The following is a 110851-nucleotide window of genomic DNA, read 5'->3' as shown; positions in this document are numbered from 1 at the left end:
GGCTTCAGCGAAGCCGACCGCATCGAGAACATCCGCCGCGTGGGTGAGGTCTCGCGCTTGTTTGTCGATGCCGGGGTGATTGTGCTGTGCTCGTTCATCTCGCCGTTTTGCGCCGATCGCCAGCTGGTGCGTGAGCTGGTCAAGGGCGACGAGTTTGTCGAGGTCTACGTCAAGGCCAGTGTGGCCACTTGCGAGCAGCGCGATGTGAAGGGCTTGTACAAGAAGGCCCGGGCCGGGCAGATCAAGAACTTTACCGGGATCGACTCACCCTATGAGGCGCCGCAGCAGCCGGAGCTGCTGCTGGACACCGAAAGCCAGGATGTCGACGCCTGCGTCGCGCAGCTGGTGGCAGTGCTGCGCGGGCAGGGCTACCTGGGCGCCTTCTGAGCCCGGCGCGGTTCAGGCCTTGAGGGCCGCATCCGGCGCCACTGCCGGCACCGGCTTGCCGGTGGCGGCCTCGACCCGGCGGGCCACCGCCGGGTCATCGGCGAAGGGTATCAGGCTGGCCTGATCGTCCACTTCGCCGCTGTGACGCTGCAGGCAGGCGCTGGTGACCAGGTAGAAGAACAGTACGCCGCTCAGGCAATACAGTGCATACAGCCAGTCATCCATGGTCGGGCCTCCTAGGCCAGGCTGGCGTTGTTCAGCGCCAGTTTTTCATCGGCCACACGTACGGTGCGCCAGGTGTTGTAGGCCATCAGCAACATGCCGCTCAAGAAGCACACGCCGCCGACGAAGCGCACGATAAAGCCCGGGTGGCTGGCCACCAGCGCCTCGACGAACGAGTAGGTGAGGGTGCCGTCGTCGTTGGTGGCGCGCCACATCAGGCCCTGGGCAATGCCGTTGACCCACATCGAGGCGATGTACAGCACGGTGCCGATGGTCGCCAGCCAGAAGTGCAGGTTGATCAGGCCGACGCTGTACATCTGCTCGCGGCCGAACACTTTCGGGATCATGTGGTATAGCGAGCCGAAGGTAATCATCGCCACCCAGCCCAGGGCGCCGGCGTGAACGTGGCCGATGGTCCAGTCGGTGTAGTGCGAGAGGGCGTTGACGGTCTTGATCGCCATCATCGGGCCTTCGAAGGTCGACATGCCGTAGAACGCCAGCGACAGCACCAGAAAGCGCAGGATCGGGTCGCTGCGCAGCTTATGCCAGGCGCCGGAGAGGGTCATCATGCCGTTGATCATGCCGCCCCAGCTGGGTGCCAGGAGGATCAGCGACATGGCCATGCCCAGCGATTGCGCCCAGTCGGGCAGGGCGGTGTAGTGCAAGTGGTGCGGGCCGGCCCAGATGTACAGGGTGATCAGCGCCCAGAAGTGCACGATCGACAGGCGATAGCTGTACACCGGGCGACCGACCTGCTTGGGCACGAAGTAATACATCATGCCGAGAAAGCCGGTGGTCAGGAAGAAGCCCACGGCGTTGTGGCCGTACCACCACTGGACCATGGCGTCGGTGGCCCCGGCGTACACCGGGTACGACTTGAACCAGCTGACCGGGATCGACAGGTGGTTGACCACGTGAAGCATGGCGATGACCACGATGAAGGCGCCGAAGAACCAGTTGCCGACGTAGATGTGCTTGGCCTTGCGGCGCATCAGGGTGGCGAAGAAGACGATGCCGTAGGCGACCCAGACGATGGCCATCCACACCGCGCCGGTGAATTCGATCTCGGCGTATTCCTTGGTGGTGGTCAGGCCCAGGGGCAGGCTTACCAGCATGATCACGATGGTCGCCTGCCAGCCCCAGAAGGTGAAGGCGGCAAGTTTGTCGCTGAACAGCCGCACCTGGCAGGTGCGCTGCACGGCGTAGTAACTGGCGGCAAATTGCGCGCTACCGGCAAAGCCGAAAATGACCAGGCTGGTGTGCAAGGGGCGCAGGCGGCCGAACGAGGTCCAGGGCAAGTCGAGGTTAAGTTCTGGCCAGACCAGTTGCGAGGCGATCCAGACGCCCATGGCCATGCCGACGATACCCCAGACCACCGTCATGATGACGAATTGCCGGACCACCTTGTAGTTATAGGCCTGCGCCTGTTGATGTGTGCTCATGGCTAGTTTCCACAGTTCCTGTATGGCTCGCCCTGCCGTGGGGCAGGGGCACAGGCGCAGACTCTAGGAAGCTGCCGACATACAAAACAGACTCAGAAACCTGTGTTAACACCGGATCAGATCAAACCCCCGTATTCATTGGCCAATACGGCACCTGTTATGGGCAAGCTGTAGTGAATTACTGCTGTTCTGCATTGATCGTGCCGGTAAATGCGTGTCGCTGTGTCGCAGCCAAAACCCCGTGGAATTATCTTGACATCACCGCAAATGCGGCCGCAGAATTTCACAAACTTTGCGCGCAAAGTTTTATGCCGGACGCCAGCACACGTCCGGCAGTGGTGCGCAACCAACCTTGACGCCATCCCGCTATTCGCCCCTGTGACGGTGCTTTCGAGCCGGGACGGGGTACGCGCGCAGCGGCGGCACACTATAAGAACGAAGGGAGCAACAGATGAAGCTTTCCAAGGAACTGGTCGTCCAGGCAAAAGCAACGTTCGGGACACCGACCTACCTCTACGATGAAGCCGTGCTGCGCAACAGTTTCAACGAGTTGCGCGATGCATTGCCGGACTGTGTGGACATCTTCTATGCGTTGAAGGTCAACCCGAACCTGTCCCTGGTAAAACTGATCCGCTCCTACGGCGGTAACACCGAAGTCTGCTCGCTGGGCGAGCTGGAAATTGCCCTCAAGGCCGGGGTCGACCCCCAGGACATCATTTTCCTCGGCCCCTACAAAAAGCCTGAAGAACACCGGCGCGCCCTGGAGGTCGGGGTGTTCGCCATCGTCGTCGAGTCCGAGACCGAGCTGCGCAAGCTCTCGGCCCTGGCCGGCGAGCTGAACTGCGTGGCGCCGGTGGCGATCCGCATCAACCCGAATTTCTCCGCCTCCGGCTCGCCGTGGAAGATGGGCGGGCGGCCGACCCACTTCGGTATCGAAGAAGACACCGCGGTGGCCAATTTCGGTGACTACGCAGCGTTGCCCAACCTGAAGATCAAGGGCATTCATGTCTACAACGGCACCAAGATCCTCGATGCGCAATCGGTGTACGACAACGCCAAGTACATCCTCGGCCTGTTCCGCAGCCTGACCCGGCGCTACAACCTGGACATGAGCATGGTCGATGTCGGTGGCGGCCTGGGCATCAAGTACTACGAGAACGAGAACGAACTCGACACCCGCCAGCTCAAGCAACTGCTGGCGCCGCTGTTCGAAGCCTTCAACCAGCAGTTCCCGCAGACCCGCATCATCGTCGAGTCCGGGCGCTTTATCGCCGGCAAGTGCGGCGCCTTGCTGGTGACGGTCGACAACATCAAGGAAAACCACGGCAAGACCTTTGCCGTCACCGATGGCGGTACCAACTGCCATGGCGCCGCCGCCGGCAGCGGCCAGGTGCTCAAGCGCAACTTTCGTATCGTCCATGCCACCGGCAGCACCGGCGCACCGCTGCGCCAATACCATATCTCCGGGCCGCTCTGTAGCCCCGACGACCTGCTGGCCCGCGACCTGCAGATCGAAACCCTGCACGAGGGCGACATCCTCGCTGTCACCGCTTCCGGCGCCTATGGCCCGTCCGCATCGCCCACCCTGTTCCACAGCCATGGCCACCCGGCCGAGGTGATCGTCAGCAACGGCCAGCTGTTCCTCGTCCGCGCCCGGCAAACCGCCCTGGACATCCGCGACAGCCATGCCGACGTACCACTGTCGGCCATGCTCGGCGCCGCACCGGCACCGGCACCCGGCGAGCCGACGCCGATCGCCCAGGCCGCGACCCAGCGCCAGCTTGGCGAGATCCTGCGGGTGGTGTTGAAGTTGCCGGAAAACACCGTGATCAGCGCCGACTCGCACCTGCGCGACGACCTCGGCCTGGACTCGCTGACCTCGATGGAGCTGCTGGTCAACCTCGAAGACGACATCGAAGGCTTCTTCGTCAATCCCGACACCATCGCCCCGGGCCACTTCAACACCGTGGCGACCCTGGCGGGCTACATCGACGCTCATCGTCAACCGGCGGTCGCGCGCCGGTCGCGTACCGAGGTGCAGCATGAAGGCGTCTGACGTCCTCCTGCAGCAGGTGCTGGAAACCCCCAACGGCCTGCACCCGGACAAAGCGGCGATCATCTACGCCGATGAAACCTACACCTACGCCCAGCTCGATGAAGCCAGCGGGCGCCTGGCCGCCGGCCTGCAGGTCAATGGCCTGCTGCGCCAGGAACGCGTGGTGGTGTGCCTGGGCAACCGGGTCGAAACCGTTTGTGCCTTCTGGGGCGTGCTGCGGGCCGGCGGGGTGATGGTCAACGTCGGCCTGGAAACCCCGGCCGACAGCCTCGACTACATCATTCGCGATGCCGAGGCCTCGGTGCTGATCACCACCTCGGAGAAATTCGCCAGCCTGGCGCCCGGCACCGCCGGGCTGAGCTACCTCAAGGCCATTGTATTGCTCGACGGCGAAGCCGACGCAGCCGATACCCACACGCTCGAAAGCCTGCTGGGGCAGGGCGCCGGCATTCCGCTGCCGTGCGGCAACCTTGACCTGGACCTGGCGGCGATCATCTACACCTCCGGCTCCACCGGCGCGCCCAAGGGCGTGATGCTCACCCACCGCAACATGCTCGCGGCGCTCAACTCGTTGCACACCTACCTGGGCTACCAGGCCAGCGACAATGTGCTGTGCTCGCTACCGCTGTCGTTCGACTACGGCCTGTACCAGATGATCATGGCCCTGAGCGCCGGGGCCACGCTGGTGCTGGAGAAGGAGTTCACCTGGCCGATCTTCCTGATCAAGAAGATCCGCCAGTACCAGGTCACGGTGATCCCGTTCGTGCCGACCATGCTCATGCTCCTGCACGAGTATGCGCACAAGCGCGAGGCGACCTTCCCGCAGGTACGCATGGTCACCAACACCGGCGCGGCCTTGAAGGCCAACCATATTGCGCAGATGAAAGGCCTGTTCCCCCAGGCGCTGATCTTCTCGATGTACGGCCTGACCGAGTGCAAGCGCTGCACCTATCTGCCGCCCGAGGACATCGACGACAAGCCGGGCAGTGTCGGCATCGCCATCCCCAACACCGAGCTGTGGCTGGTGGACGATGAGGGCCGGCGCATCGACACGCCGCATCAGGTCGGCCAGCTGGTGATTCGCGGCGCCACGGTGATGGCCGGCTATTGGCGCAACCCCCAGGCCACCGCGCAAAAACTCAAGCCGGGCCCGTACCCGGGGGAAAGCGTGCTGTACACCGGCGACTATTGCAGCCTCGACCAGGATGGCTACCTGTACTTCCAGGGGCGCATGGACCACATGATCAAGTCGCGCGGCATGAAGGTCAGCCCCAGCGAGGTCGAGAGCTTTCTGTATGGCATCGACGGTGTCGAAGCGGCGGCGGTGGTCGGTATCGAACATGCCTCGGTCGGCGAGGGGCTATGGGCGTTCGTCACCTTGGGCCAAGGTGTCAGCCTGAGTGCCGAGCACTTGCTCGAACGTTGCCGCCATGGCCTTGAAGCGCACAAGGTGCCGCTGTCGATCAGCATCGAGGGCAACCTGCCGCGCACCGCCAATGGCAAGTTCGACTTGCAGCAACTGCAACAGACAGCGCGCCATGCGCAACTGGCCGTGGCCGGTTGAGTGGCGCTTTTTTATCGGTGATTCAGGCATACAGGATGTGCGGATATGAGTCTGGGCAACAGAGGTCGCGAGCAATCGCTGGACGTCAACGGCAACCATTTCGCCTTGCGCATCTGGGGCAATGAGCGCGGCCACCCGGTGCTCGCCGTGCATGGCTGGCTGGACAACGCAGCGTCGTTCGAACGGATCGCGCCGCTGCTCGAGGACTGCTTCGTGGTCGCCCCGGACCTGGCCGGTCACGGCCGCTCCGAGCACCGCCGGGGTGACAGCGGCTATTACCTGTGGGAACACGCCGACGACATGAACGCCCTGGTCGAGTGCCTGGGCTGGAAGCGTTTTTCGGTCCTGGGGCACTCCATGGGCACCGGGGTTGCATCGATTCTGGCGGCGATGAACAAGTCGATCGACAGCATGGTGTTCATCGACGGCATGGGCGCGCCCTTTACCATTGCCGAAGAAGACACCGTCGAGCACCTGAAAAAATCCCAGCGCCTGCTGCGCCTGGCCTTGCGTACCCGCTTGCATGGGTTTTCAGCGCCGCAATCGGCACAGTTTGGCAGCCTTGAAGCGGCCATCGGCGAGCGGCGCAACAGCATCGACGGCACCCTGTGCGCCGAGGGCGCGCGGCTGCTGGCCATGCGCGACCTGCTCAGTGTCGGCGACGGTTACCGCTGGCGCCACGACCCACGCCTGGTGCTGCCTGAGCCTATGCAACTGACCGAGCGCCAGGCCTGCGACTTTTTGCGCCAGATCAGCTGCCCGCTGCACCTGCTGCTCGGGCGCCAGGGGCTGTTTGCCGGTGCCCAGTTCGATAAAAGAAAAAACGCCTTGCCCTGGGCCACCCAGGTGCACTGGCATGAGGGCGGCCATCATTTTCACCTGGAGGAACCCGGCACGGCCTTGATCGCGCAGATCAACGCCGCGCTGCTTCAGCGTGAACCCGGGCCGCGGCAACGATTAGTCAATGAGTAATGGAGTACACCCGTGAAAGAGTTCTGGATTGCACCGTCGATTCTGGCGGCCGATTTCGCCCGCCTCGGCGCTGAAGCCGAGCAGGTACTGGCCGCCGGTGCCGATGTCATCCATATCGATGTGATGGATAACCACTATGTGCCCAATCTGACCATGGGCCCGCAGTTCTGCAAGGCCCTGCGCAGCCACGGGATAACCGCGCCGATCGACGTGCACCTGATGGTGACGCCGGTGGATGCGATGATCCAGGCCTTTGCCGAAGCCGGCGCCGACTACATCTCGATTCACCCCGAGGCGACCCTGCACCTGGACCGCTCGCTGCAACTGATCAAGGACCTGGGCTGCAAGGCGGGCCTGGTGTTCAACCCGGCCAGCGGCCTGGACGCCGCGCAATACGTGCTCGACAAGCTCGACCTGATACTGCTGATGTCGGTCAACCCGGGCTTTGGCGGACAGAAGTTCATCCCTGCGGTATTGCCCAAGATTGCCGCAGCGCGCAAGCTTATCGACGACAGTGGCCGGGCGATCCGTCTGGAGGTGGACGGCGGCGTCAACCTTGACACCATCGGCCAGGTGGCCGCCGCCGGCGCCGACATGTTCGTGGCCGGTACGGCGATTTTCGCCCAGGGCGATTACCGCGCCAGCATCGAGGCCTTGCGCCGCGAGATTGCCCACGCTTTGCCCAACCGCCACTGATAGGCGGTCTTTCCAACGATTCTCGCGAATCCAGTACGAGTTACCTGTCCTTGCACACTACAACCCTAATCAAGGCCTTGCTGCGTCAGCCGACAACGCATACGCCGGTCTGGCTGATGCGCCAGGCCGGGCGCTACCTGCCCGAGTACCGCGAGCTGCGGGCCCGGGCCGGGTCGTTCCTGAGCCTGGTGAAAACCCCGGACTACGCCACCGAAGCCACCTTGCAACCCTTGCGGCGTTTCAACCTGGATGCAGCCATCGTCTTTTCCGACATCCTCAGCGTGCCCGATGCCATGGGCCTGGGCCTGTATTTCGGCCATGGCGAAGGCCCGCGCTTTCGCCATCCGCTGCGTGACGAGCAGGCCATCAAGCGCCTGCGCGTGCCAGAGCCCGAAGCGCTGGACTACCTGTACCAGGCGGTGGCCCAGAGCCGCCGCGAGCTTGACCCCAAGGTGGCACTGCTCGGCTTTGCCGGCAGCCCCTGGACCCTGGCCTGCTACATGGTCGAAGGCGGCCCGCCGGGCGATTTCCAGCTGATCAAGAAGATGCTCTACCGCCGCCCGGAGCTGCTCCAGCGCATTCTCCAGGTCACCAGCCAGGCGGTGGCGGCCAGCCTCAATGCGCAGATCGAATCCGGTGCCCAGGCGCTGATGATCTTCGACACCTGGGGCGGGGTGCTGGCCGACGGCGCTTACCAGCGGTTTTCGCTGTTCTACATGCGCGAGGTGCTGGCGCGCCTGCACAAGACACACCACGGCCAGCGCGTACCGTCGATCATCTATACCAAGGGCGGCAGCCCGTGGCTGGCGGAGATGGCCGACAGCGGCGCCGATGCCCTGAGCCTGGACTGGACCTGCGACCTGGGCATGGCCCGGCAACTGGTGGGTAACAGTGTTGCCCTGCAGGGCAACCTCGACCCCAGCGTGTTGCTGGGTGATGTGGCCTGTATCCGCCGTGAAGTGCAGCGTACCCTGCAGGCCTTCGGGCCGCCCGCTGCGGGCTTTGGCCATGTGTTCAACCTGGGCCACGGGATTTCCCCGGCGACCTCGCCCGAGGCGGTGGCCACGCTGGTCAATGCCGTGCATGAACTGAGCCGAGCGCGCGGAGGTGCCTATGCTTGACCCGACCTTCGACTTCGACCGGATGCTGTGCTTCTCGCTGTACTCGACGGCCAACGCCATGGTTCGCGACTACGCCGAGCCGCTGAAAAAGCGCGGCGTAACCTACCCGCAACTGCTGGTGATGGCCGGCCTGTGGGGCCAGGACGATGTCTCGATCAGCGCCCTGAGCGAGCTGACCCTGTTCGACCTTGGCACCCTGACGCCGATCGTCAAACGCCTGGCCGACAATGGCTTCATCACCGTGTACCTCGACCCCAACGACCGTCGCCGGCGCAACCTGTTGCTGACCGACAAGGGCCGTGAGCTCAAGGCCGAGGCGGCGCAGGTGTTCAGCAACATGGCCTGCAAGATCGACCTGGGCGAGGGTGAGGTGGAGCAGGTGCTGGATGTTTGCCACCGGATCAGGGCGCGTTTGCGCTGAGCCCGCCGCGCGGGGCAAGTCCGCTTGCCCCGCGAAAGGGGATTGTGCAATCACTCCAGCATCATGATAATGAGAGTAATTACCATTAATGTGTGATCACCCTCGTGCCGAGCTCTGTCGACTCCAAGGCTATCGTCGCCCACCTCTACAGTGACCATCACCGCTGGCTGCGTGCCTGGCTGTACCGGCGGCTGAACTGCCCGGACGATGCCGCGGACCTGGCCCAGGACACCTTTGTGCGGGCCATGACCAGCAGCGCCTTGCCCGCCCTTGACCAGCCGCGGGCGTTTCTCGCCACTGTCGCCCGCCGCCTGCTGAGCAATCTGTTCCGCCGCCGGGCGCTGGAGCAGGCCTACCTCGACGAGCTGGCGAGCCTGCCCGAGCAGTGCATGCCTTCGGCTGAAGACGTGCTGCTGGTGCGTGAAGCCCTGGCTGAAATCGATCGCCTGCTTGACGGCCTGCCGACGCGGGTGCGCCATGGGTTCATCCTGCATCGTCTCGAAGGCCTGAGCCAGCCGGCCATCGCCGAGCACCTGGGGGTGTCGCTGGCGACGGTCGAGCGTGACCTGCGCCGGGCCTTCCTGCATTGCCTGAGCGCCAGGCCAGAATGAGCAGCACACCACTGGACCGCGCTACCCACGAAGCGGTGGACTGGCTGCTCAAGCTGGAGAATGCCCCGGCCGGCAGCCCGTTGCTGCTGGCCTTCAACACCTGGCTCAAGCAATCGCCCGGCCATCAGGCCGCCTGGCAGCGGGTCAACGCCTTGCTCGGCGAACCCCTGGCCGACCTGCAGCAGGCCGAGCAGCGTAGCCCCGGCCAGTTGGCCATGGCCAGCCGCAGCCTGCGCGCCTTGCCGTCGGCGTCGCGGCGCAAGGCCCTGGGCGGCGGCCTGGCGATGCTGTTGCTGGGTTTGGGCGCCGGCGCGCTCGGCAATCGCATGACGCCACTGGGCGACCTGCTCGCCGACCTGCGCACCGGCACCGGCGAGCGGCGCACCTTCACCCTGGCCGATGGTTCGCGGCTGTGCCTGAATGCGCGCAGCGCGGTGGATGTGCGCTTCAGCGCCGGGCAGCGGCTGGTGCTGCTGCGCGACGGCGAGCTGCAAGCCGAGGTTGCTGCAGAGCCGGGCCGGCCCTTTGTCGTCGCCACCCGCGAAGGCCAGGTGCAGGCCCTGGGCACGCGCTTCAGCGTGCGACAGGAACAACAGCAGAGCCTGGTCTCGGTGCAGCAGCACAGCGTGCTGCTCAGAAGCGGCAGTGCGCCCGCCTTGCGTGTGGAGGAGGGCCAGGCCTTTCGTTTTGATGGCCACGCCAGCCAGCCGCTGGCCGCGTCGCTGCGTACCCGGGCGAGCTGGACCGAGGGCCGCGTGGATGTGCGCGACGAACCCCTGGGCGAGCTGATCGAAGCCTTGCGCCCGTACCGCGCCGGGCTGCTGCGCATCAGCCCGCAGGCCGCGCAGGTGCGGGTCTATGGCAGCTTTCCGCTGGATGACAGCGAACGCACCCTGCGCTCCCTGGCCGAGACCTTGCCGATCCGGGTCGACAGTTTTGGTGGCTGGCTGACCCGCATCGATGTGATCTAAATAAAAATAATTGCGATTTCCTTGAGGGGGTTTGTTGCGTGGCGTGTCCTCGTTATCGACAACAACTTTGAACGAGCCAACCCCTCCATGCCCGACTCCATGATCCGTCCCAGCCTGCTGGCCCTTGCCATCGCCCTGGGCAGCGGCGCGCCGTTGTACGCCGTGGCGCAAACCGACAGCAGCGTCAGCGCCAGCCAGCGCTTCGATATCCCGGCCGGCGACCTGGGCGAAGCCCTGAGCCGTATCGCCCGTCAGTCTGGGCGGGTGCTGTCGGTCAAGCCGGCGCTGCTGCAAGGCAAGCGCTCGGCGGCGGTCAGCGGCCAGTTCACGCCCGAGCAAGCGGCCAGCCAGGCCCTCAATGGCAGCGGCCTCAACCTCAATATCACCGCCGGCGGCACCTGGAGCCTGGTGCCGGCCGAGCACAGCGGGGCGCTGGAGCTGGGCCTGACCCAGATCGTCTCCAACGCCAGTGAAGACGCCTGGGGCCCGGTGCAGGGCTATGTGGCCAAACGCACCGGTACCGCGACCAAAACCGACACCTCGGTGCTGGAAGTGCCGCAGACCATCAACGTCATCACCCAGGATGAAATCTCGGCGCTGGGTTCGCAGACCGTTACCCAGGCCCTGCGCTACACCCCGGGCATTACCGGTGGCGGCTTCTCCGACCGGGTGGGGATTTTCGACGAACCGACCTCCCGCGGCTTCAGCCCGACGCCGCTGTACCTGGACGGCCTGCACCTGCCGTATGGCGGTGGCAGTACCGGTGGCGCCCTGCAGATCGACCCCTACGCGCTGGAGCGCATCGAGGTGATGAAGGGGCCGGCCTCGGTGCTCTACGGCCAGAACCAGCCAGGCGGGCTGGTCAACATGGTCTCCAAGCGCCCGACCGCGACGCCGCTGCATGAGGTCAAGATCGGTGGCGGTAGCCAGGACCGCCGCTATGGCGCCTTCGACTTCGCCGGCCCGGTGGATGACCAGGGCGAGTACCAGTACCGGGTCACCGGCATGGGCCTGGATAAGAACGGCGAAATCGACTACGTCGAACAGCAGCGCTACATGATCGCCCCGAGCCTGACCTGGAGCCCCAACGAGCAGACCCGCCTGACCGTCTACGGCCATTACCAGCGCGACAACGGCGTACCCGAAGCCCAGGGCTTGCCGGCGGTGGGCACGGTGTTCGCCAGCGCCAACGGGCGGATCAAGCGCAGCCGCTTCATCGGTGAACCGGGGGTCAACGCCTATGATCGCGAGCAGTACACCTTCGGCTACGAAGTCAGCCATGAGCTGGACGATGTCTGGACCCTCAAGCAGAACACCCGCTACGCCTACGTCGATGACAAGTTTCGGGCGCCATTACACGGCTACGCTTTCGTGCCCAACCCGGTCACCGGCGCCGACGACCAGAGCGCCATGACCCGCTTTGGCGTCGACTGGGCCCAGCGCAACAAGGTGTTCGGCATCGATAACATGGCCCAGGCCAAGTTCAACACCTTCGACCTCGCCCACACCCTGTTGATCGGTGTCGATTACTACCACTCCAACTCCCGATTCCTCGGCCTGTACGACCGCAATCCGCCGATCATCGACCTCTACAACCCGGTGTATGGCAAGCCTATGAACTTCGGCCAGCCGTTCAAATGGGACCGCACCATCAACCAGACCGGCCTGTACGTGCAGGATCAGCTCAAATGGGATAACTGGTTCCTGACCCTCGGTGGTCGCTATGACTGGGCCGAGGCCGATAACAAGGAGCCGCTCGCTGGCACCCATACCACTGTCAAGGACGAGAAATTCACCGGCCGCGCCGGCCTGGGCTACGCCTTCGATAATGGCGTCACGCCTTACCTCAGCTACTCCGAATCATTCCTGCCGCTGGCCGGCGCCGACTACGCCGGCAAAGCGTTCGAGCCGTCCACCGGCAAGCAGGTCGAGGCCGGTATCAAGTACCAGCCGCCTGGCCAGGACAGCTTCATCCAGCTCTCGGTGTACGAGATCAAGCAGCAGAACACCCTCACCGCCGATGTCAGCAACCCCGGCTTCAACAGCCAGGTCGGCGAGCTGCGTTCACGCGGTGTCGAGCTTGAGGGCAAGGCCAGCCTCACCGACAACCTCGGCCTGATCGCCTCGGTGTCGCGCAACGACGTGGTCTACACCAAGGACAACGACGGCCGCGAAGGCCGTCATCCGTCCGGCACGCCGCCGATGACCGCAGCGCTGTGGCTGGATTACCACTTCACCGGCGACACGAAGGTCGCCGGCCTCGGCATGGGCCTGGGTGCACGTTACGTGCGCGGTAGCGATGGCAGCGACTTTGCCGACGGGCATTTCAGCATCCCGTCCTACACCGTGTACGACGCCATGCTCTCCTACGACCTGCAGCAATCGCCGCTGCGCCTGAAGGGCGTGAAGGTACAGATGAACCTGCAGAACCTCGAAGACAAGACCTACGTCAGCCGCTGCACCAGCGACGTGGACTGCTACTACGGCGAAGGGCGGACCATCACCACCGACCTGACCTACAACTGGTAAGCCTTCAGGTATCGCGCAACAAGTCATGGGCATCCAGCAGCCGGTAGGCAATCTCCGGCTGCTTCTCCAGCGCCCGGCGGATCGCCGCCGGAATGTTCTGCCGGGTCTTGCGGCACAAGCCCGGCAGGTCTTCGATCTGGATGCTGATGCCGCGCATGGTCCGCACCTCGTTGAAGCTCGGGGTGATCTGCAGCCGAATCCCCAACTGCTCATACAAGCGCCGCTGCATGTGCTCCAGGTCGTCCAGGCTCTGCAGGTTTTCCAGGCGTTCGAGCAGGCGCCTTTCTTCCTGGCGCGTCAGCAGCAGGATGCGCGGGTCCTGCAGCGTCTCGCGGCCGCAGTCGCAAGCGCCGGGCGGGCAGGGGGTGCGGGTGGGCAGGGTGGCGTTCATGCCTTGCAGCATAGCGAGGCTCGAGGACTTTTGCCCATGCCTGGCAGATAGCTATTGAGCACTGGTGCGGGCGGCGCTCAGTGATACCCTTACACTTCGCGGAACTTCATCAGGAGCGAGTCGCCCATGCTGGCGCAACAACTGCAACTGCAAAGCGTATTGACCGGGCGCGCCGTGCCTTTCACCCGTCCGGGCTCATCCAGTGCCATCGCCAAGATGCCGCGTGACGGCGAGGTCGCGGTCACCGAACTGGGCCTGGTTGGCGACGAGCAGGGCGACTTGCGCGTGCATGGCGGGGTCGAAAAGGCCATCCACCATTACCCCCGCGAACACTATGCCGCCTGGGCTGCAGAGCTGGGCGAGCATCCGCTGCTGCAGGCTCCGGGCGCCTTCGGCGAAAACTTAAGCACCTGCGGCTGGACCGAGCAGACCGTATGCCTGGGCGATCGCTTTCGCGCTGGCAGCGCGCTGCTGGAGATTTCCCAGGGGCGCATGCCGTGCTGGAAGCTCAATGACCGCTTCGGGGTAAAAGACATGTCGTTGCGGGTCCAGCAAAGCGGCCGTACCGGCTGGTACTACCGGGTGCTGGAAGAAGGCATATTGGCTGCCGGCATGAACATCGAGCTGATCGAACGGCCGCATCCGCAGTGGTCGGTAGCGCGCTTGTCGTCGGTGCTGTTCGACAGGCAGGTCGACCTCGAGGTGATTCGCCAGTGCCTGGAACTGCCGTTGGCGGCTTCCTGGCGCCGGACCCTGTCACGACGTTTGGAAAAGGCCGAAGTCGAGGACTGGGCGCCGCGTTTGCAGGGGCCCGTGCAGGGGTGAGTGAGCACTCTCAGCGCTGCCTGGTCACTGCCTTAGTAACCCAACTACCAAATACGTAGACACAGATATTTTCGAGGCGATTAGGATCCTTCTTTCGACCGAGTCAGAATCTTCTTATACAAGCAATTAATTTTCTTGGTCTAGCATCTGAGTTGTTCAATGCAGGTGCCGATCCAGAGAGCTCTGTACTCTAGTTGCGTGTGAGGAGCTTAAAGCTAGCTACTGGTTCAGCACTTTTTATAATGTGCGGGAGGCAGTATGTCTTACGATATTGTACTCGTCGGTGCCGGATGTATGGGAACAGCCCTTCTCCCCGGCTTATTTAAAGGCTTTGATAAGTCGAGGATCTTGGTAATTGATGTATTGCCCTCGCGGCGCAAAGAAGTTGCCGCTATGGGTGTGGATGTGGCTAGCTCTCTAGGTGATGTTGACGATGCGGCGATAATTGTGTTGGCCCTACCTTCAAATCGCTTTTCGGAGTTTGCTGGCTGTACCTCAGTGTTAAACGGGCATCCAGGCTTGGTTGTATCTGTCATGGCCGGAGTTCGCATCGCAACCATTGAGAAAACATTGCAAGCCTGCAATGTTGTTCGAGCGATACCTAATACGTCTGCAGAAACGTTTAAAAGCATGACCGTGTTCTGCGCTGGAGCATCAGTTTCTTCTTATAGTCTGCGGCTTGCTGAACGTATGTTCTCACTTGTAGGTGAGATGGTTCGGGTTGAGGAGGAAAAACTGATGGATCCAGCTACTGCTATATGCGGTGGCGGGCCAGCATATTTAAGTTATTTTGCCGAGTGCATGCGATCGTTCGCTGTTGAGCATGGTTTTAGTGATGCTCAGTCTGATTTTATTGTAAGTCAAATTTTTCAAGGGGTAGGTTCATTATTGTCAGTGGGTGATAGGCAGCCGATGCAAATGTGCGAAGATGTTATGACCCCCGGTGGTACAACGGCCCAAGCCATCGAAGTGTTGAAGCACAGAAATTTTAAAGAAGTAGTAGGCGATGCTTTGCTCAAAGCGGCGACGCACTCCCAATTGTTAGGTTCAATGGCGGAGGAGGCTGAAAATGAAAGGTCTCATAGATAACGCATGGATGGTTGAACGTTTACTGCAGCATCCCCCAAAAAACCAGGACATCGGTGCAACGCTATCAGCTTACTTCGGCTTGGGGCATTGCGTGGAGTTAAAGCGGAATGCCGGGGTGTTCGAAGTAAGTCCTGCAGGCCTAGCGTTGGGTGCCTACTTGGTAAAGTCGACAGGGAGCGTGAAGCCAGGTCAGCGCTTTTTAGATGTGGGAACGGGTAGCGGCGTACATGCGGTCCTGGCCCGGCAATTAGGTTATGACTATGTTTACGCCACTGACATCTGTGAACGTTCTATCTCGCTCGCACAGCAAAATGAGCGGGAAAATTTTTCGGATGCTGGCATATTTTTCGAGGTTGGTGATCTTTTTGAGGGGGTAAGTGATTTTTTGTTTGATAGAGTTGTCTTTAATCCACCAGGGTGGCGTACACCGTCTGATGAGTTAGTACTGAGCTTGAATGAGAGCAGCGCGCCAACTGCTATGCCGTTGCACACTATGTTTTATGGCGATGAGGTTCTGTTGAGATTTCTGCACCAGTTGCCAAGGGTATTAGAGAGGGGGGGTGTAGCTCTGGTGGGGCTGAACTCGTTAGTCGGTATAAGGGACGTGCTTCAGAGGTATAAGTCAGAGTGTAATAATGTCCCGCCATTAAGTTATAGGCTTGTGGAGCGCCACACCTTTCCGCTGTTTTTCTATGCTGCTGAATGGTCGAGGCTTTCGGGGTTGATATTGAGTTGTTTTCAGGAATGGCGTCAAAGTAGATTGGCGGCATACTCTACAGATTCTAAGGGTGATTTATATTGGTCTTATGAAATTGTAGAATTTTACCATGCGACCCAATGAGGTTTCCAAGAAATATTTTTCGATAGAACGTTCTAAGGTGCTTGCGATTATTGCAGGGATTGGAGCAAATATTTGGCTTGGTGGTTCTTCGTTGTATTGGAATACGCAAAGTCAGATACCGCCTGTGGTACTGCTTGCTTATCGTATTTTTCTTTCACTAACACTGTTGCTACTCGTGCTTATGGTTGCAGGAGAGCTGAAGGGAATGTGGGGGAGGCTGAGCAAAATAAACATAATGATTCACACTTTTTCTGCTCTCCTGCTGGTGGTGAATTGGGGTGTATTTATTTGGGCCTCCATACAGGGGTATGTGCTGGAGACAGGGCTGGGTTATCTCATTGCTCCTTGCGTTACTGTAATGATAGGCGTCTGGGGGCGAAGTGAAAGTTTAAGTTGTAAGCATATTGTGGCCTACCTCGTTGTCGGCTTTAGTGTGGTACTTCTCGTTACGTACTCAAGTGGAATGCAACATGGGGTGTATCTAGCAATAGCGGCTAGTTGGGGTGGGTATGTTCGTTTGAAGAAAGTGTCTTCGCTTGATGTTTTGAGTGGGAGTTTATTGGAGGCTGGGGCTCTAGCGTTGGGCAGTTCGTTAGTTATCGCAATAGCTCTATGGCGATTGGAAATGTCTAGCATCGTGTTCAGCTTTCCTCAGGCATCAATTCTTTTTGCTGGTTTTGTTTCGGTTTTTCCATTGGTGTTGTTGTCCTATGCAGTTAAGCATCTTTCTTTAACGGTGATGAGCGTATTTCAGTTAGCACTGCCGATAACTCAATTGCTTCTGGCATCTGTTGTCTTCCAGCAAACGTTTAACATGGCGGTAGTGATTGTCGTATTGGCTATATTTGGGGTTATTATTTTCCCTATGGTGCTCTCATTGGCAAAAAAGTTACTTTAATATAGGCGGAGGGCGCGCAATGAAAACCAGTTATGATGTGGCTGTCATCGGGCTGGGTGTGATGGGTGAAGCGACGCTTTGGGGGTTAGCACAGAAAAATCTACGGGTATTAGGTATTGAGGCTCGCGCGCGAGGGCATTGCGAGGGCTCGTCATACGGTACATCTCGTATTTTTCGCCGTGCTTACTGGGAAGGAGAACAGTATATCGAAATGCTCAATTATGCTGACAAGCGATGGCGAAGTTTGCAGGCTTTATCGGCAACACGTTTAATTTATGAGACTGGAGGAGTTTTTATTGGTCCGAAAGGATCAGAAATGGTTGCGGGCAGCGTTGATACGGCAAGGCGAGCTTTGCTCGAACATACCGAATGGAGTGCTCGGCAGGTTAAAAACGCGTTTCCAGTCTTTAGTGTTGATAGTAATTATCATGCAGTATTTGAGCCGGGCGCCTACGCTATTGCTGCTCAGGAGGCAAGGTCGAAAATGTTACTGATGGCAACTCGTCAAGGAGTCGAGTTGTTGTATGACGATGCAGTTGTTTGTATCAAAAAACAATGGGAAGGGTATAAGGTTTATACTCGCTGTGGACGGTGCGTGACAACGAAGTCTGTTGTTGTAACTGCAGGGCCGTGGCTATCCAGATGGGTTCCAGAATTAAATTCGCATCTTTTACCTCGGAGGGTTCCAGTCTATTGGTTCGAGCCGAGGAAAGGAATGGCGTCAAAATTTGAAAGTGTGAAGTTTCCTGTGTTTCTGTATGAGCTGAGTGGTGGAGGGTTGCTGTATGGGGTGCCATCTATTAGCCCGAATGAACCGGGTGTGAAAATTGGCTTTCATAATCGTCAGCAAAGCTCTTGCAGGCTTGGTGCCAATTCGGAGGAGGTGTCGCCATTACTGGTAAAAGAAATTAGCGAGAGTCTGGCGGGGTACTTCCAGATCTAGAGGTAATGCCAGTAAAAGCTAAGGCGTGTATTTATACAATGAGTCAAGATGAGTCTTTCTACATCGGTAGAGTACAGGGGCATGAGAATATGTTTGCGGCTTCTGCATGCTCAGGGCACGGATTTAAATTTGCACCCGCAATTGGAGATGTGCTTGCAACTTTGGTAGTAGGCGAGATTCCACCTGTGGAGATTGATTCATTTGCCATTGACCGATCCTGCTTAAAGTAATCAAAACTGGCTCCAACGAATCTCGAAGGAACCAGTTCAATCAACAATCAGGCAGCCGTACCCAGCTTCTTCACCACCTGACCCTTGGCAGCCTGCTTGCGGCAGGCTTCGCCGAAGGCCTGGAACATCTTCACCGAGTCGGGGTTTTTCGCCGCTTGCCATTCCGGGTGCCATTGCACCGCGAAGAGGAACGGCGACAGGCTCGGGGCGTGGATGGCTTCGACCAGGCCGTCTTCGGCACGGGCCAGGGGCTCGATGCCTTCGCCGAGGTTTTTCAGGCCCTGGCCGTGCAGCGAGTTGACGCGGATTTCATCGCTCTGCAGCAACTTTTGCAGCCAGCTGCCTTGCTCCAGTTTGACGCTGTGAACCGCGCTGTACTGGACATCGACCGGATCGTCCGGGTTTTCCCGGTGGTCGTTGAAGCCTGGCTCGGCGTAGACCTTCTGGTAGATGTCACCACCCAGGGCCACGTTGATTTCCTGCATGCCACGGCAGATGCCGAAGATCGGCAGGCCACGGGCGATAGCCAGTTGCACCAGCGGCAGGTCGAACAGGTCGCGGTCGCGGTCCTGGGCCTTGCCCGGGGTTTCGTTCTCCTGGCCGTACAGGGCCGGGTCGATGTTGCTGCCGGCGCCGGTCAGGTAAACACCGTCGGCCATGTCCAGGTAGGCTTCGAGGTCGTCGGTACCGCAGCAGGTCGGCACCAGCAGCGGTACGCAGCCGGCGTGTTCAACCAGCGGTACGATGTATTTGTGGGTCATTACCTGATAGTCGTGGCCTTTGCGCTCCTGGGAGCCCATGGTCATCAGCACGACGGGTTTGCGAAGGGTTTGATTCTTATTGCCAATGTTGCTGTTGGGCATATGTCACCTTGGGACAGGCGCAGCCTGTCATTATTGTGCAGGCGCGCAGCTGGAACCTTTGCGCTGCCTGAGGTTTCGAGCACTGCCGGTACGCCAAGCAAGGGGCTGTATCCGGTCGAAACCTGTCATATAGCTTGCCAGAGCCGTTTAATATGTCAAACGACTTCAGATTGCACGGGCGAAGCTTGAGATTGCCTGGATGCAATTATCAGTCTGCAGCCCCCGATAACCGGTAAGGCGCCTGCTGCGGCCAGTTCATTATATTTAACAAGCGTCCGGTGTATGGCCGAAGCAGCGCCTGCGCGGCTTTGCTGCATCGCGCGGTTTCTCTTAAGCTGGCTGTCACCGATGACTACCAGCCTGAACCATGCCCACTCCAAGACCGTCCCTGACCCTGACCCTGTTGCAAGCCCGCGAAGCCGCCATGGCCTTCTTCCGCCCCTCGCTCAACGCCCATGGCCTGACCGAACAACAGTGGCGGGTGATCCGCATCCTGCGCCAGCAAGGCGAACTGGAAAGCCACCAACTGGCCGAGCAGGCCTGCATCCTCAAGCCGAGCATGACCGGCGTGCTGGCGCGCCTGGAGCGTGACGGCCTGGTGCGGCGCAAGAAGTCGACCCAGGACCAGCGCCGGGTGTTTGTCGGCCTGACCGAACAGGGCCAGCAATGCTTCGTCGACATGAGCGAAGACATGGAACACAACTACCAGCGCATCCTTGAGCAATTCGGCGAAGACAAACTGCACGAGCTGCTGGGCCTGCTCAACTGCCTGAAGAACATCAAGCCCTGAGCGCCGTTTTGGCGCACTGGCCGCTGGCTACCTATACTGTGCCTATCCGCAACAGTGTGCCGTCGTTGACCGGAGCGCGGCGTCTCTGTTCCCGTGGTCGTGACTTTCTGAAGTAGCAGGACGCGAGTCGTCAATTGATAACGCTACAAAGGGGTTGGATCATGGATATTGTCAGTCTGATTATTCAGATTGTTGCCGGTGTGGTGGGCGGCAACGCAGCCGGTATGAGTAAACAAAGCATGGGCCCGTTACTCAACTCGATTTTCGGTGGAGTGGGTGGGGTGATTGTCGGGCAGATACTCGCAGCCTTTACCGGTGAACCCGGTGCGGCGGTGGCCGCGGGCGGTTCGCTGGACCTGCCGGCACTGATCAGCAGTATTGTCGGCGGCGGTGCAGGGGGCGCGGTGCTCACCTTCATCGCCGGCCTGATCAAATCAAAAATGCACCCGCAGTAAGCCTTGCCAGGCCTGCCCCTGATTGCAGGGGCGGGCCTGTTCAGAAGTACTTCAGCCAACCGATATCGCGGCGCCGGGCCTTGAGCGCGGCGAACCAGCGCACCGGCGGATAGAGCGCAACGCTCAAGGACATCGCCGTCAGCCATACCGACCAGACCCCGTCGAAACCAAAGTAGCTGCCCTGGTTCAGGCCAAAGCAGGCGACGCCGATCAGGTACAGCACTTTCAGTGCGTACAGGTGCAGCAGGTAGAAGAACATCGGTGCGGCACCGAATACGCTCAGCACCCGGATCGCACGGCTGCCTTGCAGGTGCTCGAACCTGCGCAGCAGCAACAGGCCGACGCCCAGGGTCAGGGCCAGGAACAGCAGCGATGGCGGGTATTTGGTGATGTTGAAAAAGCTCATCAGCGTGCGCAACGTGGTTTCGCCGACCTGCCACCGGGCTTCGCCGTAACCGTTGAGCAATCGCAGCAGCAGGAAGCCGGCGAGGGCACCGAGGCCGGTCAGCAGCAACGTGCGCTGACGTGCCTGCGCATCTGCACCTTGGGCAAACCAGGGGCCCATGGCATAGCCCAGGGCAATTACGCCGATCCATGGCAGCAACGGGTACGAGGTACGCAGGCGCAAGTTGTCGGCTACCTCGATCCAGCCACGGTCATGCAGGATCGCCCAAGGGATATGCAGCGCCGAGCCCGCAGCGAAGTGCAGCGGGTCGAGCAGGTTGTGCCCGGCGACGATCAGCACGCCGATTACCACCAGCAGCGGGCGCGGCAGCCACACCAGGCCGGCCAGGGCGATCATGCTCAAGCCAATGGCCCAGATCACCTGCAGGTAGATCACCTTGGGCGGCAGTTCCAGGGTCCAGGCCAGGCTGACCAGGGTGAACTCCAGCAACACCAGGACCAGGCCACGCTTGAACAGGAAGGCCGAAACCGCAGCCTTGCCCTGGTGCTTTTCGCCGTATAGGTAAGCTGACAGGCCAGTGAGCAGGACGAACACCGGCGCGCACAGGTGGGCGAGGGTACGGCTGAGGAACAGCCAGGGGTCGGTGCTGGCGACATCCATCGGGTCGCTGACCTGGCGGTGCAGAAAGAAGGTTTCGCGTACATGGTCAAGGAGCATGAAGACAATGACCAGGCCGCGCAGGGCGTCGATGCAAAGCAGGCGTTGGGTGGCGGGTGGCATGGGTGAGGTAGCGCCGGAAGGATGAGGTGGTGCGTTATAACATAACTAGTATTGTTGCGCTGGCCTCATCGCGGGACAAGTCGAGGCGTCGCACCGCCGCTCCTACAGATTCGTTGTAGGAGCGGCGGTGCGACGCCTCGACTTGACCCGCGATCGAGCGCGCAGCGCTCGTAATCCCAGGTTAGTGCAGTATCTGCGCCAGAAAGCCCTTGGCCCGCGCACTCTGCGGGTTATTGAAGAACGTCTCGGGCGCTGCGTCTTCAATGATCTGCCCGCCATCGAGAAACAGCACCCGCTCGGCCACCTGGCGGGCGAAGCCCATTTCATGGGTAACGCAGAGCATGGTCATGCCGGTATCGGCCAGTTTCACCAGCACATCCAGCACTTCGGCGACCATCTCCGGGTCCAGCGCCGAGGTCGGCTCGTCGAACAGCATGATCTTCGGCTTCATGCACAGCGCCCGGGCGATCGCCACCCGTTGTTGCTGGCCGCCAGACAACTGACTGGGGTATTTGCCGGCCTGGCTTTCGATCCCCACCTTGTTCAGGTAGAAGCGCGCGCGGTCTTCGGCCTCCTTGCGCGACAGGCCGCGCACGCTCATCGGCGCCAGGGTGCAGTTGTCGAGCACGCTCATGTGCGGGAACAGGTTGAAATGCTGGAACACCATGCCGATTTCGCTGCGCACCTCGGCGGCCTGGCGGGTGGTCAGGGCAAGATCGGTGTCGTTGACGCGGATGTTGCCCTGTTCGGCGATTTCCAGCCGGTTGATGCAGCGGATCAGCGTCGATTTGCCCGAACCGGAAGGGCCGCACAAGACGATACGCTCGCCCTCGCGCACCTGCAGGTTGATGTCGCGCAGCACATGGAAGGCGCCGTAGTGCTTGTTCAGGCCCTCGATGGTCACCACGACCTTGCGCGGGTCGGCGGCAAGGGCAGGGGTTGGGGTAGCAAGGCTCAGTGAAGCGGTCATGTTGTTATTCTCCCGCGATCAGTTGAAGCGGTCCGCGCGGTACGGCGCAGGGTCGGTAAAGGGTGTTTCGCCGGTGATCATTTGCGCCAGCAGGCGGCCGGTCACCGGGCCCAGGGTCAGGCCGTGGTGGGCATGGCCGAAGTTGAACCACAGGCCCTTGTGGCGCGCGGCCGGGCCGATCACCGGGCGCATGTCCGGCAGGCACGGGCGGCGGCCCAGCCAGGGTTCGGCATCGATCCGCTCGCCCAGCGGGAAGACCTTGCGCGCCAACGCTTCGCAGCGCTGCAACTGGATCTGGTTGGCGGCATCGCTGCTGGCGGCGAACTCGATGCCGGTGGTCAGGCGGATGCCCATGGCCATCGGCGCCAGCACGTAACCGCCCTGGGCATCGCAGATCGAATGCTTGAGCTCGGCGCCGTCACGGGCACGATAGTGCATGTGGTAGCCGCGCTTGATTTCCAGCGGAATGCGATAACCCAGCGGCTTGAACAGCTCGGCCGACTGCGGACCGAGGGCGATCACCACTTCCGGCGCGCTGATCGGCCCCTGCCGGCTGTCGACCTGCCAGTCGCTGCCGATCTGGCGCAGGGTGCGGGCATCGCCGTGGATGAACTGGCCGCCACGCTGGACGAACAACGCCGCATAGCCGCGGGTCAGGCCGCCGGGGTTGCTGACGGTCTTGGGGTCGAGCCAGTGAATACCGCCGACCACCTTGTCGCTGAGGTCCACTTCGCGCGCGTGCAGTTGCTGGCGGTCGAGGATCTCGTACTTCAAGCCATAGGCTTTCAGGGCATGGGCGTCGGCCACGGCTTTGCGGTAGGCCTCTTCATTGCGGTACACCTCGATCCAGCCGCTGGCCTTGACCAGCTCGCCGAGGCCTGCGGCATCGATCAGCGCGTCGTGTTCCTCGACACAGCGCTGCACCAGCGGCAGCATGGCCTGGGTGGCCACGGCAAGGCCGGCGGGCGAGGAGTTCTGCCAGTACTTGAACAGCCATGGGGCGATCCTGGGCAGGTGGGTGAAGCTGTAGCGCACGTCGGGTTGGCGGTTCAGGCCGTAACGCAACAGGCTCGACAGCTCGTGGGGGAAGGCATAGGGGATGACGCTGGAGCGCTCGATCAGCCCGGCGTTGCCATGGCTGGTGCCGCTGCCGGGTTCCTCTCGGTCGATCAGGATCACCTTGCGCCCGCGTGCCTGCAGGTGCAGGGCCGTGGACACGCCGACGATGCCGGCGCCCAGAACGATGGTTTGACAATGCATTGGAGCGGTCCTCACAAACAGGCGATCAGCGCAGGTGGCGGCCCAGGCGGGCTTCGATGTGTTTCAGGCTGCGCCGCACGATCTCGACGATCAGCAGGTAGAGCACGGCAGCCCACAGGTAGATCTGGAAGTCGAAACTGCGCGAGAACGCAAGCTTGGTCACGCCCATCAGGTCGTAGATGGTCACCAGCGAGGCAATCGCGCTGGCCTTGATCATCAGGATCAGTTCGTTGCCCAGCGGGCCGATGGCAACGATCAATGACTGCGGCAGGATCACTTTGAAGAAGGTGGTCGAGCGCTTCAGACTCAGGGCCTTGGCGGCTTCGTACTGGCCGGGGGCGACTGCCAGCAGGCTGCCCCGGAAAATCTCCGCCTGGTAGGCGGCGGTGTTGAGGGTGAAGGCCAGCACCGTGCAGTACCAGGCATCGCGGAAGAACCACCACAGGCCAACCTCTTGCCAGAAGCCCTTGAGCGACCCCAGGCCGTAGTACAGCAAGAACAGCTGGGCCAGCAGCGGCGAGCCACGGAAGAAGTAGATGTAGCCGGCGCTCAGGCGTTGCAGCACCAGCTTGTCCGACAGCCGGGCCAGGGCCAGGAGCATGCCGAGCAGGGCGCCGAGGGTAAACGACAGTGCCACCAGCTTGCCGGTGACCAGCAGGCCGTCGATAAAACGCGGGCCGTAGCGTTCCAGCAGGTCGGGGTCGAGTACCAGCGCCAGCAGTTGTTCGAAGCTCATGTCCGTGCCCCCCGCAAATGGCGGCTGAAATACTGTTCGATGAAGCTGAACACCCGTCCCGACAGCGCCGAGAACAACAGGTAGCCAAGGCAGGCGACGCCGTAGAAGAACATCGGCTCCTTGGTCACGCTGACCGCGAGGTTGGTCTGGCGCATCAGGTCGACCAGGGAGATGGTCGATACCAGCGAGGTGTCCTTGAGCAGCGACAGCCAGTTGTTCGACAGGCCCGGCAGGGCGATGCGTACCAGTTGCGGGAAGACCACCTTGCGAAAGGTCGTGGCCTTGCTCAGGCCCAGCGCCGCCGAGGCTTCGTACTGGCCCTTGGCGACGGTCTTGAATGCAGCCAGCCAGATCTCGCTGGAGAACGCGGCGAACACCAGGCTGAAGGCGATCATCGCCGCCAGGAAGGTGTTGATCAGCACTTCGCCTTCATAGCCCATGGCCAGGAGGATTTTCTGCGCGGCAATCTGGCAGCCGTAGTAGATGATCAGCAGCGTGAGCAGTTCCGGCAGGCCACGAAACACAGTAGAGAACACCGTCGCCGCAGCACGCGGGAAGCGCCTGGAGGAGCGGGCGGCGAGGGCCACGCCCAGGCCCAGCGGCAGGCCGATGGGCAGGCAGGCCAGGGCCAGGGAAATGGTCACCAGGGCGCCGGCCAGCAAAGCCTGGCCCCAGCCGCCGCTGGCGAAGGAAAGCAGTGACAGTTGTTCGAGCATGGGCGAACCCTCTCGGTTCAAGAGTGATGGTGCTTTGGAGGGCCTCTTCGCGGGTCCAGCCCGCTCCCACAGGGTATTTGTGGGAGCGGGATGGACCCGCGATCAGTCACTGATAGATATCGAAGTCGAAGTAGCGACTGGCGATCTTCTGGTAGGTGCCGTTGGCGACGATTTCGTCCAGGGCCTTGTTCAGGCGTTCGCGCAGCGCTTGGTCTTCCTTGCGCACGGCAATCGAGGCGTCGGCCTTGGTGCCGTTGACGTCGCCAAGGATCTTGCAGCAGTCCTTGCCGGCCTTGCCCAGCCATTCGGTCAGCGGGAACTTGTCGGCAATCACCCCGTCCAGGCGCCCGGCGGCGAGGTCGGCGTTGGCTTCATCAAGGGTCGGGTAGAGTTTGACGTCGGCACCGGCCTTGCCATAGACGTCTTCGGCGTAGATGGCCTGGGTCGAGGAGGATTGCGCGCCGACCGTGTAGCCTTTGAAGGTGGTCTGTGCGTCGGTGATGTCGCTGTCCTTGGCCACGGCCACCGACAACGGGGTCTTGTAGTAGTGGTTGGTGAAGGCGATCTTCTTGCGCCGCTCTTCGGTATCGATCATCGACGCCACCACGGCGTCGTACTTCTTGGCCATCAGGGCCGGGATGATGCCTTCCCAGTCCTGGGCCACCAGGATGCATTCGACCTTCATCTGTTCGCACAGGGCGTGGCTGATGTCGACGTCGAAGCCATGCAGTTTGTTATCCGAATCAACGTAGTTGAACGGTGGGTAAGCGCCTTCGGTAGCGATCTTCAGGGTTTCGGCCTGAGCCAGGGTCGAGCCGGCGAGCAGCAGGGCGCAAGCCCCTGCGAAGCGGATAACAGGTTTCATGACACACCTCGATCTGTTGTTGTTTGCACTCTTGCTATTGTTTGCTCGTTGACGTGTAGCCAACGAATTCGTTGTGTAGAGCTGCAGTTGCTTCCAAGCGTTTTTCAACATCCGGTCCTAGCTTCTTGCAGACCTCGTTGACCATCAGGTGTACCCACGACAGCATCGTCGCGGTGGACTCCCAGAACAGATTGAATTCGGTGGGGATGCGAAACACCTCACTGGCGTTGGCATCGGCCCAGTCACAAAAAGTGTCGGTCACCAGGGTGACGGCAATGCCCGCAGCATGCGCCTTGCGGCACAGGTTCAGGGCATGGCGGGAATAGCGGCGGGCCTCGAACACCACCAGGGCGCAGTCGGCCGGGTCACTGAGCAGCACCTCGCCAAAATGCCCGGCACTGCCATCGACCACCTGCACGCCGTCGCGCAGGTATTGCAGCAGGTGCGCCATGCACTGGGCGATGCCGCGCTCGGTCTGAAAACCGGCGATAAACACCTTGCGCCGCTGCGCCAGGCGCTGGCTGACGGTATTCCAGGCCGGGGTGCGGCTGTATTCGTAAACCCGCACCAGGGCGCCGACCTCCTGCTCCAGGCTGCGTGCCAGGCCGGCGGCATCCTGGCCATGGCGTTGGCGAAATTCTTGCAGGCGATCACCGACCAGCCACGGGCCTTCGCCGAGGTCGTCTTTAAGATCGTGCTTGAGGGCCTTGAGGTGCTCGTAACCCAGCGAGCGGCAGAAACGCCCGACACTCGACTCGCTGACGCCGATTTTCGCCGCCAGGCTTGCGGAGGTTTCGAACGGCAGGTCGGTGAGGTGGGCGAGCATGTAGCTGGCGATCTTGCGCCCCGACGCCGCTGCGTTGTGCAGGCTGTGTTCCAGGCGCTGTTTGATCGGTTGGCTCACAGGGCGATACTCGAAGGCGGTGGCACGTGGAAACAGAAAATGAATGTTTTCTGTCATCAAGTCAACATTTGACAGTTTGCTGTCACTGGAGGAAAGTCTGGCCATTGCCCATCGCTGTCGCCCATTCCAAATCCAATAAGGGAGCTTCAGATGTCCGCACGTCCCGACACTGCTGTCGCGCAGATCGCCTTTGCCGACCTGCAGGCCTTGTTGCAGCGTATTTTCGTCCGCCATGGATGCAGCGCAGCGGTCGCCCAGGCCCTGGCCTTCAACTGCGCCAGCGCCCAGCGCGATGGCGCTCACAGCCACGGTGTGTTCCGTATTCCCGGTTATGTCTCGACCCTGGAAAGTGGTTGGGTCGATGGCCAGGCCGTACCCGCTGTCGAAGACCTCGCCAGCGGTTATGTGCGCGTCGATGCCAAGGGCGGCTTTGCCCAGCCGGCGCTGGCCGCGGCTCGCAAGCTATTGGTGGCCAAGGCCCGCAGCGCCGGCATCGCCGTGCTGGCGATCCATAATTCGCACCATTTCGCCGCCCTCTGGCCGGATGTCGAACCTTTTGCCGATGAAGGCCTGGTGGCCCTGAGCGTGGTCAACAGCATGACCTGCGTGGTGCCCCATGGCGCCCGGCAACCGCTGTTTGGCACCAACCCGATTGCCTTTGCCGCGCCGTGCGCCGGCAGCGACCCGATCGTCTTCGACATGGCCACCAGCGCCATGGCCCATGGCGACGTGCAGATCGCCGCGCGCAAGGGTGAACGGCTGCCCGAAGGCATGGGCGTCGACAATAAAGGCGAACCGACCTGCGACCCGCAGGCGATTCTCGATGGCGGCGCGCTGCTGCCGTTTGGCGGGCACAAGGGCTCGGCGCTGTCGATGATGGTCGAACTGCTGGCGGCGGCGCTGACCGGCGGCAACTTCTCGTTCGAGTTCGACTGGTCGCAGCACCCAGGCGCGAAAACGCCCTGGACCGGGCAGTTGATCATCGTCATCGACCCGGCCCGCTCAGTGGGTAACCGCTTTGCTGAACGCAGCCGCGAGCTGGTGCGGCAGATGCAGGCGGTGGGCCTGCAGCGCATGCCGGGTGAGCGGCGTTTTCGCGAGCGCGAGCAGTCGGCGAAGCAGGGCGTGACCCTGACAGTGGCGGAGCTTGAGCAGCTACAGGGCCTGGCGGGGTAGGGCAGCCAGCCGATTACCGTGCATACATGCACAAATCAGTTGCACCAAGGGTAATGTTCCTCGGCCGCCAGTACAGGTATCCTCGACACAGCTTTTAGTCCGAACTGTCCTGACCCAAGGAGCTGTGCGCTGTGTTCAAACATGTCGATGCCTATGCCGGCGATCCGATTCTCTCCCTGATGGAGACCTTCAAGGCCGATCCGCGCGGCGCCAAGGTCAACCTGAGCATCGGCCTGTATTATGATGCCGCAGGCGTGGTGCCACAGCTGGCCGCGGTGCGCGAAGCCGAGCAGCGCTTTGCCGCCCAGCCTCACGAAGCCTCGATGTACCTGCCGATGGAAGGCCTGAACAGCTACCGCCAAGCGATCCAGGCGCTGTTGTTCGGTGCCGGCCACCCGGCGGTCGAGGCCGGTCGTGTGGCCACCGTACAGACCGTCGGCGGCTCCGGCGCGCTGAAAGTCGGTGCCGACTTCCTCAAGCGCTACTTCCCCGAGTCGCAGGTGTGGGTCAGTGATCCGACCTGGGACAACCACCGGGCGATCTTTGAAGGCGCAGGTTTCAAGGTCAACTCCTACCCGTACTTCGACCCGGCCAGCCGCGGCGTCGACTTCGACGGCATGCTTGGCACCCTCAACGGCCTGCCGGCCAACAGCATCGTCCTGCTCCACCCGTGCTGCCACAACCCCACCGGCGTCGACCTGAGCCAGGCGCAGTGGCAGCAAGTGATCGAAGTGCTCAAGGCGCGCAACCTGATCCCGTTCCTCGACATCGCCTACCAGGGCTTTGGCGAAGGCCTGGGCGCAGACGCCTACGCCATCCGTGAAGTGGCCCGCGCCGGCGTGCCGTGCCTGGTGAGCAACTCGTTCTCGAAGATCTTCTCGCTGTATGGCGAGCGGGTTGGCGGCCTGTCGGTGGTCTGTGACGACAGCGATACTGCACAAAGCGTGCTCGGCCAGCTCAAGGCCACCGTGCGCCGCAACTACTCCAGTCCGCCAAGCTTTGGTGCCCAGCTGGTGGCCGCGGTGCTCGGTGATGCTGAGCTCAATGCCCAGTGGGAGGCGGAAGTGGAGAAGATGCGCCTGCGTATCCTCGACATGCGCCAGGCCCTGGTCGATACCCTGGGTGACTTGCTGCCGGGCCAGGACTTCCAGTTCTTCCTGCGCCAGCGCGGCATGTTCAGCTACACCGGCTTTAGCGTCGAGCAGGTGCGTCGCCTGCGTGACGAGTTCGGTGTGTACCTGATCGACAGCGGCCGGGTGTGCATGGCCGGCCTGCGTCCGGACAACCTGCAGCAAGTGGCCAAGGCGTTCGCTGCGGTTCAAAGGTAACTGGCACTTCCAGCTTCAAGCTGCGAGTGGGTACAACCTTTCTTGCAGCTTGAAGCTGATAGCTTGCAGCTTCGGTGCAACCACTCCTCGGCCAGGGCTTTGCAAGTGCAACCAATCGGCGCACAATCGCGCCCCTCTTTGTATGGTCAAGAGGGGCGAAGCGTCTGTTTAGCCACTCCTGGCCCTGTTGCAGTCTTGCGAGTGGAGTTGCACCCGGATGAATGAGCAGGCCCCAAGCGTTGAACAACGCTTCGAATCGACCCCCGCCGCCCTCGGCAGCTGGGCCCGTCAGGACACTACCTGGATGCTGGGCCTGTTTGGCACGGCGATCGGCGCCGGGACCCTGTTCCTGCCGATCAACGCCGGCCTCGGCGGCTTCTGGCCGCTGCTGATCCTGGCGCTGCTGGCGTTCCCGATGACCTTCTACGCCCACCGCGGCCTGACCCGCTTCGTGCTCTCCGGGCGCGACGGCGCCGACATCACCGACGTGGTCGAAGAGCATTTCGGCCTGAGTGCCGGTGCCCTGATCACCTTGCTGTACTTTTTCGCCATCTTCCCGATCCTGCTGATCTACAGCGTGGCCCTGACCAACACCGTCGGCAGCTTCATGGAGCACCAGCTGCACATCGAGCCGCCACCGCGCGCGCTGCTGTCGTTCGTGCTGATCCTCGGCCTGCTGGCCATCGTGCGCTGCGGCGAGCAGGCCACGGTCAAGGTCATGAGCTGGCTGGTCTATCCGTTCATCGTCGCCCTGGCGTTCCTCGCGGTGTTCCTGATTCCGCACTGGAGCGGCGGTATCCTCAGCACCGCCACCGAAATGCCTTCGGGCTCGGCGTTCCTGCATACCCTGTGGCTGGCGATTCCGGTGATGGTCTTCTCGTTCAACCATTCGCCGATCATCTCGGCCTTTGCCGTTGACCAGAAGCGCCGTTATGGCGCGCATGCCGATGAGCGCAGCGGGCAGATCCTGTGCCGCGCCCACCTGCTGATGGTGGCCATGGTGATGTTCTTCGTGTTCAGTTGCGTACTGACCCTGACCCCGGCGCAACTGGCCGAAGCCAAGGCGCAGAACCTGTCGATCCTGTCGTACCTGGCCAACCATTTCAGCAACCCGACCATCGCCTTCGCCGCGCCGCTGATTGCCTTCATCGCCATCGCCAAGTCGTTCCTGGGCCACTACATCGGTGCCAGCGAAGGCCTCAAAGGCCTGGTGCTGAAGACCGGCAAGCGCCCGGGCGCCAAAGCCCTGGACCGCATGACCGCAGCCTTCATGCTGATCATCTGCTGGATCGTCGCCACCCTTAACCCGAGCATCCTCGGCATGATCGAGACCCTCGGTGGCCCGGTGATCGCGGCGATCCTGTTCCTGATGCCGATGTACGCCATCCGCAAGGTGCCGGCGATGAGCAAGTACCGCGGGCAGATGTCCAACGTCTTCGTCGTTGCCGTGGGCCTGGTGGCCATCTCGGCGCTGGTGTACTCGCTGCTGAGCTGAAATGCCTGATTCGGGAGCCGGCAATCGGCTCCCGGACAACTAAAGATTGTCCACAAAAGTTGTCTGGCAATTCAACAATTTAACATTCGCCCATAGGTAGACGGGCACTTTCATGGTTAACTCTGGTCCTTTAATCACCCCCGCATAAGGACTTCGTTCATGGCTCAAGTGACTCTTAAAGGCAACCCGGTTCAGGTCAAAGGCGAACTGCCGAAAGTCGGCGCCCAGGCACCTGCGTTTTCCCTGGTTGGTGCAGGCCTTGCCGACGTGACCCTGGCTTCCCTGGCCGGCAAGCGCAAAGTGCTGAACATCTTTCCAAGCGTCGACACCCCGACCTGCGCCACTTCGGTTCGCAAGTTCAACGCCCAGGCCAACGAGCTGAACAACACCGTCGTCCTGTGCATCTCCGCCGACCTGCCGTTCGCGCAAGCGCGTTTCTGCGGTGCTGAAGGCCTGGAGAACGTGCAGAACCTGTCGACACTGCGCGGCGCTGAGTTCAAGGAAGCCTATGGTGTTGCCATCGCCGACGGCCCGCTGGCCGGCCTGACTGCCCGCGCCGTTGTTGTGCTGGACGAGAACGACAAGGTGCTGCACAGCGAGTTGGTTGGCGAAATCGCCGAAGAGCCGAATTATGAGGCTGCCCTGGCTGTTCTGAAGTAACAGTGACAGCCGATCGCGGGGCAAGCCCGCTCCTACACCATCCCTGTAGGAGCGGGCTTGCCCCGCGAAGAATTGCGAAGAGATGTAACGGCCTGGCCCTCGTCCAGGCCGTTTTTATTTATAGTTCATTACGTTAGCTACGTAAGCTCAAGGTAAAGTGCCGGTAAAGGCGCTTTGCTTATCTGTCTGCAGTGCTTATCGTTCAGCCTCCTGAAAAGAATTCTTTCCCGCACAATGGTCGATCAACCGATGCTTTCTCGTTCCCGTTCCCCTCGTCGCTGGCTTGTCGGCCTGCTGATCCTGCTGCTGGTCGCCGGCCTGTGCTGGTGGCTGTGGCCGTCGCCGGCGGCGCACAAGGCCGGTGCCGCGCCGGGCGGCAAGGGCGGGCGGCCGGGTTTTGGCGCGTTCGGCGGGCCGGTACCGGTACGGGTCGAGCCGGCCACGGTTGGCGACTTCCCGGTATACCTCAAGGCCCTGGGCACGGTGACCGCGACCAACACGGTGAATGTGCGCAGCCGGGTCGGCGGCGAACTGGTCAAGGTCAACTTCCAGGAAGGCCAGAAGGTCAAGGCCGGCGACCTGCTGGCCGAGATCGACCCGCGCAGCTACCAGATCGCCCTGCAACAGGCCGAAGGCACCCTGGCGCAGAACCAGGCGCAACTGAAAAACGCCCAGATCGACCTGCAGCGTTATAAAGGCCTGTTCGCCGAAGACAGCATCGCCAAGCAGACCCTCGATACCCAGGAGGCACTGGTCGGCCAGTACCAGGGCACGATCAAGACCAACCAGGCGGCGGTAGGCGACGCCAAGCTTAACCTCGACTTCACCCGCATCCGCGCGCCGATCAGCGGCCGTCTGGGCCTGCGCCAGCTGGACGTCGGCAACCTGGTGGCGGCCAACGACACCACCGCGCTGGTGGTCATCACCCAGACCCAGCCAATCACCGTGGCCTTCACCTTGCCGGAAACAGAGCTGAACACGGTGCTGGCGCGCTACCGCAGCGGCGCGCAGTTGCCGGTCGAGGCCTGGGACCGCAGCGACAGCAAGCAACAGGCGGCCGGCGTGCTGCGCAGCCTCGACAACCAGATCGACACCACCACCGGCACCCTGAAGTTCAAGGCCTTCTTCGAAAACCAGGACGAAGCGCTGTTCCCCAATCAGTTCGTCAACGTGCGCCTGCTCGCCGATACCCTCAAGGGTGTGGTGATGGCGCCGTCGGCGGCGATCCAGTTCGGCACCGACGGCTCGTTCGTCTATGTCATGGAAGGCGACAACAAGGTACGCATCCGCAAGCTCACGCTGGGCGCCAGCGATGGTGATCTCACCGTGGTCAACGAAGGCCTGGCCAAGGGCGAGCGGGTGGTGCTCGAAGGCACCGACCGCTTGCGTGATGGCAGCGAGGTCGAGGTGGTCAACGACAGCGCCGAAGTGCCGGTCACCCCTGGCCAGCACCTGCAGGGCCAGGACAAGAAAGAAGCCTCCGCCGCTGACGGCGCACAGGGCAAGGCCGGCGCATGAACCTCTCGCGGCTGTTCATCCTGCGCCCGGTGGCGACCACCCTGAGCATGCTGGCCATTGTCCTGGCCGGCCTGATCGCCTACAAGATGCTGCCGGTGGCGGCGCTGCCCCAGGTCGATTACCCGACCATCCGGGTGATGACCCTGTACCCCGGCGCCAGCCCCCAGGTGATGACCAGCGCGGTCACTGCGCCGCTTGAGCGCCAGTTCGGGCAGATGCCCGGGCTGACCCAGATGGCCTCGACCAGCTCCGGTGGCGCCTCGGTGCTGACCCTACGCTTCAGCCTGGACATGAACATGGATGTTGCCGAGCAACAGGTGCAGGCGGCGATCAACGCAGCCAGCAACCTGCTGCCCGGCGACCTGCCGGCGCCACCGGTGTACAACAAGGTCAACCCGGCCGACACGCCGGTGCTGACCCTGGCGATTTCGTCGAAAACCATGCCGCTGCCCAAGCTCAACGACCTGGTCGACACCCGCGTGGCGCAAAAAATCGCCCAGATCGGCGGCGTCGGCATGGTCAGCATCGCCGGCGGCCAACGCCAGGCGGTGCGGATCAAGGTCAACCCCGACGCCCTGGCCTCGGCCGGGCTCAACCTGGCCGACGTGCGCACCCTGATCGGCGCTTCCAACGTCAACCAGCCCAAAGGCAACTTCGATGGCCCGACGCGGGTGTCGATGCTCGACGCCAACGACCAGCTGCGTTCGCCCGAGGAATACGCCAACCTGATTCTCGCCTACAACAACGGCGCGCCGCTGCGCCTCAAGGATGTCGCCGAGATCGTCGACGGCGCCGAAAACGAGCGCCTGGCGGCCTGGGCCAACCAGAACCAGGCGGTGCTGCTGAACATCCAGCGCCAGCCCGGGGCCAACGTCATCGAGGTGGTCGACCGGATCAAGGCGATGCTGCCGTCGATCACCGACAACCTGCCGGCGGGCCTGGACGTCAGCGTGCTCACCGACCGTACCCAGACCATCCGCGCCTCGGTCAAGGACGTGCAGCACGAGCTGCTGATCGCCATCGCCCTGGTGGTCATGGTCACCTTCATCTTTTTGCGCCGCTTCAGCGCCACCATCATCCCCTCGGTGGCTGTGCCGCTGTCGCTGATCGGCACCTTTGCGGTCATGCACCTGGCCGGGTTCTCGATCAACAACCTGACCCTGATGGCCCTGACCATCGCCACCGGCTTTGTGGTCGACGATGCCATCGTCATGCTGGAGAACATCTCGCGGCATATCGAAGAGGGCGAGACGCCGATGCAGGCGGCGCTCAAAGGCGCGCGGCAGATCGGCTTCACCCTGGTTTCGCTGACCTTCTCGCTGATTGCGGTACTGATCCCGCTGCTGTTCATGGCCGATGTGGTCGGGCGGTTGTTCCGCGAATTCGCCATTACCCTGGCGGTGGCGATCCTGATTTCCCTGGTGGTGTCGTTGACCCTGACGCCGATGATGTGTGCGCGCTTGCTCAAGCGCGAACCGAAGGAGGAAGAGCAGGGGCGTTTCTACCGTGCCAGTGGCGCCTGGATCGACTGGATGATCGACTACTACGGCCGTGGCCTGCAGTGGGTGCTCCGCCACCAGCCGCTGACCCTGCTGGTGGCCGTGGCGACCCTGGGCCTGACCGTGCTGCTGTACCTGGTGGTGCCCAAGGGCTTCTTCCCGGTGCAGGACACCGGGGTGATCCAGGGTATTTCCGAGGCGCCGCAGTCGGTGTCGTTCAGCGCCATGAGCCAGCGCCAGCAGCAGCTCAGCGCGGTGATCCTCAAGGACCCGGCGGTGCAGAGCCTGTCGTCGTACATCGGCGTCGATGGCGACAACGCCACGCTTAACAGTGGTCGCCTGCTGATCAACCTCAAGCCCCATGGCGAGCGTGACCTCACCGCAGCCCAGGTGATTGCCCGCCTGCAACCGGAGGTCGACAAGCTGGTCGGCATCCGCCTGTTCATGCAGCCGGTGCAGGATTTGAGCATCGAAGACCGGGTCAGCCGCACTCAGTACCAGTTCAGCCTGTCCTCGCCGGATGCCGAGCTGCTGGCGCAGTGGAGCGCCAAGCTGGTCGATGCCCTGCAGCAACGCCCGGAACTCACCGATGTCGCCAGCGACCTGCAGGACAAGGGCCTGCAGGTATTCCTGGTGATCGACCGCGACGCCGCCAGCCGCCTGGGCATCAACGTCGCCGACATCACCAACGCCCTCTACGATGCCTTCGGTCAGCGGCAGATCTCGACCATCTACACCCAGGCCAGCCAGTACCGCGTGGTGCTGCAGGCCGAGGCGGCGTCGAGCATCGGCCCGCAGGTGCTCGAGCAGATTCACGTCAAGGCTGCCGACGGCGGCCAGGTGCGGCTGTCGAGCCTGGCGCGCATCGAACAGCGCCAGGCGCAACTGGCGATTGCCCATATTGGCCAGTTCCCGGCGGTGATGATGTCGTTCAACCTTGGCGACGGCGTGGCCCTCGGCGAGGCGGTCAAGGTCATCGAACAGGTGCAGCAGGACATCGGCATGCCGGTGGGCGTGCAAACCCGCTTCCAGGGTGCGGCCGAAGCCTTTCAGGCCTCCTTGTCGAGCACCTTGCTGCTGATCCTGGCGGCGGTGGTGACCATGTACATCGTGCTTGGCGTGCTCTACGAGAGCTACATCCACCCGGTGACCATCCTCTCGACCCTGCCGTCGGCGGCGGTGGGCGCCTTGCTGGCGTTGATCCTCTCCGGTAACGACCTGGGCATGATCGCCATCATCGGCATCATTTTGCTCATCGGTATCGTCAAGAAGAACGCGATCATGATGATCGACTTCGCCCTGGAGGCCGAGCGCAACCAGGGCATGGCCCCGGAAGCGGCCATCTACCAGGCCGCGCTGCTGCGCTTCCGGCCGATCCTGATGACCACGTTGGCAGCACTGTTCGGCGCCATCCCGCTGATGCTCGCCAGCGGCTCCGGCGCCGAGCTGCGCCAGCCCCTGGGCCTGGTGATGGTTGGCGGGCTGCTGGTCAGCCAGGTGCTGACGCTGTTCACTACGCCTGTCATCTATTTGTACTTTGATCGGTTGTCGAGGCGCCTTCGCTCCCGTGGCTTGACCGGAGACTTGGTATGATCGGCGCCAGCTCCAAGCCGCAAGCTGCAAGCTGCAAGCGGTCTGGTGCCGGACCGCAGTTGCAGAGGTCACCTCAAACTGCTTGCAGCTTGCAGCTTGCAGCTTGGAGCTACCGCCCATGAACCTCTCAGCTCCGTTCATCGCCCGCCCAGTGGCGACCATGCTGCTGAGCCTGGCGATCATGCTGCTTGGCGGTGTCAGCTTTGGCCTGTTGCCGGTGGCGCCGCTGCCGCAGATCGAGTTCCCGGTGATCGTGGTCCAGGCCAACCTGCCGGGCGCCAGCCCCGAAGTCATGGCCTCGACCGTGGCCACGCCGCTGGAGCGCTCGATGGGCGCGATCTCCGGAGTGACCACCCTTACCAGCAGCTCGAGCCAGGGCTCGACGCGGGTGATCCTCGGTTTCGACCAGGGCCGCGACATCGACGCCGCCGCGCGCGAGGTGCAGGCGGCGATCAATGCCTCGCGCAACTTGCTGCCCAGCGGCATGCGCAGCATGCCCACCTACAAGAAATACAACCCGTCCCAGGCGCCGATCATGGTCCTGGCGCTGACCTCAAGCGTGCTGCAGAAGGGCCAGTTGTACGACCTGGCCTCGACCATCCTGTCCCAGAGCCTGTCGCAGGTGCCGGGGGTCGGCGAAGTGCAGATCGGCGGCAGTTCGCTGCCGGCGGTGCGGGTCGAGCTCGAGCCGCACTTGCTCAACCAGTACGGCGTGTCCCTGGACGACGTGCGCCAGACCATCGCCAACGCCAACCAGCGTCGGCCCAAGGGCTTTGTCGAAGACAGCCAGCGCAACTGGCAGGTGCAGGCCAACGACCAGCTGGAGAAAGCCAAGGACTACGAGCCGCTGGTGATTCGCTACCAGGATGGCGCGGTGCTGCGCCTGAGCCATGTGGCCAGGGTCAGCGACGCGGTGGAGAACCGCTACAACAGTGGTTTCTTCAATGACCAGGACGCGGTGCTGTTGGTGATCAACCGCCAGACCGGCGCCAACATCATCGAGACCGTCAACAAAATCAAGGAGCAGTTGCCGGCCCTGGAGTCGCTGATGCCGGCCAGCGTCAAACTGGACGTGGCCATGGACCGCTCGCCGGTGATCAAGGCGACCCTCAAGGAAGCCGAGCACACCCTGATCATCGCCGTGGTGTTGGTGGTACTGGTGGTGTTCCTGTTTCTCGGCAACCTGCGCGCCTCGCTGATCCCGACCCTGGCGGTGCCGGTGTCGCTGGTCGGCACCTTCGCGGCCATGTACCTGTGCGGCTTTTCTCTGAACAACCTGTCGCTGATGGCGCTGATTCTTGCCACCGGCCTGGTGGTGGACGACGCCATCGTGGTGCTGGAGAACATCTCCCGGCATATCGACGAAGGCGTACCGCCGATGCGTGCGGCGTACATGGGTTCCAAGGAGGTGGGCTTCACCTTGCTGTCGATGAACCTGTCGCTGGTGGTGGTGTTCGTCTCGATCCTGTTCATGGGCGGCATCGTCGGCTCGCTGTTTCGCGAGTTCTCGATCACCCTGGCAGTGGCGATCCTGGTCTCCCTGCTGGTGTCGCTGACGCTGACGCCGATGCTCTGCGCGCGATGGCTCAAGCCCCACGCCGAGGGGCAACAGACCCGCCTGCAACGCTGGAGCGAGCAGCTCAACCAGCGCATGATGGCCGGCTACGGGCGCAGCCTGGACTGGGTCATGCGCCACCGGCGCCTGACCCTGTTGAGCCTGCTGGTGACCATCGCGGTCAACATCGCCCTGTACGTGGTAGTGCCCAAGACCTTTTTGCCGCAGCAGGACACCGGCCAGCTGATGGGCTTTGTCCGCGGCGACGACGGTCTGTCGTTCCAGGTCATGCAGCCGAAGATGGAGATCTTCCGCCGCGCCTTGCTGGCCGACCCGGCAGTGGAAAGCGTTGCCGGTTTCATCGGTGGCAACAGCGGCACCAACAACGCCATGGTACTGGTGCGCCTCAAGCCGATCAGCGAGCGCAAGGTCTCGGCGCAGAAGATCATCGAGCGCCTGCGCAAAGAGATGCCCAAGGTGCCCGGCGGGCGGCTGTTCCTGATGGCCGACCAGGACTTGCAGTTCGGCGGCGGTCGCGACCAGAGCAGCTCGCAGTTCCTCTACACCCTGCAAAGCAGCGAGCTCTCGGCCCTGCGCGAGTGGTACCCGAAGGTGGTTGCGGCGTTCAAGAGCCTGCCGGAGCTGACCGCCATCGACGCCCGTGAAGGCGGCGGCACCCAGCAGATCACCCTGGTGGTCGATCGCGAGCAGGCCAAGCGCCTGGGCATCGACATGAGCATGGTCACCTCGGTGCTCAACAATGCCTACAGTCAGCGGCAGATCTCGACCATCTACGACAGCCTCAACCAGTACCAGGTGGTGATGGAGATCAACCCCAAATATGCCCAGGACCCGCGCACCCTCGAGCAGGTCCAGGTGATCACCGCCGATGGCGCGCGGGTACCGCTGTCCACCTTCGCCCATTACCAGAACAGCCTGGCCGATGATCGCGTCAGCCACGAAGGCCAGTTTGCCTCCGAGAGCATCAACTTCGACATTGCCGAAGGCTACAGCCAGGACCAGGCTTTGGCCGCGGTGGAGCGGGCAGTGGCCAAGGTCGGCCTGCCCGAGGACGTGATCGCCAAGCTCGGCGGTACCGGCGATGCCTTCGCCGAAAGCCAGAAGGGCCAGCCGTTCATGATCCTCGGCGCCTTGCTGGCGGTGTACCTGGTGCTGGGCATTCTCTACGAAAGCTACATTCACCCGCTGACCATCCTCTCGACCCTGCCATCGGCCGGGGTAGGGGCCTTGCTGACCTTGTATGTGGTCGGCAGCGAGTTCAGCCTGATCTCCCTGCTGGGCCTGTTCCTGCTGATTGGCGTGGTGAAGAAGAACGCGATCATGATGATCGACCTGGCCCTGCAGCTGGAGCGCCACGAGCACCTGAGCCCGGAGGAGTCGATCCGCCGTGCCTGCCTGCTGCGCCTGCGGCCGATCCTGATGACCACCCTGGCGGCCATCCTCGGCGCCTTGCCGCTGCTGCTCAGCCACGCCGAAGGCGCTGAGATGCGCCAGCCGCTGGGCCTGACCATCATCGGCGGGCTGGTCTTCAGCCAGATCCTCACGCTTTACACCACCCCGGTGGTCTACCTCTATCTGGACCGCCTGCGCCATCGCTTCAACCGCTGGCGCGGCGTGCGTACCGACGCTGCTTTGGAAACCCCGCTATGACCCGACGTCCGCTTCTTTCCGACCGTTCGCTGCAGCCGCTGCTGGCTGCCCGCGGCTCGCGCCTGCTGGCCTCGGCCCTGTGCCTGGGGATGCTCAGCGCCTGTACCCTGAGCCCGGACTACCACCGGCCCGAAACCCCGGCACCGGTGGCCTTCAAGCACGCCGAAGGCTGGACCCAGGCCAACCCCTCGGACGCCATCGCTCGCGGCGCCTGGTGGGAGCTGTACGGCGACGCCCAGCTCAACGGCCTGGTCGAGCAGCTCAACGCCGGCAACCAGACCGTCGCCCAGTACGAAGCCCAGTACCGCCAGGCCCAGGCCCTGGTGCGTAGCGCCCGCGGCGCACTGTTCCCAAGCCTCGACCTGTCGGCCGGCAAGACCCGCTCCAGCCAGGGCACCGGCAGCTCAAGTTCGAGCCTGAGCAACAACAGCAGCGGCATCCGCAACACCTACAACACCCAGCTGGGGGTGAGCTGGGAGGCCGACCTGTGGGGCAAACTGCGTGACGGCCTGGCCGCCAACCAGGCCAGCGCCGAGGCCAGCCTCGCCGACATGGCGGCGATCCGTCTGAGCCTGCAGTCGGAACTGGTGCAGAACTACCTGCAACTGCGGGTGATCGACGAACAGAAGCGCTTGCTCGAGGCCACCGTCGAGGCCTATGAGCGTTCGCTGAAAATGACCGAGAACCAGTACCGTGCCGGGGTCTCGGGCAAGGACGCCGTGGCCCAGGCGCAGACCCAGCTGAAAAGCACCCAGGCCGACCTGATCGACCTGGTGTGGCAGCGCGCGCAGCTGGAAAACGCCATTGCCGTGCTGCTCGGCAAGGCCCCGGCCGAGTTCGCCCTGGCCGACAGCAAGGACATCCCGGCCCTGCCGCAAGTGCCGCTGGCCTTGCCTTCGCAACTGCTGGAGCGCCGCCCGGACATCGCCAAGGCCGAGCGTAACGTGATGTCGGCCAACGCCAGCATCGGCGTGGCCCGCGCCGCCTACTTCCCGGACCTGACCCTGAGCATGAGCGGCGGCTACAGCAGTAGCAGCTTCAGCGACTGGATCAGCCTGCCGAACCGCTTCTGGTCGGTTGGCCCGCAACTGGCCATGACCCTGTTCGACGCCGGCCAGCGCGCGGCAGAAGTCGACCGCAGCGAAGCGGTCTACGACCAGACCGTGGCCCAGTACCGGCAGACCGTGCTCGACGGCTTCAAGGAAGTGGAAAACTACCTGGTACAGCTCAAGGTCTATGAAGACGAAGCGCGGGTGCGCAGCGAAGCCCTGGCCTCGGCCCGCGAATCCCTGCGCCTGACCAACAACCAGTACAAGGCCGGGCTGATCGCTTACCTGGACGTGGTCAACGTGCAGACCACCGCCCTGAGCAACGAGCGCAGCGTGCTCAACCTGCTACAGGGGCGGCTGGTAGCCAGCGTGCAGTTGATCGCGGCGCTGGGCGGGGGCTGGGAGGCGCAGGCGGCGTTTGCCGAGCAGGATAGTGTTAATTAATCAATATAAATCAAAGGTATAAGTTGATTTATTAATGTTGTTTGTTCGGTAGGTTAGCTTGTGGTGCAAGCTGCACTGGGTTCTTGCTTTTCACATTAATAAAGTCATATATCTTATTGATTAATAAAGTATTTTTCTGCTAGAAATCACTTGAGATGGCAGTGATTCTTCATTGCCATCTTCCACCGAAAACTCCGTGCGTTTCGCCAAAGGTTGAGTACAATCATCGGCTTTTATCCGGGCCTCGCCAGTGCCCGGTCTACGGGTTGTGGAAGGCCTCATGCTGATCGGTAGTTACTCTTCGTCGCTGGTATTGATTTCGCTGTGTGTGGCCATCCTTGCTTCGTATACCGCCCTCGACCTCGCCGGCCGGATCAACACCGCCAAGGGCCGTGCGGTGTACCTGTGGATCGGTGGCGGGGCGCTGGCCATGGGCATCGGGATCTGGTCGATGCACTTTATCGGGATGCTCGCCCTGAACCTGCCGATCGAGCTCGGTTATGACATTACCCTGACCCTGCTGTCGCTGCTGATCGCCGGGCTGTCGTCGGGTTTCGCCCTGTGGCTGGTCAGCCAGCCGACCTTGCCGTGGCTGCAACTGGGCGCTGGCGCGTTGATCATGGGCACCGGCATCAGCAGCATGCACTACACCGGCATGGCCGCGCTGCGCATGACCCCGGGCATCGACTACGACCCCGCGCTGTTCAGCGCCTCGTTGCTGATCGCTGTCGGCGCTTCAGCAGCGGCGTTGTGGATCGCCTTCCGCCTGCGCCAGCAAACCCTTTATGTGCGCCATTTACGTGGCGGCGCGGCGATCATCATGGGCGTGGCGATCGTCGGCATGCATTACACCGGCATGGCCGCGGCGAACTTCCCCGAAGGCAGTTACTGCGGCGCACTGGGCGGCGGCCTGAGCGGCAACGGCCTGGATTACCTGGTGCTGATCACCACCCTGGCAGTGCTGGCCGCAGCTTTGCTGACCTCGGTGCTGGATGCGCGCCTGGAAGCGCGCACCGCCGAGCTTGCCCGCTCGCTGACCCTGGCCAACCAGGAACTGACCCAACTGGCCCTGCACGACACCCTCACCAGCCTGCCCAACCGTACGCTGCTGGCCGACCGTATCGACCAGGCGATCAGCAAGGTGGCCGAGCAGGGCGGTTGTTTTGCGCTGATGTTCATCGACCTGGACGGCTTCAAGCCGGTCAACGATGCCTTCGGTCACCACATGGGCGACCAGTTGCTCAAGGAAGTCGCCCTGCGCCTGCGCGGCCACCTGCACAGCCAGGACACCCTGGCGCGGATCGGCGGCGATGAGTTCGTGCTGCTGGTCGAGCTGCAGGAAGCCGACGACGCCGTGGGCGTGGCGGCCAAGCAGGTCAACCTGATCTCGCGCAGCTTCCGCGTTGCTGAACAGAACCTGCAGATCTCGGCGAGTATCGGCATCGTCCTCTACCCGGGCAATGGTATCGACCAGCACGAACTGCTGCGCAACGCCGATGCGGCCATGTACCACGCCAAGAGCGCCGGCAAGAACGGCTACAGCTTCTTCGACGTGTCGATGAACAGCAACGCCCGCCTGCAACTGCAACTGCTGCAGGATTTGCGCGTGGCCCTGGAGCAGGGCCAGTTCCGCCTGTACTACCAACCCAAGTTCGACGCCCTCGAGTGCCAGCCGATCGGCGCCGAGGCCTTGCTGCGCTGGGAACACCCGCAACATGGCCTGCTGCTGCCTGACCGATTTATCATCCAGGCGGAAAAAACCGGCCTGATCATCCCCATCGGCGAGTGGGTGCTGGACGAGGCCTGCCGGCAGATGCGCATCTGGATCGACCGGGGCCACAGCAACTGGCGCATCGCCGTTAACCTGTCGGCCATCCAGTTCTGCCACACCGGGCTGGTCGAGAGCGTTGCCAGGGTGCTGGCGCGTCATCAGTTGCCGGCCAACAGCCTGACCCTGGAAATCACCGAAACCACCGCCATGCGCGATGCCGACGCCAGCATGCAGGTGCTGCAGCGGCTTTCGGACATGGGTGTGGACCTGTCTATCGATGACTTCGGTACCGGCTATTCGAGCCTGATGTACTTGAAGCGCCTGCCGGCCAACGAATTGAAGATTGACCGCGGCTTCGTGCGAGATCTGGAGCAGGACAGCGACGACGCTGCCATCGTTTCGGCCATCGTCGCGCTGGGCCAGGCCCTGGGCTTGCGGATTGTGGCCGAAGGGGTCGAGACCGACCGCCAGCAGAGCTTCCTGACCCGCCTGGGATGTGACTCGTTGCAAGGCTATCTGCTCGGCCAGCCACAGCCGGCCGAGCGCTTCATCGCCGATATCGAGCGCGGGCGCGAGCCCCGGGTTGTCAGCTGATCAGCCGACGGCGCGCAGGTTGCAGGACGGTTCGAAGGCCTCGAGTTCGGCCTCCACCGCTTCGATGATGCGCTCGACGTCTGCCGCGTGCATCAGCGTGGCGCAGGGAATGCCGGCAATCGCCAGCAGGGTTTCGCCGGTGGCCCGGTCGAACAGGCGCGCCACCATGCTGCGCGGGGCGTCCATGCTGGCCTCGAAGCCCAGCGGATGGAAATGCCAGCGCATCATCTGGCAGGCGTTGGGGAACGTCAGCTTGTTCATGCCGGCCTCCTTGTACGGTGAACCTCACGCAAGAATGGGCGGGTCGGTGCGACCCGGCGGGAAACCTAAACATAGCATTGATGGCGCCAGTGTCGGCCCAGGATGATGACGGTTTGTCGAGAGTTTGACCCCGCTCACGTTCCCCGGCAGGCGCGGCGACCACTTTGGTATTGGCGGCAAACGTTTGCTGGCAATATTTCCCCGCCTGCCATGGCGCCGCTCTGCTATTTTTACCGGCAGTCGGCTGGGATGCTTGCCTGGGAGTTTCAGACCAATGGCGCGTCCAGGTTCAGTCAAGGAGACCGTCCATGCGTTATTCCGCGCTCACCCAACGTATCGCCGGTGACGGTGCTGCTGCCTGGAACATCCACTACCGTGCCGTCGAACTGCAAGGCCAGGGCCGGGATATCATCCTGTTGTCGATTGGCGACCCGGACTTCGACACCCCGCAACCAATAGTCGACGCCGCCATCGACAGCCTGCGCGGCGGCCACACCCACTATTCCGATGTGCGCGGCAGCGAGGCCCTGCGCCGCGCCATCGCCGCCCATCACACCCGCCACAGCGGCCAGCCGGTCGACCCGCTGGAAGTGGTGGTGCTGGCCGGGGCGCAATGCGCGCTGTATGGAGTGGCCCAGTGCCTGTTCGACCCGGGCGACGAGGTGATCGTCGCCGAGCCCATGTATGTCACCTACGAAGCGGTGTTCGGTGCCTGCGCCGCAAGGCTGGTGCCGGTGCCGGTACGCCCCGAGCAGGGCTTCAGGGTCGACCCTGACGACATCGCCCGGCGTATTACCCCGCGCACCCGCGCCTTGCTGCTCAACAGCCCGCACAACCCCTCTGGCGCCAGCTTGCCCAAGGCCACCTGGCAGCGCCTGGCGCAGCTGTGTATCGACCACGACCTGTGGTTGATCTCCGATGAGGTCTACAGCGAGCTGTTGTACGAGGGCGAGCATTTCAGCCCGGCCAGCCTGCCGGGCATGGCCGAACGCAGCGCGACCATCAATAGTCTGTCCAAGTCCCATGCCATGTCGGGCTGGCGGGTCGGCTGGGTGATCGGCCCGCAGCAGTTGACCGAGCACTTGAGCAACCTGGCGCTGTGCATGCTGTACGGTCTGCCGGATTTTATCCAGGACGCCGCCCAGGTGGCCCTGGAGCAAGACCTGCCCCAGGTGCGGCAGATGCGCGAGCGCTACCGCGAGCGGCGCGACCGGGTTTGCGCAAGCCTTGACGGCTGCCCGGGCATCCGCGTGCACAAGCCCGATGGCGGCATGTTCGTGATGATCGATATCCGCGAGACCGGCATTGGCGCCCAGGCCTTTGCCGAGCGTCTGCTGGAGGAGCATGGGGTGTCGGTGCTCGCTGGCGACGCCTTCGGCCCCAGCGCCGCCGGCCACCTGCGTTTTGGCCTGGTGCTCGACAGCGACCGTTTGGAGCAGGCCTGCCAGCGCATCGCCCGTTGCGCCATGCAGGTGCTTGAAGGCGTGCCGTCAGTTCAACAGGCCGGCGGCGATGTTGATGGTAAAGCCCAGAATCGCGGTGTTGAACACGAAACCCACCAATGAGTGGGCGAGGACGATACGGCGCATCTGCCGGTCGGCAACGCCCACGTCCGAGGTCTGCACGGCGACGTTGAGGGTGAACGAGAAGTAGTGGAAGTCCCAATAGTCGGGGTTCAGCTCGCCATCGGCAAAGCGCAGCAAAGGCTCCTTGCTGCCGGCGGTGTAGAACAGCCTGGCGTAGTGCAGGCTGAAGATGGTGCCGATCATCAGCCAGGAGCCGGCAATGGTAAAGCCGGTGTAGGCGTAGTGCAGCAGTTGCGGGCCACCGGCAAGGCCGCGGCTGGCGGCCAGTTGCAGGGTCACTGCGGCAAGGCTGGCGATCGCTGCGATGCTGACGGTGAGCAGCACCAGGCCGGCGTTTTCATCTTCGACACAGGCCACTTCGCGTACCTTCTCGGGGCTGGCGCGCAGGGTCAGCCACAGCACCAGCAGCAGGTACAGCCAGACGCCGATGTTCCAGCCAGTGAGGATGTGCTGCACCAGATTGTCGGCGGGAATCAGCCAGCCGCCCAGGCAGCCGGCAACGGCAGAAAAACTCAGGCGCGGGTGGGTGCGGGTCAGTCGATGGAAAGCCATGGGGCCTCGGGGCAGGGGGTTCCTCGGCAACTGTAGCCCATCGTTGCCGCCTGCGGGCGCGGAAATGCTTGCTGGCGGGCGCGGCCTTGGGCATTCTTGCGCGCCTCGCTTGCTCATGGATGACGCCCCTTTGTTCGCCCCCTCTTTACGCCTCGCCGCGTGCGCCCTGGGCGCTGCGCTAGCGCTTGGCGGTTGCAGCCACGGTATCGAGTCGATGCCGCTGGAATTCACCTCGTTCACCTATCACGATGGTTCTTACTCCCTGCGCTTTCGCAGCGACGAAGAGATTATCAGCCTGTTCGAACGGCATACCGGCGACGGGCAGATCGGCGAGTGGTTTACCTGCGCTCTGGACGATGACCAGGATTTCACCGTTGGCCATGCGATGATCTACAGCCTGGTTGGCGGTGTCGATTTCGAGGGCATCTCCGAAATCAAGGGCTACAACTACGTGGTCAACGCGCATTTCTACAAGACCACCCCGGACCGCAGCACGCAGACCGAACTGCTCAAGCCGGCGATCCAGCGCCTGCTGGCGGACAAGGCGCATGTCCCCTGCAAACTGAGCATTACCGCGTTTCTTTACGATGCCTACTATTCGAAAACCCTGCAGTTGCCGGTCGACCAGGTGCTCACCGAAGTGGCCCGGCACCGCGAGCGCCCGGTGCAATGGCAGCCCGAGCCGATTGTCATCGGTCGTTCGCCCCTGGTGCCGCGGATCGAGCCGTTGCCGCTGTACAGCGACCGCCTGCAAATCATCGATAACGACACCGGCCGCCCACGCGGCCACGTGGCCTATGTGGTCAAGCGCAGTGACGGCTACCTGGAGCATGGCGAGACGGATTTCAACGGTTTGACCCATGAAGTCATGTCGCTGACCCGCGAAACCGTGAAGCTGTACCTGGATGACTCGGTGCCATGAAAATGCCCTCAATCGATTCCGGGGGCGTCGATGAGGTACTATCGGGATTCTTGCCGTGGCTAAAAAGACTTGCCAATCAATGACCTGATTGTGATGCAGGTCAGTGGCCACGGTGTTGTCACGAGTCAGACTGGCCCGTTGCAGGCCCCTGACCTCAGCTGCGCTCTACAGGATTCCCGGTTTGTCCGATTCACTGCAAAACCCCTTGCTGCAATACCTCGCCCGCCTGGCGCCGTCCAGCCAGCTGACCATGAAGTACATCCTCCAGGATGCTGCCGACCGCCTGGGCTTCGAGGATTGCGACATCGCCGAGGTGCCCTGGCACCAGCTCGAGCCCGGGCATGTCACCGCGCTGGTGGCGGCCTTGCGCGTCGATGGCTATGCGCCGAACACCTCGTCGCTGTACGTCAACGCGGTACGCGGGGTAATGAACGAGGCCTGGCGCCTGAGCCTGATCAGCCAGGAGCAGTTGCTCAAGATCCGCACGGTCAAGCCGACCCAGGGCACGCGCCTGCCGGCCGGGCGCAACCTCAAGCGCAGCCTGATTCGCGAGCTGATGGACGCCTGCGCTGCCGACCCGCGCCCGCAGGGGTTGCGCGATGCGGCGGTGATCGCCTTGCTGTACGGCACCGGTATGCGCAAGTCCGAGTCGGTCAACCTGACCCTCAGCCAGGTTGACTTCAGCGAACGCAGCCTGCAGGTGCTGGGCAAGGGCAACAAGCAACTGATCAAGTACGCGCCGCCCTGGGCGTTTGCAAAGCTCAACGCCTGGCTGGCGTTTCGCCGCGAGCAATTGCCTGAAGGGCAGGCCGACGACGAGTTCCTGTTCAACCGTATCCGCCGTGGCAGCCACATCACCCGCGAGCGCATCACCAAGCACGCGATCTACTACATCGCTCGCCAGCGCGGCACTCAAGTAGGGGTAAAGATCATGCCCCACGATTTTCGCCGCTCGTTCATCACCCGGGTGATCGAAGAGCATGACCTGTCGATCGCGCAAAAGCTGGCCCACCACACCAACATCCAGACCACCGCCAACTACGACATGCGCGATGACAACGAGCGGCGGCGGGCGGTGGATCGCTACGATTACTGACCTGTGGAATCTTTAACCCTTACTGTCCAGCCGCATCCAGCCCCATCTGCCAGAAGTCGGCTTCCAGCCGTGAGGCCTGGGCGAAGACCTTGACCAGTTCCTCGAAGCGGCGCTCGGTCATGGTTCGCGCGGCCAGGTCATCCAAGTGCGCGCGGGCAGCCGTGGCCACGCCCTGGTAGCCGGCGCCTGCGTATTCGCCAATCCACTCGCGGTAAGGATGATCGCCCAGTGCCTGAACGCCGTCGGGGGTCAGGTTGCGGCCGATTTCGGCGTAGCCGATCACGCACGGCGCCAGGGCCACGTGCAGGTCCAGCAGGTCGCCGGCGGCGCCGCAGTCCAGCACGAAGCGGGTGTAGGCGACAGTGGCCTGGTGCTCCGGTGTCGCCGCGAGGTCGTCGGCCGACAGCCCCCAACGCTCGCACAGGCGCACGTGCAGCTCGGTTTCGTCGAGAATCGCCGCCAGCCCCGCCTGGGCGGCGCGAATGTCGGCGAGGGTGCGGCTCTTGTAGGCGGCCAGGGCCCAGGAGCGGGCGAACTGGATCAAGAACAGGTAGTCCTGCACCAGGTACTTGCGAAACGCCGGTTGCGCCAGGGTGCCGGCGCCCATCTGGCGAACGAAGTCGTGCTCGACGTAGCTGTGCCAGTCGGCGCTGGCGGCCTGTTTCAGGCGCTCGAAGATATCCATGGTTTAGCCCTCAATGTCGTAGGCGGCGTCGAAAAACGCCTGTTCCAGCGCCACGCTGCGCAGGAAGAAGTCGCGGCTGACCTGTGCGTGTGCAGGCCCGACGCGGTCCAGCTCGGCGCGCAGAAAGGCGACAAAATCCTGGAACGCCGGGTTGTCGTGCAGGGTGATCCACTCGGCGTGCTCGAAGCGCGGCGGCAGTTGCTTGTTGGCCCGCAGCGCCCAGTCCAGGTACAGGCCCTCGACGACGTTGAGCACCGCCAGGGCGGCGGCGTAGGAGCGGGTGGCCGCGGCTTCGCGCATGATCGCCTTGAAGCCTGCGGTCGGCGCTGAGTCCGGTGCCTCAAGGCGCTGCGCCTCGCTGACGCCCAGGGCTTCGAAAGCGCGTAGGAAGTAGGTGTTCTCTTCACCGGCGATCACCCCGGTAAAGCGCCCCAGGCGAATCCGCGCCTCGAAGGTATCGGCGCTGGCGATGGCGGCGCCGAGCAGGGTCAGGAACGCATCGATGAAACGGTGATCCTGGATCAGGTAGTTGACCAGCACAGGGTCGGCCAGACTGCCGTCGAGCAGTTCATTGACGAAGCGGTGTTCGATGCACTGGGTCCAGCTCGGCTCGCTTTGCTGGCGAAGGCTGTCGGTGAAGCGCGCGGTCATGCTGTTGTCCTTTTTATCGTGACGACAGCGGGGCCGGTGATGTCTGGCATGGTCGGCCCCGCAGTGAGGCCGGCAAAAAGGCAGGTGCACAATACCCATCCCTTCGCCGGCATGATCCGGATCAGGTTCGAAGGGTCACCGCGCTGCACATGCCAGCGGTTTCTCAGCCCGTTGCCGGGCTCCCCTTGGTGGCCGAATCTATACAGCAAGGGCCCTGGATTGTCACGCGTTGCGCTAGTGGATGCTCGAGGCCAGCTCGAAGATCGGCATGTACATGAGGATCACGATCAGGCCGATCAGCAGGCCGATGAAGGTCATCAGCAGCGGCTCGAACAGGCGCACGAACCACTCGATCCAGCGGCTGATCTCTTCGTCGTAGAAGTCGGCGCTGCGCTCCATCATCTGCCCGAGGTTGCCCGACTGCTCGCCAGCGCGCAGCAGGCGCAACGACACTGGCGTCACCAGGTGCCCGGCCTCCAGCGCCGCCGACAGCGACTGGCCTTCCTTGACCCGTTCACAGGCCTGCTCCAGCCGCAGGCCACTGGCCGCGCCGAGCAGGCCGCGGGCCATGGCCATGGCGGTGAGAATCGGGATGCCGCCCTGCAGGAGGATCCCCAGCGAGCGGTAGAACCGCGCCAGCTCATACATCACCAGGCGTTTGTGCAGGGCCGGCAGGCGTTCCAGCTGGCGGTTCAGCCAGCGCCGCACCCGCGGCTCGCGACGCAGCATGAACAGCAGCGCCATGAGTAGCCCAAAGCTGCTGGCCATGGCCAGCTGATGCGCGTGCAGGAACATCCCGGCCTGCATCAGCCAGCGTGACATCCACGGCAGCTCGGTGCCCAGGCCTTCGAACACCAGGCTGAAGCGCGGTACCACATAGCCGAGCAGAAACAGCACCACGCCGCCGCCGACCAGCAACAGCAGCAGCGGGTAGATCGAGGCGCTGATGATCTTCTGGCGCACTTCGTCCATGCGCTGGCGGTAGGCAACATAGCGGCCGAGGGCATCGCCCAGGGCGCCGGTCTTCTCGCTCGATTGCACCAGCGCCACGTACAGCGGCGGGAACACGCTGGGCAACTGCGCCAGGGCCTGGGAGAACGACTTGCCTTCATACAGCAGGCGCACCAGTTCGCCGAGGGTCTTGCGTGCCTGGGGCGCGGTCTCTTTTTCGGCCAGGCTCTCGAGGGCGTCGATCAGCGGCAGGCCAGCATTGAGCAGGGTGGTCAGCTCCTGGCTGAACAGCACCAGGTTGAACCCCTCGCCACGCCGCCAGCGCAGACCGGCCAGGCGCTGGCAACTGCGCACGCTGACCACCCGCAAGCCTTGCTGCTCGACCTGCTCGCGGGCCTGGCCCGGGTCCTGGGCGTCGACCTGGAGCAAGACCACCCCGGCCTTGCCCAGGGCCTTGAGTTCATAGCGCATGCGCAAGCCCTCCGGTTATTGCCAACTGGTGATCTCGGCATTCTCGCCATCGCCGCCGGGCTGGCCGTCCTTGCCCATCGACAGCAGGTCGTACTCACCGTTTTCACCGGGCTGGCGGTAGATGTAGTTACGCCCCCAGGGGTCTTGCGGGACCTTTTTCTGCAGGTACGGGCCCGACCAGCGGGTCTCGTCGCTGGGTGCCGCCACCAGTGCCTGCAGGCCTTGCTCGGAATTGGGGTAATGCCCCACTTCCAGCCGGTACAGGTCCAGGGCCTTGCTCAGGCCTTCGATCTGCGCCCGGGCGACCTTGGCCTCCGAGCGCCCCAACTGGCTGAAGTACTTGGGGGCAACGATGCCGGCCAAGAGGCCCAGCACGACCAGGACTACCAGCAGTTCGAGCAGGGTGAAGCCGCGTTGCGCGCGATGGTTGTTGTTCATAGCCAGGCCCTCCACAGGTGCGCTGCAAGGCCTTATGCAATTGCCGTGCGCGTCTGCGCCGGGCCTTTGCCGCACGGGCCTGGCAAGGCGGCACAGTGCTTGCGTCAAAAGGGTAACGCCCTGGCAATCGGGGCATATGCCCCACTTTCTGGGGGACGCAACGGGGAGGGTGGCACGATGCGCTGGCTCACTGCGGCAATCCTGGCCTGGCTGGCCACAGGCAATCCGGCTCAGGCCGATGTGTACATCTCGATCAAGGCCGATGGTAGCTATGTGTTGAGCAACGTCCACCGGCCGGGGCGAACCTACCAGCGGGTCATCAGCGAGGCCGTGAGCCTGGCCAGCAACGGCCCGCAACTGATCACCGGCATGCCCTACGCCGAAGTGGTGGCGGCAGCGGCGCAGGCCAACGACCTGCCGGCGGCCTTGCTGCACGCAGTGATCCAGGCCGAATCGCGCTACGACCCCAACGCCCGCTCGACCAGCGGCGCGGCCGGGCTGATGCAGCTGATGCCCGACACCGCCAAGGAAATGGGCGTGAAGAATGTCCTCGACCCGGCCGCGAACGTGCAGGGCGGGGCGCGCTACCTCAAGCGCATGCTGACCCTGTTCGACAACGACATCACCCTGGCCGTGGCCGCCTACAACGCCGGGCCAGATGCGGTGCTGCGTCGCGGTCGGGTAGTACCGCCGTTTGCCGAAACCCAGCGCTACGTGCCCAAGGTGCTGCGCCAGTACCGGCGGCTGCAGGGCCTGGCGGTGGATGCGCCTTTGTAATCGCAAAACCTGTGGGAGCGGGCTTGCCCCTCGATGAGGCAACCCCCGATTAGTGGGGAATACCGGGGAATCACCCCCAATCAAGATTCATTCAGCTTTATAAGCTACTGAAAAACAACAATAAATAATTTGGCATGGGCCTTGCTCCGGCCCCTCCAGAGTCCCCTTGCACCCCCGAGGCACGCCATGATGACTCCAATCAAAGGCTCAGTCCTGACTTCACTGCTGCTTGCGGCCGCCAGCCTTGCCTGGCAACCGCTCAGCGAAGCTGCCGTGCGCTGCGAGCGCAATCTGGTGGCCAATGTGGTGGCGCTCGATCAGCCACTGATGTTCAACCGCCTCGGTGCGCAGAATGCCAACGGCATGATGTTCGCCCTGCGCCGCGACGTGGTCGACGAGCACCAGGTGTCGCTGGCCACTGGCGGCGCCGCGGTACCGGGCAAGGTCAGCCTGCGCCCGGACAAACGCCCGCGGCCGATCGTGCTGCGGGTGGCGGCGGGCGACTGCCTGACCATCAACCTGCAAAACCTGCTGGCCTACCAGGCCAACCCGAACAAGCACGGCATCGACCACGAGCAAGAGAACGAGGTCGAAGGCGAGGAAAACGAAGGCGCTGAGAACGAAGCCGGCGAGGGCAACGAGCAGGGCGGCGAGCATTTTGTCGCCGACGAGCAGGTCAGCGACCGTCATGTCGGTTTTCAGGTCAACGGCATGCAGGCGGTCAACAGTATCGGTGACATCGCCGCCAATACCGGGCGCAACGGCAACTTCCTGATCGCCCCCGGCGCCAGCCGTTCCTACACCCTTTACGCCGAGCGTGAAGGCGCGTTTGCCGCCACCAGCCAGGGCGCGACCTTTGGCGGCGAGGGCGGTGCCGGCAACGTCGCCAATGGCCTGTTCGGCCAGGTGGTGGTGGTGCCCAAAGGTGGGCGCACCTTCCGTAATACCCTGACCGAAGAAGAGATGCGCCTGAGCAGCAGCGGCCGCACCCCCACCGGCCAGCCGATCGTCGACTACCAGGCGCGCTACCCGCAGCAGGAGCCGTGGATCCGCGAAGGCAAGGCCGGTTCGCCGATCATTGCCATGACCGATGGCAACGAGATCATCTCCAGCGAGTCCGACGCAATTGTCATGGGCCCCAACGCCGATGGCAGTTTCCCGGCCTCGACCTACCCGCTGGAAAGCATCGGCAAACGCAACCCGGCGATCCCCAACCGCCTGGAGCCGTTCCGTGATTTCGCCGCGCAGTTCACCGACGAAGCCGCCTCGACCCAGGCCTTCCCCGGTTACTGGGCAGACCCGGTAATGGGCCATGTGCTGGAGCCGACCCGCGACTCGTTCATGATCAACTATGGCTCCGGCGGCATGGGCGCCGAGGTTGTGGCCAACCGCCTGGGCGTGGGGCCGATGCATGACTGCCTGTCATGCGCCTATGAAGAGTTCTTCTTGAGTTCGCACACCGTCGGCGACGTGGCGATGCTGGTGGACGTACCGGCTAACGTCGGCCTGGAGAACATCCGCCCGGGCCAGACCCCGAGCGCCGAGCAGGTCGGGGTCAAGGCGACCATGGCCCTGTACCCGGCGGAACCGGCCAACGTCAACCACAGCTACATCGGTGACATGGTCAAGTTCCGCAACACCCACAACGGCCACGAGCAGCACATCTTTCACCTGCACGGCCACCAGTGGCTGTTCAACCCCAATGACGACAACTCCGACTATGTCGACGCCCAGGGCATCGGCCCGGGTGTCGGCTACACCTACGAAATCGCCAACGGCGGCTCGGGCAACCGTAACCGCGTGGCCGGCGATGCGATCTATCACTGCCACTTCTACCCGCACTTTGCCCAGGGTATGTGGAGCATGTGGCGGGTCCACGATGTGTTCGAAGAAGGCACCCGCCTGGAAGTCTCCGGGCAGAGCGAAAACGGCTATCACAGCGTGCCGTTCGCCTTGCGCAGCGGCAAGCCGGCCGCGGGCGCCCGGGCCTTGCCGGACGGCGAGATCGTCGCCGGTACGCCAATCCCGGCCATCGTGCCGTTGCCCGGCAAGGCCATGGCGCCGATGCCCGGCAAGGTCGCGGTGATTCCCAAGCTGGCGCAAACCCTGGTTGGCGCAAACCATGACGACGATGAGCAAGAAGAGGGCGATGATGACGCTGGCCATGACGACGCCGCGCCGCGCGCAGTCGGCTCGCTGGCCCTGGTCGATCGCAGCGAGGCCAACCGCAACGCCGACGGCAGCCTGAAGAACCCGGGCTTCCCGTTCTGGATCGGCGGCATGGAAAACACCGTCGGCCAGCGCCCGCCAACCCCGCCGCTGGACATGCTCGACCCGGCCAAGGCGCAACAGTTGAAAAACTCCGGCAACGCCCTGTGGGCCAACCTCGACCCGGCCCAGGTCGGTGGCTGGGACGGCGGCCTGCCACGCCATGCCCTGGACGGCCTGTCGGCCGGCGGCGAGGCGCTGGTGACCACCACTGCGCTGGACTTCACCAAGGCCATCACCAAGGCCAAGGCGGTGTTCCTGCCCGAGGAGGGTACCGACGTCGAACAGGCAGCGATGAGCTTCCATTCCAAGCTGGAGCACCCAAGCTACGCCGTGCTGCCCGGCAAGCAGACCGTGGCGCGCAACTTTCGCACCAACGGCGCCGCACCCACTGCCGGCGCGCCGTACTACGAGCCGTGCATGGACGACCGCGCCAAGCGCCTGACCCAACTGTCCGGCGCCGGTGAGTTCAACAGCGGCGAGCGCCTGGACGGCATGAGCTTTACCGGCAGCTCGACTTTCACCGCCGACCGCCCGCGCATCTACAAGGGCGCCAACATCCAGTTCGACGCGGTGTACAACAAGGTCGGCTACCACTTCCCGCAGGCGCGGATCATCAGCCTCTGGGAAGACGCCTGGGCGGTGATCAACAAGCAGCGCCCACCGGAGCCGCTGGTGATGCGCATGAACACCTTCGACTGCGTGATGTACCAGCACACCAACCTGATCCCCTCGTACTATGAAATGGACGACTACCAGGTGCGTACGCCAACCGACGTTATCGGCCAGCACATCCACCTGCCAAAATGGGACCTGACCGCCGCCGATGGCTCGGCCAACGGCTGGAACTACGAGGACGGTATCCTTTCCCCTGGCACCGTGGTCGAGCGTATCCACGCGATTCGCGAGTTCAACGAGTGCCGCGCCGGCGACCCGCGCGAAGGCACGGCCGAGTGCCCGGTGGCCAAGGCGCACCCGTTCTTCGGCCGCTACGGGCGCGCCGACTGGCTGGGCGCACGCACGGCCATGCAGCGCTGGTTCGTCGACCCGGTGGTCAACGTGCATAACGTCGACCGTGGCCTGGGCACCATCTTTACCCACGACCACCTCGGCCCATCGACCCACCAGCAACTGGGCCTGTACGCCACCGTGCTGGCCGAGCCTGCCGGCTCTACCTGGTACCACGCCGAAACCGGCGAGCTGCTGTACAACAGTGCCCTGCGCGAAGACGGCGGGCCGACCTCGTGGCAGGCGGTGGTGAAAACCGGCGACCTTGACGGTGACGGGCGCAACGACAGCTACCGCGAGTTTTTCCTCGAGTACAGCGACTTCCAGCACGCCTATGAGGCCGGTGTTTACGTGGGTGCCGGCCCGGACGGCATCCCCAATGCCCAGGCTTACCCGGCCAGCGCCGACAGCTTCCGCTATGCGATCAACCCGCCGGTGCGGCAGAAGGCTTCGAACCTGCTGGAATCGGTGGTCGAGTCGCGCGGCGGGCTCAACCCGGGCTGCCCGAGCCGGCCGTGCCCGCAGGCGATCTCGGTGGATGACCCGGGGATGTTCGTCGTCAACTACCGCAACGAGCCGCTGGCCCTGCGTGTCTACGACCCCAACAAGGTCGCCCCCGACGGCAAGCGCGGCATGCAGGCCGACGGCCTGGCCGGCGATCTCGCCTATGCCATGCAGAGCCGCACCGACCGCGCCATCCCGGCGATGAACCTGTCGCCGGCGGCTGTTACCTCGGCTGTGGGGCCAACCGGTGGCACCACCTTGTTCCCGCCGCACATCAACGCCGCCGGGGCCGAGCCGGGCGACCCGTTCACGCCGATGCTGCGCACCTACTCTGGCGACAACGTGCGCCTGCGCATGCATGCCGGTGGCCATGAAGAGGAACACAACGTGACCCTGCATGGCGTCAAATGGCTGCAGAACGGCTCGGGCTTCGGCAACAGCTCGAACTCCGGCTGGAAGGCCTCGCAGATGGTCGGGATCTCCGAGCAACTGGGCTTCATGGCACCGGTGTCGATGATCTCCAGCGCGTCGGCGCCCAACGGTGACTACCTGTATTCGCTGGACGCCGCCCACGAAGGCTACTGGAATGGCATCTGGGGCGTTATGCGCAACTACAGCAACAGCCGCAACGACCTGTTTGCCCTGCCCAACAACCCGTTGCCGATGGCGGCGCGCAATACCGTGGCATTCGACGGCATCTGCCCGCGCTTTACCGCCAACACCAATGGCATCGGCACCCGGCCAACGGTGCAGCGCAGCTATGAAGTCGTCGCCGCCCTGGCCAACGATATCCTCGGCAACTCGCTGGGTGTGAGCATCACCGACCCGGCCGGCGCCGGCCAGCACGTCGGCGGCCCGCTCAAGGCCAACGGCGGCACCCTGGTGTACAACAGCCGGCGCACCAGCATCCCGCAGGTGACGGTGACCGACCCCGAAGATGGCGAGACCTTCACCATCGGCGGCCACAGCGGCCCGCTGCACGACCCGACGGCAATCCTCTATGTGCGCAAGGCCGACCTCGACCCGGGCACCGGCAAGCTCAAGCCCGGTGTGCCGATCGAGCCGCTGGTGCTGCGCGCCGCTGCCGGTGAGTGCCTGAAGGTCACCCTGGAAAACCGCCTGCCGCAGGTAATGCCCGACCTGCCGAGTACCGCCGTGATGCAGAACGTGGTCAAGCGCGACCGCAATGGCAGTGAAGGCTCCACCGCCTTCAACAACAACCTCATGCGGCCCTCCAGCCATGTCGGCCTGCATGCCCAGTTGCTGGCCTACGACATCACCAAGTCGGACGGCGCTAACGTCGGCCAGAACCCGGTGCAGACCGTGCCGCCACGGGCCGGCAACAGCGGCGCCTACCCGAGCAAGGTCTACCAGTACTACGCCGGGCACCTGGAGCGCGAAGGCAAGCCGGTGCTGCAGATGGGCCGTGCGGTGGACAACATCAACACCACCGCCATCGAGTTCGGCGGCCTGAACATCACCCCGGCCGATGTCATCAAGCAGGGGCAAAAGGGCTTGATCGGCGCCATGAGCATCCTGCCGCTGGGTGCCACCTGGAGCGAAGACACGGCCAGCCGCGCCTCGGCCACCGTGCAGGTGCCGGGGCAAACCGCCTACCGCGACTTCGCCACCCTCTGGCAGCGCTCGCTGAACATGCGCTGGGCCGATGGCCGGCCGGTGGAGGGCATTGCCACTGAAGGCAACGGCGTGCCGGGCGATCCGAAGGACAACTCGAACATGGCCATCAACTACAAGACCGAGCCGTTGTGGTTCCGATTCGGCCTGGCCCCGGATGCGCCGTTCGGCCATGCCGATGGCAATGGCTGGGCCGATGTAGCCAATGCCCACATGGCCTACAGCAACGCCCTGGTCGGCGGCGATCCGCAAACCCCGGTGCTCTGGGCCAAGCCTGGCCAGCCACTGCGCAACCACGTGCTGATGCCCACCGGCGGCAGCCGCGGCATTACCTACCAGCTCGACGGGCACCTGTGGCCGCTGCACGCCTACCAGCCGGAGAAGGCCGACCCCGGTGGCTACCCGATGTACCAGCCCGGTATCGGTTCGGTGCGCTTTGGCTACAACCCGCAGGCCATGTACATCGGCGCCCAGGAGAGCGTGCTGCCGGCCGCGCACTTCAGTTTCATGCTGCCTAGCGCCGGCGGCAGCAACGCGGTGCCGGGTGACTACCTGTTCCGCGACTACGCCGCCTACGGCAACGCCTCCGGGTTGTGGGGGATCCTGCGGGTGACCAACGAAACACCACCGGCCACGCCGCCAGCACAGTGAGTGAGGGGAAGGTCATGAACAACAAGAATCGACCGCTGTACCTGGGCCTGCTGGTGGGCCTGACCCTGATCGGCCTGGGGGTGAGTTACGAAAGCCTGTGGTGCGACCCGCGCAGCGAGCAGGCCGAAGGTGACCCCCAGGGCCTGCATAGCTTCAGCCGCGACGGCGTCAGCGTCGAGTTCGAGGCGCGGCCGCTGGGCAGCGGCGGGACCTTGACCGAAGGCAGCTTCGCCAATGTGCGCTTCAAGATCACCGACCAGAACAGCGGCCAGCCATTGTCGGGGGTATCCCCCGGCGCCTGGCTGGACCCGGCGCTGACCGGCGAAGCGGCCAAGGACCGCAGCACCAGTTGCAAGGCACGGGTGGCGCTGTTTCTCAAAAGCAGCATCGGCGCACGGCCCTTGCTCGATTTGAACAGCTACTTCCTGCTGGTGCTGAACAAGGACGCCAGCCTCACGGTGATTGATCCGTCGGTGTCGGTGGGCGGGGTCACCAGCACCCTGGCGCGCATCGAACTGCCGGGCACACCGATGGACTGGGTGGCGAGCAAGGATGACAAGCAGGTCTACGTGTCGATGCCGGAGCGCGGCGAGGTGGCGCTTATCGATACCGAGACCTTCCAGCGCGTCGCCAACCTGCCGGCCGGCAAGCAGCCGCTGCGCCTGGCGATGCAGCCCGACCAGCGCCTGCTGTGGGTCGGCAACAATGCCCGCGACGCCCAGAGCAGCGGGGTGACAGTGATCGACGTGCCCAGCCGCAAGACTCTGAAGTTTTTCGCCACCGGCGCCGGTCACCACGAAATCGCCTTTAGCAGCGATTCGCGCTACGCCTTTGTCAGCAACCGCGACAGCGGCACCCTGAGCGTGATCGACGCCAGCGAGATGCGCCTGGTGAAAACCCTCAAGGTCGGCTCGCACCCTTTGTCGGTGGCTTATTCGCCGCTGTCCCAGGCGGTGTACGTGGCCGATGGCCGCGACGGCAGCATCAGCGTCATCGATGCCCGCAGCCACACCCAGCGCCACCTGATCGAAGGCAAGCAGGGCCTGGGGCCGATGCGCTTCAGCAATGACGGGCGCTTCGGCATCGTCCTCAACACCCTGCAAAGCCAGGCCATGGTCATCGATGCCAGCAGCGACCGGCTGATCCATAGCCTGCCGGTGGCCGCCGAACCCTACCAGCTGACCTTCACCCAGGCCTATGCCTATGTCCGCGGCCTGGCCTCGCCCAAGGTCAGCATGATCAACCTCAGCAGCCTCGGCGAAGGCCGCCAGCCGATCGTTCAGGGCTTCGAAGCCGGGCCCGCGGCGCCGCGCCAGGCCGGTGACCTGCCGCTGGCCCAGGGCCTGACCGTGGCCCGCGACGAGAACTCGGTGTTTGTGGTCAACCCGGTGGACAACACCACCTACTTCTACGCCGAAGGCATGAACGCGCCGATGTCCGGCTACGCCAACCGTGGCCACAGCGCCCGCGCCGCGCTGGTCATCGACCGCAGCCTGCGCGAGGTGGCGCCGGGGGTGTACAGCTCGACCATCAAGCTGCCGGCCGCCGGTACCTTCGATGTCGCCTTTTTGCTCAACCAGCCGCAGATCATTCACTGCTTCAGTACCGAAGTGGCGGCTTCCAGCAGCGCCCCGCACCGGCAGACGCCACGGGTGGAGTTCCTTATCGGCCCCTCGGTGGTCGACCAGGGCCGGCCGCTGATCGCGCGCTTTCGCATCAGCGAGGGCAACGGCACGCCGCGCACCGGGATCAAGGACCTGAGCCTGCGCTACTTTCTCGCGCCCACCTCGCGAGCCCGGACCAGCGTGGTCCGCGAAGTGGGCGAGGGCATCTACGAGGCGCCGCTGGAACAACTTGAAGCCGGTGCCTGGTACCTGCACGTGCAGGCGCCGTCACTGGGCAAGCGCTTTGCCGAGAACAACTACACCAGCCTGCGGGTAATGCCCGCCGGCGCACAGCAAGCATCCGACGCCGGACCAAGGAGTGTGCAATGAAACTGCTCGATCGCTGCAGACTGTTCAGCCTCTGCCTGCTCGCCGCCAGTTGCGGTATCGCCCAGGCCCACAACGGTGTCGACCACAGCGGCCATGGCGCGCCCGCCGCCCACCAGGAAAAGACCTCGGTGCGCTTTGCCGATGTCTCGTTGCTCGACCAGAACGGCATGCCGGTGCGCCTGGAAAAGGACCTGGTGGCCGATCACCTGGTGGTCATGGGCTTTATCTACACCAGTTGCACCACGGTGTGCCCGGTGGTTTCCTCGATCATGGCCAAGGTGCAGAAGCAGCTGGGCGGCCGGGTCGGCACCGAAGTACAACTGGTGTCGATCAGCGTCGACCCGCAGCGCGATGATCCCAAGCGCCTGCTCGGCTACGCCCAGACGTTCCAGAACGGCCCGGGCTGGAGCTGGCTGACCGGTACCCCGTATGCCATCAACGAAACCCTCAAGGGCCTGGGCAGCTTCAGCGCCGACCTTGGCCAGCATCCGCCGCTGATCCTTGTCGGTGACGGCCACAGCGGCCACTGGACGCGCTATTACGGCTTTACCGACCCACAGCTGCTGATCAGCGAGATCGACCGCCTCAGCGCCCGCCGGGTGCACGCCAAGCACACCGCCATTGCCCAGGAGGTGCAACCATGAGCGCTGTCAGCCGTGGCATGCGCAGCACCGACTGGTTGACCCTGGCGCTGTGCCTGTGGATCCTCAGCGCAGTGGCCCTGGCCCATGAAGGCCATGGCTCACCACCGCCCAACGCCACCCCGGCGACGGCCGAGGGCGGGACCCGCGACGCCCGCACGTACTTCACCGACACCGTGCTGCAGGACCAGAACGGCCGCAACCTGCGCTTTTACCAAGACGTCCTGAAAGACCGCGTGGTGCTGCTCAATGTGATCTTCACCCACTGCAATGACGCCTGCCCGCTGATTACCCGCAAGCTGCGCGAGGTGCGCGAAGCCCTGGGCGAAGACGCAGCCAGCAAGGTCACGTTCATTTCCCTGAGCAGCGACCCGCAGAACGACACCCCGGCGGTGCTCAAGGCCTTTGCCGAAAAACAGGGGGTGGACAGCGCCAACTGGCTGTTCCTCACCGGTGACAAGGCGCAGATGGACCTAGTCTTGGCGCGCCTGGGCCACCTGATTCCAAGCCCCGAGCAGCATTCGACCCAGTTGATTGCCGGCGACGTGGCCAACAAGCGCTGGAGCAAGATCCGCCCGGACGCGCCGGCGCAAGCCATCGCCCAGCGTCTGCAACTGCTGTCGCAACCCTTGGCGGGGCGCTGAGCCATGACCGCGCGCCTGGCTATCGGCCTGCTGCTGAGCGTGCTGCTGGTCAGCCCGCTGGCCAGCGCCCTCGAGCTCAGCCCGCAGGAGCAGGCCGGCAAGCGCCTGTACCGCGAAGGCCTGTCGAGCAGCGATGCCCAGGTGTCGGCGCGGGTCGGCGCCGCCGACATGCTGGTGCCGGCCAGCGTCGTACCCTGTGCCAGTTGCCACGGCAACGATGGCCTGGGCCGGGCCGAGGGCGGAGTGCGTCCGCCGTCGTTGAACTGGCAGCGCCTGGCCGGCGGGCAGGGCATGCGCGAGGTCAATGGCCGCCGCTATCCGGTCTACACCGAGGCGAGCCTGGCCCGCGCCATCCAGGAGGGTCGTGACCCGGCCGGCAACCGCCTGGACCCGGCGATGCCGCGCTTTGTCCTGAGCATGGCCGACCAGCGCGACCTCAGTGCCTACCTCAAGCGCCTGGCCGATGACCGCGACCCGGGGCTGGAGGAACAGACTCTGCGCCTGGGCACCTTGCTGCCAACCCAGGGCACCCTGGCCGCGCCTGCGCGGGTGGTGGCGGCGGTGTTGGCCGACCGTATCGAGCAGATTAACCGCCAGGGCGGCATTCATGGCCGCAGCTTGCAGCTGGTCAACCTCGACCCCGGCCCCGACCAGGCCAGTGCCGAGCAGGCGCTGGCGCAACTGATCGACCAGCAGCGGGTATTCGCCCTGGTCGCGCCGATGGCGCGGGCCCTTGATGCCACGCTGGCCGTGCGCCTGGAGCAGGCGCGCCTGCCGTTGATCGGCGCCGCCCCGCAGCTGGCCGGCAGCCGCCAGGTGTTCGACCCCTTGCCTGGGCTGCGCGAGCAACTGCTGAGCCTGGCTGACTATGCCCAAAGCAGCCTGTCGTTGCAGCAGGCCCAGGTGACTATCGTTTATGCCGAGGCCAACCAGGCCGCGCTGGCGGCCAGTTTGCGCGAGGCCTTGCTGGCGCGCGGCTGGAGCCAGGTCAAGGTCGAGGCCTTCGAGCAGCAGGCGCCGACCGGGCAGGCGCTGTTCTATCTCGGCAAGGCCTCGGCTTTCAGCCGCCTGACCGACGCCTTGCAGCAGGCCGGGCGCACGCCTTACCTGTTCGCCGCCTCAAGCCAGGTCGCCAGCGAGCTGCTGCTGGTACCGCAGGCGTGGTCGCGGCGGGTGTTCCTGGCCTATCCGTTCATCCCCAGCGACTGGACCGCCCAGGGCCGTGAGGCGCTCACCGCCCTGCGCCAGCGCCAGGGCCTGGATGGCCGCCAAGGCTTGTTGCAGGTCAGTACCTGGTGCGCCATGCAATTGCTTGAAGAAGCGCTCAAGCGCGCCGGACGTGATGCCAGCCGCGAGAAACTCACCCAGGCCCTCGAAGGCCTGCACGACGTGCACACCGGCCTGACCCCGGCCCTGGGCTTTGGCCCGGGCCGGCGTCAGGGCCTGAACGGTGCGCATGTGGTCACCGTTGAAATGCCCGGCCCGGTGTTCTATCCGGTTGCCGCCTACCAGAGTGTCCTTGAGACGAGGTCGCCATGAACCGCCTGATGCCGTTGCTGCTGTGCCTGTTGGCTGTATCGCTGCACGCCGCGGACGGGCCGCCGGCGGCGCGGGTCAACGGCGTGGAGATCAGCCAGATGCGCCTTGAGCGCTATTTTGCCGAGTATCTTGAGGACCAGGGCAGGGCGCTGACCAGTATCCGCAACCCCAGCGTGTACAAGCGCCTGCGCGAACAGGCGCTGAACGACCTGATCGACCGCGAGCTGCTGTGGCAGGAGGCCCAGCGCCAGGGCGTGGCGGTCAGTGATGCCGAGGTCGAGGCGCGCATCGGCCACCTGCGCCAGGCGTTCGGCAGCAATGAAGTGTTCGAGCGGCGCCTGGCCGATGCCGGTTTCGACCCCCAGAGCTTTGCCGCTTACACCCGTCAGGAGATGGCCGCGCAGCAGGTATTCGTGGCTGCCAGCCGCGTGCCGGAGCCAAGCGCGGCGCAGGTGTCGGCGTTCTATCAAGCCAACGCGAAATCCTTTGCGGGTGGGCAGAACCAAAGCCAGGGCGACCCTGTCCAACGGGAGCAAGGACTTGCAATGGCTAAAACCCTTCTTATCGATCAACTGCAGACGCAGGCGCGTCAGGCGTTGTTGCAACGCTTGCGCGACAGCGGTCAACTGCAGCGTATCGACTGAGCGCAGCGCCGCCCCCACTATTGGGGGCAGGGCTAGGGGCAAAACGCCATCTGTCCCCCGGGATTGGGGAAGGGGCTAGCACCCGTTTGCGTCTATGCTTACAGAATCAACGACATAGCACAGTGATTTGCGCCGTATCACGCCTGGCACGAAGCATGCGTAAGCCTCTACAAGGCCGCACTCGTGCCGGGCCGGGAAACCGGGCCAGCGATGCTTCAGGGAGTGGACCTTGGTGAACACAGTATTGGTAGTCGATGACGAACAGACCCTTGCCGGCAATATCCAGGCGTATCTGGTAGCCCAAGGCAAGAACCTGGACGTCCGTGTTGCCCACGACGGAGCAAGTGCCATCGGCCTGGCCGAGCGCACCAACCCTGACGTGATCGTGCTGGATTATCGCTTGCCCGATATGGAGGGTTTTCAGGTTCTGGAGTCTGTGCGCCAACAAGGTACGCGCTGTCATTTCGTGCTGATCACCGCCCACCCGACCGCCGAGGTCCGTGAGCGGGCCAGCCAACTGGGTGTCAGCCATATCCTGTTCAAGCCTTTTCCCCTGGCGGAACTGGCCCGCGCAGTCCTCGACCTGATGGGCATCAAGCGAGAAAGCCGGCGCGCAGCCGACAAGGACACAGGGTTCGTCGAACGACGCCAGAGCAGGAGTGAGAGTTTCCCCCTGCAGTTGTTCGACGGTAGCTGGGTCCTGGCCGATCGCCGACGTAATGGCGCACGGCCGCCGGGGCCCGACGACGACCAGCTGCTCACCGGGGAATAACGCGCGAGCAGGGCTGAACCAGGCTCTCCGCGCCCCGCGTCGGAGAGCATGCCATGGAACCGTTGTCGCTCGTTCCTCCCGTTGTAGCCAGCACCTCGGCGCCCCTTGGCCGCGCGCTGCTGGCCCAGGCCAGGGCCAGTGCCGAACTCAGCGGCGAGCGTCTGCTCGATACCCTGCAATCGCTCAGCGGCCTTGAGCCGGCAGCGTTTGTCCAGTGCCTGGGCGCCACCCTGCATTACCCGCTGCTCGACGGCCCGGCGCTGTTCGCCGCCACGCCGCTGTTCGAGCGGGTCAGCCTGGCCCAGTGCCTGAAACGCGAATTCATCCTACTCCAGCATGATGGCCAGACCCTCGGGGTGTTCGCCGACCCCTTCGACGACGCCCGCCTGGCCTGGATCGACGACTGCCTGCAAGGCGCACCGCTGTACCTGGTGCAAGCCGCCGAGCTCAAGGGCTTTCTGGCCCGCCACGAAGAGAGCTTCCACGCGGTCGATTCGCTGGACACCGAGAACGAAACCGCCAACGAGCTCGACAGCCTGCAGAGCCTGTCGCTGGCCAGCATCAGCGAAGACCAGAGCCGGGTGGTCAAGCTGGTCAACTCGACCCTCTACGATGCCCTGAAGATGCACGCCAGCGACATTCACCTGGGCGTGACCGGCAGCGGCCTGGTGATCAAGTACCGCATCGACGGCGTACTCAACAGCATCAGCAAGGTCAGTGGCAGCGAGTTCGCCGACCAGGTGATCTCGCGGATCAAGGTCATGGCTGAGCTTGACATCGGCGAGAAACGCGTGCCCCAGGACGGCCGCTTCAAGATCGGCATCAGCGCCCGGCAGATCGATTTCAGGGTGTCGATCATGCCGAGCATTTTCGGCGAAGACGCGGTGCTGCGGGTGCTCGACAAACAGGACCTGGCCGATCGCGTCAGCGGCGTGCAGTTGCAGGCCCTGGGCTTTGAACAGCAGACCTTGCGCAGCCTGCGCCGGCTGGCCAGCGAACCCTACGGGATGATCCTGGTCACCGGCCCCACCGGCAGCGGCAAGACCACCACCCTTTACGCCATGATCAGCGAGATCAACCACGGCGTAGACAAGATCATCACCATCGAAGACCCGGTGGAGTACCAGTTGCCGGGGGTGCTGCAGATCCCGGTCAATGAAAAGAAAGGCCTGACCTTCGCCCGCGGCCTGCGCTCGATCCTGCGCCACGACCCGGACAAGATCATGGTCGGCGAAATCCGCGACCCGGACACCGCGCAAATCGCCGTGCAGTCGGCACTCACCGGGCACCTGGTGTTCACCACCATCCATGCCAACAACGTCTTCGATGTGATCGGCCGCTTCAGCCAGATGCAGGTCGACCCCTACAGCTTTGTCTCGGCGCTCAACGCCGTGCTGGCCCAGCGCCTGATTCGCCTGGTGTGCCCGCATTGCGCCGCTGCCCAGCAACCCAGCCATGAAGAACTCGTCGCCTCGGGCCTTGAGCCCGGCCAGGTCGGCCATTACCGCTTCGTTCACGGCAGTGGCTGCGGCCAGTGCCGGGGCAGCGGCTATCGCGGGCGCACGGCGATTGCCGAGCTGCTGCACCTGGATGACGACCTGCGCCAGATGATCGTCGAGCGCAAGCCCCTGGCGCAAATCAAGACCCTGGCCTGCCAACGCGGCTTGCGCCTGCTGCGCAGCTCGGCGCTGGAGCTGGTGCGTGATGGCCGGACCACCCTGGAGGAGATCAATCGTGTCACTTTTATCGCCTGATCGCTTTATCGCCGTGCTCGGCGCCCAGGGTGTGGGCCTGTGCCAACGCCAGGGTCAACAGCAACGCTGGCTCGCCAGCCTGGACTTTATCGCCGAGCGCAGCCTGGCCTGGGCCGTGGCCGTGGAGTCGCTGCAGCACCTGCTGGTTGAACATGCCGGCAAGGGTGCGCAGTTGCAGGTGTTGCTCTCGGCCCAGTACAGCCGCTTCTGCCTGGTGCCCTGGAGCGCCGCCATCAGCCGCCCGGACGAGTTGCAGCAGTACGCCCGCGCCTGTTTCGAGGCGCATTACGGGCAGAGCCTGGAAGGCTGGCGCATTGTCGTATCCCCCGAAGCCGGCGGTTGCCCGCGCATCGCCAGCGCCACGCCGCAGGCCTTGCTCGATCAGCTTGAGGCCCTGTGCCGCAACCTCGGGCTACGCCTGCGCTCGACGCGGCCTTACCTGATGGCGGCCTACAACCACTTTGCCGAGCAACTGGGGCAGGGCGACTTTCTCTTCGTCCTGGCCGAGCCGCAACGCAGCGTCTGCCTGCTGGCGCAGAACGGCGCCTGGCAGCACGTCAGCGCCCAGGGCTGCAGCGACAGTGACCAGGCCCTGCAAGCCCTGATTGCCCGCCACAGCGAGTTGCACCAGGGCGAGGGGCAACTGCCGGTGTACCTGCATGCGCCCGGGCGCCTTGAGCCAGTACCGGCGCTGGCGGGCGTGCAACTGTGCGAGCTGGCGCCAGCGCCGCTGGCGGTACGCGACGTGCTGTGCAGCATGTCACGGGCGGTGGCCTGAAATGCGCCGCCTGATGCTGGACCTGCAGCCCGCCCGCACAGGTTGGCCCGCCTGGGCGCTGCTGGCATGCGCACTGAGCCTGCTGCTCGGCACTGCGCTGCTGCAGCAGGGCTTCGATCAACAACAGGCCGGGCTTGAACAGCAACTTGAACAGCTCGACCGGCGACTGGGCAAACGGCCCCAGGCCGAGCCAGCGCTCAATGCCGCGCAAAGCCGCGAGCAGGCCGAAAAACTGGCACAGATGCGCAGCGTCTCGCAGCAACTGCAACGGCCGTGGGAGCGCCTGTTCAACATGCTTGAAGGGCTGCCGCAAGACGACGTTGCCTTGCTCACCCTGACCCCCGATGCGCGCAAGGGCCAACTGCGCATCAGCGCCGAGGCCCGCGACCTGGAGGCCATGCTGGCCTTCCACAAGCGTCTGGAAGCCAGCGACGAGCTGCGCGATGTGTCGCTGCTCAACCACGAAATCATCGCCAAGCAGGCCGAGCATCCGGTGCAGTTCAACCTGTCGGCCACCTGGGAGAACGGCAATGCGCATCCCTAGCCTGATCCTTCATGAACGCGCCCGCCAGCTCGGCGTAGTGGGCCTGGCCGGTGCCGGGTTGCTGGCCCTGGCCCTGCTGTATGGCGTTACTGCCTTGCTCGGCCAATGGCAGCAGTTGCAACAGCTGGAGCAGCAGCGTGATCAGGCCCTGGCCCAGGTCGCGCAGTTCAAGCAGGGCACGCTGAAGCTGCCACAGGTGCCCCGGCACGAGCTGGAAGACTTTCACAAACAGCTGCCGGCCCAGCCCCAGGCCACCGTGGCCATCGACCGCATCTACGCCCTGGCCAAGGCCGAGCAGATCACCCTGGCCCGCGGCGAGTACGCCCTGGGAGTCGATCCCAAGACTCAGCTGGCGCGTTACCAGATCCTCCTGCCGGTGCGCGGCAGCTACCCGCAAATCCGCCGCTACGTGCATGCCTTGCTCGGCCAGTTGCCGGCACTGGTGCTCGAAGACATCGACCTGCAGCGCAAGAAGATCGGCGACCGCGAGCTGACCGGGCGCATCCGTATGACCCTTTACCTGTCGAGGTCATGATGAACACTCAACGCAGCCTGGCCTGGCTGGCTTTTCTCGGCACCGCCGCGGTGCTGGCCTGGGCGCCGGGGTATTTCTTCGACGACGCAGCTGAAGACGCCGAGGCGGCTGTTGAGGTCGCCGGCAAGGCTTCTGCACCGCTGACGGCGACCGCGCAGACGGCGGCAAGGCCGGCAGCCCTGCAGCCGCGCGACCTGTTCCCGAGCAAGAGCTGGAAGCCTGCGGTGCAGGTCACCACCGTCACCGAACAACCGGTGGTCATCGCTCCGGTGGCCGTGGCGCCTGTCGCCCCGGCACTGCCATTCCAGTTCGTTGGCCGCCTGGATGATCGCGACGACCAGCAGGTGTTCCTGCAAAGCGGCGAAAAACTCTACGTCGTGCGCCGCGGCGACGTGATTGATGACACCTACCGGATCGAGCAGATCTCCGCCACGGAGCTGAGCCTGGTCTACCTGCCATTGCACCTGTCCCAGACCTTGTCTGTAGGGAGCGCACCATGAATTCGCCAAGGCTCAGCCACAAAGCGCCGTACCTGATGCTTGCCCTGTGTGTCGCCCTGGCCGGATGCGGCACTTCGGGTGTGCGCAAGGACGCCCAGGCCCTGATCGGTGAGGGCCAGTACGAAGCCGGAATCGCCCAGCTTGAAGACGCGCTCAAGGAACACCCGCGCGACACCGAACTGAACATCGCCTTGATCCAGGGCCGGCGCCAGGCGGTGGAGGCGCTGCTGACCCAGGCCGACAGCGACCGCAGCCGCCATGACTTCGGCGGTGCGCGCACAGGTTACGGGCGGGTGCTGACCCTGGAGCCGAACAACCGCCGGGCCCTGGATGCGGTGCGCCAGATCGAGCAGATGCGCAACCTTGGCGAGCGCATTGCCCTGGGCCAGGCGGCGTTGCGCAGCGGCGACCTGTTCGGCGCCGAGCGGCACATGCGCGAAGTGCTGCTGCTCGACCCGCAGAACGAAGGTGGCCTGGCCCTGCGCAAGGACATCGAGCGGGTGCAAAGCCGCACCGCCCAGCCCAACCCGCAACTGCGCAGCAAGCTCGAACGGCCGGTGACCCTGGAGTTTCGCGACGCCAACCTGAAGACCATCTTCGAGGTGCTGTCGCAGGTGGCGGGGCTGAACTTCATCTTCGACAAGGACCTGCGCCCGGACATGAAGGCGACCATCTTCGTGCGTGACGTGCGCATCGAAGACGCCGTGGCCCTGCTGCTGGAACAGAACCAGCTGCACCAGAAGGTGGTGAACGACAACACGCTGCTGATTTACCCGGACTCGCCGCAGAAGATCAAGGATTACCAGGAACTGGTGATGCGCACCTTCTACCTGACCAGCATCGACGCCAACACCGCGCTGAACATGGTCAAGACCATGCTCAAGACCCGCGACGTGTTCGTCGACGAGCGCCTCAACACCCTGACCATGCGCGACACCCCCGACGCCGTGCGCATGGCCGAGAAACTGCTGCAGTCCCAGGACCAGTCCAACCCGGAAGTGGTGCTGGAGGTGGAAGTGATGGAGGTTGCCCGTTCGCGGATCCTCGAACTCGGCCTGCAGTGGCCCAACACCTTCGGCATCCTCAACGCCGATGGCAACCCGGTGGGCACCCTCGACCAGTTGCGCGGCATCAACTCCTCGCGCATCAGCATCGCCCCGGCACCGCAAGCCAAGATCAACGCCCAGGACAACGACATCAACACCCTGGCAAGCCCGGTGATCCGCGTCAGCAACCGTGAACAGGCGCGCATCCACATTGGCCAGCGGGTGCCGATCATCAGCGCCACCTCGGTGCCCTCGACTCAGGGCCCGGTGATCACCGAAAGCGTCACCTACCTGGACGTCGGCCTCAAGCTCGAAGTGACCCCGGTGGTGCACCTGAACAACGAGGTGGCGATCAAGGTGGCCCTGGAAGTCAGCAACGCCAAGCCGCTGGAGCCGACCCGCCAGGGCACCATCCCGGTTCAGGTCGACACCCGCAACGCCCAGACCAGCCTGCGCCTGCACGACGGCGAAACCCAGGTGCTGGCCGGGTTGATGCGCAACGACCAGGGTGGCAGCGGCAACAAGATCCCGGGGCTTGGCGACATTCCCGGCTTGGGCCGGCTGTTCGGCAGCAACCGCAGCGACAACAGCCAGTCGGAGCTGGTGCTGTCGATCACCCCGCGGATCATCCGCAACCTGCCGTACCAGAGCCCGTCGGACATGGAGTTTGCCACCGGCACTGAAACCAGCATGCAGATCCGCAAACTCAACCGCAGCATCGAGGTCGACGACGAGCAACCCATTGCGGCGGTACCGACCGCGGTGAGGCCGTAAATCATGAAACGCCCGATGGCAGGTTTCAGCCTGATCGAAGTGATGCTGACCCTGGCACTGCTCGGGTTGCTTGCCTCGATTGCCGCGCCGCTGACCGAAACCCTGGTGCGGCGCAACAAGGAGCAGGAGCTGCGCACCGCGCTGTACCAACTGCGCGATGCCATCGACGCCTACAAGCGCGCCTTCGACGCCGGCTATATCGAGAAGTCCCTCGACGCCAGCGGCTACCCGCCGAACCTGCAGGTGCTGGTCGATGGCGTGCGCGATGTGCGCAGTGCCAAGGGCGCCAAGTTCTACTTTCTGCGGCGCATTCCCCAGGACCCGCTGCTGGCCGCGCGCAAGGACGACGAGCAGGGCGGGTGGGGCCTGCGCGCCTACGACAGCCCGGCGCAGAGCCCGCGTGATGGTGAAGACGTTTTTGATGTGTACTCCCGGGCCCGCGGCAAGGGCCTCAACGGCATCGCCTACGGGCAGTGGTGAGCAGCATGAAACGCAACCAGGGCTTTACCTTGATCGAATTGCTGGTGGTGATGGCGATCATCGCCACGCTGATGACCATCGCCATGCCGCGCTACTTCAACAGCCTCGAGACCTCGCGCGAGGCCACCCTGCGCCAGAGCCTGGCGGTGATGCGCGAGGCGCTGGACCACTACTACGGCGACACCGGCCGCTACCCCGAGTCGCTGGAACAGTTGGTCGAGCAGCGCTACCTGCGCGGCGCGCCGCTGGACCCGATCACCGAACGCCGTGACGGCTGGCTGCTGGTGGCACCGCCTGAAGGCGTCGCCGGCGCCGTTGCCGACATCAAGAGCGGTTCAACCGGGAGGGCCCGTGATGGCAGCCTTTATGCCGAGTGGTAATGCCGGGCAGGCAGGCTTCACCTACCTGGGCGTGCTGTTGCTGATCGCCGTCACCGGCATGGCCCTGGCGGCCACCGGCACGCTGTGGTCGACCGTCGCCCAGCGCGAGCGCGAACGCGAACTGCTGTGGGTCGGCGGCCAGTACGCCCAGGCCCTGCGCAGCTACTTTCGCGCCTCACCTGGCCTGGCCCAATACCCGCAGAGCCTTGAGGAGCTGCTGGAGGATAGCCGTTACCCCAACCCCAAGCGGCACCTGCGCAAGTTGTACCCGGACCCGATCACCGCCAGCGATGACTGGGGCCTGCTGCGCTCGATCGACGGGCGCATCACCGGCGTCTACAGCCGCTCCCAGGGCCTGCCGCTCAAACGCACCGGCTTTGCCGGGCAATGGTCGGAGTTCGACGGCCTTGAGCACTACAGCGACTGGCAGTTCGTCGCCGAAAAGGCCTTCAACGAAAGCGCTGCCGGCGCACGCAAGGGCCTGGCCCAGGGAGCCGGGCAATGAACCGCCGCCTCAGTGCCCTGGCCCTGGCCCTGGTGCTGCTGGCCGGCACCGCCCGGGGCGGCGCCGAGGACGAGATGATGGGCTTTATCGTCGACAACACCATCTCGCACATCGGCCACGACTTCTATTACAGCTTTGCCGAGCGGCTGCGTGCCACCAGCCGCCTGGATTTCAACCTGGTGGTACGTGAACGACCCGACCCGCGCTGGGGCAGCCTGGTGACGGTCGAGTACGAGCAACGCGTGCTGTACCGGCGTTTTCTGCCACCCAACACCACTGAGCTTAAGGACGCCGCCTACGAGGCTGCGGACCTGGTCAAGGCGCAGATCATCCAGCGCAAGCTGCAGATGCTGCTGCAGGACACCACTGATCTGGAGAGGGACGAGCTATGAACAACAACAAAACCTGCAGCCTGGCCTCGCTGGTATTGCTGGCGAGCCTCGCCAGTGCAACCAGCGCCACGGAACTGGTCTACACCCCGGTCAACCCGGCGTTTGGCGGCAACCCGCTGAACGGCACCTGGCTGCTCAACAACGCCCAGGCGCAGAACGATCACGAAGACCCGGCCATCAAGGACCGCACCTCGGCCTTTGCCAGCACCTCGGCACTGGAGCGCTTCACCAGCCAGCTGGAGTCGCGCCTGCTCTCGCAACTGCTGACCAACATCAACAACGGCAACACCGGCAGCCTGCAGACCGACGCCTTCATCATCAACGTCATCGACGACTCGGGGGCCCTGAGCATTCAGGTGACCGACCGGGTAACCGGGGAAATCTCGGAAATTCAGGTCAACGGCCTGAACCCTTGAAGGGCCAGGACAACGGGGAGAAACAGCGATGAAACGAATTCTGAGCACACTGCTGATCCTGGCCGCCTTGCAAGGCTGCAGCCTGCGCGAACCGATGCCGGCCGAACAGGACAGCGAAAGCCCGACCCTGACGCCACGGGCCTCGACCTACTACGACCTGCTCAACATGCCGCGGCCCAAGGGCCGGCTGATGGCGGTGGTGTATGGTTTTCGCGACCAGACCGGGCAATACAAGCCGACCCCGGCCAGCTCGTTTTCCACCAGCGTCACCCAGGGCGCGGCGAGCATGCTGATGGATGCCCTGCAGGCCAGCGGCTGGTTCGTGGTGCTCGAGCGCGAAGGGCTGCAGAACCTGCTGACCGAACGCAAGATCATTCGCGCCTCGCAGAAAAAGCCCGACACCCCGGTGAATATCCAGGGCGAGCTGCCGCCGCTGCAGGCGGCCAACCTGATGCTCGAAGGCGGCATCATCGCCTACGACACCAACGTGCGCAGCGGCGGCGAGGGCGCGCGCTACCTGGGTATCGACCTGTCGCGCGAGTACCGGGTCGACCAGGTCTCGGTCAACCTGCGGGCGGTGGACGTGCGCAGCGGCCAGGTGCTGGCCAACGTCATGACCAGCAAGACCATCTACTCGGTCGGGCGCAGCGCCGGGGTGTTCAAGTTCATCGAATTCAAGAAGCTCCTGGAAGCCGAGGTCGGCTACACCACCAACGAGCCGGCGCAGCTGTGCGTGCTGTCGGCGATCGAGGCGGCGGTGGGGCACTTGCTGGCCCAGGGCATTGAACGGCGCCTGTGGCAGGTGGCGGGGGATGGCAGCGGCGACAAGGCGGTACTGGACAAATACCTGAGCCAGTACCAGAGCCCTGAGTGAGTGTGTCAGTGGCTGGGGCAGCCCTGTTCCTTGACGATGCGCTGGGTCGAGGCCGGGTTGTTGACCAGCTTGGCCGCCGAGCGCGCCGGGCGTCTGACCAGCTCACCGCCGCAATTGGGGCACTGGCCCTTGAGCTGACGTTCGTTGCAGTCACGGCAAAAGGTGCATTCGAACGAGCAGATCAACGCATCCGCGCTATCGCCGGGCAGGTCGCTGCCACAGCATTCACAGTTGGGGCGCAATTCGAGCATGGTCAGGTCCTCACAGGCGGAACGGAATCGTCAGTGTATACGCTCAGGGCCGATACAGGTGGGCGTGGCCAGCGCGGTACAGCGCCGACTCGCTGAAGCTGTCGTTGCCCAGCACCCGGCCTACCAGAATCAGCGCGGTACGGCGAAAGTCCTTGGCCGCCGCCAGCTCGACAATCGTCTCCAGGGTGCCCAGCACCCAGTCCTGGTCCGGCCAGGTTGCGCGGTGCACCACGGCAATTGGGCAGTCGCCACCATAGTGCGGGCGCAGCTCTTCGACGATTTTAGCCAGGTGCTTGACCCCCAGGTGCACCGCCAGGGTGGTCTGGTGGCGGGCCAGGTCGGCCAGTTGCTCGCCGGCCGGCATGGGTGATTTGTCGGCGTAGCGGGTGAGGATCACACTTTGGGCGATGTCCGGCAGGGTCAGCTCGCAGCCGAGCAGGGCGGCGCTGGCGGCCACGGCGGTGACGCCGGGGACGATCTCGTAGGGGATGCCCAGCTCGCGCAGGTAGCGGATCTGCTCACCGATGGCGCCATACAGGCTGGGGTCGCCACTGTGCACCCGGGCGACGTCCTGGCCATTGTCGTGGGCACTCTTGATGGCTTCGATGATCTGCGCCAGGTGCAGTTCGGCGCTGTTGATCAGGGTTTCGGCGCGGTGACCCTCCAGCACTGCGGCGGGCACCAGGGAGCCGGCGTAGATGATCACCGGGCAGCGCTGGATCAGGCGCTGGCCCTTGACGGTGATCAGCTGCGGATCGCCGGGGCCGGCGCCGATGAAATAGACGGTCATGGGGTGTCCTTACGGGTAAAGGGCTGATTATCAGCGAAAACCGCTGGTGCAGGCCAATGCCAGGCTGGCGTCGGCCTGCAAGGTGCGAATGACCAGCAGCCGGGCCGGCCCGCCAAGCTGCTCGGCCAGGGCCAGGGCGGCGCTCTCGGCCACGCCATAACAGCCGCTGTGCTGGAAGGCTACCGCAGAGCGATGGCTCAGCTGTGATTCGAAAGCGGCCAGCTGCGCCGCACTGTAGAACCGCAGCGGCACGCCCAGGCGCCGGGCCAGTTCATGCAGGCCGGGTTCGTCGTGCTTGAGGTCGATGCTGGCAAGGCCCATGACCGCGCCGGGCGGCAGGTCATGGGCGAGCAGGGTGCGGGTGAGCAGCTCGCTCAGGGCATCGGCCGGGCAGCCGCGACGGCAACCCAGGCCGAGGTACAACTGCATCCTCAGGCCTGACTCGAACGGCGGTACAGCCAGGCGCTGATCAGCCCCAGGGCCAGCCAGAACGCGGCGTTGGTCAGCAGCGAGGCGACCTTGAACTCGGCTTCCAGGGCTTCTGGGGCGAGCATCTGGTGGACTTCAGGCTGCGGCGCGCCAATCACGTGAGGCACCACCAGCAACACTGCACCGACTATCTTCAGCAGCCAGTTGTGGGCGAATACGATCAAGGCCAGACCGACGGCGGTGGCGGCAGCCGTGCCGACCCACCAGGCTTGGCGCTGGGCCAGGTCGGCGGCAGCAGTACCCGGCAGCTCTGGGGGCAGGCCCAGGGTCGGCGCCAGGCAGAACACGGCAAAACCGCCCAGGCCCCAGAGCGCGCCGCTGATCACGCTCTTCGGTGCGCGCAGGGTGTAGAGCGCGGCGAGGATCAGGGCGAAACCGACCGCCACCACCAGGTTGCCGCCGGTGGTCGACAGCACCCGCTGCCAGCCGTCTTCCGGCGACCAGGCTTCGCTGTCGTGATGATGCTCGGCGGTCCCGGCCGCATGTTCATGGGGCGCCTCGACCGCAGGCGCGGCGCTTTCATAGGTTTCCGCCTGGAGAATCAACGGCGCGACCCAGAAGCTTTGCAGCAGGGTCAGCAGCAGGGCGGCCAGCAGGCCGGTAAAGCCTGCGGTACTGGCAATACGCTTGATCATCGGGGCAGCACTCAGTGGCAAGGGAAGGCGGCGCTGTGGCGGGTATCGTGGGCAGCGTTGTGCACCGCTTCGATGTGCGAGAAACCGGCGAAGTACACCAGGCACAGGCCCAGCAGCGAGGCGCCGACAGCAACCAGCAGGCGCTGGCTGAGGCTTGACGGGGTAACGGCTTGGTTAATGGCGGTACTGGTACGCATGGCGCTTTCCTCTTGGTGTTGTCGGCAACAGGCAAGCGCAGCGAACCCCTGCGCGGCGTTCGCCCAGGGGTTGTAACAGCGCCCGCCCACCGCGGGTTTGTTCGGTCAAGCGTTGGGCCGGTCTCCGGGCTGGTGAGGGTTGGCCGCTGGCCACACCACAGGCGTCACCTTCCCATGCCAGACAGCGGGCACAGTGGCTCTGACGCTTTTCTCACTTACCGTTGCGGGGGCAGCACCGGACTTGCCATACACCCTATAAAAAGCGTACGACGCACCGGTTTCCCAGTTTCACCCTCAAGGGGCACCCAAACGAATGGCGTTAGCAAATCACGGGCGCGGGCAGGCGTCAATCGTGACAGCAGTTGACCGCTCACCGGGCACTGCGTAGCCTAGCCGCTTCGAGGTTCTTCGGCGCTGGCCGAAGCTAAGACGGGAACGCGGTTCAAGCCGCGGCTGCCCCCGCAACTGTAAGCATTGAAGGGTTCGACACAGCCACTGCAGCACGTGCGGGAAGGCGTCGTTCGACTGGCCACGGCGCCGGTGCAATGCAAGCCAGGAGACCTGCCTCGAACAGTTTCCGACATTCAACCGGGCGGGGTGATCCGGTGGCGAACAGGCCAGGTGCACAACACCTTTGGCGCTCGTCCCGCATGCCCGCCATCCTGCCAAGGGCATCGAAATGAAAACACTGGCCAAACTCCCCGTCACCATCGTTACCGGCTTCCTCGGCTCGGGCAAGACCACGCTGCTGCGGCACATGCTCGACAACGCCCAGGGGCGGCGCATCGCGGTGATCGTCAACGAGTTTGGCGAGCTGGGCATCGACGGCGAAATCCTCAAGCAATGCAGCATCGGCTGCACTGAAGAAGAGGCCAGCGGCCGCGTCTATGAGCTGGCCAACGGCTGCCTGTGCTGCACCGTGCAGGAAGAGTTCTTCCCGGTGATGCGCGAGCTGGTGGCGCGTCGCGGCGACCTCGACCATATCCTCATCGAAACCAGCGGCCTGGCCCTGCCCAAGCCCCTGGTACAAGCCTTCCAGTGGCCAGAAATCCGTAACGCCTGCACCGTTGATGCGGTGATCACCGTGGTCGACAGCCCGGCGGTTGCCGCCGGCACCTTTGCCGCCTACCCGGAGCAGGTCGATGCGCAGCGCAAGCTCGACCCCAACCTTGACCACGAATCGCCACTGCACGAGCTGTTCGCCGACCAGCTGGCCAGCGCCGACCTGGTGGTGCTGAACAAGGCCGACCTGATCGCCGCCGACGACCTGGCCAAGGTTCGCGCTGAAGTCGAAGAAGAGCTGCCGCCGGCGGTCAAGGTGATCGAAGCCAGCAGCGGCCGCCTGCCGCTGGAAGTGTTGCTGGGCCTGGGCGCCGAATCCGAGGCGCACATCGATGGCCGCCGCACCCACCACGACTCGCACCACGACGGTGACGATCACGACGACCATGACCACGACGCCTTCGACTCGATCTCCATCGAGCTGCCGCAAGCCGACGAAAGCCTGCTGCTCGACGCCCTGACCCAACTGGTGGTGCAACACGGTATCCTGCGGGTCAAAGGTTTTGCGGCGATCCCGGGCAAGCCGATGCGCCTGCTGATCCAGGGCGTAGGCACCCGTTTCGACAAGCACTTCGACCGTGCCTGGCGCAGCGAAGAGCCGCGCACCACGCGCCTGGTGCTGATCGGCCAGGAGCTGGATGCGCCGCAGCTGCAAGCGAGCCTGCGCGCCGCCCTGGGCGCTTGACCCATGCACCTGCTGCGGACCCAGCCCGGTGGTTTTGTACCGGACGACAGCATTGCCGACCTCGGCCAGACCCCGGCCGAGCTGGTAATCCTCTGCAGCGGTGACTCACACCTGGCGCTGCTGGCCGAAACCGCCCAGCAGTTGCCCGAGGATTTCCCCAGCCTGCGTCTGGCCAACCCCATGCAGGTACAGAATCATGCCTCGGTCGACCTGTATGTCGACCAGGTGCTGCGCCATGCCAAGGTCATCCTGGTGTCGCTGCACGGCGGCGTCGGTTACTGGCGCTATGGTGTGGAGCAACTGCTGGAACTGGCCGCGCGTGGCGTGCAGTTGATCCTGGTGCCCGGCGACGACCGCCCTGACCCGGAACTGACCCGCCTGAGCACGGTGGCGGCCGAGCAGGGCGAACGGCTCTGGCACTTTTTGCGCCAGGGCGGCAAGGCCAATGCCCTTAACCTGTTCAACTGCCTGGCCAGCCAGTACCTGCAGCGCGACTACCCGTGGAGCGAACCGCAGCAACTGCCGCGCACCGCGGTGTACCACCCGCGCAAGGCCGCTGCGGCGCTGCAGGACTGGTTCGGCGAGTGGCAGGTCGAGCAGCCGGTGGTGCCGATCCTGTTCTACCGCTCGCACCTGCAGGCGGCCAACACGGCCTTTATCGATACCTTCTGCCAGCGTTTGCAACTGGCCGGGCTCAACCCCTTGCCGATCGCCGTGGCCAGCCTCAAGGAGGCCGGTTGCCTGCAGCAGGTCGAAGACTGGCTGGACCAGGTCGACGCTGCGCTGATCATCAACACCACAGGCTTTGCCCAGTCCAGCCCCGAGCAGCCGCACCTGCGCCCGTTTCGCCGCGACATCCCGGTGTTACAAGCGATCTGCGCCCAGGACAACGAACCGGCCTGGCAGGCCAGCGAGCAGGGCCTGGGTGCCCGTGACCTGGCCATGCACATCGCCTTGCCGGAGCTGGACGGGCGCATCATCACCCGCCCGGTCAGCTTCAAGGACCTGGCCTGGCGCAGCGAGCGCAGCCAGTCCGACGTGGTCTGCTACCGCGCCCAGCCCGAACGCATGGACTTTGTCGCCGAGCTGGCGCGGCGCTGGTGTGCGCTGGCGCAGATACCCAACGGGCAGAAGCGCGTGGCGCTGATCCTCGCCAATTACCCGACCCGCGATGGTCGCATCGGCAATGGCGTGGGCCTCGATACCCCGGCGGCGGCGCTGAACATACTGCGCGCCTTGCAGGCCCAGGGCTATCCGCTGGCGCCCTTGCCCGACAGCGGCACGGCGCTGATCCAGGCCTTGCTCGGCGGCGTCAGCAATGACCTGGACAGCCTTGACCTGCGCCCGTGCATGCAGAGCATGGCCCTGGACGATTACCTGGCGGCCTTTGCTACCTTGCCCGAGGCCAACCAGATCGCTGTGCGCGAGCGCTGGGGCGAACCGAGCCAGGACCCGATGTGGCGCAGCGGGCGGATGATGATCGCCGGCCTGCGCTACGGCCTGACTTTTGTCGGCATCCAGCCGGCCCGTGGCTACCAGTTGGACCAGAGCGCGGTCTATCACGACCCGGACCTGGTGCCGCCGCATGGCTACCTGGCGTTCTATTTCTGGCTGCGCCATGGCTTTGCCGCTGATGCGCTGATCCATGTCGGCAAGCATGGCAACCTGGAATGGCTGCCAGGCAAGGGCGTCGGGCTGTCCGATAGCTGCTGGCCGGACGCCTTGCTCGGGCCGCTGCCGAACATTTACCCGTTTATCGTCAACGATCCGGGCGAGGGCGCCCAGGCCAAGCGCCGTACCCAGGCGGTGATCATCGACCACCTGATGCCGCCGCTGACCCGCGCCGAAACCTACGGGCCGTTGCGCCACCTGGAGCTGCTGGCCGACGAGTACTACGAGGCGCAGTTGCTCGATCCGCGCCGGGCCCGCGAGCTGCAGCGCGACATCCTGGCGCTGGTGCGCGACAACCATATCGATCGCGAACTGCAGATCGAAGGCGCCCTGGACGATGCCGCGATCTGGCTGCCACGCCTGGACACCTATCTGTGCGACCTCAAGGAATCGCAGATCCGCGATGGCCTGCATGTGTTCGGTGAGTCGCCAACCGGGCGCCTGCGTATCGACACCTTGCTGGCGCTTTTGCGGGTGGAACGCGGTGATGGGCGCGGGGCCAACGGCAGTTTGTTGCGGGCCTTGGCCAAGGCGCTGAACCTGGGCTTCGACCCGCTCGATTGCGACCTCGGCCAGCCCTGGCAGGGCCCTCGGCCCGCACTCCTGGCGACATTAGACGAAGCCTGGCGCACCGCCGGCGATACTCGCGAGCGCCTTGAACTGTACGCTAGCCAGCTGATCGAGCAGAGCCTCGATGGCAGCGTGCAGCTGGTCGGCGGCCCCGAATGGGCGCAGGTGCAGGCGATTCTCGACGCGCTGGCGCAGCAGGTCGCGCCGCAACTGGACAGCTGCGGTCCGGCAGAAATGCACGGCTTGCTGGCGGCTCTCGACGGTCGCTTCGTGCCTGCCGGCCCCAGTGGTGCGCCAAGCCGCGGGCGCCTGGACGTACTACCGACCGGGCGCAATTTCTATACCGTCGATGTGCGCAACCTGCCGACCACCACCGCCTGGCGCATCGGTTTTGCTTCGGCCAACCTGATCCTCGAACGCCATTTGCAAGACCATGGCGATCACCTGCGCCAGCTCGGCCTTTCAGTGTGGGGCACGGCGACCATGCGCACTGGCGGCGACGATATCGCCCAGGCCATGGCCCTGCTTGGCGTGCGGCCGGTGTGGGCCAGCGGCAGCCAGCGCGTCGACGACTTCGAAATCCTGCCCTTGAGCCTGCTCGACCGGCCACGGGTGGATGTCACCTTGCGCGTCTCAGGGTTCTTCCGCGATGCTTTTGGCAACCTGATCAAGCTGTTCGATGCGGCGGTGCAAGCGGTGGCGGCGCTGGATGAGCCGGATGAGCTCAATCCGCTGGCGGCCAAGGTCCGTAGCGAGCGCGCAGAACTGCTGGCCCAGGGCCTGGACGCCGAACGGGCCGCTCGCCAGGCCGGCTGGCGGGTGTTCGGGGCCAAGCCGGGCGCTTATGGCGCCGGCGTGCAGAATGCCATCGACGGACGGCTGTGGAATGACCGTCAGGACCTCGCCGAGGTCTACTTGAATCACGGTGGCTATGCCTATGGCACCGCCGATGACGGCACGCCGGCGCGCGCCGATTTTGCCCGGCGCCTGAGCCAGGTGCAGGCGGTGGTGCAAAATCAGGACAACCACGAGCACGACCTGCTCGATTCCAATGACTACTACCAGTTCCAGGGCGGCATGCTCGCCGCCGTGGAGAGCCTGGGCGGCAGCAGGGTGGCCAGTTATCACGGCGACCACAGCCAGCCGGACCGGCCGCGCATCCGCACCCTGAAAGAAGAGCTGAACCGGGTGATCCGCGCCCGGGCGCTGAACCCCAAGTGGATCGACGGGGTCAAGCGTCACGGCTATAAAGGTGCCTTCGAGCTGGCTGCCACCGTCGACAACCTGTTCGCTTTCGATGCCACCACGCAGTTGATCGACGACCACCATTACCAGTCGCTGGCCGACGCCTATGTGCTCGACGACGCGACCCGCGACTTTATCCGCCAGCACAACCCCGAAGCCTTGCGCGACATCACCGAGCGCCTGCTCGAAGCCCAGCAGCGCGGGCTCTGGCAGGAGCCGGGCGACTACCGTGAAGCCCTGGAAGAACAGCTGCTGGACGGCGAAGAAGAGAATTGAGATGAGCGAACCTGCACATTTTCCCCTGGCTGCCGTGGTCGGCGCCGATGAGCTGAAACTGGCGCTGTGCCTGACCGCCATCGACCCGAAGATCGGCGGCGTGCTGATCGAAGGCCCGCGCGGTATGGCCAAGAGCACCCTGGCCCGGGGCCTGGCTGATTTGCTCGGCGAAGGGCCGTTCGTGACCCTGCCGCTGGGTGCCAGTGAAGAGCGCCTGGTCGGCACCCTCGACCTGGATGCGGCGCTGGGCCAGGGCAAGGCGCAGTTTTCCCCCGGGGTGCTGGCCAAGGCCGATGGCGGCGTGCTCTATGTGGATGAAGTCAATCTTCTGGCGGATCATCTGGTCGACCTGTTGCTGGACGTGGCTGCCAGTGGCACCAACCGGGTCGAGCGCGACGGAATTTCCCACCGCCATAGCGCCCGATTCGTGTTGATTGGCACCATGAACCCGGAGGAAGGCGAGTTGCGCCCGCAGTTGCTCGATCGCTTCGGCCTCAATGTGGTGCTCGAAGGCCAGCCGCTGCCTGAAGCCCGTGGCCAGATCATTCGCCGCCGACTGGATTTCGACAGTGATCCCGAGGCCTTTTGCGCCCAATGGGCGCCTGCTCAGGCGGCCCTGCGCGAGCGTTGTCATGGTGCTCGCGAGCGCTTGGCGCAGATTGCCCTGGACGACCAGGCCCTGGCGCAGATTACCCAGCGCTGTTTTGCTGCGGGCGTTGATGGCCTGCGCGCCGACCTGGTCTGGCTGCGCGCCGCCCGCGCCCATGCAGCCTGGCGCGGTGCTCAGGTAATCGAGGCTGAGGATATCGATGCGGTGGCCGAGTTCGCCTTGCGCCATAGGCGTCGCGAAGCGCCAGCGCCACAACCGCAAGCGCCAGATAACGGTGCCGCGCTGCCGCCTGCGGCCGGGCAGCAAGGCCAGGGCCAATGGGGCGAATTACCGCCGCAAGCCACACCGAGCGGCGCCCGGCGCGAGGTGCCGAGCTGGGCAAAAAAGCCCTGAGCATCCGCCGCCGCAGCAGCGCGGATGCCAGACCCCGGCCCGGAGCACTTGCCGCAGGCCCGCGTGGGCGCAGCAAACAGGCGGCATCTGGCGCGGTGGCCTGGCCGGCCACCTTGCTCAAGGGCCGGCCGCGCACGCGCAAAGAGCTGTGCTGGCAACAGCGCACGGCCAGCACCCATGAGCTTTGGCTGGTGATTGTCGATGCGTCGGCGTCGACCCGCCGACACCAGGCGCTGAGCCGGGCCAAGGGCATGCTGGCGACTTTCTTCGACCAGGCCTACCGCAACCGCGCGCGCTTGACCCTGCTCACCGCCAGCGGCAATGCACCACACTGGCAGCGACACGGGCTCAAGGCTTCGGCGAGCTTGCAGCCATGGCTTGAGGCGTTGGGGGCGGGGGGCGGAACGCCATTGCTGGCGGCACTGGCGCAGGCACGGGACTGGCTGCAGGAGCGTCAGCGGCGTTATCCGGCAGAACTGCAACGTTGCCTGATTGTCACCGATGGCCGGCTCAAGGCCTGGGAGGCGCTGCAGCCGCTGCCGTGCCAAGCGTTGCTGGTAGATATCGAAAGTTCGCCGGTAAAGCTCGGCAGGGCGCAGTTACTTGCACAACAACTGCATGCCGATTACCAGCATCTGGAAACGCTGGCAGTACTCGGCAAATAACCAGGCATCAATAAATACAACTGCGGCCAAGTGTCGCAGTTTATCCGGCGAGTTATAACAACGTTACCAAAGACGGGCGCCTGGGCCGCGCCTTTGGTAATTAACCGGTCGTTACTTGGGCATCGACCAAGGCTGCAAGTCATAACCTTTTTCGCTCAGCTCGGCGCGCACTTGCTCGATCAGATCAGCCCACTGGGCGGGGTCGGAGTAGGTGCTGCTCGGCACCTGCTTGCTGCCAATGCGGGTACTGGTCCGGTCGATAACTGCCAGGCTTAGTTCACCGGTGCCATTGGGCGCATCCCAGGCAACACACTGGAAAGGTTCGAAGGCGTGGTCGGCAATCAGCAGTGCTTCGTTGACACGGAGCGGGGCGTTCATGGGTTCGGTCTCTCTGTGGGCCCAAACATCGAATATAACCGCATGCGTGTTTGCGTAGCGGTAAGTTACTTGTACTGATGCCCCCGACCGGGGGGCAAGTCACACTTCTTTTAAAAATAGTTGAATACCGCTCATCGGTTGATGACGGGGTACCTGGCATTTTTGTCAGTAGCGGCCAGGTCAGGAGCGGCGTTGAATAGGGCCAGCCACAGCGCTTATGCGCCAATGACTGGAGGATGGAATGCGCCAAGGTGTATTAACCCAGCAACTTTTGCCGGCGCCTGTCGTACTTGAAGCCGTTGGCAACAACCTCGCCGATAACCTTGAGCGTGCGACGGTACAAATCCCGGTGTATGCGCAAATGGCCGCCAACCAGCTGGTGCGAATGATCTGGGATGGACGGCGGGAAAACAATCAGCACTATGTGCATACCGAGGATCGGATCGTTGACGCCGACAGGGTGGGAGAGCCTATCGATTTCGTCGTGCTGGCCGAACATATCGCCCCGCTCAACAAGGGCCTGTTGATGGTGCGGTATCGTGTATTTGACTTTGAAACCGACTGGCACGAATCTGACCAGCTGGATCTGGAAGTCGGGCGCACAGACCTGGTGCTGTCTCCCCCTTTGGTAGACGAAGCCAAGGAGGGCAGGCTGGATCCAATCGGTCTGACAACCGCTACTGTGCGCGTGGTTGTCTACGATGGCATGTTAGTTGGACAAAGGGTTTATCTGGAGTGCCTTCGAACAAGTGGCGGGGGCAGCTATCTGAGGGACAAGGAGGTGACCGTCTTAACGGACCTGACCTTTGACCTGCCTGTCGAATTCATTACTCCGACCATCGGCCAAAATATTCTGTTCCGATACTGGGTGGTGGAGCCAGGTGTACGGACCCGGCACTCACAGTTACTGTCGTTATGGGTCAGGCTTGAGACTCTGGAACTACAGCAGCCCTGCGTTACTCAGGCCACGGGGGGACAGCTTGATCCTTTGCAAGCGTTATCCGGGGTAAACATCAAGGTTGGTTACCCGCACATGACTGTGCAGGAAAACATTACCTTGAACTGGACCGGCTCGGCCATTGGATCGACCATTAGCGAACCGCTCAGGGGAGATCCTCGCGGTGAAGTCGAATTTACCCTTGCCCCTGAGCTTGTGGGCGCAAACATAGGGCCCAGCTTGCGCACGGTACAGGTCCGCTATGACGTCGAGCGCCTGGGCGGCGGGGCACAGCGGTCGCCGCTGTTGAGTCTGGGCATACGGCCCCTGGCAGGGCTGGCGCAGCCCGCCGTCGCCGGTGTGATTGGAACGACACTGGACCTTGATCGAGTAACCGACAATCCCCTGGTATCGATAATGCGGTGGAATTTCGCCCACGCAGGGCAACGCGTGTGGCTGCGTTGTCATGGCACCAAGCTCAACGGTGATGCCGATGTTATCGAGTTGGGCAGCGCCGCCGAGGTGAATGAAGGCGAAGCCGCAAATGGCCTGAGCAGGGCGATCGCGCGCAACCGTCTGGTGCTTCTGCGGGATAACTCCGAACTACGGGTGGAATTCAAAGTCAGCTTCGCGCGCACGCAACAAGAAGCCGACGCGGTTACCTTCCCCTTGCTCCGCCTGACGCTGCGTACGGGTCTTAGCATTGCCCCAGAGCTCCTGGTGTTGAACGGTCCGGCAGTCCGGGTGACGAAAAACTGGCAACAGACCAGGGACTTTTCTGGCAACACTTCGCAGCGCCAGCCTACGGGTGGCCAACCGCCGTATACCTATGTCGCCGGTAACCCCGAGATAGCCGCTGTGGATCAACAGGGGAAAGTCACCGGCATGGGCAACGGGACAACCACCATCACGGTTCGCGATGCTAACCAGCGCAGCGTTGCCTACACGGTGCAGGTGTCGAACATACGCTGGCTCAATGTCGACGAGCTCTCCACGTCCTATGCGACCGGCTTGCAATTGATGCAGAGTCGGGGCGGCAGCCCGGTGCAGGCGGATGATGAAGCGTTGTTGCTGGGCCACTATGCGCAGCCGTTTCCATCGCTGATGCGGCGCTTCTTCTTCATGTTTACCAACGGTCAATGCCCCGGAGCCGAGCGCGTCTATGAAGTGGGCTCGGCTAATACCTTTCGCTGCAATTCCCGCTCTATCAATGCGGGCGGTTGGTTTCTGACAAGCACAAGGCCCGCTAACTGAATCGGGTATGGGACATTAAAACGATTCTCCACCGAGCAAAGAGGTGCATCATGTCATACCGTTCACGTCGTACCTTGGGGCGTCTGGTAGTTGCATCAGCATTCACCTTGTTAGCAGGCTGCAGCTCATCCGGAGGCGTCAGCAACGAAGAGGTTCAGGTCAGCTGTGCGGCGGTCGGGGCGGGTTATCATCCAGACCCCAGCGATTGCACGCGCTATTTCAAGTGTCAGCTAATAAGTGGGCAGTGGTATCGCTTTTCCTACGCCTGCCCGGCCGGCAACTTCTATTCCCCGTCGGCCCAGCGATGCGTGACGGCCAGCAGTTGCCCGAGTGCCGCTCAACCCCCCGCCACCGGCCAGCTCGATCCGGGCTTGCCCGAACGCCGCCAGCTGGTACGCTGAATACTGAGGATCCAGGCGTTCTAGCGTCAGCAAAATTTTAAGGTTGCCGCAGGGGTACCGACCCGGTATCCAGCTCGTTGCGGCGCCGCCTTTGACCGCAATTGCTCGACAAATACTCCCTTCCAGCAGACAGACGGTAGTGGGCGATTGACGCATCGTTGCTACTGTTAAAACGGGCCTGCCAACACACTGTTTCTATTTAAAATTCCAACTATTGGCGCCAAGGAATAGGTCATGCTAGAGCCTGCATCCAACCGCCGCCTGCTGATCGTCGATCCTTGCGATGACTGCCATCGTCTATTGCCTGGCTTGCGCAGTGTGGGCTGGGATGTGCACAGCTGTACCTTGAACTCGGCCCTGGAACATCCCTGCGACGTCGGGTTGCTGCGTTTGCAGGCCTCGCACCTGCAGCACCCGGATGCGGTCAAGGATTTGATCAGCCGCAGCAATACTGAATGGATCGCCGTACTCAGTCCGCAGGAGCTGCGGGCGCAGAATGTCGGCGATTTTGTCTGCGAATGGTTTTTTGACTTTCATACCTTGCCCTTTGATGTCTCGCGGGTACAGGTCACCCTTGGCCGCGCGTTCGGCATGGCGCGCCTGCGCGGCAAGGGCTATGTGCATGTCGATGAACCGGAGCACGAACTGCTCGGTGACAGCCGGCCGATTCGCGAACTGCGCAAGCTGCTGAGCAAGCTGGCACCCACCGAGTCTCCGGTGCTGATTCGCGGCGAGAGCGGCACCGGCAAGGAGCTGGTGGCGCGTACCTTGCATCGCCAGTCTCAGCGCCGTGACAAACCCTTCGTGCCGATCAACTGCGGCGCCATCCCCGAGCACCTGATCCAGTCCGAGCTGTTCGGCCACGAGAAAGGCGCCTTCACCGGCGCCCATCAACGCAAGATCGGCCGTATCGAAGCCGCCCACGGTGGCACGCTGTTTCTCGATGAAATTGGTGACCTGCCGCTGGAGCTGCAGGCCAATCTGCTGCGCTTTTTACAAGAAAAACACATCGAACGGGTCGGCGGCAGCCAGCCGATAGCCGTCGATGTGCGGGTACTGGCAGCGACCCACGTCGACCTGGAAAAAGCCATCGACAGCGGGCGCTTTCGCGAAGACCTGTATTACCGCCTGAATGTTCTGCAGGTGGTCACCGCGCCGCTGCGCGACCGCCATGGCGACCTGTCGATGCTGGCCAGTCATTTCTCGCACTTCTACAGCCTGGAAACCGGCCGCCGGCCTCGCTCCTTCAGCGAAGACGCCCTGGTGGCCATGGGCAAGCACGACTGGCCCGGCAACGTCCGTGAGCTGGCCAACCGCGTGCGCCGCGGCCTGGTTCTGGCCGAAGGCCGGCAGATCGAGGCACAGGATCTGGGCTTGCTGGGCCAGCACGAGTTCGCCCCGAGCATGGGCACCCTTGAAGACTACAAGCACCGGGCCGAGCGCCAGGCCTTGTGCGACGTGCTCAACCGCCACAGCGACAACCTGAGCATCGCAGCCAAGGTGCTGGGGGTTTCCCGGCCGACCTTTTACCGGCTGCTGCACAAGCACCAGATTCGTTGAGTCGTGACCAATGCGGATGAAAAAGCCCGCCGAAGCGGGCTTTTTCATGGCTGTGAACCTTAGAAGTAGTAAGGGAATTTCAGACTGAAGGAGAAATCCGGCGAGTCGTCGGTCAGGCCAATGGACAGGTTGGGGACGATGGTCAGGTTGTCGGTGGCGGCCAGGGTCATGCCGATGTTGAAGTTGGCCGCGTTGTAGTCGCTGCTGGGCACCGATTGCCAGTCACCGCCATCGGGTTTGATCTTGCTCTTGCTGGCAAACTGGTCAGTGAACGAGAACGACATACTCATCTTCTCGTTCAGGGCAAAGGCGATACCGGCGCCAATCTGCCAGGAGTCGCCCAGTTTCACGTCACCTGCGACCTTGGTGTTGATCGTCGGGCTGATGTCGCTGAACGAGTCCTGCATGTTGTAGGTATACGACAGGCTGCCGAACAGCACCGCCGGGTCGAAGGTCTTGACCAGCGAGATACCCGGTGTAATCGCCCAGACACCGTTGCCGGTGGGCAGGCTCTCAGGCACCGAGAGGTTGTCGTTGGTCGGGTCGTTGACCAGCTTGATGCCGTAGGGGTCTTTGCCGGTGGGGGCCTTGACCCGCAGGGTGGCGACCGCGTCGGGCCAGTTTTCCGACTCATCGAGGAACTTGTAGGCAATGCCGACGTTGACATCGCCAATGGTTGGATCGCGCCTGACGGTCGCATCGGAAGTAACCGGGCCGGCACCGCCGGCGCCGCCGGAGGAATAGGTGGATTCACGGTAGATCACCGGCACGTTGATATCGAACTGCCAACGCTGATCGAGGTTGTAGCGGGCGGTCAGGTCCAGGGTCCAGTTGTCGGCCTTGATGCGGTCGAGGTTGATGTTGCCGAGGAAGATCGAGTCCAGCGCCAGAAAACCGTTGAGGACCAGGGCGCGGGTGTCGTAGTGGGTGTAGGTCAGGCCGGTTTCGACGCTGAACCTGCCGCCACCAAAAAAGCCGCTGGCTTCGTCATACAGGTTGGAAACGCTTTGCGCCGGTTCCGAGTCGTCTTTGAGCGACTGCCCATAGGAGCTGCCGGTGGTTCCCGGCGCACCGGTGGCCACGGTCTGGCCGCCCTTGACGGTTTCGGCGGGGGATTTGGTCAGGCGTCTGGGCGCGGGTGCTGCCGGTGCTGTTTCGACCTGGCGAACGCGCTGTTCAAGGACCATCAACGCGTTCTGCTGGGCTTCGTAGCGTTGTTTCAACTCCATGAGTTCTTGTTTTAGTGCTTCGACCTGGGGGTCGGCTGCTGCGTAGAGCAATGTGGCCGGGGTCAGGCTACTCAAACAGACAATAGCTCTGAAGGTTAACGATCGGTGCATGGGTTAGCCGTCCCTTCTGACTACAAGTGATGAGACAGAGCGTAGATCAGAAACCGAGAGTGCGAAGGCCTTTGAGCTGGTCCAGGTTACCGTTCAGCGCCCCGGCGCTCGGCACGTTGTCACGCAGCACGACGTTCAGGGAGGTGAGGTTGCTGACCTTGTTGCCAGCGCCGAGCAAGGTGGTGTTCTGCATCAGCCCACCCTGGGCCAGGCGCTGCACGGTGCTGCCCTGGTTGTTGTTGGCGATGATGTTGAATTGCACGCCGCTGCCGGTTGAGGACACACTCAGCGAACCTGCGCCGTTGGCGCCGACCAGGGTGGAACCTGCGGCCAGGGCCTCGCCCTGTGGCTGCGTGGCTGCTGTGGGCGCCTGGTTGGCCTTGGTGACGTTGATATCGACGTTGTTGTAGGCGCTGTTGTTGTCGCCGGCGGCGCGCACCACCTGGGTCACGCCCTCGGTGCTGTTGAGGCCACTGCCACCGGTGACGCTACCGCTGCCGACACTCTGCGAGCGCGCCGCGCCGCTGCCTTTTTCGTCGATCATCGACACGTAGAACTGCGGCTTGATCGTCGTTTGCTGGATTTGCATCGAAGACCTGGCGCCAATCACTTCGCCATTGGCGTTTTGCCAGGTGCTGCTCATGACAATGCCAAAGCTGATGATCCGCCCGGGCATGACAAAGCGGCCGCGCAGGTTGGCCAGTTCCTGATCCTTCAGTTCAATGGGCTTGAGCGTCTGGGCCTGGGTTGGCAGGCTGGCGGCCAAGCAAAGCACGGCGAGCCAGATAGAAGTCTTCATGGGATGCTCCCGGAGCCTCATGCTCCCTTGTCATTAGAAGAAGTCGCTTTGGATGAAGCCGAAATCCATCAACTCAGCGTCTTGCACCGGGGTGAAGGTATTGATGCGGTTCTTGGCCGTGAGCGGCAGTGGTGGGTCGAGCAAGGCGTTGGCCTTGTCGTAGCCCCGGCCGATGACGGCGAAGAGAATGCCGTTCCAGCCTTTGACGAAGTCTTCGATCTTGTAGCGTTTATGGCCGAGCACCGGGTCGCCGATGTACACCCAGCCGTTGTGGACTTTCTGCATGACCACGAAGTGCTTGTAGCCGCGCACGTCCATCAGCACCACCACCGGAATGCGCACGCTCTGCAAGGCGTCCAGTTGTACCCGGTAACCGCGGGCGCGCATCCCGAGGCTTTCGACGTAGCGCTTCATGTCGAGCATGGAAAAGCCCTGGACCCGCACCACATCATGGTCGGAGTGGGCGAGCATGCCTTCGATGATCTGTTCTTCGCTGACGTCCAGCCAGTAGGCCTGGCGCAAGATGGTCGCCAATGCCGCGGCGCCACAGCTGAAATCGGTTTTCTGTTGCACCAGGTCGGCGAATTTGCGTTCACGTACGCTCTGGATGGGCTTGAACACCACCGCACCACCCGGTAATACCGAAAGCGGCAATTGCGCCGCTTCGCTGATGCTGCTCAGGCAGAGCAAAAATGCCAAGGCGATAACGCGCATGTCCGACGCCCCCTGATGGTGTTGAAAAAGGCCCCCGAAGGGGGCCTCCAGATCACAGCATTTACATCGAGGTGTTGGAGATGGCCAGCGAGTTGCTTTGCTGGTTGCCCACACCGGCTGCTACGTTGACGCCCAGGTTGCCGCTGCCGCCGTTCACCGAACCGCTCAGGGTTGCAGTGTTGGTTACAGGGTTGGCCCAGCCGGTTGGAGTCAGCACTTGATAAGAGAAAGTATTGCTCAAATCGTAAGAGCTGCTTTCACTGTAGCTTTTCGCTTTGTTGTACTCAGACTCGGAGGATTTGCTGCCCGATTTTTCGAACGAAGAATCGAAGGCTTTTTCGAACGAAGAGCTCTCGGACTTATTGTGCGAAGAGCTGGACTCTTTGTTCCACGACTTGTCGATATCAACATCCAGCGAGGCAGTCAGCGAAGCATCGGCCGACTGCGAGCTGCTGCCGCTGTGATGACGGCCATAGTCGTAGGACGAGTTTCTGCTGGCTTCAACCGATGCATCCAGCGAAGCGGTCAGAGAAGCACTGCTCGAGCCGCTGGCTTCATGGTTTTTAGAGCCGCTAGCTTCGGAGTTGTGCGAGCCGCTGGCATTGAAGCTGTTGGCGCCGGCGAGCTCGAAGCTCGAAGAGTTGCTCTTGCTGCCGCTGGCTTCCATGGACTTGTCGTAGGAAGCGCTGCCACTGGCGGTTTTGGTCACCGTCAGGGTATCGACACGATAGGTACGGTCAGCGTTGTTGTTGACGGTCAGGCCAGGGCCGCTTTGCTCGGCAGAGGCGGTGGCGGTTGCGTTACCCAGTGCAGCGTTGGTATTGGCAATTGCCATGGTGTTTTTCTGTTGGTTCAGGTCGCCACCGGCAATGTTGATGCCCATGTTGCCGCTGCCGTTGTTGCCCGAACCGCCCATGACCGCCGAGTTGGTGCTGCCGTAGTTGTCGACCCGGTTGTTGTTGCTGTATTGCGAGACCTTGGCGGTCGCCGTTGCGTTGCCGAACACGAAGGTGTTGTCGATTGCCGAGTTGTCGGTGGCGGCGTTGGCGATGGCGGCGGCGTTGTCTTGCTGGTTGCCGGCACCGGCGGCCACGTTGACGCCGACGTTACCGCTGGTGCCGGTGGCCGAGCTGCTCATTTCGGCTTCGTTCACAGTGCCTTCGTTGCGGATGCGGTTGTTGGTGCTGCTTTGCTTGTCCCACGCGTTGGCGGTCGCGTTGATCGAGATTTTGGTGGGAGGAGGAGGGGTGTGGTGGCCATTGTTGTGATGACCGTTATGGCCATGGCCACGTGGTTCGTTCTGCCCAGCTTGTACAGCAACAGCCATGACCGCAGCAATTGCGAAAACCAGAGGCTTGAGTGCCATCGAAGGTTTCATGGTGATTCTCCGTACTTTATTTTAGGTTAAGTGTTGTTCCTAGCTGTTTGGGTCAGTCCGCGACCCGGATGCTCAGGGTGTTGGCCGTTCGGTTTCCCACCCCGGCACTCTGATTCAGCTGAATCACCCCACGGCTACCGGTGAAGGCCTGGTCACTGGTAGTGACCTGGCGAAAGCCGGGTGCGGAGTCAGCTGAGTCGGAGTTGTTGAGCAGCGCCACGTTCTGTTGCATGAGGACGCTGTCGTCGATACTTTGCGGACCGGAACTGATGCTGATCCGCATGGCGTTGGCTTGCTGGTTGCTGGCCCCGGCACTCTGGTTGACGCCCAGGGCGCCGCTGCCGTGGCTGAAAGAGTTGCCCTGGATGTTCGACTGGGCATCGATGCTCGGGTCTACCGTTGTGCGCAGGCGCTGGCGGATCTGGGTACTGGCGCTGGCGCCATGGCCCACCGCGATGGCCCGGGCGTTGGCCTGTTGCTGCTGATCGCCGGCAGCCTGGTTGACCGTGAGGTTGCCCTGGTACTGGGCACCGGAATTGTCGATGTTGGCGTTATTGACGACGGGGGGCTGGGCGAAGGCCGGTACACTGCAGAACATGGCCAGAATCAGCAACGAGTGCTTCATCTCACTTGCCTCCGGTGAGGATCTGCAGGGGCGCGAGGCCTTTCTGCACGCTGGAATTGACCATGTTGGAGATGCCGTTGCCGGAGTTGCCGGAACGTCCACCGGCCAGGTTCGGCAGTTGCGTCTGGTTATTGATGTTGCTGCCCAGGTTATTGGTCTGCTGGGTGACCATGGCGCCGATTCCCGAGCCGCTGGTGATCGAGGCAAAATCGCCGTCGCTCAGCTCGTTGGTTTGCTTGAGGATCTGCGCCGACGGGTTGGTGTTGACCGTGGTCGGATAAGGGTCGGGCGCCAGCGGTGGGCGCATGGCGTTGCGTGGTTGCACATCGCGGGTGATGACGACGATGCCGTTTTCGGCCTGGACCGGCAGGCTCAAGCTCAGGCTTGAACTCACTGCACAGGCAAGCAGCAGGAGGCGGTAGATGCCTTTATCAATCTTTCCCACGATGGCAATTCCTTCTTATGGTGCGCTGGCCCTGTTCAGCGTTGCGAAGAAGAGAGCAGAAGGTGTGCCGGTTTTTATTTATCAAGCGAAAACAATGGCTTGGTTTTATGCTTGGCCAGGGTCAAAAAAATGTTGTAACGCCGCTGAGACACCGGCGCTGTTCAGCGCCTTATACTGCGGGCGCCACGGCCCGGCAACAGGCGTGCCCGGGGATTGTTTCAGCGGCTTAACACTTTTCTCCGGGCTCGGGCTGGCCGCTTTAGCTCGCGGCTTTGCGCAGGTGAGAGTGTTTCAGGAATGGACACTGTGCAGCGCGCAGCTGCTCAGGTCTTGAGCAACTGCGCAACTGCGGCAAAGGCTGCGCGCCGGCGCTGCGCCCAGTCGCCTTGCACGACCTGGAACGCTTGCTGGTGCTGCGCCAGCCACTCGCCCGTGGCATTGAAAAACGCCATACGTTCGGCCAGCAGCGGCTGGCAACGCTGGCCATCGTCGTGCCAGGCAACGGCCTCGGGGCTGAGCAGCAAGTGCAGGTCGTAGTGACGGGCCAGCAGCGCCTGTTCCAGCCACGCCGGGCAATCGCCGAACAGCGTGCGGCTCCAGAGCATGTTGCTCAGCAGGTGGGTGTCGAGGATCAGCAGCGCCGGTTGCCGCGCTCGCGCGGCGTCTTCCCAGGCCAACTGCCCGCGGGCAATGGCCGGGATGTCGGCATAGCAGGTGTCACGCGCCTGCTCGTCAATGAAGTGGCGCACGTACTCGCCCACCCGTTCGCCACCGAAATGCGCCTGGATTTCGGAGCTGAGCCAGCTTTTACCGCTGGATTCAGGGCCGGTGAGGACCACTACCTTCATGCGTAGGTCAACGCCGGATCGCGTCGCCAGTCGCGCCAGCCCTGTACCGCGATCAAGGTGAACAGGGCATAGAGCGCGGCGGTCAGGTACATGGCCTTGGACAGGAACAGACCGACGAAAACCACATCAAGCACCACCCACAGCGGCCAGCATTGCAGGCGCTTTTGCGCCATCCACCATTGCGCCACCAGGCTGAAACCGGTCAGCGCGGCGTCCAGCCAGGGGTGGGCGGCGTCTGTCCAGGTGGCCATGGCCGCGCCCAGGCCGAGGCTGCCGAGCAAGCCAATGCCCAGGCCAAAGGCAACCGAATGCGCCGGCAACAGGCTGACCTGGCGAGCTTCGCGCGTGCTGCCCGGCCGTGTCCATTGCCACCAGCCATAAAGCTGCAGCACGGCATACACCAGTTGCAGGAGCATGTCCGAGTACAGCTTCACGTCATAGAAGACCCAGGTGTACAGCAACACCATCACCAGGCCGATCGGCCAGCACCAGGGGTTCTGTTTGGTCGTGAGCCACACGGCGATAACGCCGAGCACGGCGGCGAACAGTTCGAGGCCGGACATCGGCGTTCCTTGGCGGGTTCGAGGGTAGGGCGGGGATTGTACCTTGTGGCACGCCAAGCGCCACTAGTGCGCTGGCGAAGTAGCCGCAGGTACGCTCCCCGGGGCCCAACTGTCAGACCCGGAACTGACTGAGCGTTCGATCCAGCTGCTCGCTCAGGCGGTTCAAAGCCACGCCGGCACTGCTCGACTGCTGTGCGGCCGTTGCCGTCTGACGCGACAGGTCGGCCGTCTCGGTAACGTTGCGGTTGATCTCCTCGACCACATGGGACTGCTGCAGGGTAGCGCTGGCAATCGAGGCATTGAGCGCGGTCAGGTTGTGCAGCGCCTGGCTGATGGCGTCCAGGCTGACTCCGGCTTCGCTGGCTTGTTCGACGGTCTGGCGCGAGGCTTCGCTGCTGGCGTCGATGGCTTTCACGGCCGCCTCGGACTGGCCTTGCAGGTGTTCGATCATGCTCTGGATTTCGGCGGTGGACTGTTGGGTGCGCTGGGCCAGCAGGCGCACTTCGTCGGCCACCACGGCAAAGCCGCGGCCCTGTTCACCGGCCCGCGCCGCTTCAATGGCGGCGTTCAAGGCCAGCAGGTTGGTCTGTTCGGCAATCGAGCGGATCACTTCCAGTACGCTGCCGATGCGCGTGCTCTGACCGGCCAGGGCGCGGATTACCTGCACCGCTTCATCGATGGTCGTCGATAGTTGGTCGATGCGCTGCAGGCTGCCGTGGATGCTGTGTTGCCCCTGTTCGGCGCGCAACTGGGCGTCATGCATTTCGCTGGACGCCTGTTCGGCATTCTTCGCCACATCCTGCACGGCGTAGGTCACTTCGTTGATGGCCGTGGCCACTTGCTCCATTTGCTGGGATTGCTGCTCGCTGCGCTGCTGGGCCTGGCCGGCGTTGTTGCCCACATCGCTGGCCGATTGCGCCAGGGCATGCACCGCGCCCTGCAACTGGCTGATCACGCCCTGCAACTTACCGGTAAAGCTGTTGAAGTGGATGCCCAGCTGGGTGACTTCATCGTTGCCGTGGGTATCCAGGCGCCGGGTCAGGTCGCTCTCGCCACTGGCAATGGTGGCCATGGCATCGACCGCTTCCTGCAGCGGCCGGGCGATACTGCGGGCAATCAGCACCACCAGCAGGGTCATGACCAGGGCGATGCCCAGGCCGAGGATCGAGGCATCGCGCAACTGGCGCAAAAACTCGTCCTGCATGTCATCGATGTAAACGCCCGAACCGATCACCCAGCCCCACGGCTTGAACAGCTGCACGTAGGAGGTCTTTTTCACCGGCTCGCTGGCGCCGGGCTTGGGCCAGCGGTAGTCGATGCTGCCGGCGCCCTTGGCCTTGGCCAGGGCGGCCATTTCGTTGAACAGGGCAAAGCCGTCCGGGTCGCGGATTGCCGAAAGGTCCTGGCCGTCGAGCTTGGGGTTGGTCGGATGCATGATCATCTTCGGCCCCAGGTCGTTGATCCAGAAATAGTCATTCTGATCGTAACGCAGGCCGCGCACCGCGCTCAGGGCCTGTTGCTGGGCCGCGTCGCGGCTCAATGTGCCGGCTGCTTCCAGCCCTTGGTAATACGCCAGCACGCCAGCGGCGGTTTCTACCACATGGCGGGTTTTTTCCGCCTTGGCCTGGTACAGGTCGCCATGAATCTGGCGCAGCATCAGCAAACCGAGGGTTACCAGCATCACCACTGCCACTACCAGGATCAGCCACAAACGCCGGCTGATCGACATACTGCGAAGAGTCTTCATGGAATGCTTACCTCGAGTTCTTTTTTATTGTTGCCCACATCCAAGCATGCTTTGCCTCCCGCCACCTACTCGACCAAGGACTAAGTGCTTGATTCGTTGAGGTCTGTTGCGTCGTCCCAGCAGCGTTTATCCGAGAGGTCTGATAGGATTTCGGCCTCGACGGGATAAACCTGAAGGCCGCGTGAACTTTTCTGCTGGCTTTGCGACCAACTGTCGCTGTAAAACGGCCAGGCGCTGAACAGCCATTGGCAACTAAAAGACTATAAAGGGGCATGCCACAGGCATTGCCCCACGGGGGAAGCATGGATCTTTGGACCGGCCTGCAGGCTGTCATTCTAGGTATTGTCGAAGGCTTGACGGAGTTCTTGCCGATCTCCAGTACCGGCCACCAGATTGTCGTGGCCGACCTGATCAATTTCGGTGGTGAGCGGGCCATGGCCTTCAACATCATCATCCAGCTGGGCGCGATCCTGGCGGTGGTCTGGGAATTTCGCCGCAAGATCTTCGAGGTGGTGGTGGGGCTGCCGCGTCAGCGTGAGGCCCAGCGCTTTACGGTCAATCTGCTGATCGCCTTCATGCCGGCGGTGGTGCTGGGGGTGCTGTTTGCCGACCTGATCCATGAGTACCTGTTCAACCCCATCACCGTGGCCGCAGCGCTGGTGGTTGGCGGCGTGATCATGCTCTGGGCCGAGCGCCGCGAGCATGTGATCCGCGTTGACCAGGTCGACGACATGCGCTGGTCCGACGCCCTGAAGATTGGTTGCGCTCAGTGCCTGGCGATGATTCCGGGTACTTCGCGCTCCGGCTCGACCATCATTGGCGGCCTGCTGTTCGGCCTGTCGCGCAAAGCAGCCACCGAGTTCTCGTTCTTCCTGGCCATGCCGACCATGGTCGGTGCGGCGGTGTATTCGGGCTACAAGTACCGCGATCTGTTCCAGCCAGACGACTTCCCGGTGTTCGCCATCGGCTTTGTGGTCTCGTTCATCTTCGCCATGATCGCGGTACGCGGCCTGCTCAAGTTCATCGCCAACCACAGTTACGCGGCCTTTGCCTGGTACCGTATCGTGTTCGGTTTGATCATCCTCGGCACCTGGCTGTTCGGCTGGGTCGACTGGACCACGGCGCACGGTTGAGATGAGCCGTAGCCCAAGCCAGCCGCGCCGCGCAGCCCAAACCAGTGGCGCCCTGCAAAACCCCCGCAGCAAGTTGCTGGCCTTTGTCGGCTTGTGCCTGCTGCCGGTGGGCGGCGCTTTGCAGATGCTTTTGAGCGGGCAATCCTGGCTACCGGCCGTGGCCTACCCGTTGGCCAGCCTGGTGAGTTTCGTGCTGTATTGGCGCGACAAGCAGCAGGCCCGCAATCAGGCCTGGCGCACGCCAGAGAAAGTCCTCCACGCCAGTGAGCTGTGCGGCGGCTGGCCGGGCGCCTTGCTGGCCCAGCAACGCTTTCGGCACAAGACCCGCAAACTGTCGTTTCAGCTCAGTTTCTGGGCCATTGTCGGCGTGCATCAGTTGTTCTGGATCGACCACCTGCTGCTCGGCGGCCGCTGGCTTGGCGCTGCCCTGGCGCCAATCCTCAGATAAGCAAGCCTGGCTGCAGGCGCTTGGGCAGGCGCCGGACCACCAGTTGATGGGAGCGTTGCAGCAGTTCGGTCAGCTCGGCGCGGCCCATGGGGTAGGGCGGTGCCATGCTGACCCAGTGCGCCCGCGCAAGGTAAGGCGCCGGGCGCACGCCGGGGCGGTCGACGTAGCCGAGAAACAGCTCGCTATCGACCTTGAACGACAACCCGGCGCCGCCCAGGTCAAGCACGGCAAACATCTTGTTGCCGGCCACCGAGAACACCCGGATGCCGCCCCATTTGTAGTCTTCGCGCGCACCCGGCAGGCTCAGGCAGAAGGCTGCGACCTGTTCTTCGCTGATTTTCTTGTCAGACATAACGCTCCCCGCATTGGGCAAATTCCGCGACCAGGTGATCGATCCATACCCGCACCGCCGGCAGCAGCCCGCGCCGATGGGGGTAGACCGCCTGCAGATAACCGCCGGGCAGCGACCAGTCTGGCAGCAGGCGCACCAGCTCGCCACGTTCGAGTTCTTCTTCGCAGTGCATGATCGGCAGCGTGGTAAAGCCAAGGCCGGCGACAGCGGCGGCTTTGCGCACGACAAAGTCGTCGATCGCCAGGCGTGCCTCCAGGGCCAGTTCGTGCTTGTGGCCCTGGCCATCGAGCAGGCGCAGATGCACCAGGCGGTCGGCATCCACCGCACCGAGTACCGGCAGGCTGGCCAGGTCTTGCGGGTGATCGAGCGCCTGCGCGGCGGCAAACTGCGGGGCGGCCACCAGCAGCATTTGCGCCTGACGCAGGCGCCGGGTGACCAGCGCCGGGTCTTCATCGCCCAGGTCGCGCACTCGCAGGGCAACGTCGACACCTTCGGTGATCAGGTCAACGCGGCGGTTGAGCAGGATCATGTCCAGTTGCACCTGCGGGTATTGCTGCAGGAAGCGGCTGATCACGTTCGGTAAAAATTCATGGGCCAGGCCCACCGGGCACGACACCCGCAAGCGCCCGCGCGGTTCGCTGGTCATGCTCGCCACCGCTTCGTCGGCCATTTCCGCCTCCAGCAGCATGGCCTGGCAGTGGCGCAAATAACGTTCACCCACGGCCGTCAGCTTCAACTGGCGTGTGGTGCGTTGCAGCAGGCGCGTGCCCAGGCGCTCTTCGAGTTCGGCGATACGCCGCGACAGGCGTGATTTGGGAATCCCGAGCACACGGCCAGCGGCGGCAAAACCACCAACTTCGACCACCCGGGCGAAGTAGAACAGATCATTGAGGTCTTGCATGTGCGTCACCATTGTCCTGCCAGTAGGACAAACTAACGCATTTTTGCTGACTTATCAGCTATTCGCCACCCAAGTAGGATTCTCCCCATCGTGATCGCCCACTCGCGGTCTTCATTCAGGAGAGTCCCATGAAACTGTTGCATATCGATTCGAGCATCCTGGGCGATAATTCCGCCTCCCGTCAGCTGAGCCGCAGCGTGGTTGAAGCCTGGAAAGCCGCCGAGCCGTCGCTGCAAGTCACTTACCGTGACCTGGCCGGCGACGCCATCAGCCACTTCTCGGCCGCGACCCTGGTCGCCGCCGGTACCCCGGAAGAACTGCGCGACGCCGCCCAGCAGCATGAAGCCAAGCTCAGCGCCGAAACCCTGCAGGAGTTTCTCGACGCCGACGCCGTGGTACTGGCCGCACCCATGTACAACTTCACCGTACCGACCCAGCTCAAGGCCTGGATTGACCGCGTCGCAGTGGCCGGCAAGACCTTCCGCTACACCGAAGCCGGCCCTGAAGGCCTGTGCGGCAACAAAAAGGTGATCCTGGTATCGACCGCAGGCGGCCTGCACGCCGGCCAGCCTACCGCGGTCGGCCATGAAGAGTTCCTCAAGGTGTTCCTTGGTTTCATCGGCATCACCGACCTGGAAATCGTCCGTGCCCACGGTCTGGCTTATGGCGATGAGCACCGGGCCAAGGCCCTGAACGCCGCGCAAGTGCAGATCAGCACCGACCTGTTCGTCGCCGCCTGATCTCTGGGCCAGCAATCAAACCGACTGTCGGCAGTGCCTGCAGTCGGTTTTTTCATTGAGGTTTCATCTGCGCCGGGCTGGCCCGTTCTATGCTGCGCACTATCAGCATTGATCGATAGCGTTGCTTAAGGTGCAAAACAATGCGGCGTCTTGGCGCATTACTCCTGTTAGTCCTGTTGGGCAGCCCGCTGATGGTGCAGGCCGAGCCGGCTGCGCACTGGAGTGTCGGCGTGCATCGCCTCAGTTTCGCCGACCCGCTCGATGCGCAGCCGGTGCAGGCCCTGGCATTCTATCCTTCCAGTGCAGTTGAGCGCAGCAGCCGCATCGACGGCTACCGGGTCCAGGCTTGGGAAGGTGCGCCGATGGTTATCGGCCGTTATCCGCTGTTGATGCTGTCCCACGGCAATACCGGCACGCCGCTGGCCTTGCACGATCTGGCCACCGCCCTGGCGCGGCGCGGCTTTATCGTCGTCGCCGTGACCCACCCGGGCGATAATGCCCGCGACCACAGCCGCCTGGGCACCTTGAGCAACCTTTACGGGCGGCCGTTGCAGATCAGCGCAGCGATCACCGCCAGCCTCGGCGATAGCTTTCTGGCCCCGTACATCAATGGCCCGCAGGTAGGCGTGATCGGCTATTCGGCTGGCGGCGAGACGGCTTTGATTCTGTCCGGCGCGCAACCGGACCTGGAGCGTTTGCAGCGCTACTGCCAGGAGCGGCCGCTGGATGCCGATGCCTGCAAGACCAAGGGCGTGCTGATCGCCGACCGCGCCGACCTGCGTGCCGCGCCCGATCCGCGGGTCAAGGCGCTGATGTTGATGGCGCCGCTGAGCCTGATGTTCGGCCGTCACGCGTTGGCCGAGGTCAAGGTCCCGGCGTTGATCTACAGCGGCGACAAGGACCAGTTGCTGGCCATCGACAAGAATGCCCAGGCCCTGGCGCGCAAGCTGCCGGTCACGCCCAACTACAAGCTGCTGGCCGGTGCTGGGCATTTCGTGTTCATGGCGCCGTGCGACGACGAGCAGCGCCAGAAAATGGCCGCCTTGTGCAACGACCCGGACGGCGTCGACCGTGAGGACATTCACCTGACGTTGCAGGCTGAGGCTGCGCGGTTTTTCAACCACACCCTGGCTGACCGCCATCAGGGCGGCCTGCACATGGCCGATCAGTAGTTGCCGGCGCGCCGTGACAGCAGGAGGGTGAGGCCGACGCCAAGCAGCGAAAGCAAAGCAGCCAGGCAAAAAATCCAGGCATAGCCCAGGTGCAGGGCCACCGCACCCATCAATGGCCCGGCAATCGCCAGGGCCAGGTCGAAGAACACCGCGTAGGCGCCCAGGCCGGCACCGCGGCTGGCGCTGGGTACCAGCTTGATTGCCTCGACACCCAGCGCCGGGTACACCAGGGACAGGCCGAAACCGGCAAAGCCTGCGCCAATCAAGGCCAGCAGCGGGCTGGGTGCCAGCCACAGCAGCACCAGGCCGAGGGCTTCGGTGGCCATGCAGGCCATCGCCACGGGGTAGCCGCCAAAGCGGTTGACTGCGTTGACGAACAATAGCCGTGAGAGGATGAAGCACACGCCGAACGCGCTGAGGCACCAGGCTGCGCCGCTCCAGCCCTGCTCGAGGTAGAACAGGGTGACGAAAGTGGTCAGGGTGCCGTAGCCGATCGACGCCAGAGTCAGGCTGACCCCGCACGGCGCAACCCGGCCGAATGCGGCCCAGAACGGCAGGCGCTCGCCACGTACCACCGGCGTCGACGGTTTGTTGCGGATTACCAGCAGGGCCAGCACTGCCAGGACGCTCAAGGCCAGGCCCAGGGTGGCGAAATTGACTCGGTCGACCAGTGCCACGCCCAGCGGCGCACCGATGGCGATGGCCCCGTAGGAGGCAATGCCGTTCCAGGAAATCACCCGCGCGGTGTGCTCGGCGCCGACCGCACCGATGCCCCAGCTCAAGGTGCCGACGCCGATCAGACCCTGGGCGATGCCCAGCAGCACGCGCCCGCCCAGCAGCGCCAGCAGGCTCAGCAACGGCACATCGACTGTCAGCGCTGAAGCAAAGGTCAGCACACCGCTGGCGGCAATACCGATCAAGCCGTAAATGATTGCCCGCTTGGTACCCAGGCTGTCTGCCGCACGTCCGGCCAGCGGCCGGCTGAGCAGGGTGGCCAGGTATTGCAGGCCGATGGTGATACCGGCGATCACCGCACTGAAGCCTAACTGGTCATGCACATAGCTGGGCAGCACCGCGATCGGCAAACCGATGCAGAGGAAGGCGATAAAGGTATAAAAGACAATCGAAAGGATCTGCCGGGTGATCGACCCGGTATCGACGGGGGCGGGTGCTTGCGCGGACATGAGCTCGTTCGCTGGCGGGCGGTGGGAGAGGGCCCATGATCGCCGGGTGCGAAGAGAAAAGGAAGCAGGCTAACGGATTTTCCAGCATCGCGGGGCAAGCCCGCTCCTACAGGATTATAGGAGCGGGCTTGCCCCGCGGTCAGATCTGGATCAGATCACCACACCCTGGCTGCGCAGGTAGTCATCGTAGGTGCCGCTGAAGTCCACCACACCGCTCGGGCTCAGCTCGATGATGCGCGTTGCCAGCGACGATACGAACTCACGGTCGTGGCTGACGAAGATCAGCGTGCCCGGGTAGTTCTCCAGCGCCAGGTTGAGCGCCTCGATCGATTCCATGTCCAGGTGGTTGGTCGGTTCGTCCATCACCAGTACGTTGGGCTTTTGCAGGATCAGCTTGCCGAACAGCATGCGGCCTTGCTCACCACCGGAGATCACCTTGACCGACTTGAGGATCTCGTCGTTGGAGAACAGCATGCGCCCCAGGGTGCCACGGATTACCTGCTCGCCTTGAGTCCACTGGCCCATCCAGTCGAACAGGCTCAGGTCCTCTTCGAAGTCGTGGGCGTGGTCCTGGGCGTAGTAGCCCAGTTCCGCGCTTTCGGTCCATTTCACCGCACCGGCATCCGGGCTCAGTTCACCGACCAGGGTGCGCAGCAGGGTGGTCTTGCCGATACCGTTGGGGCCGATGATCGCCACGCGCTCGCCGGCTTCGACGGTGAAACTGAAGTTTTCGAACAGGGTCTTGCCGTCGAAGCCCTTGGACATCTTCTCGATGGTCACGGCCTGGCGGTGCAGCTTTTTGGTCTGTTCGAAGCGGATGAACGGGCTGACCCGGCTCGATGGCTTGACCTCGGCCAGCTGGATCTTGTCGATCTGCTTGGCGCGCGAGGTGGCCTGCTTGGCTTTCGAGGCGTTGGCCGAGAAGCGGCTGACGAAGGTCTGCAGTTCGGCGATCTGGGCTTTCTTCTTGGCGTTGTCCGACAGCAACTGCTCGCGCGACTGGGTCGCGGCGGTCATGTACTCGTCGTAGTTGCCCGGGAACAGGCGCAGCTCACCGTAGTCCAGGTCGGCCATGTGGGTGCAGACGCTGTTGAGGAAGTGGCGGTCGTGGGAAATGATGATCATGGTGCTGTTACGCGCCGTAAGAATGTTTTCCAGCCAGCGGATGGTGTTGATGTCCAGGTGGTTGGTTGGCTCGTCGAGCAGCAACACTTCCGGGTCCGAGAACAGCGCCTGGGCCAGCAATACACGCAGTTTCCAGCCTGGCGCGACTTCGGTCATCGGGCCGAAATGCTGTTCCAGCGGGATACCCAGGCCCAGCAGCAGCTCACCGGCGCGGGATTCGGCGGTGTAGCCGTCCATCTCGGCGAACTCGGTTTCCAGCTCGGCGACGGCCATGCCGTCTTCTTCGGTCATTTCCGGCAGCGAATAGATGCGATCGCGCTCGGCCTTGACCTTCCACAGCTCTTCATGGCCCATGATCACGGTGTCGATCACGGTGAACTCTTCGTAGGCGAACTGATCCTGGCGCAATTTACCCAGGCGTACGTTCGGCTCGAGCATGACCTGGCCGGCGGACGGCTCCAGATCGTTGCCGAGGATTTTCATGAAGGTCGACTTGCCGCAGCCGTTGGCGCCGATCAGGCCGTAGCGGTTGCCATTGTTGAACTTGACCGAGACGTTCTCGAACAAGGGCTTGGCGCCGAACTGCATGGTGATGTTAGCGGTGGAGATCAAAGGGCTTACCTATCAATAGCTTACGTCGCTGGCATTGCGGCTGATACCGATTTGATACCAATTTGCAGCTTTTCCAGCTCGCTCCAGTCGGAGCTTGAGTTAATCCAACGCGCATACGTCGACAGCAGCATTTGCACGCTGTGGCCGAGCTGTTGGGAGATAAATGCGGGGTTGAGGCCAGACATTAAGCATATTGTCGCATAGGTGTGACGACAGTTGTATGGCGGACGGTAACGAATCCCCAGTTCTTTAAGCACCGGCCGCCACTGATGATGCAGATCGGAGGTCTGCCGGACGTACTCTGCGTTCTTCGATGGCGGGAAAATGAACGGTGACTCCGTGACCCGCCCCTTTCCTTTCCTGCGTCGCTCGGCGTACTCCCTGGCGAACTCGAGCGCATGCAAGGCCCTCTCGTTGAGTAGCACGAACCGATCTTTGCCGGTTTTGGTGCGCTCGACTACCTCGCCCAGCGCTACAGTGCGCTTCACATGGGTAACCTTCTTCTCCAAGTCGACAGCATCCCAGCGCAGCGCCAGGCCCTCCGACAGGCGTACGCCGCTGAAGAACACGAACTCGAAGAACGCCGCGTAGATCTGGCTTGGCCAGTGCGGGTGCTCGTAGAGCCTGGCGGTGATCTGGTTCGCCTCCTCTAAAGTGAACGGGTCGATCTCTTTCTTGGTGCGCTTGGGCAGTTGCAGAGCCTCGGCAGGGTTTCTGCTGATCAATCCGTCGATCACCGCTGAGCGCAGAATTGTTGACAGCTTCACCAGGGCGTTGCGCTTTACTCCCGGCGATCTCCAGGTGATTGAACTCACCACCTTGCGAACCAGGGTGGTGGTGATCAGGTCCACACGAACCATCGCGAAGTGGAGCATCCAGTAATTGTTCAGCGCGCTTTTGTAGTTGTTGTAAGTGCCGGGCGTAATCTCCCGGCTGTCGAGCCAGAGCTGGGCGTACTCACCAAACGTCGGCTTGCTGCCCGCGACAGTTTGCGAGCCCGGGAAAAGCTCGGCGTACTTGTCCTGGTCCAGAAGGCCAAGCTTGTTAAAGCTAACTACCTGATCGCGAAGCTGGGATGCAGCCTTGATGCCTTTTTGTGTCGGGGGGTAAGGGAGCGTTTCGCATCGACGGATACCGTCCCATGTGAAACGAATCCGGAGGGAGTTGCGGAAGACTTCGACCCCTCGGGGTAAATCCATTGGCTTTCCAGCCATTCGTCATACCTCTTCTTGCTATAGATGATTCGGCCCTGGTGCTTCATCCAGACGCCTTCGGGGAATACTCCGCGCAGGCGCCGCCCCTCCAGGGTTCGCTTTGTACATCCCAGTAGATCGGCCATGCGCTGTTCGGTGACCTTGTCGAAGTCACCGTCTGTTTCGGTGGTCATGATTGTCTCCACGCCGCGCATGGCGGCAGAGGTGGGGAGGGGTTAAGCGGTGGCTTTCTCGATGGCTGTTGCGAGGCGCACCTGGGTTCCGTTTCCATTTCCTACGGGTTTGATTCGATCAATCACCCTCAAGGCTTCTTGCGCCGCGCTGAGCAGGGCATCCCGCTGTTCGCGTGCTTGAGCCAGTGCTTCCAACAGCTCTTCCTGCCGAGCGCCCTCGGTCCGGCCTACATCCCAAAACTCCTTGCACCAGTGGTCGGCAGGCGGTGGATTGTTGTTCTGTTTACCGAATGCCATGGCACCAATGATTGCGTCGCACAGATCGCGCTTGTAGGCGTTTTCGACGTCAATGCTCAGGCCAGACCGGCGTAGGGTGCTGACCACTTCACCAAGGACAATGCCTTGGTCCTTCAGGACGATGTCCTTGCCGGGCTCGCCAGGCGTGTAGATGACCAGGGCGAGCTTGGCCTCGGGCCACAGGTTGTTGCTGATCTGCACCAGAGCGTCGTTGGCGGCTTCGTGAAAACGGGTTGTTGCGGTCATAGCTCATCCTCGCCCGCCTACCGGCAGGCTTGAGTTGTTGTAGGGGGAGGGGTTACTCGCTGTACTGCTTGCGGATGCGGCGGGCGATGGCGCGGAGCTCGAAGTCCATCTCGAACATCTCGTTGTTGTCCTTGCGCGAGACGACTGGCGACCTTGTAACGTTGCGGCCACCCAGTATCCAGGCGGCCAGCAGGATCAGCGCAGATTCCAATTGGCGCCGGAGAAAGCCCTGGCGCGGGATCATGGCCTCGGCCCCTTCCAGATCATCCAGGCCATGTACACCGCAGCAGGAATGCATAGGACGATCATGGCGCCACCTGCTTGCGATAACCCTTGTCGAAGATCTCGGCGCAGATGCGCCTTGTTTCGCTGGCGTTGCTGTGCGACAGGCCGTGGAACATTTCATCGATCAGGTGCTTTCTTTCTTCCGCCACCCTCTGCTCAGCGCTCAACTGTTCGGCTGTCCTCGCGGGACGGAACCGCTTGAATTCGCAGGGCTGACTGAGCTCTTGGAGCTTTGGTACGAACTCTTGGCCTGATGGGTCGCGGAGCACCACACGATCAGTGCCCACATACATGACCTCCGATAGCACCCAGTTGGCGTTGATGTCGAGGCGCTCAATGGTTTCACCCACCGAAGGAAGGCCTTCGCCAGCCCAGACTGCCAGCCTCGCGTGCAAAGACGATGCCGCCGGGAAATCATCCAGGTAGCTCGCGCAAAGCTTTTGCTTGTGCGGATCTGCATCCAGGCAGAATTCACGAATACCGATCTCATCCACGCGATACCACCCGGCCACGTGATCTTCAGTCTCTTCGCCGAAATGTGTTGCCCAATCAGGGGCCATACTCCAATCAATCTGTTTCACAGCGAATACCTCTCTTCATTCCAGCGCACTGGCGCCTTTGCAGGGGTAGGGGTGTCTTGTTCGTGCGGGGAGAGCTGGCGTTCAGTGTGGTGATCGCCACCAGGTATCCCTTTTTGAGGATCGCAGCCCTTGCCGCAGTCTTCGCTCCAGGCCGTAGTGCCCGAGCAGTTCGTGAAGTACTTGTTGCCGCCGCCGTCGAGGAAGCGGTAGACGGTGCAGCCGTCAACGGTGAAAAGCTTGTCAACCTTGTATGTTCCGGCGACGACGGTGGCGGCTGGCTTGTCAGGCTCCCGGCAGCCGGCCAGGGTGGCCAGCAGCAGGAGGCAGAGGGCGAGGCGGGTCATGGCTTGAACTCGACTGCCGAGGTGACCTGACGGGCGTAATCGAGCACGCCCTGCGACCAGTCTTCGCCCACGCCGTCGTCGAAAGCGAACAGCATGCCGCCGAGCGCACGGCGCAGATTGCGGATTTCTTCGACCATCGCGACCACGACGGCAGGTCGGGCTTGCCGGTAGTGAGCCTCAGCATGGACGTGTGGATCGCCGATCCCGTAGAACTGAACGCCCAGCGCCTGGCCGTCGTAGTTCAGGTAATCGGCCGTCAGCTCGACGGAGCCTTCACCGCCACACCCAGGGCATTCCATCCAGCCTTCTTCGGCACCGCCGACTTGGGCGCTGACGAAGTCTTGCGGCGTTGCAGCCTTGGCTGCTGCCTCGATCGCGTCGAGGTCCAACTCAATTTTCTCAGGCACGGGGAATCCTTGGCCGCCATATCGCGGCTGTTCAATAGAGGGGAGAGGGGTTAAAGCAAAAAGAGTACAAATGTACTCCTTGGGTCAAACTTGAGCCTTTGCCACGAGCACGCCCTTGTGGGTGCTGGTACCGTCTATGGCCATCGAGGTCACGAAGTAGTGGTTCTTCTGCCGGTTGTAGATGATCTCTTCGCGCGCCGTACCTGGGTTGATGATCAGCCGGGCCTGCGCGCAGATGAAACTGCCGGCTACCGTGAAGCTGAGCCAGGCGCCTTCCTGGATCTGGCCTGGCGCTGTGACCGGCTGCCATGGGCCGCGCTCAACCGGCGCGCTCTGCTCTGCGCTGGCGGATAGGGCGGCATTCGTTTCATCCCGGAGAGGCGTTGCACACCCGCCCAAATGCCCGAATTGGCCGACCCAGCGACGCAGCAGCACATCCCGCTCGGCCAGCTGGGTGCGCAGGGCGCCGGCCTCGCCACCGAGAGCATCACGCTCATCGTTGAGGTCTTGAACGATCTTCGACAGGGATAGAGCCTCACCTTGCAGCCGCTCAACCTCGCCAGCATCTGCGTGGGTGTGCAGAGGTTCGATTTCATAACCAGCGGCGCCCATGTACCAGCTACCTGGCGACTCTTGGGTTACTGACCACTTGCCACTCCCATGCTCTCGGTAACGCCACGCCACCGGCTCGCCCTGGTGCTGGGCGGCTGGTTGGGCGAGAAGGGCACTCCGAAACGCGAGCCCTGCCTTCTCATTGCGGCGCCGGGCTGAGTTGTTGGCCAGGGTTTCAAGATTGCGGGCAATCAGCTTCAGCGCAACGTCAGCTGCAGAGCGCGGCACGCTGACCATCTGTTCGGTGTTGCTGGATCGGTTTTCTGTGGGCATGGGGATACCTACTCGTATCAGTTACAGTTGATTTTTTGGCCATGGATCATTTGTTATGTTTGAGGGATTCAAGACGCACAGGTACACGCTCTATGCAGGTCATTGGCCTGTCGCATCCGCGGTTGGCCCGATACAGTCTGACGGCACTGTGCTTAATGACCAGGGAGTGCAGCGCTTTCAAATTATCGATAACGGTCTGTACGCAATGAGCGGCGAGCTGGTTGGGCCAATCTATCGAGTCGGCGAGGAGTGGGTGATTCCGGATGGCGCCAACAACTGCCTTTACTCGATACGGCCCAATATCGACCAGTAATCCTATGCAGCTCACAAAAGCGCTTCGATCACTCGCTGATGGTTGGTCGCCCAGAGATCTTGGACGCATGCGGCGCGCGCGCCGGTGCTCCATCCGCCGACGCCGGCGAATAGGTCGATTGCTGTAGACACGAGGATGCCTCTTTGAGGTTGGACTAGTATCGAGGGGGCGATTAAATGGAGCGACGAGAATGGAGTGCTTTATTTGTGGCTGTGCATCGAATGGCATCCCGCCTGCTACCACCTTTGTTGAGGTCGACTGTCCTGAGTGCGGCTATTTTGGGCTGCCAAAGGATCTTGCCGAGAAAATCGAGAGCGGGGAATGCAGGTTCCATGTCGGGCGCACCCGTGATTACTTGGTGATGCGGAATGCGCTAAAGCAGGGACCTTGGATCACACCAGTAGACATCAATATTTACCGGCTGTTGCAATCGGGTGGAACCGGGGATGGTGGTGGTTGACGCCGTTCAAGCGGCATTTATCGCCAGGGGGAGATAATCGACCCATCCGACTTTTGGCATCTTGGTTTTCTGATTGATAACCGGCTCGCCCTCGGCGTCGGTGATTCCGCACTTGGCCCTGATGCGCAGGTCGCGGCACTTGCCGGTCTTCCTCGCAAGCTCCATGAACTGCTGGGCGTACTGCGGTGCGTCGAACATCTGGCTCAGCTGTTTCACCTTCTCGCCGGCCATGACCTTGGCCGCCTGGTGCTCAACGGCCAGATTCCATTCAGCCTGGGTTAGCTCCAGGGGGGGGGCAGCCAGCTTTGCCGCTCGGCTTGGTGGTCTTGACGGTCTTCCTGGCCTCGGCCAGCGCTACGTCGGCGGTCATGCCGAAGACTGCGAATGTGCTCATGGTGATCTCCTTGTCAGGTCATGCCGATCTGTAGGGCCTCCTGGCCGCCAGTGGCCAGCCCCGGGTTGAGCTCCACGCGCTGGCCGGCGAGCAGCCCGGCAATCTGGGCATCCAGGTCGAGTTCGACCTCGCGGGCTTTTCTTGCCTTGCCAATCTCTCTCCCTGACAGGTACTGCTCGATCAGGGCTTTGTCTTTCGCTTCGACCGCCACCAGTTCGCGGCCATTCGAGTGCTGGCCGATGGCGAGATCCTCTTCACCCCGGGGCACCAGTTCGTGAATTTTGTTGTGCACTGCCGACACCCAAGCCAGCGCAAAATGATCTCCAGCAGTTTCAGGTGAATAGGAACTGCGTTGCTTGCCAGCTCGCACTTGCGACACATACTCACGCCGGGCCTGGGTTAGTTTGGTCAGCAGTGCTTCGTAGGCATACATAGCGATCTGCGGGGCTGGGCTCACTCCAACGAACAATTCGCGGTCCATGACGCGGCTTGTCGATTTGCACCAACTACGCCTGGAGAACGACCGAACTCCGAATGCCTCTCCAACGATTGAGCCCAGATGCTGGTCCCAAGTTGGCCTGCGCTTGGCCCTGGCCTTCTCCGACTCGACTTCGCCCACATCGCTCAGGTGCACGTCCATTTCGGTCAGGCGGTACTCGCGCATCAGCGCCTGCGCCTGACGCATGGCCGTGGCCGCCTCGTTCTCGTTCGAGCTCTTGGAGAGCGCCATGCAGCGTTTGATCTTGCGTATCACGCGCTCGAGCTTGCTTTCGTCGTGCTGTTTGTCGGTCATGTCGATGTCCTTACGTGCAGGCGCCGCCCTCGCCGGGGTGGCTTATTCAAAAAAGAGAGTGGGGCCGCTAGTCAGCATCCACCGACTAGTGTTTTATGTGCTGGCAATCTAATGCCCAGGAGAAAAGCAGATGACGGATACCATTGATCACAAGTCAGGCCGAACAATCGACGCCGACGTTGTAGCGGCAGGCGCCGGTACCGCTACGCTAATAACTCTGGCGATTCAGAACAAAGAAGCAATTGCAGCAGCGGGCTCTGCCGTGATTGGAGTGGCTGTTGCCAATCCGAAGATCACAGCGTCTGTCGCTGCGGCCGCGACCGTGGGCTATGGAATTTACCGACTCACTCAGCCCGGTACCAAAATCGAGCTTGGCAAGTTCAAGTACGAGCGGAAGTAATTGAGGAGTTGAACTGACCTGTGGGCGCTGGCGGGCAGCGCTGAGTGGTCTTTGCGACGCGGGCCGAGGTTTGCTATAAATCCCGGCCACTTCAACGGAATGAGCTCATGTCTCTGAAATCCCTCCTCTTTATTTCCCTCGTAGCAGTCTCTGCAGCCATTTCGGCTGGCTGCAAAGAAGACGCCGTCGACACCGCCGCCTACGAGCCGACTACCGAACACTGCCAGCCTGACTATCTGAAAACGCTGCCAGACAACAAGGCTCGCGAAGACCTGGTTGAGAAGTGCATGACCGGTGGCTCGTACAAGAAGTCAGAGCCGAAGACCTGGTAACCCATGCGCTTGGTCATTCAACGCCGCCTATCAGGGCGGCGTTTTCGTTTGCGGGGAAGGCGCTGGCGGGCAGCGCCGAAATGGGTTATTGCTTCCCTCTAGGTCAATCCACTAAGGAGTGTGAGATGAAGCGACTACTGATAGGTGCTTTGCTGGCGGCGTCGGGCGCGGCCCAAGCTGGTATTCCGCTGGTGAACGCCACATGCCCAGGAAACATCGAGGTGCACGCCGACAAGGGTGGCCCGATCTACATCAATGGCAAGGAAGGCAAGCTGAAGAAGTTCAACGAGAACTACTTCGAAGCCAAGGGCAGCGGTGTGACCATCTCGCTGTCGATCAACCCTGATGGCTCGCCTGATGTCTCATATACCGGGAAAAACCGGGCCAATGGGATTTGCCAGGTGAAAAGCGAAGGCTCCTGAGGCGCTGGCGGGCAGCGGCGGAGGGTCAGGCCGGGTCTGCGAGAGGCAGCAGAACCTGAGATGGATCAACTGAGCCGGCAGGGCGAACGGTGTTGAACCCGGTCTCTACTGCCGATAAAACCCCGATCCAGTGGC

111 protein-coding genes, 2 pseudogenes and 3 riboswitches (2 of these 116 running past the window's edge) are annotated in these 110851 nt (G+C 63.2%); of the genes and pseudogenes, 65 read left to right on the top strand and 48 right to left on the bottom strand.

Annotation, left to right across the window (positions count from 1 at the left end):
- On the top strand, positions 1-387 hold the 3' portion of the coding sequence (gene cysC, locus LOY54_RS14970) for an adenylyl-sulfate kinase (RefSeq protein ID WP_045198205.1). Its footprint begins 225 nt before the window's first position; 387 of the gene's 612 nt are visible here — the last part of the coding sequence; its start codon lies beyond the left edge, outside the window; it ends in the stop codon at positions 385-387.
- 12 nt (positions 388-399) lie between these two features.
- Here cysC and LOY54_RS14965 read toward each other — a convergent pair whose 3' ends face one another.
- Positions 400-612: a hypothetical protein gene (locus tag LOY54_RS14965; RefSeq protein ID WP_038994976.1), complete on the bottom strand. Its 213-nt coding sequence runs from the start codon at positions 610-612 to the stop codon at positions 400-402.
- 11 nt (positions 613-623) lie between these two features.
- Positions 624-2051, bottom strand: a complete 1428-nt coding sequence (gene ccoN, locus LOY54_RS14960) for a cytochrome-c oxidase, cbb3-type subunit I (RefSeq protein WP_045198209.1) — start codon at positions 2049-2051, stop codon at positions 624-626.
- 451 nt (positions 2052-2502) lie between these two features.
- On the opposite strand from ccoN, the gene lysA reads away from it, so the two are divergent.
- The 9 genes from lysA (at position 2503) to LOY54_RS14915 (ending at position 12992) form a co-directional block, all read left to right on the top strand.
- Positions 2503-4107: a diaminopimelate decarboxylase gene (lysA, locus tag LOY54_RS14955; RefSeq protein ID WP_258606923.1), complete on the top strand. Its 1605-nt coding sequence runs from the start codon at positions 2503-2505 to the stop codon at positions 4105-4107.
- Positions 4094-5671, top strand: coding sequence for a class I adenylate-forming enzyme family protein (locus LOY54_RS14950; RefSeq protein WP_258606921.1), 1578 nt, complete (start codon positions 4094-4096; stop codon positions 5669-5671). The genes lysA and LOY54_RS14950 overlap by 14 nt, the downstream gene beginning before the upstream one ends.
- A 45-nt stretch (positions 5672-5716) precedes the next feature.
- Positions 5717-6643 (top strand): alpha/beta fold hydrolase, encoded by a 927-nt coding sequence (locus tag LOY54_RS14945; protein WP_045198213.1) that lies wholly within the window; start codon positions 5717-5719, stop codon positions 6641-6643.
- A gap of 12 nt (positions 6644-6655) precedes the next feature.
- On the top strand, positions 6656-7339 hold the full coding sequence (gene rpe / locus LOY54_RS14940; RefSeq protein WP_045198215.1) for a ribulose-phosphate 3-epimerase: 684 nt from the start codon (positions 6656-6658) through the stop codon (positions 7337-7339).
- 44 nt (positions 7340-7383) lie between these two features.
- Complete coding sequence (gene hemE / locus LOY54_RS14935; RefSeq protein ID WP_408980594.1) at positions 7384-8460, top strand: uroporphyrinogen decarboxylase; 1077 nt, start codon at positions 7384-7386, stop codon at positions 8458-8460.
- Entirely contained in the window at positions 8453-8881 is a 429-nt protein-coding gene (locus LOY54_RS14930; RefSeq protein WP_038994982.1) for a MarR family winged helix-turn-helix transcriptional regulator, read from the top strand. The genes hemE and LOY54_RS14930 overlap by 8 nt, the downstream gene beginning before the upstream one ends.
- Before the next feature lie 104 nt (positions 8882-8985).
- The gene (locus tag LOY54_RS14925; protein ID WP_123566874.1) at positions 8986-9492 is read left to right on the top strand and encodes a sigma-70 family RNA polymerase sigma factor; all 507 of its coding nucleotides are present in this window, start codon (positions 8986-8988) and stop codon (positions 9490-9492) included.
- The gene (locus tag LOY54_RS14920) at positions 9489-10463 is read left to right on the top strand and encodes a FecR domain-containing protein (protein WP_258606919.1); all 975 of its coding nucleotides are present in this window, start codon (positions 9489-9491) and stop codon (positions 10461-10463) included. The genes LOY54_RS14925 and LOY54_RS14920 overlap by 4 nt, the downstream gene beginning before the upstream one ends.
- 87 nt (positions 10464-10550) lie before the next feature.
- Positions 10551-12992 (top strand): TonB-dependent siderophore receptor, encoded by a 2442-nt coding sequence (locus LOY54_RS14915; RefSeq protein WP_258606918.1) that lies wholly within the window; start codon positions 10551-10553, stop codon positions 12990-12992.
- A gap of 4 nt (positions 12993-12996) precedes the next feature.
- On the opposite strand, the gene LOY54_RS14910 is transcribed toward LOY54_RS14915, so the two are convergent.
- The gene (locus LOY54_RS14910) at positions 12997-13383 is read right to left on the bottom strand and encodes a hypothetical protein (RefSeq protein ID WP_176794330.1); all 387 of its coding nucleotides are present in this window, start codon (positions 13381-13383) and stop codon (positions 12997-12999) included.
- Positions 13384-13509: 126 nt separating this feature from the next.
- On the opposite strand from LOY54_RS14910, the gene LOY54_RS14905 reads away from it, so the two are divergent.
- From LOY54_RS14905 to LOY54_RS27655, 6 genes are all read left to right on the top strand, one after another.
- Complete coding sequence (locus LOY54_RS14905; RefSeq protein ID WP_258606917.1) at positions 13510-14208, top strand: MOSC domain-containing protein; 699 nt, start codon at positions 13510-13512, stop codon at positions 14206-14208.
- Between the two features lie 258 nt (positions 14209-14466).
- Entirely contained in the window at positions 14467-15297 is an 831-nt protein-coding gene (locus LOY54_RS14900; protein ID WP_258606916.1) for a pyrroline-5-carboxylate reductase, read from the top strand.
- Positions 15278-16138 (top strand): methyltransferase, encoded by an 861-nt coding sequence (locus LOY54_RS14895; RefSeq protein ID WP_258606915.1) that lies wholly within the window; start codon positions 15278-15280, stop codon positions 16136-16138. Before LOY54_RS14900 ends, LOY54_RS14895 begins: the two co-directional genes overlap by 20 nt.
- Positions 16125-17036 carry a hypothetical protein gene (locus LOY54_RS14890; protein ID WP_258606914.1) on the top strand — a complete coding sequence of 304 codons (912 nt, stop codon included), beginning with the start codon at positions 16125-16127 and terminating at the stop codon, positions 17034-17036. Before LOY54_RS14895 ends, LOY54_RS14890 begins: the two co-directional genes overlap by 14 nt.
- A 19-nt stretch (positions 17037-17055) precedes the next feature.
- Positions 17056-17979, top strand: a complete 924-nt coding sequence (locus LOY54_RS14885) for an FAD-dependent oxidoreductase (protein ID WP_258606913.1) — start codon at positions 17056-17058, stop codon at positions 17977-17979.
- Positions 17980-17984: 5 nt separating this feature from the next.
- A complete protein-coding gene (locus LOY54_RS27655) occupies positions 17985-18209 on the top strand; it encodes an FAD-dependent oxidoreductase (RefSeq protein WP_408980510.1) in 225 nt (74 codons plus the stop codon).
- Positions 18210-18256: 47 nt separating this feature from the next.
- Here LOY54_RS27655 and LOY54_RS14880 read toward each other — a convergent pair whose 3' ends face one another.
- Entirely contained in the window at positions 18257-19072 is an 816-nt protein-coding gene (locus LOY54_RS14880) for a gamma-glutamyl-gamma-aminobutyrate hydrolase family protein (RefSeq protein WP_258606912.1), read from the bottom strand.
- A 367-nt stretch (positions 19073-19439) separates the two neighbouring features.
- Here LOY54_RS14880 and hpaR point away from each other — a divergent pair, with 367 nt between their 5' ends.
- Together hpaR and LOY54_RS14870 are read left to right on the top strand one after the other, a co-directional pair.
- Positions 19440-19862: a homoprotocatechuate degradation operon regulator HpaR gene (hpaR, locus tag LOY54_RS14875; protein WP_045198230.1), complete on the top strand. Its 423-nt coding sequence runs from the start codon at positions 19440-19442 to the stop codon at positions 19860-19862.
- 161 nt (positions 19863-20023) lie between these two features.
- Complete coding sequence (locus LOY54_RS14870; RefSeq protein ID WP_010222003.1) at positions 20024-20317, top strand: hypothetical protein; 294 nt, start codon at positions 20024-20026, stop codon at positions 20315-20317.
- A gap of 40 nt (positions 20318-20357) precedes the next feature.
- Here the strand turns inward: LOY54_RS14870 and LOY54_RS14865 are convergent, their stop codons facing one another.
- The 7 genes from LOY54_RS14865 to LOY54_RS14835 form a co-directional block, all read right to left on the bottom strand.
- Positions 20358-21503, bottom strand: a complete 1146-nt coding sequence (locus LOY54_RS14865) for a DUF1624 domain-containing protein (protein ID WP_258606911.1) — start codon at positions 21501-21503, stop codon at positions 20358-20360.
- Positions 21504-21684: 181 nt separating this feature from the next.
- Complete coding sequence (locus LOY54_RS14860; RefSeq protein ID WP_195884265.1) at positions 21685-22473, bottom strand: amino acid ABC transporter ATP-binding protein; 789 nt, start codon at positions 22471-22473, stop codon at positions 21685-21687.
- A gap of 18 nt (positions 22474-22491) precedes the next feature.
- The gene (locus LOY54_RS14855) at positions 22492-23733 is read right to left on the bottom strand and encodes an FAD-binding oxidoreductase (RefSeq protein WP_093382165.1); all 1242 of its coding nucleotides are present in this window, start codon (positions 23731-23733) and stop codon (positions 22492-22494) included.
- 25 nt (positions 23734-23758) lie between these two features.
- Positions 23759-24469 carry an ABC transporter permease gene (locus tag LOY54_RS14850; RefSeq protein ID WP_045198238.1) on the bottom strand — a complete coding sequence of 237 codons (711 nt, stop codon included), beginning with the start codon at positions 24467-24469 and terminating at the stop codon, positions 23759-23761.
- Complete coding sequence (locus tag LOY54_RS14845) at positions 24466-25185, bottom strand: ABC transporter permease (protein WP_045198240.1); 720 nt, start codon at positions 25183-25185, stop codon at positions 24466-24468. The genes LOY54_RS14850 and LOY54_RS14845 overlap by 4 nt, the downstream gene beginning before the upstream one ends.
- Before the next feature lie 106 nt (positions 25186-25291).
- Positions 25292-26050, bottom strand: a complete 759-nt coding sequence (locus tag LOY54_RS14840) for a transporter substrate-binding domain-containing protein (protein ID WP_258606910.1) — start codon at positions 26048-26050, stop codon at positions 25292-25294.
- 34 nt (positions 26051-26084) lie between these two features.
- Positions 26085-26954 carry a MurR/RpiR family transcriptional regulator gene (locus LOY54_RS14835; protein WP_045198460.1) on the bottom strand — a complete coding sequence of 290 codons (870 nt, stop codon included), beginning with the start codon at positions 26952-26954 and terminating at the stop codon, positions 26085-26087.
- A gap of 150 nt (positions 26955-27104) precedes the next feature.
- On the opposite strand from LOY54_RS14835, the gene LOY54_RS14830 reads away from it, so the two are divergent.
- From LOY54_RS14830 to LOY54_RS14790, 9 genes are all read left to right on the top strand, one after another.
- Entirely contained in the window at positions 27105-28130 is a 1026-nt protein-coding gene (locus LOY54_RS14830) for an Ldh family oxidoreductase (RefSeq protein WP_258606909.1), read from the top strand.
- 131 nt (positions 28131-28261) lie between these two features.
- On the top strand, positions 28262-29458 hold the full coding sequence (locus tag LOY54_RS14825; RefSeq protein WP_258606908.1) for an amino acid aminotransferase: 1197 nt from the start codon (positions 28262-28264) through the stop codon (positions 29456-29458).
- Between the two features lie 217 nt (positions 29459-29675).
- On the top strand, positions 29676-30953 hold the full coding sequence (locus tag LOY54_RS14820; protein WP_045198247.1) for a serine/threonine transporter: 1278 nt from the start codon (positions 29676-29678) through the stop codon (positions 30951-30953).
- Positions 30954-31112: 159 nt separating this feature from the next.
- Complete coding sequence (tpx, locus tag LOY54_RS14815; protein WP_045198249.1) at positions 31113-31613, top strand: thiol peroxidase; 501 nt, start codon at positions 31113-31115, stop codon at positions 31611-31613.
- Positions 31614-31847: 234 nt separating this feature from the next.
- Positions 31848-33131 (top strand): MdtA/MuxA family multidrug efflux RND transporter periplasmic adaptor subunit, encoded by a 1284-nt coding sequence (locus LOY54_RS14810; protein WP_309475648.1) that lies wholly within the window; start codon positions 31848-31850, stop codon positions 33129-33131.
- A complete protein-coding gene (locus LOY54_RS14805) occupies positions 33128-36223 on the top strand; it encodes an MdtB/MuxB family multidrug efflux RND transporter permease subunit (RefSeq protein ID WP_258606906.1) in 3096 nt (1031 codons plus the stop codon). The genes LOY54_RS14810 and LOY54_RS14805 overlap by 4 nt, the downstream gene beginning before the upstream one ends.
- Before the next feature lie 118 nt (positions 36224-36341).
- Complete coding sequence (locus tag LOY54_RS14800; RefSeq protein WP_258606905.1) at positions 36342-39449, top strand: efflux RND transporter permease subunit; 3108 nt, start codon at positions 36342-36344, stop codon at positions 39447-39449.
- Positions 39446-40942, top strand: a complete 1497-nt coding sequence (locus LOY54_RS14795; protein WP_258606904.1) for an efflux transporter outer membrane subunit — start codon at positions 39446-39448, stop codon at positions 40940-40942. Before LOY54_RS14800 ends, LOY54_RS14795 begins: the two co-directional genes overlap by 4 nt.
- Positions 40943-41222: 280 nt before the next feature.
- A complete protein-coding gene (locus LOY54_RS14790; protein WP_093382198.1) occupies positions 41223-43307 on the top strand; it encodes a bifunctional diguanylate cyclase/phosphodiesterase in 2085 nt (694 codons plus the stop codon).
- On the opposite strand, the gene LOY54_RS14785 is transcribed toward LOY54_RS14790, so the two are convergent.
- Positions 43308-43568, bottom strand: coding sequence for a DUF1652 domain-containing protein (locus tag LOY54_RS14785; protein ID WP_258606903.1), 261 nt, complete (start codon positions 43566-43568; stop codon positions 43308-43310).
- 308 nt (positions 43569-43876) lie between these two features.
- Here LOY54_RS14785 and LOY54_RS14780 point away from each other — a divergent pair, with 308 nt between their 5' ends.
- Positions 43877-45133, top strand: coding sequence for a pyridoxal phosphate-dependent aminotransferase (locus tag LOY54_RS14780; protein WP_258606902.1), 1257 nt, complete (start codon positions 43877-43879; stop codon positions 45131-45133).
- Here LOY54_RS14780 and LOY54_RS14775 read toward each other — a convergent pair.
- Positions 45059-45706 (bottom strand): DUF1345 domain-containing protein, encoded by a 648-nt coding sequence (locus LOY54_RS14775; RefSeq protein WP_123566602.1) that lies wholly within the window; start codon positions 45704-45706, stop codon positions 45059-45061. The two genes, LOY54_RS14780 and LOY54_RS14775, sit on opposite strands and share 75 nt — an antisense overlap.
- A 115-nt stretch (positions 45707-45821) precedes the next feature.
- Between LOY54_RS14775 and LOY54_RS14770 the strand changes: the two genes are divergently transcribed.
- Positions 45822-46628 (top strand): hypothetical protein, encoded by an 807-nt coding sequence (locus LOY54_RS14770; RefSeq protein ID WP_258606901.1) that lies wholly within the window; start codon positions 45822-45824, stop codon positions 46626-46628.
- A 181-nt stretch (positions 46629-46809) separates the two neighbouring features.
- Entirely contained in the window at positions 46810-47724 is a 915-nt protein-coding gene (gene xerC / locus LOY54_RS14765; RefSeq protein WP_258606900.1) for a tyrosine recombinase XerC, read from the top strand.
- A gap of 19 nt (positions 47725-47743) precedes the next feature.
- Here the strand turns inward: xerC and tenA are convergent, their stop codons facing one another.
- The 4 genes from tenA to gspG all read right to left on the bottom strand — a co-directional run bounded on the left by tenA (position 47744) and on the right by gspG (position 50920).
- Positions 47744-48409: a thiaminase II gene (tenA, locus tag LOY54_RS14760; protein WP_258593641.1), complete on the bottom strand. Its 666-nt coding sequence runs from the start codon at positions 48407-48409 to the stop codon at positions 47744-47746.
- Between the two features lie 3 nt (positions 48410-48412).
- Positions 48413-49060, bottom strand: a complete 648-nt coding sequence (locus LOY54_RS14755) for a TenA family protein (RefSeq protein WP_258606899.1) — start codon at positions 49058-49060, stop codon at positions 48413-48415.
- 81 nt (positions 49061-49141) lie between these two features.
- Positions 49142-49256, bottom strand: a riboswitch (TPP riboswitch).
- Positions 49257-49294: 38 nt separating this feature from the next.
- On the bottom strand, positions 49295-50482 hold the full coding sequence (locus LOY54_RS14750) for a type II secretion system F family protein (RefSeq protein WP_258606898.1): 1188 nt from the start codon (positions 50480-50482) through the stop codon (positions 49295-49297).
- Between the two features lie 15 nt (positions 50483-50497).
- Entirely contained in the window at positions 50498-50920 is a 423-nt protein-coding gene (gene gspG, locus LOY54_RS14745; RefSeq protein ID WP_045198278.1) for a type II secretion system major pseudopilin GspG, read from the bottom strand.
- A 177-nt stretch (positions 50921-51097) separates the two neighbouring features.
- On the opposite strand from gspG, the gene LOY54_RS14740 reads away from it, so the two are divergent.
- The 20 genes from LOY54_RS14740 to LOY54_RS14645 all read left to right on the top strand — a co-directional run bounded on the left by LOY54_RS14740 (position 51098) and on the right by LOY54_RS14645 (position 72975).
- Entirely contained in the window at positions 51098-51697 is a 600-nt protein-coding gene (locus tag LOY54_RS14740) for a lytic transglycosylase domain-containing protein (protein ID WP_195884251.1), read from the top strand.
- Between the two features lie 186 nt (positions 51698-51883).
- A complete protein-coding gene (gene mnxG / locus LOY54_RS14735; protein ID WP_258606897.1) occupies positions 51884-57763 on the top strand; it encodes a manganese-oxidizing multicopper oxidase MnxG in 5880 nt (1959 codons plus the stop codon).
- Between the two features lie 14 nt (positions 57764-57777).
- Positions 57778-59757: a YncE family protein gene (locus LOY54_RS14730; protein WP_045198292.1), complete on the top strand. Its 1980-nt coding sequence runs from the start codon at positions 57778-57780 to the stop codon at positions 59755-59757.
- Positions 59754-60401 (top strand): SCO family protein, encoded by a 648-nt coding sequence (locus LOY54_RS14725; protein ID WP_258606896.1) that lies wholly within the window; start codon positions 59754-59756, stop codon positions 60399-60401. Before LOY54_RS14730 ends, LOY54_RS14725 begins: the two co-directional genes overlap by 4 nt.
- Before the next feature lie 17 nt (positions 60402-60418).
- Positions 60419-61042, top strand: a complete 624-nt coding sequence (locus tag LOY54_RS14720) for an SCO family protein (protein WP_258610719.1) — start codon at positions 60419-60421, stop codon at positions 61040-61042.
- A gap of 3 nt (positions 61043-61045) precedes the next feature.
- Positions 61046-62581 carry an ABC transporter substrate-binding protein gene (locus LOY54_RS14715; RefSeq protein ID WP_258606895.1) on the top strand — a complete coding sequence of 512 codons (1536 nt, stop codon included), beginning with the start codon at positions 61046-61048 and terminating at the stop codon, positions 62579-62581.
- Entirely contained in the window at positions 62578-63225 is a 648-nt protein-coding gene (locus LOY54_RS14710; protein ID WP_258606894.1) for a SurA N-terminal domain-containing protein, read from the top strand. The genes LOY54_RS14715 and LOY54_RS14710 overlap by 4 nt, the downstream gene beginning before the upstream one ends.
- A 229-nt stretch (positions 63226-63454) precedes the next feature.
- On the top strand, positions 63455-63997 hold the full coding sequence (locus tag LOY54_RS14705; protein ID WP_258606893.1) for a response regulator: 543 nt from the start codon (positions 63455-63457) through the stop codon (positions 63995-63997).
- Between the two features lie 53 nt (positions 63998-64050).
- A complete protein-coding gene (locus tag LOY54_RS14700) occupies positions 64051-65751 on the top strand; it encodes a GspE/PulE family protein (protein WP_258606892.1) in 1701 nt (566 codons plus the stop codon).
- A complete protein-coding gene (locus tag LOY54_RS14695; protein WP_258606891.1) occupies positions 65702-66529 on the top strand; it encodes a hypothetical protein in 828 nt (275 codons plus the stop codon). The genes LOY54_RS14700 and LOY54_RS14695 overlap by 50 nt, the downstream gene beginning before the upstream one ends.
- Position 66530: 1 nt before the next feature.
- Entirely contained in the window at positions 66531-67073 is a 543-nt protein-coding gene (locus LOY54_RS14690; RefSeq protein ID WP_258606890.1) for a PilN domain-containing protein, read from the top strand.
- Complete coding sequence (pilO, locus tag LOY54_RS14685) at positions 67060-67608, top strand: type 4a pilus biogenesis protein PilO (protein WP_258606889.1); 549 nt, start codon at positions 67060-67062, stop codon at positions 67606-67608. The genes LOY54_RS14690 and pilO overlap by 14 nt, the downstream gene beginning before the upstream one ends.
- Positions 67608-68108, top strand: coding sequence for a hypothetical protein (locus tag LOY54_RS14680; RefSeq protein WP_258606888.1), 501 nt, complete (start codon positions 67608-67610; stop codon positions 68106-68108). The genes pilO and LOY54_RS14680 overlap by 1 nt, the downstream gene beginning before the upstream one ends.
- Positions 68105-69928 (top strand): secretin N-terminal domain-containing protein, encoded by a 1824-nt coding sequence (locus LOY54_RS14675; RefSeq protein ID WP_258606887.1) that lies wholly within the window; start codon positions 68105-68107, stop codon positions 69926-69928. Before LOY54_RS14680 ends, LOY54_RS14675 begins: the two co-directional genes overlap by 4 nt.
- Positions 69929-69931: 3 nt before the next feature.
- Complete coding sequence (locus LOY54_RS14670; RefSeq protein WP_045198311.1) at positions 69932-70408, top strand: prepilin-type N-terminal cleavage/methylation domain-containing protein; 477 nt, start codon at positions 69932-69934, stop codon at positions 70406-70408.
- Between the two features lie 5 nt (positions 70409-70413).
- Positions 70414-70788 carry a type II secretion system protein gene (locus tag LOY54_RS14665; protein WP_093382267.1) on the top strand — a complete coding sequence of 125 codons (375 nt, stop codon included), beginning with the start codon at positions 70414-70416 and terminating at the stop codon, positions 70786-70788.
- Complete coding sequence (locus LOY54_RS14660) at positions 70763-71293, top strand: type II secretion system protein (RefSeq protein ID WP_258606886.1); 531 nt, start codon at positions 70763-70765, stop codon at positions 71291-71293. The genes LOY54_RS14665 and LOY54_RS14660 overlap by 26 nt, the downstream gene beginning before the upstream one ends.
- The gene (gene csgE / locus LOY54_RS14655; protein ID WP_045198315.1) at positions 71290-71685 is read left to right on the top strand and encodes a curli production assembly/transport protein CsgE; all 396 of its coding nucleotides are present in this window, start codon (positions 71290-71292) and stop codon (positions 71683-71685) included. Before LOY54_RS14660 ends, csgE begins: the two co-directional genes overlap by 4 nt.
- Positions 71682-72101: a curli assembly protein CsgF gene (locus LOY54_RS14650; RefSeq protein ID WP_258606885.1), complete on the top strand. Its 420-nt coding sequence runs from the start codon at positions 71682-71684 to the stop codon at positions 72099-72101. The genes csgE and LOY54_RS14650 overlap by 4 nt, the downstream gene beginning before the upstream one ends.
- 28 nt (positions 72102-72129) lie before the next feature.
- Positions 72130-72975 carry a CsgG/HfaB family protein gene (locus LOY54_RS14645; RefSeq protein WP_123566619.1) on the top strand — a complete coding sequence of 282 codons (846 nt, stop codon included), beginning with the start codon at positions 72130-72132 and terminating at the stop codon, positions 72973-72975.
- A 5-nt stretch (positions 72976-72980) separates the two neighbouring features.
- Here LOY54_RS14645 and LOY54_RS14640 read toward each other — a convergent pair whose 3' ends face one another.
- From LOY54_RS14640 to LOY54_RS14620, 5 genes are read right to left on the bottom strand one after another with little or no spacing between them, the layout of a single operon-like run.
- A complete protein-coding gene (locus LOY54_RS14640; RefSeq protein ID WP_258606884.1) occupies positions 72981-73226 on the bottom strand; it encodes a DUF1272 domain-containing protein in 246 nt (81 codons plus the stop codon).
- A 43-nt stretch (positions 73227-73269) separates the two neighbouring features.
- Positions 73270-74016 (bottom strand): precorrin-4 C(11)-methyltransferase, encoded by a 747-nt coding sequence (gene cobM / locus LOY54_RS14635; protein ID WP_045198321.1) that lies wholly within the window; start codon positions 74014-74016, stop codon positions 73270-73272.
- A gap of 30 nt (positions 74017-74046) precedes the next feature.
- Positions 74047-74445, bottom strand: coding sequence for a cobalamin biosynthesis protein (locus LOY54_RS14630; protein ID WP_258606883.1), 399 nt, complete (start codon positions 74443-74445; stop codon positions 74047-74049).
- A 2-nt stretch (positions 74446-74447) separates the two neighbouring features.
- Positions 74448-75140, bottom strand: coding sequence for a CbtA family protein (locus tag LOY54_RS14625; RefSeq protein WP_258606882.1), 693 nt, complete (start codon positions 75138-75140; stop codon positions 74448-74450).
- 11 nt (positions 75141-75151) lie between these two features.
- Positions 75152-75337 carry a CbtB domain-containing protein gene (locus tag LOY54_RS14620; protein WP_036995824.1) on the bottom strand — a complete coding sequence of 62 codons (186 nt, stop codon included), beginning with the start codon at positions 75335-75337 and terminating at the stop codon, positions 75152-75154.
- Positions 75338-75434: 97 nt separating this feature from the next.
- Positions 75435-75661: riboswitch (cobalamin riboswitch) on the bottom strand.
- A gap of 60 nt (positions 75662-75721) precedes the next feature.
- Positions 75722-75921: riboswitch (cobalamin riboswitch) on the top strand.
- Between the two features lie 95 nt (positions 75922-76016).
- Between LOY54_RS14620 and cobW the strand changes: the two genes are divergently transcribed.
- From cobW to LOY54_RS14600, 4 genes are read left to right on the top strand one after another with little or no spacing between them, the layout of a single operon-like run.
- Positions 76017-77084: a cobalamin biosynthesis protein CobW gene (gene cobW, locus LOY54_RS14615; RefSeq protein ID WP_045198466.1), complete on the top strand. Its 1068-nt coding sequence runs from the start codon at positions 76017-76019 to the stop codon at positions 77082-77084.
- 3 nt (positions 77085-77087) lie between these two features.
- Positions 77088-80846, top strand: a complete 3759-nt coding sequence (gene cobN / locus LOY54_RS14610; protein ID WP_258606881.1) for a cobaltochelatase subunit CobN — start codon at positions 77088-77090, stop codon at positions 80844-80846.
- A 1-nt stretch (position 80847) separates the two neighbouring features.
- Positions 80848-81849 (top strand): ATP-binding protein, encoded by a 1002-nt coding sequence (locus tag LOY54_RS14605; RefSeq protein ID WP_258606880.1) that lies wholly within the window; start codon positions 80848-80850, stop codon positions 81847-81849.
- A complete protein-coding gene (locus LOY54_RS14600; protein ID WP_258606878.1) occupies positions 81774-82514 on the top strand; it encodes a VWA domain-containing protein in 741 nt (246 codons plus the stop codon). The genes LOY54_RS14605 and LOY54_RS14600 overlap by 76 nt, the downstream gene beginning before the upstream one ends.
- Before the next feature lie 111 nt (positions 82515-82625).
- Here LOY54_RS14600 and LOY54_RS14595 read toward each other — a convergent pair whose 3' ends face one another.
- Positions 82626-82892 carry a hypothetical protein gene (locus LOY54_RS14595; protein WP_258606876.1) on the bottom strand — a complete coding sequence of 89 codons (267 nt, stop codon included), beginning with the start codon at positions 82890-82892 and terminating at the stop codon, positions 82626-82628.
- Between the two features lie 241 nt (positions 82893-83133).
- Here LOY54_RS14595 and LOY54_RS14590 point away from each other — a divergent pair, with 241 nt between their 5' ends.
- The 3 genes from LOY54_RS14590 to LOY54_RS14585 all read left to right on the top strand — a co-directional run bounded on the left by LOY54_RS14590 (position 83134) and on the right by LOY54_RS14585 (position 87044).
- The gene (locus LOY54_RS14590) at positions 83134-85083 is read left to right on the top strand and encodes a pilus assembly protein N-terminal domain-containing protein (RefSeq protein ID WP_258606874.1); all 1950 of its coding nucleotides are present in this window, start codon (positions 83134-83136) and stop codon (positions 85081-85083) included.
- A 50-nt stretch (positions 85084-85133) separates the two neighbouring features.
- On the top strand, positions 85134-85484 hold the full coding sequence (locus LOY54_RS27650) for a chitin binding peritrophin-A domain-containing protein (RefSeq protein WP_408980509.1): 351 nt from the start codon (positions 85134-85136) through the stop codon (positions 85482-85484).
- A gap of 234 nt (positions 85485-85718) precedes the next feature.
- Positions 85719-87044 carry a sigma-54 dependent transcriptional regulator gene (locus LOY54_RS14585; RefSeq protein WP_045198338.1) on the top strand — a complete coding sequence of 442 codons (1326 nt, stop codon included), beginning with the start codon at positions 85719-85721 and terminating at the stop codon, positions 87042-87044.
- Positions 87045-87103: 59 nt separating this feature from the next.
- Here the strand turns inward: LOY54_RS14585 and LOY54_RS14580 are convergent, their stop codons facing one another.
- From LOY54_RS14580 to LOY54_RS14555, 6 genes are all read right to left on the bottom strand, one after another.
- Positions 87104-88384, bottom strand: a complete 1281-nt coding sequence (locus LOY54_RS14580; RefSeq protein ID WP_045198339.1) for a hypothetical protein — start codon at positions 88382-88384, stop codon at positions 87104-87106.
- 46 nt (positions 88385-88430) lie between these two features.
- Positions 88431-89183: a hypothetical protein gene (locus tag LOY54_RS14575; protein WP_258606872.1), complete on the bottom strand. Its 753-nt coding sequence runs from the start codon at positions 89181-89183 to the stop codon at positions 88431-88433.
- Positions 89184-89216: 33 nt separating this feature from the next.
- Positions 89217-89897: a C39 family peptidase gene (locus LOY54_RS14570; protein ID WP_045198341.1), complete on the bottom strand. Its 681-nt coding sequence runs from the start codon at positions 89895-89897 to the stop codon at positions 89217-89219.
- Positions 89898-89958: 61 nt separating this feature from the next.
- A complete protein-coding gene (locus tag LOY54_RS14565) occupies positions 89959-91275 on the bottom strand; it encodes a heme utilization protein (RefSeq protein WP_258606870.1) in 1317 nt (438 codons plus the stop codon).
- 52 nt (positions 91276-91327) lie between these two features.
- Positions 91328-91900 (bottom strand): hypothetical protein, encoded by a 573-nt coding sequence (locus LOY54_RS14560; RefSeq protein ID WP_045198343.1) that lies wholly within the window; start codon positions 91898-91900, stop codon positions 91328-91330.
- A gap of 1 nt (position 91901) precedes the next feature.
- A complete protein-coding gene (locus LOY54_RS14555; RefSeq protein WP_258606868.1) occupies positions 91902-92345 on the bottom strand; it encodes a hypothetical protein in 444 nt (147 codons plus the stop codon).
- Between LOY54_RS14555 and LOY54_RS14550 the strand changes: the two genes are divergently transcribed.
- Entirely contained in the window at positions 92323-92679 is a 357-nt protein-coding gene (locus tag LOY54_RS14550) for a hypothetical protein (protein ID WP_258606866.1), read from the top strand. The two genes, LOY54_RS14555 and LOY54_RS14550, sit on opposite strands and share 23 nt — an antisense overlap.
- Here LOY54_RS14550 and LOY54_RS14545 read toward each other — a convergent pair.
- From LOY54_RS14545 to LOY54_RS27640, 4 genes and pseudogenes are all read right to left on the bottom strand, one after another.
- Entirely contained in the window at positions 92669-93193 is a 525-nt protein-coding gene (locus tag LOY54_RS14545; protein WP_093382326.1) for an AAA family ATPase, read from the bottom strand. The genes LOY54_RS14550 and LOY54_RS14545 overlap by 11 nt on opposite strands.
- Complete coding sequence (pnuC, locus tag LOY54_RS14540; protein ID WP_258606865.1) at positions 93190-93756, bottom strand: nicotinamide riboside transporter PnuC; 567 nt, start codon at positions 93754-93756, stop codon at positions 93190-93192. Before pnuC ends, LOY54_RS14545 begins: the two co-directional genes overlap by 4 nt.
- Positions 93757-93868: 112 nt before the next feature.
- The gene (locus tag LOY54_RS27645) at positions 93869-94603 is read right to left on the bottom strand and encodes a methyl-accepting chemotaxis protein (RefSeq protein ID WP_371128679.1); all 735 of its coding nucleotides are present in this window, start codon (positions 94601-94603) and stop codon (positions 93869-93871) included.
- A 123-nt stretch (positions 94604-94726) separates the two neighbouring features.
- Positions 94727-95413, bottom strand: a pseudogene (locus LOY54_RS27640) (cache domain-containing protein); the annotation flags it as partial.
- A gap of 392 nt (positions 95414-95805) precedes the next feature.
- Here LOY54_RS27640 and LOY54_RS14530 point away from each other — a divergent pair.
- Both LOY54_RS14530 and LOY54_RS14525 read left to right on the top strand, forming a co-directional pair.
- On the top strand, positions 95806-96636 hold the full coding sequence (locus tag LOY54_RS14530) for an undecaprenyl-diphosphate phosphatase (protein ID WP_093382336.1): 831 nt from the start codon (positions 95806-95808) through the stop codon (positions 96634-96636).
- 1 nt (position 96637) lies between these two features.
- On the top strand, positions 96638-97084 hold the full coding sequence (locus LOY54_RS14525; RefSeq protein WP_093382340.1) for a DUF1294 domain-containing protein: 447 nt from the start codon (positions 96638-96640) through the stop codon (positions 97082-97084).
- Here LOY54_RS14525 and LOY54_RS14520 read toward each other — a convergent pair.
- Both LOY54_RS14520 and LOY54_RS14515 read right to left on the bottom strand, forming a co-directional pair.
- The gene (locus LOY54_RS14520; protein WP_093382345.1) at positions 97077-97436 is read right to left on the bottom strand and encodes an MmcQ/YjbR family DNA-binding protein; all 360 of its coding nucleotides are present in this window, start codon (positions 97434-97436) and stop codon (positions 97077-97079) included. The genes LOY54_RS14525 and LOY54_RS14520 overlap by 8 nt on opposite strands.
- A complete protein-coding gene (locus LOY54_RS14515) occupies positions 97429-98337 on the bottom strand; it encodes a LysR substrate-binding domain-containing protein (protein ID WP_258606864.1) in 909 nt (302 codons plus the stop codon). Before LOY54_RS14515 ends, LOY54_RS14520 begins: the two co-directional genes overlap by 8 nt.
- A gap of 128 nt (positions 98338-98465) precedes the next feature.
- Between LOY54_RS14515 and LOY54_RS14510 the strand changes: the two genes are divergently transcribed.
- On the top strand, positions 98466-99077 hold the full coding sequence (locus tag LOY54_RS14510) for an FMN-dependent NADH-azoreductase (RefSeq protein WP_093382354.1): 612 nt from the start codon (positions 98466-98468) through the stop codon (positions 99075-99077).
- 140 nt (positions 99078-99217) lie between these two features.
- On the top strand, positions 99218-100249 hold the full coding sequence (locus LOY54_RS14505) for a dienelactone hydrolase (protein WP_258606862.1): 1032 nt from the start codon (positions 99218-99220) through the stop codon (positions 100247-100249).
- Here the strand turns inward: LOY54_RS14505 and LOY54_RS14500 are convergent.
- The 12 genes and pseudogenes from LOY54_RS14500 to LOY54_RS14445 form a co-directional block, all read right to left on the bottom strand.
- A complete protein-coding gene (locus tag LOY54_RS14500) occupies positions 100243-101433 on the bottom strand; it encodes an MFS transporter (protein WP_258606860.1) in 1191 nt (396 codons plus the stop codon). The genes LOY54_RS14505 and LOY54_RS14500 overlap by 7 nt on opposite strands.
- A 150-nt stretch (positions 101434-101583) precedes the next feature.
- Positions 101584-103170 (bottom strand): ABC-F family ATPase, encoded by a 1587-nt coding sequence (locus LOY54_RS14495; protein ID WP_010226270.1) that lies wholly within the window; start codon positions 103168-103170, stop codon positions 101584-101586.
- Between the two features lie 20 nt (positions 103171-103190).
- Complete coding sequence (locus LOY54_RS14490; RefSeq protein WP_258606858.1) at positions 103191-104384, bottom strand: tyrosine-type recombinase/integrase; 1194 nt, start codon at positions 104382-104384, stop codon at positions 103191-103193.
- 215 nt (positions 104385-104599) lie between these two features.
- Positions 104600-105100, bottom strand: coding sequence for a hypothetical protein (locus LOY54_RS14485; protein WP_258606856.1), 501 nt, complete (start codon positions 105098-105100; stop codon positions 104600-104602).
- A gap of 52 nt (positions 105101-105152) precedes the next feature.
- A complete protein-coding gene (locus LOY54_RS14480; protein WP_309475647.1) occupies positions 105153-105398 on the bottom strand; it encodes a hypothetical protein in 246 nt (81 codons plus the stop codon).
- A 7-nt stretch (positions 105399-105405) separates the two neighbouring features.
- Positions 105406-105966 carry a hypothetical protein gene (locus LOY54_RS14475; protein WP_258606854.1) on the bottom strand — a complete coding sequence of 187 codons (561 nt, stop codon included), beginning with the start codon at positions 105964-105966 and terminating at the stop codon, positions 105406-105408.
- Positions 105963-106310, bottom strand: coding sequence for a DUF4884 domain-containing protein (locus LOY54_RS14470; RefSeq protein ID WP_258606853.1), 348 nt, complete (start codon positions 106308-106310; stop codon positions 105963-105965). The genes LOY54_RS14475 and LOY54_RS14470 overlap by 4 nt, the downstream gene beginning before the upstream one ends.
- Complete coding sequence (locus tag LOY54_RS14465) at positions 106307-106717, bottom strand: hypothetical protein (RefSeq protein WP_258606852.1); 411 nt, start codon at positions 106715-106717, stop codon at positions 106307-106309. The genes LOY54_RS14470 and LOY54_RS14465 overlap by 4 nt, the downstream gene beginning before the upstream one ends.
- 84 nt (positions 106718-106801) lie before the next feature.
- Positions 106802-107602 (bottom strand): hypothetical protein, encoded by an 801-nt coding sequence (locus LOY54_RS14460; protein WP_258606850.1) that lies wholly within the window; start codon positions 107600-107602, stop codon positions 106802-106804.
- Positions 107603-107953: 351 nt separating this feature from the next.
- Positions 107954-108046, bottom strand: a pseudogene (locus LOY54_RS14455) (DNA cytosine methyltransferase); the annotation flags it as partial.
- Positions 108047-108381: 335 nt separating this feature from the next.
- Complete coding sequence (locus tag LOY54_RS14450) at positions 108382-108606, bottom strand: hypothetical protein (protein ID WP_258606848.1); 225 nt, start codon at positions 108604-108606, stop codon at positions 108382-108384.
- Between the two features lie 176 nt (positions 108607-108782).
- Positions 108783-109562, bottom strand: a complete 780-nt coding sequence (locus LOY54_RS14445) for a DUF2786 domain-containing protein (RefSeq protein ID WP_258606847.1) — start codon at positions 109560-109562, stop codon at positions 108783-108785.
- Between the two features lie 130 nt (positions 109563-109692).
- Here LOY54_RS14445 and LOY54_RS14440 point away from each other — a divergent pair, with 130 nt between their 5' ends.
- The 3 genes from LOY54_RS14440 (at position 109693) to LOY54_RS14430 (ending at position 110716) form a co-directional block, all read left to right on the top strand.
- Positions 109693-109962: a hypothetical protein gene (locus LOY54_RS14440; RefSeq protein WP_258593606.1), complete on the top strand. Its 270-nt coding sequence runs from the start codon at positions 109693-109695 to the stop codon at positions 109960-109962.
- A gap of 107 nt (positions 109963-110069) precedes the next feature.
- Complete coding sequence (gene trbK / locus LOY54_RS14435) at positions 110070-110294, top strand: entry exclusion lipoprotein TrbK (protein WP_258606845.1); 225 nt, start codon at positions 110070-110072, stop codon at positions 110292-110294.
- Between the two features lie 125 nt (positions 110295-110419).
- Entirely contained in the window at positions 110420-110716 is a 297-nt protein-coding gene (locus LOY54_RS14430) for a hypothetical protein (RefSeq protein ID WP_195884218.1), read from the top strand.
- Positions 110717-110741: 25 nt separating this feature from the next.
- Here the strand turns inward: LOY54_RS14430 and LOY54_RS14425 are convergent, their stop codons facing one another.
- Positions 110742-110851 carry the end of a GIY-YIG nuclease family protein gene (locus tag LOY54_RS14425; RefSeq protein WP_093382390.1) on the bottom strand. The gene runs 652 nt beyond the window's last position, so the window shows 110 of its 762 coding nt (coding positions 653-762); its start codon lies beyond the right edge, outside the window; it ends in the stop codon at positions 110742-110744.

The organism is Pseudomonas sp. B21-032 (genome assembly GCF_024748965.1).
Taxonomy (GTDB): domain Bacteria; phylum Pseudomonadota; class Gammaproteobacteria; order Pseudomonadales; family Pseudomonadaceae; genus Aquipseudomonas.
This window is presented reverse-complemented; position numbering and strand designations above follow the sequence as displayed.

What these genes read in the sequence shown, in the direction of transcription:
- LOY54_RS14805 (WP_258606906.1), top strand. Translation starts at nt 33,128, where the DNA reads ATGAACCTCTCGCGGCTGTTCATCCTGCGCCCGGTGGCGACCACCCTG.
- LOY54_RS14580 (WP_045198339.1), bottom strand. Translation starts at nt 88,384, where the DNA reads ATGCACCGATCGTTAACCTTCAGAGCTATTGTCTGTTTGAGTAGCCTG.
- LOY54_RS14545 (WP_093382326.1), bottom strand. Translation starts at nt 93,193, where the DNA reads ATGAAGGTAGTGGTCCTCACCGGCCCTGAATCCAGCGGTAAAAGCTGG.
- LOY54_RS14840 (WP_258606910.1), bottom strand. Translation starts at nt 26,050, where the DNA reads ATGAAACCTGTTATCCGCTTCGCAGGGGCTTGCGCCCTGCTGCTCGCC.
- LOY54_RS14550 (WP_258606866.1), top strand. Translation starts at nt 92,323, where the DNA reads ATGCCTTTATCAATCTTTCCCACGATGGCAATTCCTTCTTATGGTGCG.
- LOY54_RS14650 (WP_258606885.1), top strand. Translation starts at nt 71,682, where the DNA reads ATGAACAACAACAAAACCTGCAGCCTGGCCTCGCTGGTATTGCTGGCG.
- LOY54_RS14870 (WP_010222003.1), top strand. Translation starts at nt 20,024, where the DNA reads ATGGATATTGTCAGTCTGATTATTCAGATTGTTGCCGGTGTGGTGGGC.
- LOY54_RS14710 (WP_258606894.1), top strand. Translation starts at nt 62,578, where the DNA reads ATGAACCGCCTGATGCCGTTGCTGCTGTGCCTGTTGGCTGTATCGCTG.
- LOY54_RS14565 (WP_258606870.1), bottom strand. Translation starts at nt 91,275, where the DNA reads ATGAAACCTTCGATGGCACTCAAGCCTCTGGTTTTCGCAATTGCTGCG.
- LOY54_RS14530 (WP_093382336.1), top strand. Translation starts at nt 95,806, where the DNA reads ATGGATCTTTGGACCGGCCTGCAGGCTGTCATTCTAGGTATTGTCGAA.
- ccoN (WP_045198209.1), bottom strand. Translation starts at nt 2,051, where the DNA reads ATGAGCACACATCAACAGGCGCAGGCCTATAACTACAAGGTGGTCCGG.
- LOY54_RS14795 (WP_258606904.1), top strand. Translation starts at nt 39,446, where the DNA reads ATGACCCGACGTCCGCTTCTTTCCGACCGTTCGCTGCAGCCGCTGCTG.
- LOY54_RS14690 (WP_258606890.1), top strand. Translation starts at nt 66,531, where the DNA reads ATGCGCCGCCTGATGCTGGACCTGCAGCCCGCCCGCACAGGTTGGCCC.
- LOY54_RS14665 (WP_093382267.1), top strand. Translation starts at nt 70,414, where the DNA reads ATGAAACGCAACCAGGGCTTTACCTTGATCGAATTGCTGGTGGTGATG.
- LOY54_RS14510 (WP_093382354.1), top strand. Translation starts at nt 98,466, where the DNA reads ATGAAACTGTTGCATATCGATTCGAGCATCCTGGGCGATAATTCCGCC.
- cobN (WP_258606881.1), top strand. Translation starts at nt 77,088, where the DNA reads ATGCACCTGCTGCGGACCCAGCCCGGTGGTTTTGTACCGGACGACAGC.
- LOY54_RS14810 (WP_309475648.1), top strand. Translation starts at nt 31,848, where the DNA reads ATGGTCGATCAACCGATGCTTTCTCGTTCCCGTTCCCCTCGTCGCTGG.
- LOY54_RS14880 (WP_258606912.1), bottom strand. Translation starts at nt 19,072, where the DNA reads ATGCCCAACAGCAACATTGGCAATAAGAATCAAACCCTTCGCAAACCC.
- LOY54_RS14585 (WP_045198338.1), top strand. Translation starts at nt 85,719, where the DNA reads ATGCTAGAGCCTGCATCCAACCGCCGCCTGCTGATCGTCGATCCTTGC.
- LOY54_RS14605 (WP_258606880.1), top strand. Translation starts at nt 80,848, where the DNA reads ATGAGCGAACCTGCACATTTTCCCCTGGCTGCCGTGGTCGGCGCCGAT.
- LOY54_RS14725 (WP_258606896.1), top strand. Translation starts at nt 59,754, where the DNA reads ATGAAACTGCTCGATCGCTGCAGACTGTTCAGCCTCTGCCTGCTCGCC.
- LOY54_RS14460 (WP_258606850.1), bottom strand. Translation starts at nt 107,602, where the DNA reads ATGCCCACAGAAAACCGATCCAGCAACACCGAACAGATGGTCAGCGTG.
- LOY54_RS14575 (WP_258606872.1), bottom strand. Translation starts at nt 89,183, where the DNA reads ATGAAGACTTCTATCTGGCTCGCCGTGCTTTGCTTGGCCGCCAGCCTG.
- LOY54_RS14910 (WP_176794330.1), bottom strand. Translation starts at nt 13,383, where the DNA reads ATGAACGCCACCCTGCCCACCCGCACCCCCTGCCCGCCCGGCGCTTGC.
- LOY54_RS14895 (WP_258606915.1), top strand. Translation starts at nt 15,278, where the DNA reads ATGAAAGGTCTCATAGATAACGCATGGATGGTTGAACGTTTACTGCAG.
- LOY54_RS27645 (WP_371128679.1), bottom strand. Translation starts at nt 94,603, where the DNA reads ATGGAGCAAGTGGCCACGGCCATCAACGAAGTGACCTACGCCGTGCAG.
- LOY54_RS14645 (WP_123566619.1), top strand. Translation starts at nt 72,130, where the DNA reads ATGAAACGAATTCTGAGCACACTGCTGATCCTGGCCGCCTTGCAAGGC.
- mnxG (WP_258606897.1), top strand. Translation starts at nt 51,884, where the DNA reads ATGATGACTCCAATCAAAGGCTCAGTCCTGACTTCACTGCTGCTTGCG.
- tenA (WP_258593641.1), bottom strand. Translation starts at nt 48,409, where the DNA reads ATGGATATCTTCGAGCGCCTGAAACAGGCCGCCAGCGCCGACTGGCAC.
- csgE (WP_045198315.1), top strand. Translation starts at nt 71,290, where the DNA reads ATGAACCGCCGCCTCAGTGCCCTGGCCCTGGCCCTGGTGCTGCTGGCC.
- LOY54_RS14450 (WP_258606848.1), bottom strand. Translation starts at nt 108,606, where the DNA reads ATGGCCGGCGAGAAGGTGAAACAGCTGAGCCAGATGTTCGACGCACCG.
- LOY54_RS14820 (WP_045198247.1), top strand. Translation starts at nt 29,676, where the DNA reads ATGAATGAGCAGGCCCCAAGCGTTGAACAACGCTTCGAATCGACCCCC.
- LOY54_RS14830 (WP_258606909.1), top strand. Translation starts at nt 27,105, where the DNA reads ATGTCCGCACGTCCCGACACTGCTGTCGCGCAGATCGCCTTTGCCGAC.
- LOY54_RS14905 (WP_258606917.1), top strand. Translation starts at nt 13,510, where the DNA reads ATGCTGGCGCAACAACTGCAACTGCAAAGCGTATTGACCGGGCGCGCC.
- LOY54_RS14620 (WP_036995824.1), bottom strand. Translation starts at nt 75,337, where the DNA reads ATGCGTACCAGTACCGCCATTAACCAAGCCGTTACCCCGTCAAGCCTC.
- LOY54_RS14750 (WP_258606898.1), bottom strand. Translation starts at nt 50,482, where the DNA reads ATGCGCTATGAACTCAAGGCCCTGGGCAAGGCCGGGGTGGTCTTGCTC.
- LOY54_RS14675 (WP_258606887.1), top strand. Translation starts at nt 68,105, where the DNA reads ATGAATTCGCCAAGGCTCAGCCACAAAGCGCCGTACCTGATGCTTGCC.
- LOY54_RS14470 (WP_258606853.1), bottom strand. Translation starts at nt 106,310, where the DNA reads ATGACCCGCCTCGCCCTCTGCCTCCTGCTGCTGGCCACCCTGGCCGGC.
- LOY54_RS14860 (WP_195884265.1), bottom strand. Translation starts at nt 22,473, where the DNA reads ATGACCGCTTCACTGAGCCTTGCTACCCCAACCCCTGCCCTTGCCGCC.
- LOY54_RS14505 (WP_258606862.1), top strand. Translation starts at nt 99,218, where the DNA reads ATGCGGCGTCTTGGCGCATTACTCCTGTTAGTCCTGTTGGGCAGCCCG.
- LOY54_RS14800 (WP_258606905.1), top strand. Translation starts at nt 36,342, where the DNA reads ATGAACCTCTCAGCTCCGTTCATCGCCCGCCCAGTGGCGACCATGCTG.
- LOY54_RS14560 (WP_045198343.1), bottom strand. Translation starts at nt 91,900, where the DNA reads ATGAAGCACTCGTTGCTGATTCTGGCCATGTTCTGCAGTGTACCGGCC.
- LOY54_RS14525 (WP_093382340.1), top strand. Translation starts at nt 96,638, where the DNA reads ATGAGCCGTAGCCCAAGCCAGCCGCGCCGCGCAGCCCAAACCAGTGGC.
- hpaR (WP_045198230.1), top strand. Translation starts at nt 19,440, where the DNA reads ATGCCCACTCCAAGACCGTCCCTGACCCTGACCCTGTTGCAAGCCCGC.
- LOY54_RS14755 (WP_258606899.1), bottom strand. Translation starts at nt 49,060, where the DNA reads ATGACCGCGCGCTTCACCGACAGCCTTCGCCAGCAAAGCGAGCCGAGC.
- LOY54_RS14770 (WP_258606901.1), top strand. Translation starts at nt 45,822, where the DNA reads ATGGATGACGCCCCTTTGTTCGCCCCCTCTTTACGCCTCGCCGCGTGC.
- LOY54_RS14965 (WP_038994976.1), bottom strand. Translation starts at nt 612, where the DNA reads ATGGATGACTGGCTGTATGCACTGTATTGCCTGAGCGGCGTACTGTTC.
- LOY54_RS14680 (WP_258606888.1), top strand. Translation starts at nt 67,608, where the DNA reads ATGAACACTCAACGCAGCCTGGCCTGGCTGGCTTTTCTCGGCACCGCC.
- LOY54_RS14900 (WP_258606916.1), top strand. Translation starts at nt 14,467, where the DNA reads ATGTCTTACGATATTGTACTCGTCGGTGCCGGATGTATGGGAACAGCC.
- LOY54_RS14850 (WP_045198238.1), bottom strand. Translation starts at nt 24,469, where the DNA reads ATGAGCTTCGAACAACTGCTGGCGCTGGTACTCGACCCCGACCTGCTG.
- tpx (WP_045198249.1), top strand. Translation starts at nt 31,113, where the DNA reads ATGGCTCAAGTGACTCTTAAAGGCAACCCGGTTCAGGTCAAAGGCGAA.
- LOY54_RS14740 (WP_195884251.1), top strand. Translation starts at nt 51,098, where the DNA reads ATGCGCTGGCTCACTGCGGCAATCCTGGCCTGGCTGGCCACAGGCAAT.
- LOY54_RS14440 (WP_258593606.1), top strand. Translation starts at nt 109,693, where the DNA reads ATGACGGATACCATTGATCACAAGTCAGGCCGAACAATCGACGCCGAC.
- LOY54_RS14490 (WP_258606858.1), bottom strand. Translation starts at nt 104,384, where the DNA reads ATGGCTGGAAAGCCAATGGATTTACCCCGAGGGGTCGAAGTCTTCCGC.
- LOY54_RS14500 (WP_258606860.1), bottom strand. Translation starts at nt 101,433, where the DNA reads ATGTCCGCGCAAGCACCCGCCCCCGTCGATACCGGGTCGATCACCCGG.
- LOY54_RS14640 (WP_258606884.1), bottom strand. Translation starts at nt 73,226, where the DNA reads ATGCTCGAATTGCGCCCCAACTGTGAATGCTGTGGCAGCGACCTGCCC.
- pnuC (WP_258606865.1), bottom strand. Translation starts at nt 93,756, where the DNA reads ATGTCCGGCCTCGAACTGTTCGCCGCCGTGCTCGGCGTTATCGCCGTG.
- cobM (WP_045198321.1), bottom strand. Translation starts at nt 74,016, where the DNA reads ATGACCGTCTATTTCATCGGCGCCGGCCCCGGCGATCCGCAGCTGATC.
- trbK (WP_258606845.1), top strand. Translation starts at nt 110,070, where the DNA reads ATGTCTCTGAAATCCCTCCTCTTTATTTCCCTCGTAGCAGTCTCTGCA.
- LOY54_RS14590 (WP_258606874.1), top strand. Translation starts at nt 83,134, where the DNA reads ATGCGCCAAGGTGTATTAACCCAGCAACTTTTGCCGGCGCCTGTCGTA.
- LOY54_RS14600 (WP_258606878.1), top strand. Translation starts at nt 81,774, where the DNA reads ATGGGGCGAATTACCGCCGCAAGCCACACCGAGCGGCGCCCGGCGCGA.
- LOY54_RS14595 (WP_258606876.1), bottom strand. Translation starts at nt 82,892, where the DNA reads ATGAACGCCCCGCTCCGTGTCAACGAAGCACTGCTGATTGCCGACCAC.
- LOY54_RS27655 (WP_408980510.1), top strand. Translation starts at nt 17,985, where the DNA reads ATGCCAGTAAAAGCTAAGGCGTGTATTTATACAATGAGTCAAGATGAG.
- LOY54_RS14865 (WP_258606911.1), bottom strand. Translation starts at nt 21,503, where the DNA reads ATGCCACCCGCCACCCAACGCCTGCTTTGCATCGACGCCCTGCGCGGC.
- LOY54_RS14950 (WP_258606921.1), top strand. Translation starts at nt 4,094, where the DNA reads ATGAAGGCGTCTGACGTCCTCCTGCAGCAGGTGCTGGAAACCCCCAAC.
- LOY54_RS14930 (WP_038994982.1), top strand. Translation starts at nt 8,453, where the DNA reads ATGCTTGACCCGACCTTCGACTTCGACCGGATGCTGTGCTTCTCGCTG.
- LOY54_RS14515 (WP_258606864.1), bottom strand. Translation starts at nt 98,337, where the DNA reads ATGCAAGACCTCAATGATCTGTTCTACTTCGCCCGGGTGGTCGAAGTT.
- LOY54_RS14945 (WP_045198213.1), top strand. Translation starts at nt 5,717, where the DNA reads ATGAGTCTGGGCAACAGAGGTCGCGAGCAATCGCTGGACGTCAACGGC.
- gspG (WP_045198278.1), bottom strand. Translation starts at nt 50,920, where the DNA reads ATGAACAACAACCATCGCGCGCAACGCGGCTTCACCCTGCTCGAACTG.
- LOY54_RS14855 (WP_093382165.1), bottom strand. Translation starts at nt 23,733, where the DNA reads ATGCATTGTCAAACCATCGTTCTGGGCGCCGGCATCGTCGGCGTGTCC.
- pilO (WP_258606889.1), top strand. Translation starts at nt 67,060, where the DNA reads ATGCGCATCCCTAGCCTGATCCTTCATGAACGCGCCCGCCAGCTCGGC.
- lysA (WP_258606923.1), top strand. Translation starts at nt 2,503, where the DNA reads ATGAAGCTTTCCAAGGAACTGGTCGTCCAGGCAAAAGCAACGTTCGGG.
- LOY54_RS14700 (WP_258606892.1), top strand. Translation starts at nt 64,051, where the DNA reads ATGGAACCGTTGTCGCTCGTTCCTCCCGTTGTAGCCAGCACCTCGGCG.
- LOY54_RS14780 (WP_258606902.1), top strand. Translation starts at nt 43,877, where the DNA reads ATGCGTTATTCCGCGCTCACCCAACGTATCGCCGGTGACGGTGCTGCT.
- LOY54_RS14775 (WP_123566602.1), bottom strand. Translation starts at nt 45,706, where the DNA reads ATGGCTTTCCATCGACTGACCCGCACCCACCCGCGCCTGAGTTTTTCT.
- LOY54_RS14890 (WP_258606914.1), top strand. Translation starts at nt 16,125, where the DNA reads ATGCGACCCAATGAGGTTTCCAAGAAATATTTTTCGATAGAACGTTCT.
- LOY54_RS14630 (WP_258606883.1), bottom strand. Translation starts at nt 74,445, where the DNA reads ATGCAGTTGTACCTCGGCCTGGGTTGCCGTCGCGGCTGCCCGGCCGAT.
- LOY54_RS14885 (WP_258606913.1), top strand. Translation starts at nt 17,056, where the DNA reads ATGAAAACCAGTTATGATGTGGCTGTCATCGGGCTGGGTGTGATGGGT.
- LOY54_RS14445 (WP_258606847.1), bottom strand. Translation starts at nt 109,562, where the DNA reads ATGACCGACAAACAGCACGACGAAAGCAAGCTCGAGCGCGTGATACGC.
- LOY54_RS14570 (WP_045198341.1), bottom strand. Translation starts at nt 89,897, where the DNA reads ATGCGCGTTATCGCCTTGGCATTTTTGCTCTGCCTGAGCAGCATCAGC.
- LOY54_RS14720 (WP_258610719.1), top strand. Translation starts at nt 60,419, where the DNA reads ATGCGCAGCACCGACTGGTTGACCCTGGCGCTGTGCCTGTGGATCCTC.
- LOY54_RS14845 (WP_045198240.1), bottom strand. Translation starts at nt 25,185, where the DNA reads ATGCTCGAACAACTGTCACTGCTTTCCTTCGCCAGCGGCGGCTGGGGC.
- LOY54_RS14430 (WP_195884218.1), top strand. Translation starts at nt 110,420, where the DNA reads ATGAAGCGACTACTGATAGGTGCTTTGCTGGCGGCGTCGGGCGCGGCC.
- LOY54_RS14785 (WP_258606903.1), bottom strand. Translation starts at nt 43,568, where the DNA reads ATGAACAAGCTGACGTTCCCCAACGCCTGCCAGATGATGCGCTGGCAT.
- LOY54_RS14715 (WP_258606895.1), top strand. Translation starts at nt 61,046, where the DNA reads ATGACCGCGCGCCTGGCTATCGGCCTGCTGCTGAGCGTGCTGCTGGTC.
- LOY54_RS14915 (WP_258606918.1), top strand. Translation starts at nt 10,551, where the DNA reads ATGCCCGACTCCATGATCCGTCCCAGCCTGCTGGCCCTTGCCATCGCC.
- LOY54_RS27650 (WP_408980509.1), top strand. Translation starts at nt 85,134, where the DNA reads ATGTCATACCGTTCACGTCGTACCTTGGGGCGTCTGGTAGTTGCATCA.
- LOY54_RS14695 (WP_258606891.1), top strand. Translation starts at nt 65,702, where the DNA reads ATGGCCGGACCACCCTGGAGGAGATCAATCGTGTCACTTTTATCGCCT.
- LOY54_RS14660 (WP_258606886.1), top strand. Translation starts at nt 70,763, where the DNA reads ATGGCAGCCTTTATGCCGAGTGGTAATGCCGGGCAGGCAGGCTTCACC.
- LOY54_RS14790 (WP_093382198.1), top strand. Translation starts at nt 41,223, where the DNA reads ATGCTGATCGGTAGTTACTCTTCGTCGCTGGTATTGATTTCGCTGTGT.
- LOY54_RS14520 (WP_093382345.1), bottom strand. Translation starts at nt 97,436, where the DNA reads ATGTCTGACAAGAAAATCAGCGAAGAACAGGTCGCAGCCTTCTGCCTG.
- cobW (WP_045198466.1), top strand. Translation starts at nt 76,017, where the DNA reads ATGAAAACACTGGCCAAACTCCCCGTCACCATCGTTACCGGCTTCCTC.
- LOY54_RS14480 (WP_309475647.1), bottom strand. Translation starts at nt 105,398, where the DNA reads ATGCATTCCTGCTGCGGTGTACATGGCCTGGATGATCTGGAAGGGGCC.
- LOY54_RS14920 (WP_258606919.1), top strand. Translation starts at nt 9,489, where the DNA reads ATGAGCAGCACACCACTGGACCGCGCTACCCACGAAGCGGTGGACTGG.
- LOY54_RS14485 (WP_258606856.1), bottom strand. Translation starts at nt 105,100, where the DNA reads ATGACCGCAACAACCCGTTTTCACGAAGCCGCCAACGACGCTCTGGTG.
- LOY54_RS14670 (WP_045198311.1), top strand. Translation starts at nt 69,932, where the DNA reads ATGAAACGCCCGATGGCAGGTTTCAGCCTGATCGAAGTGATGCTGACC.
- LOY54_RS14730 (WP_045198292.1), top strand. Translation starts at nt 57,778, where the DNA reads ATGAACAACAAGAATCGACCGCTGTACCTGGGCCTGCTGGTGGGCCTG.
- LOY54_RS14625 (WP_258606882.1), bottom strand. Translation starts at nt 75,140, where the DNA reads ATGATCAAGCGTATTGCCAGTACCGCAGGCTTTACCGGCCTGCTGGCC.